The sequence below is a fragment of the Serratia quinivorans genome (assembly GCF_052113645.1).
In the GTDB taxonomy this organism is placed as follows: Bacteria; Pseudomonadota; Gammaproteobacteria; order Enterobacterales; family Enterobacteriaceae; genus Serratia; species Serratia quinivorans_B.
Genome location: NZ_JBIEIU010000008.1, coordinates 1 through 113,931, shown reverse-complemented (window position 1 = coordinate 113,931; position 113,931 = coordinate 1). Strand labels below are relative to the sequence as shown.

Sequence of the window (113,931 nt, the reverse complement as noted above, 5' to 3'; positions counted from 1 at the left end):
GGGCACGTGATAGAGAGCGGCGCTACCGCCAAAGTGATTGAACATCCCAGCCACCCGTATTCCATTGGGCTGTTACTGGCGGCACCGGAACGCGCCGAACCGCGCAGCCTGCTGCAGGCCATTCCCGGGACGGTGCCCAATCTCAGCGCGTTGCCGCCGGGCTGCGCTTTCAGCAACCGCTGTCGCCATGCCGATGCCCAGTGTCGGCAAACGCCGCGACTCTTGCCGTTAGCGGCCGATCCGGCCCAAAGGGTGGCCTGTTGGCACCCGCAGTCTGTCGATTTGGAGGTGCGAAATGAACCTTGAAGCGCTGCTGGAACTGCGCGACGTGCGGCTGCGTTTTCCCGCCCGTTATAACTGGCGCGGCAAGCCGCAAGAGTATGTCCATGCGCTCAACGGACTGGATCTCAACATTATGCGGGGCGAAACTCTGGGTATTGTCGGTGAGTCCGGCTGCGGCAAAAGTACCCTGGCCCAGTTGCTGATGGGATTGTTGAAACCCAGCAGCGGTGAACTGCTGCGAGCACGAAACGCCGGTTCCTGGTTTGGCAGCGGCATGCAGATGGTGTTTCAGGATCCGCAGTCATCGCTCGATCCGCGCCTGCCGGTGTGGCGCATCATCACCGAACCGGTCTACGTGCAACAGCATAACAGCGTAGCGGATCGGCGGGCGCAGGCGGCGGAATTGGCGCAACAGGTGGGACTGCGACCGGAGGCGATCGACCGGTTGCCGCACGAGTTTTCCGGTGGGCAGCGGCAGCGTATCTCCATCGCGCGCGCACTGTCTTCGCAGCCGGATATCATCGTACTGGACGAACCCACCTCGGCGCTGGATATCTCGGTGCAGGCGCAGATCCTCAATTTACTGGTGGAACTGCAACGCCAGCGCAACCTGACGTACGTGTTGATCTCGCATAACGTCTCGGTGATCCAGCACATGAGCGACCGGGTTGCGGTGATGTATCTGGGGCAGATTGTCGAGTTGGGGCCGACCGCGCAGGTACTGCGTCAGCCGCAACATCCTTATACCCGGTTACTGCTGGATTCGGTGCCGCGCGCCGGTCGTTCGTTGAACGACAGCGCCATTGAAGACCGCAAGGGCGAACTGCCGGGTAACCGTCAGTTGCCGCAGGGCTGTTTCTTTCGCGAACGTTGCCCCTACGCCGGTGAGGGCTGCCAACGACCGCAAACGCTAAGGGTCAATCTAGGCGGCACGGCGGTGCGTTGCCATAAGGTGGCATGACGGTGATACGCTCAGCGGATAATGCCGCGCGTTGAACGTGTGAAAAAGTTGAGGAACAGGCTCAGTAACGGGTATTCCACGCTGAGGTGGATCACTTCCTGGCGCACATCCTCCAGTGCCATCGACCGGTGATACAACATGTCGTACAGCGCGTGAATAACGCGCTGCTGTTGCGGGTCGGCGGCCAGAAAGGCCGGTGCCATCAGGTGCAGCCCTTCAGGTTTGGCGCGGTGACCTCCGGCCTGCACAAAGGGCGGCAGGTCCTGCACCAGCAGGGCGCCGTCGGTGACTCGCGCATGGGCGCCGATAATGCAAAACTGGTGTATTGCGCATCGGGCACCGACCCAGGCGGCATCGCCCAGCTCAACATGTCCGGCCAGGCCGCTGTGATCGCCAAGGTAAGTGCCGTCGCCGATCACGCAGTCGTGGGCGACATGCACGTTATCCTGCAGGTCGTTGTCACTGCCGATGACGGTGCGCCGGCAGCCTTGCACCGTGCCGCGGTGCAGGGTGGCGTACTTGCCGATTCGGTTGCGATCGCCGATGGTCAACGAGGTTGCCTCGTCGGCATATTTCAAGTCCTGGCCGGCTTCGCCGATCGAGGAAAACTGGCCGAAAACGTTGTCGCGGCCGATGCGGGTCAAGCCGTTAATCACCGTGTGCGAGGCGATAGTGGTGCCTTCACCTATCTCAACCCCGGCGGAAATGACGCAAAAAGGCCCGATGCGCACGTGCGCACCGATCATCGCGCCGGGCTCGATCAAGCTGCTGTCTGCAATACGGGCAGAGGGAGAAATCATGACGCTTCCTGATGGCGGCGCTGGGCTATCCATCAGCCAGGCCAGTCATCGGTTAATTATTAAGCCGGATTCTGGATTAATGAGGGGGGAACAGGAACCTGTGGGCTGGAAGTTTGCCTTCCCGTCGGTGTGACAAGGTTGTCTGGGGCCAGCATAAGCCGGTATTCGCCTCAGGCCGCTACCTTATATTTTATTTATTTTATGAACCTTTGGCTCATCACGGGATGTCGGCCACGGCGATTGCAGGCTTGGGTCAGGCAGGGCGCAATAAAACATCAGCTGACAACGGTCAATGCCGCTGCCAGCGAGTTCTCTGCCTCAGGGCATGGGCCAGTCGGTAGGGGTGTTGCTGACGACTTCGACGTACATATCCCAGGCGTGGGACCAGAACTGGGTAAAACCTTCCTGACTGAAACTGATGCCCATCAGGCCCATCACGAACCAGCAGGTAGTGAATAACCCGAGGCTGCTGAACATAAATGCCATGCCGTTGCGGCTGGTCTTACGGCAAACGACGTTTAGCTGGCTGGACATAAACATCATAACGGCGCTGAGTAACTCCCAGCGCATCATAATAAAACCTGTGGCAATGGCACTCATCGAACGGGATCCTTGGTCATCAAGCTGCTCCCGGCGATCGCTCGGGAGGTCAGTGAGGGGTTAATAGTGTGATCTGCGTCACATTGTAGCATTGGGATAAATTGCTGCTCAATCCCTGAGCGGGATAAAAATCGGCATTTGGTAACATTCAAACATGCTGAAACATTTATGCCATTTCATTAGCAACCTTTTCGTGGGGAGCCTTACCCAATAACGCTATGCTTGCCGGCTTTTCACTGCCCTGATTTATCTTGGGAAAATGTGACGTCTGACAGGTAACTCGCCACGTATGGCCCTATTAAAAGATAAAATTCGCGACCATTCCGCCGAGGAAATGTTGTTTATACGCCGCGCCGGTGTGGCGATGGTATTGGTGGTCGCCTGTTTCGGCGTATTGATCCTCAACCTGTATCGCCTGCAGGTAAAACAGCATGCGTTCTACCAGACGCGTTCTAATCAGAACGACATTAAAATGGTGCCGATTGCCCCCAGCCGCGGGCTGATCTTCGACCGTAACGGCATCCCGTTGGTGCGCAACATTACGCTGTACCAAATCCAGGTCATCCCCAGCAAAATCGACAATATGACCGCGCTGCTACAGGCGCTGACGCCGATTGTCGATCTGACGCCCGAAGATATCACCGCCTTTCGCGATGACATGCATCACAATGGCCGCTATAAGCCGGTTACCTTGAAAAGCGGGTTGACGGAAACCGAGGTGGCCCGCTTTGCGGTGAATCAATACCGTTTTGACGGCGTGACCATTGATACCTATCAGCAGCGGGAATATCCCTACGGCGCCGAGCTGGCCCACGTGGTGGGTTACGTGTCGAAAATCAACGATAGTGACCTGAAACGGCTGGATAAAGCCGGACTCAGCGAGAACTATGCCGCCGACCACAATATCGGCAAGCAGGGTATCGAAGCCTATTACGAGTCTGCGCTGCACGGCACCACCGGCTATCAGGAAGTGGAAGTGGATAACCACGGCCGCGTGATACGCCTGCTGAAGGAGCAACCGCCACAGGCGGGCAAAAATATCTACCTGACGCTCGACCTGCCGCTGCAGCAGTATATCGAATCGGTATTGAAGGGGCAGCGTGCGGCGGTGGTGGTGGAAGATCCGCGCGACGGCGGCATTCTGGCCATGGTCTCCAGCCCCAGTTACGATCCCAACCCTTTTGTGAAGGGCATCAGCTATCCCGCTTATAAAGCCCTGTTGGCCAACCCCGATCTGCCGCTGATTAACCGTGTCACGCAGGGGCTCTACCCGCCGGCCTCCACGGTGAAACCTTATATGGCGACCTCAGCGCTGTTTGCCGGGGTGATCACCCCCAATACCACCTTCTTTGGCGCGCCGACCTGGACCTTGCCGGGCACCCAGCGCCGTTATCGCGACTGGCTCAAAACCGGTCACGGCATGCTGAACGTGACCAAGGCCATTGAAGAATCCGCCGATACCTTCTTTTATCAGGTGGCGTTTGAAATGGGCATTGATCGTATTCACAGCTGGCTGAGCCAGTTTGGTTACGGCCAGGCAACCGGGATTGACCTTAACGAAGAGTATCGCGGCGTGCTGCCAAGCCGTGAATGGAAGCAGCGGGTGCATAAAAAGCCCTGGTATCAGGGGGACACCATCTCGGTCGGCATTGGTCAGGGGTATTGGGTCGCGACCCCGATCCAGATGGTGAAAGCCTTAACCACTCTGATCAACAACGGCAAGGTGAAAACGCCCCATTTACTGTACTCCATGCGGCAGGGCAATCTGGTGAGCCGTTACCAGCCACCGGGGCAAAGCGCGCAGATTGGCGATGCCAGGTCGCCGTACTGGGGCATCGTTCGTAACGGCATGTACGGCATGGCCAACCTGCCGAACGGCACCGGTTATAAGCTGTTCCACACGGCGCCGTATCAGATCGCCGCCAAGTCCGGGACTTCGCAGGTGTTCGGCCTGAAAGAAAATCAGACTTATAACGCCAAAATGATCCCGGTACGGCTGCGCGACCATATTTTCTATACGTTGTTCGCGCCTTACAAAAATCCGCGGGTCGCGATGGCATTGATTCTGGAAAACGGCGGGGGCGATGGCGTGGTGGCTGGGCCGACGGCCCGGGCTATCCTTGACCATATTTTTGACCCGGCCAACGCCCCGCAGCCGGACGACAATCGGAAAGTTAAACCGGAGTTAAACGACAGCGCGGATGTGCAACAGTAAACGCGTTTGTTTTTACTTTCTTACAAACTGCAATCTTCTAATTATTTTCGTCAGGGTAGACTGAAATAATGACATAACCTTAATAAAAACGCAGGGTTAACAGTGGCGCCATTAACAAAAAAGAGCGGTAAAAATTATTCGAGCCTTCGCTTTGGCTGGATTTGCGGTGGGATACTGGTTTGCTTTTTCCTGCTGGCATTTCGCGTCGGCTATTTGCAACTGCTGGAGCATCAGCAACTGGCGGACCAGGCGGATCAGCGTTCGATCCGCACCCAGGTGCTGCCGACCAACCGCGGGATGATCACCGACCGCAATGGCGAAGCATTGGCCGTGAGCGTGTCTTCGAAAGATATCGTGCTGGATCCCAAGCACATTCTCGACACCCATACCGACCTCGGCAACGAACGCTGGCAGAGCCTGGCCAACGTGCTGAAAATGCCGTTAACCGAGGTGCAAAAGCTGATCCAGACCAACGCCCATAAGCGTTTCGTCTATCTGGCGCGCAAGGTCGAGGATGATAATGCCAATTACATCAGCAAGCTGCATTTGACCGGCGTCAGTACCGAGCAGGACTTCAGCCGCTTTTATCCGATGAGCCAGGATGCCGCCGGGCTGATTGGCATTGTCGGGCAGGACAATCAGGGGCTTGAAGGCATCGAACTGGGCTTCAACCACCTGTTGCAGGGCAAGAACGGCCTGCGGGTGTACCAGAAGGATGGCAGCGGGGCGGTGATTGGCGTGATCAAGAACGTCGATCCGGTGCCGCCGCCGAACGTCACGCTGAGCATTGATAAGTTCATCCAGTACGTGCTGTATGCGCAAATCCGCGACGGCGTGGTGGCCAACCAGGCCGATTCCGGCTGTGCGGTGCTGGTCAAAGTGAATACCGGCGAAGTGCTGGGGATGGCCAGCTACCCGTCGTTCAACCCGAATAACTATGCCAATACGCCGGCCAAAGATATCCGTAACGTGTGCAGCAGCGACAGCTTCGAACCGGGTTCGACGGTGAAACCGGTGGTGGTGATGGTCGGTCTGGAACACCGTTTGATTAAGCCGGATACCGTGCTGGATACCACGCCTTACCGGGTTAACGGCCATTTGATCAAGGACGTCGGCCACTGGTCGAAATTGACCATTACCGGCGTGCTGCAAAAATCCAGTGACATCGCCGTCTCGCACATTGCGTTGGCGCTGCCGGCCACCGTACTGCCGGCGGTTTACAAGAGCTTTGGCCTGGGGATGCCGACCGATCTGGGCATCGGCAACGAAAGTAGCGGTTACTTGCCGCAGCACCGTGAACGTTGGGCGGACATCGAACGTGCGACCTTCTCCTTCGGTTATGGGCTGCGTGTGACGCCGTTACAGATGGCCCGCGAATACGCCGCAATCGGATCCTATGGCGTTTATCGGCCACTGTCGATTACCCGGGTGACGCCACCGGTGATGGGGCAGCGCATTCTGCCGGAGGACACGGTAAAAACCGTGGTGCATATGATGGAAAGCGATGCCTTGCCGGGGGGCAGTGGGGTCAGCGCCGCGGTACCGGGTTACCGTTTGGCGATTAAAACCGGTACCGCAGAGAAAATGGGGGCCAACGGCAAATACGACGGCGGCTACATCAACTACACCGCCGGTGTGGCACCGGCCAGCGATCCGCAAGTGGCGCTGGTGGTGATGGTCAACAACCCGAAAGCCGGCAAGCACTTCGGTGGCTCGGTGGCCGGCCCGGTGTTCGGCAAGATCATGGCACAGGTGTTGGAGCATATGAACATCTTGCCGGACGCCCAACCGCTGAACGTGGTTTCCCAGGTGAAGGGATAACCCGCGATTCCCCCTCTGCGGAGGGGGAATGATAGCGCCTCAGAAGTAATAGCCGATATTCACGTTGGTACGGAAATACCATTTATCGCTGCCGGAGGACTGGGTGCTGGTCCAGCCGGTGGCGTTTTCGGCACCGCCCCAGGGATTGGCATTCTGCGCCCAGGTCAGATCGACCCAAACCATGACCGGCAGGGCGAATATCTGCACCCCGAGCGTGTTCATTTTCGAGTCCGAACCGCCGTCCTTATCCTTCCACAGCACGCTGTAGTCATTATAAAAACGTAGTTTCTTTACCGCTCCCCAGGGAACCTCGACATCACGCGCCAGGTTGATCGACGCGGTGGTGGCTTGCGCAGGAATTAAATAGGCCGGCGTCAGGCCATTGCCGCCCATTAAAATCAGCGAATTGTTTGCTCCCTCAGGCCCCTTGGCGGAATAAGAATAGCGGATAACCTGCGTCGACAGATGCCAGGGATCGTGGTTTACCAACGCATGCAGGCCTGCCGCCCAATAAGAGCCATTATCGCCGGTGGCGTGGTTATAGAGCCGGGAGCCGGCCAGCGAGCCACCGAACTCGTTGTTCCAGTCGCCGTGATGGAATTCTCGCGCCAAACGCAGATTTACCTGATCGCGCTTCTCGTTAGCTTGCCAATGCTGTGAGTCGTAGTAGGTATTTTTCAAATCGTCGTAATTGCCGACCTCGGGCGCATAGCGCACACCCGCCGGCATCATGCGCGGGAAATAAGCCGCGTCGAAGGTCCAGGCATCGTCATGATATTGGTATTTGGCGCCCAGCCCGTTATTGACGCCAAAACCCAGGTAAAACGGAATACCGTAGGACCAGCCAAACTGGGGATAGGGCTGTAGACCAAAGGGTTTGAAGGGGGCGCCGAGTTGGATGTCCGTATTGCCGCTCAGCCTGTAGCCGACGTAGGCACGGTCGATGGCATATTTTCTGCGATCCTGAAACCAAAAACCGGAATCTAAAAAGGCATCATTATAATTGGCGCTGGTGTCGATACGAAAGGCGTCAAAGCGCAAGTGCGGCGGATGGCGATAATTACTGCTGCCCCAATCTTCATAGCGATAATTGGCTCGCAGCGCCCCGCCAATATCAATGTTTTTCTTATTATCCTCAGTTTGCCAATGCAAATGAGGAAATGACGGGCTGTTTTTTTTCACCCTCGGTTCGGTGAGCGGCTTGCCTTCGTCGGGTGCTGTGGTGTTGGCATAACTTATTGGTGATAAAAGTAAAACCAGAACAATCGCTTTGCGCATACCTTTCCCCTGATGACCGTTAACTTTTTAAAAGCGAGCGCGTTCCACCATAAAAATAATGGATTGGCTCGTGAGGTTTTATATATGAGACAAGTTTTGGTTAAGTATTTATTATTTTACTGCCGACAAAGTTTCAAATATGGAACTTTGTTTCTTATTTAATATAAAAACTATAATCCTGACGTTGGCTAAGTCAAGAAATAAAAAGGAGAGCTGGAGCGCAATAATAATAGAATGGTTTTTGAATGGACCCTGCGGGCAAAGTGGGTTTCTACAACAGAACGGCGGGCAGGGCATGTTCTGCCAAAAAGCTCAGGCAGCGACGTGGCTCAGCGTGAGTCAGTCAATCGAAAACGGCTGGCGGACGAGGCGATTTTAATGGGCTGAAAAAGCGGTAGCTTGAATCGGGTTTTGGCTCGGGGTGTTTTATCGACGAAGTTTTATCGCTAATGAAAATACAAATAATCTTAATGTGATTATTCGGTCGCCATGAGAAAAGAAAATAAAAAAGGACCGTCATTTTCAGGTCGGATTTTTAAACAGGGTCAATCCGACCTGAAATTTTATTTCTGCTACGGGAATTAACGACCGGTCTGGTGGCCGATGATGCCGCCCAGCGCTGCGCCGCCCAGCGTCCCCAGCGTACTGCCGTCGGTCAATACTGCGCCACCCAGAGCACCGACGCCGGCGCCGATAGCGGTGTTGCGATCGCGGTGAGACATATTCCCGCATGCAGTGACAGAAAGCGTTGCCATGATGACAATCATCGCACCTGCGGCACGTTTAAGGTTCATAAGAGTTTCCTGGTAAATTGCCTAATTAACAGACAAAGAAAGTACTGATTAATCGGCCGGTAGAAGTTGAGATGAATGTATTCCGCCGCAGGAAAATAGAATAGGTAAATATTCTTAATTTTGAGCCTGGCGATTTTATTTAATCGCTGGCTTATTTTTAACCGGCGATTAAACAACCGGGTTGTCAGCCCGTCGAAGGGGCTGGATAATCGCCAAAATCCGTTAAAAATCCGAAGGCTCATCGACAAGCACGACAGCGGCAAGCGTCAGGCAAGATGTTCGGCTATCCGTAAAGGGGCGCGTGACATCGCACTATCCACATCATGTTTCAAATACTCATTCCTGCCTACACCCCGGCGTTGAGCCGCAGGCGTGGCCCTGTCCGCCAGAGAGCATTTTTTTGCATTGCGGTAATGCAACTGTGTAAGTTACATTAGCAATATTAGGGTGTGATCTGCATCACAGATTGAAATCAAGCAAAAATAACCTTAAGAAATCCCAGGGAATTTTCCTTTCTGGGCAGGCTTTTTTCTGCTTAAAAACCAGGAGACAACGATGTTAGAAATGCTGGAGAGTTTGGCAACCGTGGTGATCATGGTACCGGTAATGATAGCCCTATTGCTCGGCTCGATTTATGGCCTGGGTGAACTGTTTAACCTGTTCTCTGCCGTTGGCGGGAAAAAGAGCGGAAGTTGACGTTATGATCGAGGGGCGCAATGCCCCCCGATGCAGGTTTACAGTACCGTCGCCAGGAAATCTCGCGTTCTCTGATGTACGGGCGCATCCAGCACCTGTTGTGCCGTCCCCGTTTCCACCACCTTTCCCTGATCCATAAAGATAATTTGGTCGGCCACTTCGCGGGCAAAGCCAATTTCATGCGTCACCACCACCATGGTCATGCCGGAATGCGTCAGGCCTTTCATCACCTGTAGCACTTCGCCCACCAATTCGGGATCGAGCGCAGAAGTCGGCTCATCGAACAGCAGCACCTCTGGGTTCATCGCCAGCGCGCGGGCAATAGCCACTCGCTGTTGCTGCCCACCGGACAGCTCGCGTGGCCAGGCATGAATGCGATGTTCCAGCCCGACGCGGTTCAGCAGCGCCTTGGCCCGTTCCACCACCACGGCTTTCTTTTCCTTCTTCACCAGCAGCGGCGCTTCCGTGACGTTTTCCAGCACCGTGCGGTGGGGGAACAAATTGAACTGCTGGAACACCATGCCGATGCTTTTACGCTGTTCGGCCACCTCGCGCTCCTTCAGCTCATACAACTGCTGACCTTTCTGGCGATAACCGATGAGTTGGTCGCCGACGCGAATGGTGCCGCCGTCAAGTTTCTCCAGGTGATTGATGCAGCGCAGCAAGGTCGATTTTCCCGAACCGGAAGGGCCGAGGATCACCGTCACGGACCCCGCCGGGATCTGCAGGCTGATATTTTTCAACACCTCGGTGCCGGAAAATGACTTGCGCACCCGGTTGATCTGAATGGCGGCGCTCATGATTCTGCTTCCTGTGACAGGGGGGTTGGGGCCTTGCGGCGGCGCAACAGCCAGTTGCCGCGTGCGGCCTGGCTACCACGGCCAAAATAACGCTCAACGTAGTGCTGGCCGATCGACAAAATCGAGGTCATCACCAGATACCACAACGTGGCGACCAACAGCAGCGGGATCACCTCGTAGGTGCGCTGGTAGATGATTTGTGCCGAATACAACACGTCCTGCAGGGCGATCACCGACACCACCGCGGTGGTTTTAAGCTGCCCGATCACCTCATTGCCGGCGGGCGGCAAAATGGTGCGCATCGCCTGTGGCAAAACCACGCGCCACAGGATCTGCCCACGGCGATAGCCCAGCGCCTTGGCCGCTTCCAGTTGGCCGCTGCCGACGCTTTGGATACCGGCGCGCACAATCTCCGCCGCGTAAGCCGACTGATGCATCACCAGGGCGATCACCGCCGCACTAAAGGTGCTGATGATGGTGTTGGTCGGCGCACTGGCGACTTCGCCCAGGAAAGGGATCCACAGGCTAATGCGCGGGTAGAGCGCCGCGATGTTGTACCACAGGAAAAGCTGTACCAGCATCGGCACTGCGCGGAAGAACCAGGTATAGAACCAGCTCACCGCCACCAGCACCGGGTTGGCCGACAGGCGCATCAACGCCAGCAGCACGCCGCCGGCGAAGCCGAAGATCACCGAAATCACGGTGAGTTTCAGCGTCATGATCACGCCGTTGATAATCGACGCTTCGGTGAAGTTTTCCGCCACCACCGCCCATTCGAAGCGCGGGTTGTGCACCATTGAATTGGCGATAATGCCAACGATCAGCAGCACCAACAAGGCGCTGAACCAGCGCCCGTAGTGCCGATGACCGACGATGCGCAGTTCGGCATCATCGGCCGTTTGTGGCCCATTCATTTTGCAATCTCTTCATTGATGCCCGCGGTTTTCACCGCGCCGAAACCGATATCCCAACCGTCGAGGATTTTCTGGTAGCTGCCATCGGCAATCAGCGAGTTAAGCGCCGCCTGCACCGGTTTCACCAGCTCAGATCCTTTCGGCAAGGCGATGGCGACCGTGGTGCCTTCAATATTGATGTCACCGGCCAGCGCCAGCGGTTTAACGTGGGTGGCCTGATAACGCAAGCCTTCATACGGGCCGAAGAACATCGGCACTCGGCCGCTGATCACCGCCTGAACCCCGGCCGGACGATCCGGGAAAATCGGAATGGTGATGGCCGGTTTGCCGCCGCTGACGCAGCTGTCGCTGGCCTGCTGCAATCGGGTGATCTGTGAAGTGCCCGCCCCGGCGCCGACGGTTTGCCCGCAAAGCTGCGCCAAATCGCTGTAAGGGCCTAATGCGGCATCTTTACGGGCGATCAGTGCCAGCTTGGAAGCGTTGTAATAGCCGACGAAATCGACCTGTTGGAAGCGCTTTTTATTGGCATCTATGTTGGCCAAAGCCACGTCGTAGCGGCCGGACTTCAGGCCGGGAATAATATTGTCAAAACCGCCGGTGTCCTTCCAGTGAATCGCCACGCCGAGACGATCGGCAATGGCGCTCATCACGTCTATTTCACGTCCGGCCAGCGTTTTGTTGTCCGCTTCATAGAAAGTGGTCGGCGGCGTATTGGGGTTGGTGCCCGCCACGATGTAACCGGATTTTTTTATCGCCTCCGGCAGGCTGTCGTGCAGCGCGGGATCGGCACTGGCTTTTACCGCGGCGCGGAAGGGCACGTCGCCTTCGGCCGCATAACCGACGGCCAATGGCGCTAAGGTGGCGCTGGCCAGCAGCAGGGACAGCGCGGTGCGTTTGAGGTTGGTTTTCATTATGTTCCCCTGCGAATTAAGCCGTTTTTACGTTGGCGAAGCTGATTGCCGGTTGCGGCAGGCCCAGGTTTTCACGCAGGGTTGAATACTGATATTCCTCGCGGAACAGGCCGCGACGGCGCAGTTCGGGGATCACCAGTTCGACGAACAGTTCCAGCTGATTTGGCAACACCGCCGGCATGATGTTAAAGCCATCGGCGCCTTGTTGTTCCAGCCACAGTTGGAAGTCATCGGCGATCTCCTCGGCGGTGCCGACCACCACGCGATGCCCGCGCGAGCCGGCAGCGACCGCCGCCAGTTCACGCAGCGTCAGGTTTTCGCGTGCCGCCAGATCGGTCAGCAGTTTCACCCGGCTTTGACCGCCTTCGGTGGCGCCGACGTCCGGTACCGGGCCATCGAGCGGGAAGCCGCTCAGGTCGAAACCGAAACGTGCGGAAAGCTGCTCGATACCGTTATCGATGTCCACCAATTGGTTGAGCTGATACCAGGTCTCTTGCGCCTCGGCCTTGGTGCGGCCAATGATCGGCATCACGCCCGGCAGGATCAGCAGGTGATCCGGGTTACGGCCGGCATCGGCGACAAATTTCTTCTGGCTGCGATAAAACGCCTGGCCTTCTTCCAGCGTCGCGGCGGCGGTAAACACCACCTCGGCGGTTTCCGCGGCCAGCTGTTGCCCGGCAGGCGAAGAACCGGCTTCGATGATCACCGGGCGGCCCTGCGGCGAGCGGGAAATATTCAGCGGGCCCTGTACCGAGTAGTGTTTGCCCTGATGGTTGGCGGCATGAATTTTCTCGTCGATGGCGTACACGCCGCTTTGTTTGTCACGCACGATGGCGCCTTCCTCCCAGCCATCCCACAGTTTGTAGCTGGCTTCGAGGAACTCACGTGCCACTTCATAGCGTTCAGCGTGCGTAGGCAGATCGTCGCGGCTGAAATTGCGCGCCGCGTCGCCAGAGAACGAGGTCACCACGTTCCAGGCCGCGCGGCCGTGGCTGATATGGTCGATAGAGGCCATGGCGCGTGCCAGGTGGAAGGGCTGATCGAAGGTGGTGGAAGCGGTGGCCGCCAACCCGATATGTTGGGTCTTGACCGCCAGCGCGGCCAGCAGCGTCAGCGGCTCCAGGCGCGACAGGGTGGAAGGCAAGCGGTGCACGCTGGTTGCCAGCGCGTCGCCGACGAAGAACATGTCAAAGGTGCCTTCCTCGGCCTTTTGGGCAATCCAGGTGAACCAGTCAATGTCCGTCGGTGAACCGCTGGCTCCCTCGGCGCGCCAGCCGCCGACGTGGTGGCCCAGCGCCTGAACAAACAGGCCGAGACGTAATTGACGCGATGGTGTTGAAGGTGAAGTACTCATAATTATTCCTATAGTTATTATTGGTTTAATAATTCGATTAAGCGGGTCAGCGCGGCGGGCTGCGTTAGCGCGCAGTCAGTCATCACGCTGTCACTGTCCAACTGCGGCAGCAGCAGCAGGATGCTGCGCAGCTTGGCGCCGACGTCGGTCTGTCGGGCGGCGGTTTGCTTTCTTGTGACGATGTCACTTAACTGGCGGCCGTCGTGCAGCGTTAGCGTGACGCGGTGGAAGCGTAACTCCGCATCCAGCTCGTCTGGCGGTGCCGTCAGGTCGGCATGGCGTTCAACCCGTGCCGCCAGGGCGGCAATCAGGGGATCTACGGGGTTTTCACCGTAGTGCATCAGCGGCACGGCGCCGCTGTACAACGCATCGGCGATGACGTATTCCAGGCTAAAACGTGCCTCGACCCCGTTTGACGGGCGGCGGATATAAGGGGCGGTGTCGGCACCGGGCGGAAAACTGACCTGAATATGGGCAATCGCCGCGGGAATATCGGCGGCGGCCAAACCTTGTTCGAGCAGGCGTTCGCGCAGGGCGAAGGCGGCTTCGGCGGCGCTGTGGGTGCCGCCGCAGGTCGGGTAGCGTTTAAACTCCAGACCCGGCTGCAGGATGCGCCAGGGCGCGCCCCAATCGGCGGTCAACAATTCCGGCCGCTGGCGTCCGTCGCCGTGCGAGCTCAACAGGCTGTCTATCACACCTTCCGGCTGCCCGGCAAAGCCGGCCTGGGCCAGCAGAACCGCATTCACCGCCGCGCGCGCGGCTAAGCCCGCATGCAGCGGTTTGGCGGCAGAACCGAACTGGCTGCGCAGTCCCGCGGCCTGGGTGGCGGCCAACCCGAGGGCGATCTGTGTTTGGTGCGCAGTGAGCCGCAAATAGCGTGCCGCAGCGGCACTGGCGGCAACGGCCCCCAGCGTCGCGGTGCTGTGAAAACCCAGTTGATAGTGTTGGGTACCGGCCGCCAGCCCCAGACGTCCGGCCGCCTCTACGCCAATGACATAGGCGGTCAATAGCGCGTCAACGTCGGGGTTATCGCCGGTCAGCGCCAACAGCGCAGAGAGCACCACCGTGGTGGGGTGGCCGCGCAGCGCAGGGTGATAATCATCGAAATCCAGCGAGTGGCTGATATAGCCAAAATACAGCGCACGGTTCTCTGCCCCGACCGGGGGAAATACCGATTTTACCGCCGCCAATCCGCTGTCGACGAGTGCACCCTGGGCGATCGGCAATGCGCAGGCGAAATAGTCCATCAGCCCTTGGCGGGCGGCCGACAGGGCGGATCCTTCGGGCCGGCTATCCAGCACCAGGCGGGTAAATTGAGCGGTTATGAGCGATGACAAGATATAAAACCTGATTTTTTATGCGGTTATGTGCCGGGCTGAGATTCAGATTTCATTGTGTGGCGATTTTATTGCGCCCGAAAGAACGAACGGAAATTTCATATTTCAAAATGGAATATAGCGTGCGACGGGGGGCGCAATACCGCCGATGAAAGGCGGTGTTGCGCCTGCCTTAGTCATTTTAGTGAAAAGCAAAGGCGCAATTGAGCTTAAGAACGGTAGGCCGTTACAGGGGGAACAGCTGTTCACTCAGCAGATCGATAAATACCCGCAGCCTGGGCGTCAGGTGTTTACTGGAGGGCCAAAGGATTTTAAAGCTGCCGGTATGCCGACAATGTTCGCCAAGCACCTGTTCCAGGCGTTGTCCGGCCAGCGCCTGCTTCACCGCGAAGTCGGGCAGGCAGGCAATACCCTGACCCTGTTCCGCCAGATAGATCAGCGTATCGACGTTATTGCACACCGCAGCGGCATGCAGGCCGTCAGCGAGGTTCTTTTCCCAGCCCACTACTGGCCAGGCTTCGACTTTGCCGGTGGTGGGGAATTTGTAAAGCAGGCAAGCATGATGGCGCAGATCGTCCGGCTGTTGCGGTGTGCCCGTCTGACGCAAATAGTCGGGCGAGGCCACCAGTTGCAGGTGAAAGTGGCCCAATTGACGGCTCATCAGCCTTGAATCTTCGGTTTCACCAACGCGGATCACCGCGTCGAACCCTTCCTCAATCACCTCAACCCGGCGGTCGGAAAAATCCAGATCCAGCTCTATTTCCGGGTATCGGCGGATAAACGTCGCCAGCACCGGGTTGAGCAGGCCACCCACCAGCGGCAAGCTGACGCGAAGTCTGCCGCGTGGCGCGCTGCGGCTCTCGCTCAGTTCCTGTTCCGCCGCCGCCATTTCACCAAGGATGCGCTGGCAACGCTGCAAGAACAGCCGGCCCTCCGCCGTCAACGTCATGCTGCGGGTGCTGCGGTGAAACAGTCGCACACCCAGACGCGCCTCCAGCCGGGCAATGCTTTTACCTATTGCCGAAGCGGAAACGCCCAACAGGCGACCGGCCTCGACAAAACTGAGCGTTTCTGCCGCCTGAACAAACGCAGAGACCCCGGCCAGATTATCCATCTTGTTATCCTATTGTGGACGTTAGTGTCCGTTATGAAGGGAAATCTAGCCTGTTTTTCTGTGGTGCGCCAGATCCTATCCTCAGGGACGACAGAATTCGCTGTCGAGCAGGGGATGACCGATGAACAGAGACAAACTCAATACCGCGGCTATTGATAAGGCGACCGATCTGGCGCTGGAGCAAAAGCGACTGGTGGGCGCCGTGGTGTTGGTGGCGCAGGGCGGTGAGCTGGTTTATCGCCGTGCGGCAGGCATGGCGGATCGTGAGGCGGGTAAGCCGATGAGCGTCGATGCGCTGTTCCGGTTGGCCTCGGTTTCCAAACCGATCCTGTCCACGGCGGCGCTGGTGTTAATGGCACAGGGGCGTTTAGGGCTCGAGGACCCGGTCACGCGCTGGTTGCCGTCGTTTCGGCCACGAACGGCGGACGGTAACCTGCCTTTATTGACCGTACGCCATCTGATGACCCATACGGCTGGCTTGAGCTACCGTTTTTTCCAACCGGAGCAGGGGTTTTATGCGCAAGCGGGCGTGTCCGACGGCATGGATGACGACCCGCTCAGCCTGGCAGAAAATGTGCGCCGTATCGCCTCGGTCCCGTTGCTGGCAACGCCGGGTACCGAGTGGCGTTATTCGATAGCCACCGACGTATTGGGCGCGGTGATTGAACAAGTCAGCGGTCTGCCGTTGCCGCAAGCGGTGGCACAGTTGGTGACCGGGCCGATGGCGATGCAGGATACCGGTTTCACCGCCACCGATCCGCAGCGGTTGACGGTCGCTTATGCTAACCACCATCCCGAACCCCGGCCTCTGCAACAACCGGACCGACTGGCGTTTATCGACGGCACCGCCGGTTTTAACCTTTCGCCGGCCCGGGCGCTGGATGCCAACGCCTATGCCTCGGGGGGCGCGGGGATGGTAGGGTCGGCGGAGGATTTTCTGCGCTTGCTGGAAGCTCTGCGCCAAGGGGGCGCACCATTGTTGCCCGAAGCCTGGGTAACGGCCATGACCAGCAACCAGATCGGCGATTTAGCGATGCCATTCTGGCCGGGGCGCGGTTTTGGACTGGGGATCACCGTGTTGAAAGACCCACAGGCGGCGCAGACGCCGGAATCTGTCGGCACCTGGCGGATGGGGGGAACTTACGGGCATTCCTGGTTTGTCGATCCGGCCCGGCAACTCAGCGTGGTGGCCTTCACCAATACGGCGCTGGAAGGCATGGCGGGGGCGTTTGTCGGTGAACTGTGCCAGGCGGTGTATGACGGATTACCGACTCTTGCCGGAGGCCAATGATGAAGATCCTGCCGCCGATTTTTTTCATCGCTCTGGGGCTGTTTGGCGTTTACTGCATCGAGTTTGGCGTGGTGGGGATTTTACCGCTGATCATGGCCCGTTACGCGATTTCTGCGGCTCAGGCCGGGCTGTTGGTCGGTGCATTTGCGGTGACGATCGCTTTGCTGGGGCCACTGTTGGTGTTGCTGGCCTCGCGGTTTAACCGCAAACGCATGCTGCTGATTTCGCTGGCCGTGTTTGCTTTGGTCAGCGTGCTGTCGGCCTATGCGGCCAGTTTCAGCACCCTGATGATCCTGCGCATTCTGCCGGCGCTGTTTCACCCGATTTACTTTTCGCTGGCGATGGTGGCAGCGGCTTCGTTGTATCCCAAACAGCAGATGACGCGGGCGACGGCCTATGCCTTTGTCGGCACCAGCATGGGCATGGTGCTGGGGATCCCGCTGACGCATTGGATCGCCGAACGCTTCAGTTATGAGGCCTCATTCCTGTTTTGCGCGCTGGTTAATCTGCTGGCCGGTGTTGGCTTATTATTCCGTCTGCCCGATGCCGCCAGCCACAAAATGAGCTACGGCAAACAGTTGGCGATACTGCGCAGTGGGGCGCTGTGGCTGAATATTCTCGCCTGCGTGCTGATCTTCGCCGCGATGTTTTCCGTTTATGCCTATGCCACCGAATACCTGAGTGGCGAAATCGGCATCAGCGGACCCAGGGTGGGCCTGTTGCTGGTGATTTTTGGCGTGGGTGGGGTGTCCGGCAACCTGCTGGCGGGGAAATGGCTGCACCGGCACCGGTTCGCGACCACGTTGTTGCACCCCGTGGTATTGGCGGTCGCGTATTTATTACTGTACCGCTATGGCAGTACCCAACTGGGCATGATGATCGCCATCTGCCTGTTTTGGGGGGCGGCGCACACCAGCGGCTTGATAGTGACGCAAATTTGGCTGACCTCCGAAGCGCCGCAGGCACCGGAATTCGCCACCGGGCTGTATATCGCCTTTATTAATTTGGGGGTGGCGGTGGGTTCCGTGGTCAGCGGCGGGTTTATTGATGCCTTGGGGCTACAGGGCAGCATTGTCTGCGGCTGGCTGTTCGCGGCGCTGGCGGCGGCGACAATTGCGCTTAAAATCAGGCTCTACCACCGGGAGAACGCCGCCGTGACCGAGGGGGCTATTTAATCATCGCCATCACGCGTTGGAACATGGCGCTGTGCGGATTGGCCAACTCGTTCACCAGTGTGAAATGGTTGTTGTGCCGGTCTTCCAGCAGCGCCACATTCAGCCCTTTTTCGCGGCAGGCGGCGTAATAGGCCAGCGTCTGGTTGCGGAAACCCTGGGTTTCTTTGGCGCCGACGTCGAGCAGGATCTGCGGGGCATGTGCTGTTTCCGGCAGCATCAACAGCGGGCTGAGCGTTGCCGCTTGCTCTGGCGTCAGACGCATCCAGTCATTCACGTAGATATCGCACAGCGGCCGGATGTCATACAGGCCACTCAGCGCCAATGCCCCTTTGATCACGTTGACCGGCACCTGATACCGGTGCTGCCAGTCATCGGCGATCAGCATGCCGCTCAGGTGGCCGCCGGCGGAGCTGCCGCTGACAAAGATACGTTCTGGGTCAATGCCATACTGGGCGGCATGACGGTAAAGCCAGGCTATCGCGCTGCGGACCTCGCGGACGATTTCCGCCAGCGTGGCTTCCGGTTGCAAGGTGTATTCCAGGGTGGCCACCGCTACGCCATGCCGGGTGAAGTTCGCCGCCATCGAGCAGGCCTCTTCCTTGCGTTGGGAGTGCCAATATCCCCCGTGGATAAACACCAACAGCGGTGAAGGCTGGCTGGCGGCAGGGAACAAATCCAGGCGTTCGGCGATGCCCATGCCGTAATGGATATCATAAATCCCCGGCGTCTGCGCTTTGGCCTGCGCGGCCAGTTGCGCATATTGCGTCATGCAGGCGTCAAAATCTTCAACCGAGGCTCGGGCGTTGTACTGCACGGCACGCATGGACAGGTCATCAAACAGCAGGTCGATTTTCATTATCTCTCCTTGAGTGGTTGCCCCTCATCATCTGCCGGAAGCCGTTTTGACGTTTGCTTGTTAATGCGGGTGCCGATCCGCACGGCTATGGCGTCTCATGCACTTATAAACTGCATCTGCTGCGCCTTCCGCCCTGTCATCGGGTGGCATAGGCTACTGACAGGTTCAATCAGGAGTCAGCAAAATGAAGTTTATCGCTCAACATGCCACCGGGCAGGTCAATCTGCGCAGCATCCTCGCCAGCCTTGCTTTGTCGATGCTGGTTTCTTCACTGGGTGCCAGTATCGCCAACGTGGGGTTGCCGACGCTGGCGCAGGCGTTCAATACCTCTTTTCAGGCGGTTCAATGGGTGGTGATCGTCTACCTGCTGGCGATCACCACGTCTATTATCGCGCTAGGGCGTTTGGGCGATCGCCTGGGGCGCCGCCGTTTGCTGCTGACAGGGATTTCCCTGTTCACCCTGGCTTCCGGGCTGTGCGCCATGGCGCCCGAGATTTGGCTGCTGTTGGCAGCGCGCGTCGCGCAAGGATTAGGGGCGGCGGTGATGATGGCGATGACCCTGGCGCTGGTCGGCGAGACGGTCGGGAAAGAACATACCGGCCGCGCCATGGGGCTGCTGGGCAGTATGTCGGCCGTCGGCACGGCACTCGGGCCGTCGCTGGGTGGTGCGTTGATCTTTGCTTTTGGCTGGCGGGCCATGTTTCTGGTTAACATCCCGGTGGGCATAGTGGCCTTTCTGCTGGTTTACCGCTATTTACCGCCGGCGGAACCGCAACCGCAACAGGATCGCGGCCGGTTTGATCTGCCCGGTACCTTACTGCTCGGCCTGACGCTGGCCTGTTATGCGCTGTCGATGACGTTAGGGCGCGGTGCCTTTGGTGTCGTCAATCTGACGTTGTTGCTGTGCGCCGCGTTGGGGTTAGGCGTATTTTTCTGGTTGGAAAAGCGTACCGCGGCTCCGCTGATACAACCGGCGCTGTTCCGGCAACCGGGACTGGGCGTCGGGTTGGCCATGAGCGCGCTGGTGATGACGATCATGATGACGACGCTGGTGGTGGGGCCGTTTTATCTGACGCGCGGGCTGGGTTTAACCGTCGGACAGGCCGGGTTGGCGATGTCGGCTGGGCCGATAGTGGCGGCTTTGCTCGGGGTACCGGCAGGCCGCTGGGTGGACAGGTTTGGGGCGCAAAAGATCACCACAGTGGGCCTGACGATCATGGCCGTTGGTGCGGGTACTCTGTCGATGATGTCGCTAACGCAGGGCGTGTTCGGCTACGTGGCGCCGCTTTGCCTGATGACGCTGGGCTACGCACTCTTTCAGGTCGCCAATAATACGACTCTCCTCAAGCACGCGCCCCCGGAGCAACGCGGGGTGATATCCGGCATGATCAACCTCTCGCGCAACCTGGGGTTGATCACCGGTGCCTCGGCGATGGGCGCATTGTTTGTGCTGGCGGCGAATACCGGCGATATCAAGCTGGTAACGGCCAATGCGGTGTCGAACGGTATGCGCGTAACTTTCCTGGTCGCCGGAGTGTTGGCGGCAATTGCCCTGGCGATGGCCATCAGAAACCATGCCGCCCTGAATTCTCAGCCCAGGTATTCGATGATCGACAAACCGCCGTTGTAATCCGTGCTGTAGATAATCCCCTTGGCATCGACAAAGACGTCGCACGACTGGATCACCTGCGGACGGTCGGGGCGTGTGTCCATCATTCTCTGCGGGGCGGCGGGCACCAAAGCGCCGGTTTCTTTCGGCTGGTAAGGGTTGCTGATGTCGTAGGCGCGGACGCCGGCGTTTTGGTAAGTGGCGAAAATCAGCGTTGAGCTGATAAAACTGCCGGGGCGATTCTCATGCAAATTATGCGGGCCGAAGTGCGCACCTTTGCTGACGTAATCGCGTTCATCCGGCTGTGGGAAGGTGGCGATGCTCACCGGGTTGGCCGGATGGCGAATATCAAACAGCCAGATCAGTTTTTCGCCGTCCTCCTGGTTGTCGAGCACCGCTTCATCCAGCACCACCAGCAGATCCCGATCCGGCAGCGGCAGGGCGGTGTGGGTGCCACCGCCGAACGGCGGGCTCCAGTTGCGGTGAGCAATTAACTGCGGCTGATGAGGATCCTTGATATCCAACAGCGTCAGGCCACCGTCGCGCCAACTCGCATAGGCGGTATCGCCGCTGATGATCGCGTGGTGCAGGGCGTAACGTTTGCCCTCAGGCCAGTCGGGTGTTTCACCTGCGGCGCTGTGCATGCCCGGCAGCCACCAGCGCCCGGCGATTTGCGGATCACGGGGATCGGCCAGATCGACGGTCAGAAAAATGTAGTCGCTGTAGCCGTCGATCAGCGCGGAAACGTAAGCCCAGCGGCCGCCCACGTACCAGATGCGGTGGACACCGATCCCTTCCAGCGCCAGAAAGCCAATCTCCTGTGGTCGGTCCGGGGTGGAAATATCGAAAATGCGTACCCCGGCGCTCCAGTTGCGCGCGTCTTCCGCCGAAAGGGTCTGGCCGATGGCGCGGGTGTAATAGACCTTCTCATCGGCAAAATGCACGTCGGCGAACAGGTCCCTGGCGTTAATCACCAGCAACAAATCGTCATGCGCCTGCAAATGCACATTCCAGGTGCCGGGCGGTGCGGGGATATAACCGGCGGGCCGGGGGTTCTTCGCATCGCGTACGTCGACGATGGAAAACCCCTGCGAAACCATATGGCCGATATAGGCATAGCCCCGATGCACCATAACCTGCACGCCATCGGGCCTGCCGCCCTGATCGCTGTGGCCGATCAGCCGCATATTGCGGCTGTACTCGGGCTGAGGAAGGGGTTGCGTTGCCATCACCGCTCCTTATTTTTTCGCCTGTTGCGCTTCAAGCGTGGCGAACCAGGGAGAGATGAAATCGTCCGATTTGCCCCAGTCCGGGATCACTTTCGCCAGCGAAGCGACGTTGGTGGCTTCCGGATGGCTCAGCAGCAGGGCTTGCGGAATGGCGGCGGCTTTAAATTCATAGGTCGCCGGAGTTTTCTCGCCGGCGATTTTATTGGCGACCAGACGCAGGTTGACGGCGCCAATCAGCTTGGGATCGACCGCCACGCTGAGCTTCCAGGCGCTGCCTTTGGCACGCATCAGCGCCAGATCCTGGTTGGAGATATCGATACTGTAGAGTTTGATTTCGGTGCGACCATTCTCCTGCAGGGCCTTGTAGGCTCCCTGGCTAAACGCGTCCCAGGTGCCCCAGATGGCGTCGATTTTGCCCTTCGGGTATTTGGCCAGGATCGCGCCAATTTTGTTGGCCGTATCGCCCTGAACGTCGGAAGACACCGCACCGATGGACTCAAGTTCTTTGATGCCGGGCTGATCTTTCAGCAGCTTTTGGTACTGCGCCTGACGTCGCTCCATCGGCGGGAAACCCGCCACCCACAGCTTGACGATATTCGCCTGGCCGTTGAAGTCTTTCACCAATTGCCCAAACGAAAGGTCGGTCAACGAAGCGTCGTCCTGCTGGCTGATGGTCACGCCCGGTATTTCACCCTGAACGGCGGTATCAAAAGCCGCCACCGCGATACCGCTGTCGGCGATGCGTTTGAGCAGCGCGGTGGAATAAGGATCGCGCCCTTGCGACAGAATAATGCCGTCGTACTTCTGGCTGATCGCCTGATTGACGAAGTCCTGGAATTTGGCGTCGTCACCGTTGGTCAGAAAGGTATTGACCTGAAAACCCAGCTTGCGGCCTTCCTGCACCGCACCGCTGACAAACTGAGTGGTGTTGTCGTCCGAACCCAAATTGCGGATCACCGCGATGCGGATCGGCCCCTGATGATTGGCGATGGCCGCCGGGATCGGGGCGGGAGTGGCGGCGGAGAACGCGGGAAACACGGCGAACAGACTGAGCGCCAGAAGTGAGGTGTTGAACAATTTCATTGAGTATTACCCTGCATGGTTAAGCATCATTAAAAAGCGGGAGGACAATTCATCGTCACCATTGGGATGGTTTTTTATTGAAAGAATGAATTGTGGCAGCCAGTTTCCATGGGGGAGCCGCAGATGACAATGAACGAAAAATCATAAGCTAATACAAAAGAGTATTAGTGATCGGCTTCCTCGCCTCTATGATGGCAATAGCTGACAAAATAAGGACTTGAAGATGAGTGATAACGCCATCCGCGTGGTCGCCGGCCCCGCCAATTACTTCGCTTTTCCCGGTGCGATTGACCAACTGACGCAGTTTTACTCGCCACAACAGCTGCGCAATGCGCTCTGGGTGTATGGCGAGCGCGCACTGGCGGCGGCCAAACCCTGGCTGCCGACGCTGTTTGACCACCCCGAAGCCCGTCGGGTGCGGTTCAACAGCCACTGCAGCGAAAGCACGGTGCAGGACATCGTGCGGCAGGCCGGCACGGATCGGCAGGTGGTGATCGGCGTTGGCGGCGGTGCGGTGCTGGACACCGCCAAAGTGGTGGCCCGTCGGCTGGGGCTGCCGCTGGTGGCGATCCCCACCATTGCCGCCACCTGCGCCGCCTGGACGCCGTTGTCGGTCTGGTACAACGATCAGGGCCAGGCATTGCGCTATGAAATTTTCAACGATGCCAACCATCTGGTATTGGTCGAACCGGAAATTATCCTGCGCGCCCCGAGCGAGTATCTGCTGGCCGGTATCGGCGATACTCTGGCGAAATGGTATGAAGCCGTGGTGCTCAGCCCGCAGCCGGAACGTTTACCGTTAACCGTGCAGTTGGGGCTCAATACCGCGCTGACGTTGCGCGACGTGTTGCTCAACCAAAGCGAGGCGGCGTTGCAGGCGCAGGCGGAAGGGCAATTGAGTCAGGCCTTCCTCAATGTGCTGGAGGCGATTATCGCCGGCGGGGGATTGGTGGGCGGATTGGGCGATCGCTATACCCGCATCGCCGCCGCGCATTCGGTGCACAACGGCCTGACCGCACTGCCGCAAACCGATGCTTTCCTGCACGGTACCAAGGTGGCGTATGGCATTCTGGTTCAAAGCGCCTTGCTGGGGCAGCCGGAAACCGTGGCGCAGTTGATTGCGCTCTACCGGCGGTTGGATTTGCCGGTAAGTCTGGCGGCCCTGCAGGTGGATATTCACGATGAGGGACAAATCAAACGGCTGATCGATCACACCTTGCAGCCGGGAGAGTCAATTCACCTGCTGCCGCTGACAGTCAGCGAAGCCACATTGCGATCCGCACTTCGCTCGGTGGAATTACACACTGCTTAACCGGGGGCGCGTTATAGGAAACCGGTGGATGAGGGCGGATTGCGCAGCCACGCCACCGTATCCTGAAGGGTCTGTTCCAGCGGTCGGAATGTCAGACCCAATTCGCGCTCGCTTTTAGCATGATTAAAATGAGAACGATTGGCCTCTTTTACCATCAGGCGTACCGTTGCCAGACTGAGCAACACCGGTTTGCCACTGAGGCGGGCATAGGCTTCCTGCAGCGTGGCCACCAGATAAAGTAACGGCAATGGCAGCGTGCGGGTTGGCGTTTTGACACCGGTAATCCTGCCCAGCAGCGGCACCAACTGGTGCATGGTCGTATGTCTTCCTGCGGCCAGATAGCGCTCACCGCGTTTGCCTCGTTCTGCGGCCAGTATCATGGCCTGCGCCACATCTCGCGCGTCAACCACGGAAAAACTGCCCGTCACCAATCCCGGCAATTTACCCTGCATCACGTCATTGGCCAGTTGGCCGGAAGAGGTAGGGCCAAGATCGCCCGGGCCCCACATCCATCCCGGCAAAACCAGACTGCCGTGCATGTCCGGATGCCGTTCCAGGAATTGCAAAACGACTTCATCCGCCAGTATTTTACTGCGGTAATAATCATCGGCATCCTCGGGAAGCCGCAAACAGGTCTCGTCGATTGGTTGGCCCGGTTCGCCGTTGAGCACCGCGATCGACGAGGTGTGCACAAAACGACGTATGCCTGAGCGGTAAGCCTGTTCAAGCAGATGTTCGGTGCCCCCGACGTTGACCGCTTTCAGCTTCGCCCAGTGGTTACCGCCCTTATAGTTATCACGGAAGTAGGCGGCGGTATGGAACAGAACATCACAGCCTTGCAGCTGCTCGGCAAAAGAGGCTACGTCGGCCATATCGCCTGCGATCAACTCAATGCCCTTGGTCGCCCCGAACTGCTGACGGCCTTTTTCCAGCGAGCGCACCAAGGCTTTGACCGCGTACCCTTGGGCGATAAGTTCACGCACCAGATTATTGCCAAGCAATCCGGTTGCGCCGGTAACAAACGCCATGTTCATTTTCATCATGATTAAAGCCTTAAGCGGGTTTCAAATTTCAAGTGATATCTAAATCTAGGGGTAGAGGTTTAAAATATCAAGTGATATCTTGAATGCTGTCAGATCGGCGACAAGCAGCCTAAAGTGGATACGGATGAAAACGATTAAAAAACGGTTAACACGCGAGGAAAGCCAGCATCAGACTCGTGAACGCTTGATTGAAACGGCTCGCCAGTTGTTTATTGTCGGCGGTTATGGTGGCACATCGATCCGTGATATCGCCAGTCAGGCCGGCTATTCGCAGGGGGCTTTCTATTCCAATTTTGCTTCCAAAGAGGATCTGCTGCTGGAACTTTTGCAGCGCCATATGGAAACGGAGGCAGCACAACTCACCCGACTGACCGAAAGTCACACCGCCAGTGCCGATCAAGCCTTGGCAGCGCTCGATGCCTGGTCGGCGAACCTCAATCTGGAGGCGGACTGGTGCATGCTGTCGATAGAGCTGCAATTGCATGCGCAACGCAGCCCGGCCTTTGCCGTTGAATATCAAACCGTCTGGGATGCCCATCAGGCAAAAATTGGCGTGGTGATAGGGGCGTTGTTTGAGCAGGTCGGTAAGACGCCGCCCGCAGCACCCAATGAGCTGGCGGCAGCCTTTATGGCAATGGCGCACGGCTTGGCGTTGCAACGGACTCGTCCCGGAGTTGACCCCTCGGGTCGGTTGTTGATGCTGTTTCTGCGTAGCCTGCTGTGCGTGCCATCAGCAGGCTGAGCCTCTTCCAGGAAACACCCATGCTCCGGTGATATCAGGAGGGCGGAAACTGAATATCGGCGCTGATGCGTGCGCCGTCGGCATCAAACACTAAACATTGCTCCGCCTGGAACCCGGGCTGCAATTTTTGGTAAGGGCGAAACTGCGCATCGCCGGGCAACAGCATTTTGAAGCCATCGTGACCATGACACTGACCGAACAGGTAGGTGTTATTCCCAAGTCGTTCGACGACTTCACAGTGGAAGTCGAGCCGCAGCGGCGAATCTGAGTGGGTAGACAGGTGCTCGGGGCGGATCCCAAGGGTGACGCCTTCGCCGGGAGCCACCTGCAGGGTAGCTATAGCGAGAGCCAAGGTTTTATCTGCTCCGATAGAAACGGTCAGTAGCTCCGGCGTCCAGTTCACCACCGTGGCCGGCAAGAAGTTCATCTTTGGTGAGCCGATAAACCCGGCAACGAACTTGTTGATCGGGTTGTAATACAGTGCCATTGGCGCGCCCATTTGCTCCACTTTGCCGTAATTCATCACCACAATCTTGTCGGCCAGCGTCATGGCCTCAACCTGATCGTGGGTGACATACACCATGGTGGTTTTCAGCTCCTGATGCAGCTTGGCGATATGCAGGCGCATATCGACCCGCAGCTCGGCGTCCAGGTTGGAAAGCGGCTCATCGAACATGAAAACCTTGGGGTTGCGCACTATGGCGCGGCCAATGGCGGTGCGCTGGCGTTGGCCACCGGAAAGCTGCTTGGGCTTTCTGTCCAGCAAATGGGAAAGTTGCAGGGTTTTGGCCACCATTTCAATCTGGTGGCGGATTTGCTCTTTCGGCACTCCATTCACCTTTAACCCATAGCCCATGTTTTCGGCCACGGTCATATGCGGGTAGAGCGCGTAGGACTGAAAGACCATAGCGACACCGCGATGGGCGGGTGCCACGTCATTGACGCGCTCATTGCCAATCAGTATGTCTCCATCGCTGATCTCCTCCAACCCGGCAATCATGCGCAGCAGGGTAGATTTACCGCATCCTGATGGCCCAACGAACACGGCGAACTCACCGCTTTCAATTTCAAGGTTGATATTGTGCAAGGTCACCGTTTTGCCAAATTGCTTGGTGACATTCCTCAGTCTTATGCTGGACATCTGTTAATCCTCGGAAAGTGATCGGTCGACAAACCCCGTCAGGGTGTCTTCCGGCTGTTGTTTTCAGGCTGAATGTAATACGTATAACAATTATTTTCTCGCCGTCATAACCGCCGGAAAGGCTTGAAAAGACTATAACTGCGCTGCATTTCAAGCCCTATCGCGGGTTTTCATTTCTGCAATAACGATCACACAATGATGATATTTGTATAGAGTTGATGCGCTTCTGCGGGTAGCGTATACCAAGGCTGCTCAATGAATTGGACAATGCATTATATCTTGTAATACGGGGTGTTATGCAGGATCTGAAGCTAGCGAAGCCAAAGTGATAAAACAAAAATGTAATACCTTCACATGAGGTGGGTAATGAAAACCAAAACAATCACTGCTTTGATGTTGACCGCATTGACGGTCAGTCACTATTCCGGCTTCGCTGTTGCGGCGGCGGGCCAACAGTTAACCGTCTGGGAAGATATCAAGAAGTCCGACGGCATCAAGGGTGCCATCGCCGATTTCGAAAAGCAGAACAACGTGAAAGTGAACGTGCTGGAGATGCCTTTTGCCCAGCAAATCGAAAAACTGCGCCTGGATGGCCCGGCGGGTATCGGGCCTGATGTGTTGGTGATCCCTAACGACCAACTGGGCGCGGCGGTGGTGCAGGGCTTGTTGTCGCCGATAAAGCTGGATCAGGCCGCGGTTGACGCCTATACCAAACCTTCTATTGGGGCATTTACGCTGGACAGTCAGCTGTACGGCGTGCCGAAAGCGGTGGAAACGCTGGTGCTGATTTACAACAAGGATCTGCTCCCCCAGCCGCTGGCCAATCTGGATGCCTATTACGATTTCTCCAAACAGCAGCGCGCCGCCGGTAAATACGGTTTGCTGGCCAAGTTTGACCAAATTTATTACAGCCGTGGCGCGATTGCCGGAATGGGCGGTTATATCTTCGGCGATAACGGCAAAGGGGGACTGAACCCGCTGGATATCGGCCTGAACACCCCTGGCAGCGTTGAAGCCGTGACCTACCTGAAAAAATTCTACGCTGACGGCCTGTTCCCGGCGGGCATTATCGGTGACGGTGGCTTGAACGCCATTGATTCTCTGTTCACCGAGAAAAAAGCGGCGGCGGTGATTAACGGCCCCTGGGCCTTCCAACCTTATGCCGACGCCGGTATCAACTATGGTGTCGCGCCTTTGCCAACCCTGCCAAACGGCAAACCGATGAACTCCTTCCTCGGCGTGAAAGGTTACGTGGTGTCCACCTGGAGCAAAGATAAGGCGTTGGCGCAGAAGTTTATCGAATTTATCAACCAACCGAATTACGTCAAAACCCGCTACCAGGTCACCCGGGAGATCCCTCCGCTGGTCGCGATGATTGAAGATCCGATCATCAAGAACGATGAAAGGGCCAGTGCGGTTGCCATTCAGGCCAGCCATGCGACGGCCATGCCGGGCATTCCTGAAATGCAGGAAGTTTGGGGGCCGGCCAACGCGGCGCTGGAGCTGAGCATGACCGGCAAACAGCCGCCAAAAACGGCGCTGGACGATGCGGTCAAGCAAATAAAAATGCAAATCGAAGCGATGCAGGCCAGCAACCAGTAACCGAGCAACGGGAGGCATCCTCCCGTTATCAAGAAGGAGCAATGTGTGATTGTCACTCCAAGTGAAAAGTTGTCCGTCGGCAGGGGGCGATACAGCCATGCGGTGGCGGCGCTGATCGTGGCGTTGATCCCCGGATTTGGTCAGTTCTATCACCGGCAATGGGCGAAGGGGCTGATCTTCCTGGTGCTGCTCAGCAGCTTTGTCGGCGTGAGCTGGCAGTTTCTCACCGAAGGGTTATGGGGGCTGTATACGCTCGGTAGCGAAGTCCCGCGCGATAACTCCATTTTCCTGCTGGCAGAGGGGATCCTGAGCGTTCTGGTGATTGGCTTCGGCCTGACCATTTATGGCCTGTCGCTGCGTGACGCCTGGGTCAACGGCAGAAAGCGCGATGCGGGCATGGCGCTAAACAGCGTGCGCAAGCAATACCAGATGCTGCTGAGCGAGGGTTTTCCTTACCTGATGATCACACCGGGGTTCATTCTGCTGGTGTTTGTGGTGATTTTCCCGATTCTGTTTGGCTTCTCGATCGCTTTCACCAACTACAACCTGTACCACACGCCGCCGGCCAAGCTGGTGGACTGGGTGGGCTTTAAAAACTTTATCAATATCTTCACCCTGTCGATCTGGCGTTCCACCTTTTTTGACGTGTTGCAATGGACGGTGGTCTGGACGCTGCTGGCTACCACGCTGCAATGCACCGTTGGCGTTCTGTTGGCGATTTTGGTCAATCAGAAAGATTTACGCTTTAAGCCGTTGATCCGTACCATTTTCATTCTGCCCTGGGCGGTGCCGGGTTTTGTCACCATTTTGGTGTTTGCCGGCATGTTCAATGACTCTTTCGGGGTGATTAATAATGCCATTCTGGCGTTTTTCGGGATCGCGCCGAAAGCCTGGATGACCGATCCGTTTTGGACCAAAACGGCGCTGATCATGATGCAGACCTGGCTGGGTTTCCCGTTTGTGTTCGCCATGACTACCGGCGTGCTGCAGGCGATCCCGGATGACCTGTATGAGGCCGCGACCATGGATGGAGCAAGTACCTGGACCAAGCTGCGGACCATTACGCTGCCGTTGGTACTCTATTCCATTGCGCCGATCATCATTACGCAATACACCTTCAACTTTAACAATTTCAATATCATCTATCTGTTCAACAACGGCGGCCCGGCGGTGGCCGGCTCCAATGCCGGGGGAACCGATATTCTGGTGTCGTGGATCTACAAGCTGACGATGTCGTCTTCGCAGTACGCCATTGCGGCGACCATCACCATCCTGCTGTCGATTTTTGTGGTGGGTATCGCGCTGTGGCAGTTCCGGGCTACGAATTCGTTCAAGAATGATGATGCGGCCTAAGGGGAGAGTCATGTCAAAAAGCATCAGGAAAGAGAAGTGGGTTCGTTTATCCCTGTCGTGGCTGGTGATTATTCTGGTGTCCGCCATCATCATTTACCCATTGGTGTGGACGCTGGGCGCTTCGCTCAATGCCGGCAACAGCCTGTTAAGCAGCTCCATCATCCCGGAGAATCTGTCGTTTCAGCACTATGCCGACCTGTTCAACGGCAAGGTCAATTATCTGACCTGGTACTGGAATTCGATGAAAATCAGCTTCCTGACCATGGTATTGACGTTGATCAGCGTCAGCTTTACCGCCTATGCGTTTTCACGTTTTCGCTTCAAGGGGCGTCAGAACGGCCTGATGCTGTTCTTGCTGTTACAGATGATCCCGCAGTTCTCCGCATTGATTGCGATTTTTGTGTTGTCGCAACTGCTCGGGCTGATTAACAGCCACATGGCGCTGGTGCTGATCTACGTGGCAGGGATGATCCCGATGAATACCTATCTGATGAAAGGCTATCTGGATGCGATCCCCAAAGATTTGGATGAGTCTGCCCGCATGGACGGTGCCGGCAATTTTCGGATTTTTATCGAGATCATCATGCCACTCTCCAAGCCGATTATTGCGGTGGTCGCGCTGTTCTCGTTTACCGGTCCGCTGGGGGACTTCATTCTCTCCAGCACCATTTTGCGTACGCCAGACCAATATACCCTGCCTATCGGCCTGTATAACCTGGTGTCGCAAAAGATGGGCGCCAGCTACACCACCTATGCGGCGGGCGCGGTGCTGATCGCGCTGCCGGTCGCCATCCTCTATCTGGCCTTGCAGAAGTATTTCGTTTCCGGCCTGACTTCCGGCAGCACCAAAGGATAATCCAATGAAAACATTCAAACCGGGTTTATTGAGCCTCTGTCTGGCCATCGGGCTGCTTTCCGCTTCGGCGGTTGCGGCGGACAGCATCACGATCAAGCCGCTGCATAATGCTCCGGCCGGCTTTATCAAGGGAGTTGATATTTCGACCCTGGCCGACGTGGAACAGCATGGCGGCAAATTTTATGACGCGAATAACCTTCAGCAGGATCCCCTGGTTATCCTCAAGCATAACGGCGTGAATTACGTTCGTTTGCGCCTGTGGGTTGATCCGCAGGACAGCGAGGGGCACCCGTACGGGGCCGGCAATAACGATCTCGCGACGACGCTGGCGCTGGCAAAGCGGGTGAAGGCGCAGGGCATGAAGCTATTGCTGGATTTCCACTACAGCGATTTCTGGACTGACCCGGGCAAGCAGTTCAAGCCGAAAGTCTGGGACAAGCTGAGCTATGACCAACTGAAAGTGGCAATCCATGACTATACCCGCGACACCATCGCCAGCTTTAAACAGCAGGGCGTGCTGCCGGATATGGTGCAGATCGGCAATGAAATCAACGGTGGCATTCTGTGGCCGGAAGGCAAAAGCTGGGGACAGGGCGGTGGTGAGTTTGATCGCCTGGCCGGGTTGTTGAACGCGGCGATCAGCGGGCTGCGGGAAAACCTGGATTCCCCCGCACAGGTGAAGATCATGCTGCATCTGGCGGAAGGCACCAAGAATGACACTTTCCGCTGGTGGTTCGATGAGATCACCAAGCGTAACGTGCCGTTCGATATCATTGGATTATCGATGTACACCTATTGGGACGGCCCTATAGCCAGGCTGCAAACCAATATGGACGATATCAGCCAACGCTATAACAAAGACGTGATCGTGGTGGAGGCCGCCTACGGTTACGGTTTGGAAAATTGCGACGACACCGACAACAGTTTCTCCGCCAAAGAAGCGCAGGATGGGGGTTACCCAGGCACCGTGCAGGGGCAGGCTGATTTTATTCGCGATCTGATGCAAAGCATTATTAATGTGCCGGGCGAGCGTGGCAAAGGCCTGTTTTATTGGGAGCCGACCTGGATTGCCGTGCCGGGTGCCGGTTGGGCGACCCCTGCCGGTATGAAATATATTGGCGAATCGGGCAAAGAGGGTAATGCGCGCGAAAATCAGGCGTTATTTGATTGCCGGGGGAAAGTGTTGCCGTCATTAAAGACTTTTAATTAGTCGCATCGTTAATGAATAAAATATCAGTAATTATTTCCTAAGGAATTATGATGAATAAGTTTCCTCCTTTGAGTGCAAAGGTGCCTGGCCTATTGCATGGGGCAGATTACAACCCGGAACAATGGGGTAATTATCCGGGCGTAATAGAAAAAGATATGCAGATGATGACAGAAGCTCACTGCAATATTATGTCGGTAGGCATATTCAGTTGGTCGAAGCTAGAGCCTGAAGAGGGAAAATATGAATTTGCCTGGCTGGATGAAGTGCTGAATAAGCTTTATCAGCAGGGTATTCATGTGTTTCTGGCCACGCCAAGTGGCGCTCGTCCGGCGTGGATGTCGCAGAAATACCCGGAAGTGCTGCGCGTGGGGCGTGATCGGGTACCGGCCTTGCACGGTGGTCGGCATAACCACTGCCTTTCATCCCCGGTGTATCGCCGCAAGGTCAATGAAATTAACCGGCAGTTGGCGCAGCGGTATGCGCACCACCCGGCGGTGATTGGCTGGCATATTTCCAACGAATACAGCGGCGAGTGCCATTGCAGCCGCTGTCAGAGCGAGTTTCGTGACTGGGTGCAACAACGCTATCAAACGCTGGAGCGGCTGAACGAAGCCTGGTGGAGCGATTTTTGGAGCCACACTTACAGTGACTGGTCGCAGATCGAATCACCGGCCCCGCAGGGTGAGGTTTCCATTCATGGCCTGAACCTGGACTGGCGACGTTTTTGCAGCAGCCAGGCCACCGATTTTTGCGCGCAGGAGATTGCGCCACTGAAAGCGGAAAACCCAGCGCTGCCGACCACCACCAACTTTATGGAATATTTCTACGATTACGATTACTGGCAGATGTCGAAAGTCATAGATTTCATCTCCTGGGACAGCTACCCGATGTGGCACAACCGCCAGGATGAAACCGGCCTGGCTTGCTATACCGCCATGTTCCACGATTTGATGCGCAGCCTGAAGCAAGGCAAACCCTTTGTGCTGATGGAGTCGACGCCGAGCGTCACCAACTGGCAGCCGATCAGCAAATTGAAGAAGCCCGGTATGCATATTCTGTCCTCTCTGCAGGCCGTCGCGCACGGTGCGGATTCGGTACAGTACTTCCAGTGGCGTAAAAGCCGCGGTTCGGTGGAAAAATTCCACGGGGCGGTCATCGATCATTCGGGGCGGCTGGATACTCGCGTAGGTAAAGAGGTGTGCGAGCTGGGCCGGCTACTGGCCGCCATGGCACCGGTGGCAGGCAGCCGGGTTGAAGCCAGGGTGGCGATTATTTTTGATTGGGAAAGCCGCTGGGCGATGGATGATGCGCAGGGGCCACGCAACATTGGGCTGCATTATGAACAGACGGTAGTGGAACACTATCGGCCGTTTTGGGAACAGGGCATCGCGGTGGATATCATTAACGCCGACTGTGACCTGTCCGGTTACCAACTGGTGATTGCGCCGATGCTGTATATGGTGCGAGAAGGCTTCGCCGAGCGGGCGGAAGCCTTTGTCCAGCAGGGCGGCCAGTTTGTTGCCAGCTACTGGAGCGGTATCGTCAATGAAAGCGATCTGTGCCATCTCGGCGGTTTCCCCGGCCCATTGCGATCGCTACTGGGCATCTGGGCGGAAGAGATCGACAGCCTGACGGATGAAGAGGTCAACAGCGTCCGGGGCGTGCCGGGTAACGAACTGGGTCTGCAGGGGAGCTATCAGGCGCGTCACCTGTGCGAACTGATCAATCTGGAAGGTGCCACTGCGCAGGCGGTCTACGGCGGCGATTTCTATGCCGGTCGTCCGGCGTTAACGGTTAACCGTTTTGGTAACGGCAAGGCCTGGTACGTCGCTTCGCGTAATGATGCCTCTTTCCAGCGTGATTTCTTTATGGCGATAGCGGAAGAACTGGCGCTGCCACGCGCGTTGGCCACCTCACTGCCGCCTGGTGTTACTGCGCAACGCCGTACGGACGGCGAGTCCGAGTTTGTGATAGTGCAAAACTACAGTGACAAAGCAAAAACCCTGGCGCTGCCGGCAGCTTATACCGATATGGCCGATGACACATCCCAACAAGGAGAAATGACGTTGATGCCATGGGGGTGTCGCGTATTGACCCGCCGCCTGGCGTAGTTTATTCCCTTGCGCCCGTTCTTACGAACGGGCGTTTTTTTACGTCTGTATTCTATGAGGAAAATAATATGGTCAGTTTGAAAAGCTTTACTCATTATTTCTCGCAGTCTAAAAAGACGCTTGAAACCCACTCCGTTGATGCTTTATTTCTGGAAAAATTGCTGCAGTGTTTCGGCGGCAGAAATAACATGATTAATGTCGATGCGTGTATTACGCGGCTACGCGTTACGGTAAAAGATCTGGGCCAGGTAGATGCGCAAGGGTTACAGCAATCGGGCGCGGTGGGGGTGATTATTATTGGTCAGGAAGTGCATGCCATATTTGGCAAGGAATCGGATAATTTGCGCCAGTTATTGTCGGAATTACTTTTGCATAATTCTGCGGGTTAAAAAAGAATTGATAACCCCCGAGGGGGTTATCAATGGACGACAGCAACCGGAGAGCATCGTCAAAAATGCCGGTAATCGTAATGAGAGAGTATTAATATAGTTATATCGATCTGCGAAAACGGTTATTTACCCCAATAACGGCCGGTTACCACCATGCCTCTACCTGAACGCCAAAGTTCCAGGTATTGCTGGCCGTGCCGTCCTGGAATGAATTGCCCTGTTCGGAATCATTGAGATAAGAGGCGAAGACTCGCAGTTCCGGGCGTGACATGAATTCAGGCCCGTCCGCCAACCCCAACGCCAGCGTGTACTTCTCACCGCCTTGCTTGTAATGGCTGCCGTCTTTATGGTCATCTTTCTGATAGAAGCCGCCGACCTCGCCAATGCCCCGTACGTACTGGGTGAATTGGTATTGTGCGCGGCCCACCAAGGAAATCAGATTACTTTTGTCGACGGAGTCGCTGATATCGCTGGCTGAACCCCAGGTCAACACATGGTTAAGCGAGAACTTGTCGGTAATCGGGATCAATCCGGTATTGATCACCCGGTAGCCGGTAGCATTCTGGGTATTGTTCCAGACGTCATACCAGCCGCCGCCCTGGGACACCATATTCTGCGCCAGACCCTTGGTGGCGTATTGCAGCACCGTTTTGTTGTAGCCGCCCAGCATGTCCTGGCTGATTTCACCGGTCAGCATCACGCCATTTTCAGCATCATACAGGCCGCCGTACTCTTTCTGTTTATTGGTGGGGTTCGGCATCGCATAATCGATACCGAACTCGGTCCAGGCTCCGGTCCAGGGTTTCCAACCGGCATAGCGCAGGTCGATATAGTTGATGTTGAGGTCGTTATCGTTGTCGACACGGTAATCCACGTCATTGCCATCGCCGCGGATCCAGGCCACGGAGATGGCCCCCGGGCCGAGACTGTAGTTTTCCACGCCGGCACCGGCACCGGAGATATTCCAATACTTGGTGTCAATGATGTGCAGGTCGTGGCGTTGGTAGTAGCGTTTACCGCCCCAAATCACCGCGTTGGGGTCGCCGGGGATCAGCCCCTTGATTTGCAAATTGAGCTGGCGCAGCCCGAATTGGGCATCATCCCCAAGGGTGGTTTCATTGTCGTTGGAACCGTCTGACACCATGCTGACCATGCTGTCGAGATAGAAACTGACGTCGTTTTTTTTGTAGACCTCGCTGCCCAGTTCGATTTCACCGTAGGTATCGGACTCATTACCCAAACGGCCCACTTTGTTCTTTTGCCACTCTTCCAATCCGCCGTCCTGGGATACCCCAACCCCAGAGCGCAGATAGCCATGAAAATCGATCCCCGGAACATCGGCGGCAAATACGGCCGGTGCGGTAAGCGCTATCGCCAGGGCGACGGGCAGTGTGCGTAATGTTGTTTTCATGTATGCCTCTTGATGTTTTTGTAATACGTTCACATTTACGCGACAATAAAATGGCTAATCATGACAACACACAATCGCATTGTTGATTTATTGTGATTTAGTGCAAATAAAACAGCGATATTTGTAACGGATGGTGAAGGAGATCACGAACGCTTGTGATGTGAACGAATAACTTTAAAGAAAAATCGGTGGGTGTGACCCGGGTAACTATGTTGGCAAGGGGACGCCTGTTACAATCCGTACAGAGCCATCACAGGGAATGGATTATGAAGTCGAAAAATACCACGTTAGAGGATGTTGCCCGTCACGCCGGCGTCTCTTATCAGACGGTTTCACGGGTGCTGAACAAGTCTGCCAATGTATCGGAAGCCACACGCCGCAAGGTTGAGCAGTCTATTGAACTGCTCAGGTACGTGCCCAACCGCCTGGCACAGCAACTGGTTGGCAAACAGAGCCGCACGCTGGGGTTGGTGACCATCTCGCTGGCGTTGCATGCGCCTTCGCAGGTGGCGGCGGCGGTGAAACGTTATGCTAACGCCGAAGGGTATCAGGTGCTGATTTCAATGATTGATGAGAACGTCAATCATGGCATACAAGACTCGATCAACGACCTCAAGTCGCAACGGGTGGACAAGGTGATCATCAACGTTCCGCTGGAAACGGCGGTGGCGGAAAAAATCGCCGCGGATAACGATGACATCACCTGTTTGTTCCTCGACGTAGATCCTTACAGTTCGGTATTTAACGTCTCCTTCAATCCGGCGGATGGCACCCGCGCCAGCGTTAAATATCTTTATGAACTGGGGCATCGCGACGTTGCCTTGTTGGCCGGGCCGCAGTACTCCATTTCCGCCAACTTGCGCTTGAAGAACTGGCAGGAGGCGTTGCAGGATTACGGCCTGACGCCGGTCACCGTACTGCACGGCAACTGGGATGCGCAAAGTGGTTATACCGGGGCATTGCAGATGCTGCGTGAAACCCCGCATTTTTCGGCGGTGTTGGTCGGTAACGATCAAATGGCGCTCGGGCTGCTCAGCGCCTTCCATCAAAATCAACTGCCGGTACCAGGGCAAAAGTCGGTGATTGGTTATGATGATGCGTATGAAAGTGCATTTTTCTACCCGGCCCTGACCACCGTTTCACTGGATCTTGATTTGCAGGGCAAGGAGGCGGTCCGGAAAGTGATCAATACCAGCGAGAGTGAAGTGTCGCGTTCCTCATCCATTCTGTCGGCCAAGTTGGTGATCCGCAATTCAACCGGGCCGCGTGAGCAAAATGACAAGGATTTAAAGCAGATCGCCGAACAGCTGCGCCTGCTGGCACAACGCCTGGCGCAGTAAGTCAAGCAGGGCGCAGAGTATCCCAAACCTTCATCAACGCGGTCACGGCGTCATCCAACTCCCGGTAGCTGACGCCGTCGCGCGCCAGCGTGGAGACGCCGAGCAGGAAACTGTCAAACAGGGTAGCGATAACCGCAGGCTGCGTTTGTTGCGCCAGTTCGCCGGTGGCTACGCCTCTTTCAATGCAGCGAATAAAGCCGTTCAGGGTGCGCTGGCGAGAGTCTGCCAGCGGTTTCAGCACCGCTGAATGTTCCTGCGATCCGCCGGCCATTACCCCCAGAGCCACCATGCAGCCTTTGGGGTGATGCTCTTCACACTGCATCTTAACCGAGCGGCGCAATGAGATTTCAATGGCCTCTCTCGGCGGCAGCGAATCCTCCCACAGGGCATCATTCACCCGGCCGTAGCTGTTGAGGTAGCAAGAGACCGTTTCTTTGAACAGTGCCTCTTTGGAACCGAAGGCGGCATAAAAACTGGGGGCGGTAATGCCACCGCCAATTTGCGCTTTAAGCTGTGCCAGCGAGGTGGATTCGTAACCGTGCTGCCAGAACAGATGCAGCGCCTGTTGAACGGCTTCGTCCCGGTCGAACCGGCGAGGGCGGCCCATTTGTGCCATAGCGTGCTCCAGGTTAACTAGTTATATACTGATCGATATAAATATCATTGACAGTCGGATGATAGCTGCTTAGCATTATTATACCACTCGATACATAAATCAATTCCAGTGAAGGGCTAACCGTCAATCAGGCCTGTTTACCGCCCGATCCTTGATCGGCGCGGGGGAACACCTGTGCGATTGACTGTCGCCCATATTTATACCGATCGATACATAAAGAGGTTGTTGATGAGTCAGACAAATATCAGTTGCAGTGAGGATAGGGCGATAGCTGAGCGGTTGCCGATGGCGGCGTTGTTGGCATTGGCCATGACCGGCTTTATCTGCATCGCCACCGAAACCTTGCCCGCCGGGTTGCTGCCGCAAATCGTGCCCGGTTTGCAGGTGTCGCCCTCGCTGGTCGGGCAGATGATTACCGCTTACGCATTGGGTTCCGTGCTGGCGGCCATTCCGCTGACGCTCGCGACCCAACGTTGGCGTCGACGCAGTGTTTTATTGCTGACCATCGGCGGCTTTTTTGTCTTCAATACGGTGACCGCGCTTTCATCCAGCTATGTTGTCACACTGATCGCGCGCTTTTGTGCCGGTGCGGCGGCCGGGTTGGCCTGGAGCCTGCTGGCCGGTTATGCGCGCAGAATGGTGGCTCCGCATCTGCAGGGAAAAGCGATGGCGGTCGCCATGGTTGGCGCACCGGTCGCCTTGTCGCTGGGCGTGCCTCTGGGCACCTGGTTGGGGACGCTGGTCGGTTGGCGCGCCGCTTTTGGCGTGATGTCACTGATGACGTTGGCGTTAATCGCGTGGGTTCTGACAAAGGTGCCGGATTATCCGGGACAGGCGGCCGGGCAGCGGATGCCGTTGTACAAGGTGTTGCGTACTCCAGGCGTCAGGCCGGTACTGGCCGTGGTCCTGCTGTGGATGTTTGCTCACAACATTCTCTACACCTATATTGCCCCCTTGGTGACGCCGGCCGGGCTGGCTGATCGGGTCGATGGCGTTTTGCTTATTTTTGGCCTGGCGGCGCTGGCGGGAATTTGGTTTACCGGCCGGGTGGTCGATCGCCATTTGCGAAAAGCGGTGCTGGCCAGCCTGGCGCTGTTTGCCGCCACGACGCTGTTGCTGGGCATGGGCATTCACTCAGCCGTCGTAATTTATGCGGCCATGCTGCTGTGGGGGTTAAGTTTCGGCGGGGCGGCGACGCTGTTGCAAACTGCACTGGCTGATACCGCCGGTGAAGGGGCCGACGCCGCGCTGGCGATGAACGTGGTGACCTGGAACAGCGCCATTGCCGGCGGCGGCATTGCAGGCGGCATCCTGCTGGCTCGCTACGGCGCCGGGTCATTCCCCTGGGCGGCGTTGATCCTGCTGCTGGCGGGATTGGCGATCGCGCTGGCGGCCAAACGGCATGGTTTTTCAGCCGGGGCGCGTAAGCGTTAGTCTTTTGAACGTACGGATGGCGCCGGGTGTGCGCCATCTGACGTCAGGCGTTATCCACCCGGGGATTGGAGTGAGTCGGCTGGCTTGGGTACTCCACCTGGTGTTTGTGCAAATAGTCGCGTATCAGCTGGCGGATCACCTGAGAGGGGGTCACGTCCTGCTGCAGGCAGAGTTCTTCCAACGCTTTTTTCTTGTCCGGATCAATAAGGACGGTCAGACGCGCCGTTTTCTTTTCCATGGTGATGACTCCAGAGAATAATAATCAAATGTTAATCGCAAGGCGGCAATACCGCCTCAGCTAAAGTGCAGCCGTTCAATCTTGCGCGACAGGTAGCCAAGGTCGCAGTTAAAACTCGGGCCGACCTCGGCAGAAAGGCGGCGCAGCAGGCTGAGTGGCGTCTCGGTATCGGCCAGCGCAGCATAGATAATCACGTTGCCGCTGGGGGCCACACAATACAGAACGGTGTTAAATATCCGGTGCAGACTGTGATACAGCAGTGAGCCTTCATCCGGCACCTCATGGTAGTTCAGCACCAACCAGCCCGGCGCTGAAAGCCGCGCGGCGCACTGCTCCAGAAACGTCTGGGTGCCCTGTTGCGGATCCATGGTAAAGGCGCTGTAGAGATCGGAAAAAATCAGGTCATAACGCCGCTGAGCGGGTGCGCGCAAGAAATCAGCGGCGTCGGTGATGTGCATAATGACCTTTTGGTCGGCAGGCAACGTGAAGTATCGGCGGGCGACAGACACCACCGCCTGGCGCAATTCCACCACTTCCAGCAGCATATCGGGATCATAGGCATGCAGCGCCCGTACCAGACCGCCGCCACCCAACCCGAGGATCAGCGCGGAGCCGGGGGGCTGCCAGGCCACCGCCATCAGCATGGTTTTGATGTAGTTGTGAACCGGCACCTGCGGCGCACTGATACACATTTTGCTCTGCTCGCAGATACCGTCAAAACGCAGGGTCCGATAGCCCTTGTGATCAGAGACGATGATTTCGCCGCAGTGGTCCAACTCCCGGGCGATCACCTGACCGCGAGGCGTGAAATCCAGGCTATTTAGCAACTTATCAACCAAAGACATAGTAATTTCTTCGAGCCTCCATCATAAAAAAGGCCGCTTTACTTACGGGCGCACATAAATTCGGCGGTACAAATTCTGCGGCCATTGACCGTGGCGCGCCCGGAGAAGCGGGCAATGCCGGAACGCTGTCGGACAAAGGCGACATCCATACGCAGTTGGTCGCCGGGGCGGGCGGTGCGATAGAAACGGGCGCGATGGATAGCCGCAAAATAGTAATGCTCGCCGGGCAACAACGGGCTGAGAAAATAATGGGCCAACAGGCCGGTGGTTTGCGCCAGCGCTTCCACCATCAATATGCCGGGAAACACCGTGCTCTGATGATGGCCGGTCCAAAACGTCGGTTCGTTGGCGGTGATGTTTTTGATGGCGCTCAGGCGGCCCTCGGCAATGGATGTGCCGGCAGGCAGGATGCGGTCAACCAACAGACAGGGAAAGCGGTGTGGCAGGATAGATTGAACATCCTGGTACTGCAGGGGATTACCATTCAGCGGCATGTTTGATTCAGATCCTGTCAGCGGGACAAGGCTCAGCATGCGCGGGCCTCTGTGCCTGTCGAAGTGTAATGACATTATAATGTTATTATCATCAGATGCACCAAATGAAAATCACCCAGGATGCAAAGAAAAGCAATAACGCCAGACGGTTTCAACGGATGAAGAGGGGTGTTTAGCGGGAGAGGCGGTGGTTAGCCGCCCGCAGGAGACGGGCGGCTAATGGGGATCAGTTTTTGTAGCGCGTCAGTTTGTCGAGGTAACCCATCACAAAAGCCGAAAGGACAAAGGTCAGGTGGATGATCACATACCACATCAGCTTATTGTCCGGCACGTTCTTGGCATCCATAAACACCCGCAGCAGGTGAATGGAGGAAATGGCGACAATCGACGCGGCGACCTTGTTCTTTAGTGAGGTGGCGTCCATCTTGCCCAGCCAGCTCAGTTTTTCCTTGTCTTCGCTGATATCCAACTGCGAGACAAAGTTCTCATAGCCCGAGAACATCACCATCACCAGCAGGCCACCCACCAGCGCCATGTCGACCAACGAGAGCAGCGTCAGAACCAGATCCGCTTCGGCTATGGAGAAAATGTTCGGCAGAACATGCAGTATCTCCTGGAAAAATTTTATCGACAGTGCCAACAAGGCCAGGGACAGGCCGAAATAAACCGGGGCAAGCAGCCAGCGAGAGGCGTACATGGCATTTTCTAGAAAGCGTTCCATAGTCATCTGAGTTCGTTACAAAAAGTGGGGCACAGTATAACGCAACAGGCCCGCCAAAAGGCAAGCGGCCCTGGCATGATGTGAAGGGGATTTTGCCCGGATGATGGGGTTTTAGCGACCGTGCGCGACTCATCGCGGCAATGCATTTGCGCCTTAAGTTTTCGCGCCTTTATTGTCTACGTGCCCTAATGAGCGCTCGGGGAAGCAATGATCGCGCAAGCGCTGTTTTAATACTGCCGCATCCGGAAAGCCGCCCTCGGCTTTACGATCCCACAGCACCACGTCATCGACGGTGATTGTATAAATGCCGCCGCTACCGGGAACCAGCGTGACGGAGGCCAAATCGGTGCTGAAAGTGTGAAGCAGTTCTTGCGCCATCCAGGCAGCACGCAGCAACCAGTTGCATTGCGAACAATAGTGAATGGTGACGGCGGGGGATGTTTTCATCGGCAGAACCTGAGCGGAAGTTGTGCCCAGCATCATCGAATGCCGCCGCGAACCTGTCAAGGTGGGGCATATGTCGCGCTGCATGGTGATGAATGCGCACAGATCTGCAATTAGGATCGCGCCGCATGGATATATAAGAGTTATGTCGACAATTGATTCATCAGCCATATATGGCTGTCGGCAAGGTAGTGCTCATCTTAACAATCAGAGGACGTTAAATATGAATATTGCTCTTATAGGGGCTTCAGGCAGTGCCGGCTCAAGAATTCTCACTGAGCTGTCAAACCGTCAACACAAGGTAACGGCAATCGCGCGACACCCTGAAAAAATTGCTGCACTTCCGTTGGTCACTGTCGCTAAAGGAGATGTTTTCGATAAAGAACACTTAAAGGGATTATTGAAAGGGCACGATATTGTCATCAGTGCGGTGCACTTTACCGACAGTGATCCCCAAATCTTAATCGATGCTGTTAAAGGCGCAGAGATTAAACGTTACCTTGTTGTCGGGGGCGCGGGGAGCCTTGAAATCGCGCCGGGCGTGGCTTTTGTCACCTCACCGGACTTTCCGGAAATGGCCCGTAAAGAGGCCTTGGCCGGCGCGGTATTTTTGAGTTTGCTGCGTAACGAGCCCGAGTTGGACTGGACCTTCCTTTCCCCTTCAGCACATTTCTACGCTGGGGGGCGCACAGGCAAGTTCCGTCTTGGCAAAGACCAGTTGCTAAGCAATGAACAGGGGAGCAGCATATCTTATGAGGATTACGCCGTCGCTTTGGTGGATGAAGTGGAAAACCCCGCCCACCGTCGTCAGCGATTCACCGTAGGCTATTAAAATACGGGCATTGCCAGCCCCGCCGCGGCGGGGTCACTGGCGAAATTGCGTCAAATCAATCTGCCATTTGTTGATTTTGTTGTACAGGGTAGTGCGCGAAAGCCCAAGCAGACGGGCCGCCTGGCGCAGATTGCCGTCACTGGTGCCAATGACCTGAATGATGTGGGCGCGTTCATTGTCCTCCAGACGGCTCGAGGGTTCGGTGCTTTGCCCCGGCGAGGTGCGGGCAATTTCATTGGGCAGGTCATCAACGTCGATCAACAGCCCTTCACACAGGTTCACCATCCGTTCCACCAGGTTCTCCAGCTCGCGCACGTTACCGGGCCAGTGCCAGGCGTTAAGGCACGCCATGGCCTGTGGTGAAACCTGCGGCGGGATCTTTTTCAGCCGCGTACTCAGTTTGTGAATAAAGCCGTTGACCAGCCCGGCGATGTCTTCCCGGCGCTCACGCAGCGCCGGAACGGGGATGGAGAGGACATTCAGGCGGTAATAAAGGTCACGGCGAAATGCACCGTTCTCCACCGCCTGCACCAAATCGCAATGGGTCGCCGCAATGATGCGCACATTCACTTTTACCGGCTGTGCCGCGCCGATCCGCAGTACTTCGCTTTCCTGCAACACGCGCAACAGGCTGGTTTGCGCATCCAGCGGCATTTCACCGATTTCGTCGAGCAACAACGTGCCGCCGTCCGCCAGTTCGAACTTGCCGGCGGAGCCGCCACGGCGCGATCCGGTAAAGGCACCATCCACGTAGCCAAACAGCTCACTTTGCACCAGATCGCGCGGTAAGGCACCGCAGTTCACCGCGACAAAGGGTTCGTTGCAGCGCTCACCGGCGTTGTGGATCGCCTGCGCGAACAGCTCCTTGCCGGTCCCGCTTTCCCCTGTCAGCAATACCGTACTGTCACTGCGGCTACAGGTGCGCGCCTGCATTATCGCTTCGCGCATGCGGCTGGAATGGCCGTAAATCATCTCGAAGGTGTAGCTGGCGCTCACGCCCATTACCCGACGGGTGATGGCGCGGATACGTTGATTTTCGCGCAGAGAGAGTACCCGACCGTTATCCGGTGCCGGCATCAATGAAATGACGCAGGAGAGCGCCGGTTTACCGACGGGCATAAACACCATTTCGCGATCGTTGCAAAACGGCATGGTCAGCAGCGAACCGGACTGCGGGCGCAGCAGCTCATCGATCGGCGTATTACCGGGCTCCAGACCACCAAAAATCTGGCGAGCATAGCGGTTAACGGTTTTAAGCCGACCCTGACGATCGCAGACCATCACGCCTTCATTCAGGGTTTCCAGAATCGACTGTTGCTCGGCCAACAGCCGGTGCAGCTTAAGCTGCTGGCCGATGGCCTCTGCCGCTGCCTGGACGGTACCCAGAGTATGGGCATTGAAATTATCCGGCGTGGCGGTCAGCGTCAGCACGCCAATCATGATGCCCTCGGCATTGCGCACCGGCGCGGCCGCGCATTGGCGATGCCGTCGGCGCAGGCCCATTTTCCAGTTTTCGCCGCTGAGCACATACACCAGGCGCTGTTCCAACAGGCAACGTGCGGTGCAGTTGGTGCCCTGGATCTCTTCACGCAGGATACTGCCGACCGGCGTCATGTCTGCGCCGCAGTAGTGAAGGGTGACCCCATTGGCATCGGTCAGATTAATGTGGCCATCGGGATTATAGGCCAGCAGGTTTTCCATGATGCTGCGTGCCACGGCAATCAGCTCGGCATTGTGCGCCAAAATGGCCTGCAGTTGATCGGCTGGTGGCGCGTGATAGACAAACTCATCGGGGTCGATACCGTATTCACGCGAACGTCGCCAGGACTGCAGGATCGACTTGCGTATCCAGCCGGGATGTCCGCCTTCGTTAAACGCCTGCCAGCCTTGCCAAAACAGGCTGTCCCATTCGCCGGCCTCCGCCCCTGCAGGCAGGCTGAAAATCGGGTCGCTCTCGTCTTTGATCGGCATCAGGCCGGCGGCAGTGTGCATGGTGCTCTCCGGTTTTTTAGAATGTAATGTTCACTTTATTGACATGTGAAATTGACATGTCAATTTAGTTGTCACTTTGTTATGGCTATCTGTGCAACGCCTCACAAATTCCCCGTGTTTTGAACTGGCATCCCCCTTGCAATACCCAGAGTGAACTCCGTTGCCCGTTAGGGCGTTACCTCACATAAGGAATCACTATGAGTCATTCATCCCAACCGCTGCGTGTGGGTCTGATCGGTGCCGGCAGAATGGGCACTTTCCATGCGGAGTCGCTGGCACGGCGCGTACCGGGTGCGGTGCTGGCGGCGGTAGCCGATCCCTTGCCGGGCGCGGCGCAGCGGCTGGCAGAGCGTCTTGGCGTTGCAGCCTATAGCGATTTGCAAGCGATGCTGGACGATCCGGCGATAGATGCGGTAGTCATCGCTTCCCCGGCGCGGACCCATGCGGAGTGGGTGATTGCGGCTGCTCAGGCCGGTAAACACGTGTTCTGCGAAAAGCCGATGGCCATTACATTGGATGAGGCGGACCGTGCCATCGCCACGGCCAAACAGGCGGGCGTGGTTCTGCAGGTTGGGTTTAACCGTCGTTTTGTCAGCGGATTTGCTGCCGCTATCGCCGCCGTCAAGTCAGGCGAGAATGGCACTACGCAACTGTCTCGCTCGGTGACGCGCGACCCGCAGTTGCGCGATCCGGCGCCGATCCCGGCGTGGACCATCTTCCTGGAAACCTTAATCCATGACTTCGATACGCTGCTGCATTTCAACCCGGGCGCCAGACCGGTAGAGGTCTATGCGTTGGCGGATGCCCTGGTGCGGCCGGACTTCAAAGACAAAGGGCTGCTGGACACCGCTGTGGTCACCCTCCGTTTTGATAACGGCGCTATCGCCACGGCGGAGGCCAACTTCCAGGCGGTGTACGGTTATGACGTGCGCGGCGAGGTATTCGGCAGCAAGGGCATGTTGCAGGCGGGCAACATCAACCTGAATAACTGCGTGCGTTATCACGCCGGGGGCATCGCCATTGAGACGTCACGGCAGGATACCGATCTGCTGCGCGACGCCTACGTGGCGGAATTGACTGAATTCGCCCAAAGCATCCAGCAAGGGCAAAGTCCGCGGGCTACCGGCCAGGATGCGCGTAATGCGCTGGAGATTGCACTGGCCTGTATCGAGTCGGTACAGCAGGGCAAACCGGTCAAACTGGGGAGGCAATAATGGCGAGTTATCAGCTGTCCGTGTGTGCCGAAATGGTGTTTCTCGATCTGCCGTTTGTCGAACGCGTGGCGCGTATCGATGCGCTCGGTTTTGGCGTTGAAATATGGAACTGGGCCAATAAAGACCTCGATGCCCTGGTTGCCACCGGGGCGCGCTTCACGTCAATGACCGGCTATCTCACCGGCAACCTGACCGACGACGAGGAGATTGCCCAGTTGTTGCACACCTCCGAGCAGTCACTGGCCGTCGCGCAGCGCCTGAATTGCCCGAGCCTGAACCTGCACGGCACCGGGCTGGATCCCCAGGGATTGCCGGTCAAACCGGTAGCGCAGGTAACCGGCGCGATGTGGCTGAAGGCGGCCGAGACGCTAAACCGCCTGGCGCAGATGGCAGAGCGGGCCGGGAAAGTCTTCACGCTGGAAAACCTTAATTTACCGCTGGATCACCCCGGTACGCCCTTCGCCAAAGCCGGCGATACCCTGACCCTGGTGGAGGCGGTTAACCGTCCGGGCCTGAAGATGAATCTCGATCTTTACCATGCGCAGATCGGCGAAGGAAACCTTATCGAGCTGATCCGTCGTTGCGGCCCGGCAATCGGGGAGATCCAGGTGGCGGACGTGCCGGGGCGGCAACAGCCGGGCACCGGTGAAATTAACTACCGTGCCATCGCCCGCACGTTGGAAGAAATCGGTTATCAGGGTGTGGTAGCGATGGAAGGCTGGGCCTCCGGTGACAGCACCGAGGCGCTGGAGCAGTTCCGCGATCATTTTACCCGATAGCCTGACCCATCCGGGTGGGAGCCTGCTGCCCGGAATACAGAGTGATGCGTTGATTTTAATAATAAATAAACCTCAACCTACAGGATGTCATCATGAAAACCAAAAGCTTGCTACTGATATTGCTGAGCATCGTCATGAGCTTCAGCGCCCAGGCGAAAACCTATAAGGTCGGGGTGGCGCTGGCCAACTTCGATCTTAACTTTGTCTCTATTCTTCGCTCGCAGATGGTGAGCGAACTGAAGCAGTTGAACATGGACGGTCAGTTTGTCGATGCCAAAGGGGACGTGGCGCTGCAGGTGCAGCAGGTGGACGATTTTATCAATCTCGGGGTGGACGCCATTATCCTCAACCCGGTGGATACCCAGGGCGTGAAACCGATGATGGACGCGGCCCAACGCGCCAATATCCCGCTGATATTCGTTAACCGCAAACCGGAGGTGAAACTGGGCAAGGACATGGCCTACGTAGGCTCGGACTCTGCGGTGGGCGGTGAAATGCAGATGGAAGCCCTGGCGAAAAAGATGAACTACCGTGGGAACGTGGCGATCCTGATGGGGGCGCTGTCCAATGAAGAAGCACGCGAGCGCACCCGTGCCGTGGAAGCAGTGATCGCCAAATACAAAGATATGAAGGTACTGGAGAAGCAGACCGCCAAATGGCAGCGTAACGAGGCGGTGGATGTGGTATCCGGTTGGTTGCTGAACGGCCGCCCGATTGATGCCATCGCCGCCAACAACGACGAAATGGCGATTGGCGCCATCATGGCGCTGAATCAGGCCAAAAACAAAACCATTCTGGTGGCGGGTATCGACGGTACGCCGGATGGTCAGCAATTCATTAAAAACGGCAGCATGACGTTGACCATTTTCCAGGACGCCAAAGGGCAGGCCATTGGCGCCGTGCAGGTGGCCAAGGCGCTGTTGGAAAAACAACAGGTCGAGCCCTATAACTGGGTGCCTTACAAAACCATCACCCAGCAGGATCTGGCCGAGTTCCAGGCCGCTAACCAGAAGTAGATATAGTGACCCTGATGGCCGTGAGGCGATGGCGTCGTAGCGGCAGTCATGTGCAACGGCTGGTCGAAGACCGTTGGGTCTTGTGCAGAAAACGATGCGGAAGCGATGAGGGATTAAAAGGCGATAGCCGCAGTGGTTGCAGCTATCGTTGACGCACTTTTCTCAGGCGGTAACGCGCGGGACGGTTTTGGCGAATAATCTCAGGGCCAGGCCGCCTGCGGCCGTCAGCGTAGCCAGTGCCACCACGCCAGGCCAACCGGCGCTTTCCAGGATCTTGCTGCCCATAGCGGCACCGCTTGCCATACCGATAAACACCAGGGTGAACATGATGGCATTAAGCCGACTGCGTGCGGCCGGGTTGATGGCGTAAATAATGGTCTGATGCGCGACCAGCGTGGCCTGGATACCGAGATCGAAACCGATAGCACTCAGGGCAATCAACGCCAACTGAGCGGGGAGCGGCAGCAATGGCAGCAGGAACATCAGGGCGAATGACACCACCACTGTGGCGGCACCCATTTTAGTGACGTAATCCGGTCCGTGACGATCGGCCAACATGCCTGCCAAGGGGGCAGCCAATGCACCCGCCGCGCCAGCCAGGCCAAAAGCACCGGCGACTGCGCTGCCTAGCTGATAACGTTCCGCCAGCATCACTGCAAGTGTGGACCAAAAAGCACTGAAGGCTATCGACAGCAAGCCTTGTGCCAACGCGGCACGCCGTAGCTCCGGATATTCTGCCCATAAATGGCCTAAAGAACGCAACAGCGCCGGATAGCTGAGCGTGGTGTTGGGCTTTAAACGTGGTAATACGGCCCCGATAGCGAAACTGATCGCCAGCACCGCCACGGCCGCCAACTGATAAACGCTGCGCCATCCGAAATATTCCGCGACCACCCCACTGAAAACACGCGAGAGCAAAATGCCCGCCAGCAGCCCGGTCATGACGGTACCTACTGTTTTGCCTCGGTTAGCGTCGGTAGCCAGCGTTGCGGCCGCAGGGATAATGTCCTGCGCCACCGTGGCGGCTAAACCGATCGCCAGACTGCTGAGCAACAGCAGCGGGAATGATGATGAAAAACCGCAAAGCAGCAGGGTGAGCGCCAGCAGTACACCTTTTATGCGGATGATTTGGCGGCGATCGTGGCGATCACCCAATGGGGCCAACAGCAAGATCCCTAACGCGTAGCCTGCCTGAGTCAGCGTAGGCACCCAACCGGTGTCACTCACTCCGGCATGGAACGCATCGCCCATAATGCCCAGCATTGGCTGGCTGTAGTAAATGGATGCCACGCTAAGACCGGCACCGCTCGCCAGCAAAAAGACAACTTTGGCGGAAAGGGCATTGGTCGGTGTGGCACCGGTGTTATTGGGTGATGAAATCAGACTCATGGTGGTTATCTCGAAGACATAAAGTGTGCTTATTTTTGGCTGGATCTGCCGCAAACTGTAGTCCCCATACAGGTAAAACTGTTATACATAATACGTATGAATAAAAACTTATTTCCCAACGGCGATCGCATAGCCATGCTGCAAACTTTGGTGCGTATCGTAGACAGCGGCAGCCTCTCAGCGGCCGCAGTGCAAATGCAGACTTCCCAACCCACTGTTAGTCGGCGGCTCCAGGTGTTGGAACAACTACTGGGTGTTAAATTAATCCAGCGCACCACTCACAGCATGAAGCTGACGGATGACGGCGAACGTTGTTATCAACATGCGCGCAAGCTGATAGAGCAGTGGCAAATCATAGAGGATGAGCTGCGTGGCGTGCGCGATGAGCCGGTCGGCGTATTACGGGTACGTGCGCCGCATGCTTTCGGCCAAGATCAGTTGATTGGGCCGTTGGGCGACTATTTGCAACGTTATCGCCAGACCAGCGTGGAGTGGACACTCAACGACCACTCGCCTGATTTCATTCCTGAAGGCGTGGATTGCGCGATCCACGTTGGAGCCGTGACCGATCCTTCTGTGGTGGCGGTATTACTGGCGGAAGTGCCGCGTATTGTGGTGGCGGCACCGAGCTTATTAGCAGGTCATGATCCTCTGAAGCAGATCGGTGATTTAGCGCAGTTACCCTGGTTGGCGTTGAATAGCTTTTATCGTAACGAAGTCACCTTGACCCATCGTGATAGCGGTGAAGCCTGTCGTTTTGATATCGCGCCCAGATTAAGCACCGACAGTCTTTATGCGGTGCGTAAAGCTGCGTTGAACGGCGTAGGGATAGCGATGTTGTCATCCTGGGTGGTCAAGCAGGATCTGGAACAGGGCACTCTTATCCCTCTAATGCCGGCATGGCGTGCAGCCCCTTTACCGATTTATCTGCTTTATCCGTATGCCAGCTATTACCCGGCACGGTTGCGTAAATTCCTTGAGATGATGAAAGAGGTGATGCCACGCATCACCGGCGCAACTGCACCAACGGCTTAAATAGGCCGTACAGCGCAATGGCATGAAATCACCTTGAATAAGAATTATTTTCTTTTGCATCTTACCAATGATGCATTTGGCTGCTTTAATGACGGACTAAATTCAAGTTTGTGATCGGCGGAGTAACATGATGTTCTCTCGTTTTTCAACGCTGGCCCGCATTCCCAAGGGTGTCTGGGTGCTTGGCGGTGTCAGTTTATTAATGGATGTCTCTTCGGAAATGATCCACAGCCTGCTGCCCTTGTTTATGGTGACTACCCTGGGTGTCAGCGTCGTGGTGATTGGTTTGATTGAAGGCCTGGCGGAAGCCACTGCGTTAATCATCAAGGTGTTTTCCGGCGTACTCAGCGATTACATTGGCAAGCGCAAAGGGTTGGCGCTGCTGGGGTATGGGTTGGGGGCCATCAGCAAACCTTTTTTTGCTATCGCCAGTTCATCCGGCGTCATTATGGGTGCCCGTTTGCTGGACCGTGTGGGTAAGGGGATCCGTGGCGCACCCCGTGATGCGTTGGTGGCGGATGTTACGCCGGCGGAGATCCGCGGTGCCGCGTTTGGATTACGCCAATCGCTGGATACCGTCGGCGCCTTTTTGGGGCCGCTGTTGGCCGTTGGGTTGATGCTGCTGTGGCACGATGATTTTCGGGCCATTTTTTGGGTCGCGGTGATCCCGGGCGTGCTGGCCATCGCGCTGCTGTTTTTCGGCCTGCAGGAGCCCAAGGCACCGATTGAGCATAAGCGCAGCAATCCGATAACCCGCGCGAACCTGCGGCGGCTGGGGAAAGCCTATTGGTGGGTGGTCGGCCTGGGGGCGGTATTTACGCTCGCCCGTTTCAGCGAGGCATTTCTGGTGCTGCGCGCACAACAAATGGATATCCCGCTGGCCTTGATCCCGCTGGTGATGGTGGCGATGAACTTACTCTATGCCTTATCCGCCTATCCGTTTGGCAAACTTTCGGATCGCATGAGCCACAGCACCATGCTGCAAGCCGGTTTAGTGGTGCTGATTGCGGCGGATATCGTCCTGGCCGTCAGCCAGCATTGGGCCGGCATCTTGTTCGGGGTGGCACTGTGGGGCGTGCATATGGGGATGACTCAGGGCCTGTTGGCCGCCATGATCGCCCATACCGCACCGGCTGATCTGCGCGGGACCGCCTACGGTATGTTTAATCTGATGAGCGGGGTGGCGCTGTTGCTGGCGAGCCTGGGGGCCGGTCTACTCTGGGAAACCTGGGGCGCGGCTTCCACTTTCTATGCCGGTGCAGCCATTTGTGTGATCACTTTGTTGGGGATGCGGCTGGCACCCGTGGCGTACAAAAATACCTGACAGCGGAATGGGTCGTTGGCGGGGCCATATACAGCGTAAATCTGAAGTGCAGGTGAGCTTATTCAACCTGATTGGCGGGGGTATCTGTTTGATAATCGAAACAACAGTGACCGTCCTTTTCAATCGAGAGAATCGCCATGCACTTTACTCAAGCCATTGCCAGACTCCCTGCCGACAGCTGCGGCAGGGGCCAGACCACGGCCCAACTGGGCGCACCGGATATCGCGGCCACCGGCCGTCAGTTTTTGGCCTATGTGGACACCTTGCTGCGCCTGGGCCTGAAAGTGATCGTGTTACCGGCGGCCCCGGTATTTCCTGACGCACACTTTGTTGAAGATACGGCGGTCGTGATGCCGGAACTGGCGGTGATCACCCATCCAGGCGCACCCAGCCGCCAGGGCGAGGTCGCCACCATTGCGCCGCTGTTTGAAGGCGAACGTCCGGTGGTGCGCATGAGCGAGCGCGGTCATCTTGACGGAGGTGACGTGCTGCTGGTCGATCGCCAGTTTTTCGTCGGTCTGACCGCCCGTACCGATGAGGTTGGCATTGGCGAGTTCGCCGCGGCGGTAGAACCCTATGGTTATCGGGTGACCGCCATAGAAGTCAGCGCCGGTCTGCACCTGAAATCTATCGTGAACTACGTTGGCCGCAACACCCTGTTGCTGACAGAAGACTACCAACACCATCCTGCCTTCAGCGGTTTTAGTTCGATCGTCATACCCGAGGCGGAGTCCTATGCCGGGAATACGCTGTGGATCAACGATACGCTGATTACCCCGCAGGGCTACCCGCATACGCTCGCGCAAATCGAAAAGTTGGGTATGCCGATCGTTCAGCTCGACACCAGCGAATTCAAAAAAATGGACGGCGGCCTGACCTGCCTGTCACTTCGTTTCTAGCAGCGACTTTTACCGGGGATCTCAGCCATGAAAAAAACATTAGTGGTATTACTGACCAGCCTGGCGTTGGGCGGCCCTGCGGCGGCTCAGGCCTTCGACACCATCAGCTTTGGCGTTGACGGCGGCTATCCACCGTTTGACGTGCTCGCGCCCAACGGTGATATCACCGGTTTCGATATCGACATTGCCAATGCGTTGTGTACTCAGCTGCATGCCAAATGCGTGTTCGTCAAACAACCCTTCGAAAGCATGATCGCCGCGCTCAACGCCCATAAATTCGATGCCATTATCGCTTCGCTGACCATCACCGATGAACGCAAAAAAGAGGTGGATTTTACCGATCGCTATTACCGCAGTTCTGCCCAATTGGTGGCGCGCAAGGGCAGCGCTTTACTGCCTGACGTCGCCAACCTGAAAGGCAAAACCGTCGGCGTGCAGACCGGCTCGATACATGAGGCCTACGCGAAGCAACACTGGGGCGGCAAAGGGGTGAAAATTGTCTCTTACGCCAACCAGGATAATGTCTATCTGGACCTGATGTCCGGGCGCATTAACGCGTCGTTGCAGGACAATACCCAAGCCGCCAGCAGCTTTATCGATACCCCGCGTGGGCAGAAATTCGCCTTTGCCGGGCCGGTGATCGAAGACAGCAGCATTTCCTCCGACGTCGGCATCGCGGTGGGCAAAGACAACCCGGCGCTGCGCGATGCGCTTAACGGCGCTATCAAGGCCATTCGCGCCGACGGCACCTATGCCGCCATCCAGAAAAAATACTTCAGCTTCGATATCTACGGGAACTGAACCGGCGAGCTAACGCCGGCAGGCCCGGCATTCACTCAAGTATGGGAGGCCGGGAATGGTCACAGAGTATTTGCCGTTGCTGGCGCATGGTGCGGCGCTGTCGTTGTGCGTGATGTTGCTCTCGCTGGCGGTGGCACTGGCGCTCGGGCTGATCAATGCGTTGATCAAACTGTTTGGGCCGCGCTGGTTACGCTGGATTTCGACCGGCTACACCACGCTGGTGCGGGGCATCCCTGAGCTGGTGATTATGCTGCTGCTGTTTTTTGGCGGCGAGATGCTGGTCAACGGGTTCCTTGGCCTGCTGGGGCTGGGCCCGCTGCGCTTTAACACCTTTATCTCCGGGGTGCTGGCGATTGGCTTCGTGTTCGGCGCTTACTATACCGAAACCTTCCGTGGCGCGTTTCTAACCGTGGAACGCGGCCAGTTGGAGGCCGCCATGGCCTATGGCATGCGTCCGGGCCAGGTGTTTCGCCGTGTTCTGCTGCCACAAATGCTGAGCTTCGCGATCCCCGGCATCAACAATAACTGGCTGGGGCTGATGAAGGCTTCGGCGCTGGTGTCGATCCTCGGGCTTGAGGACATGGTGTGGCTGGCCGAGCAGGCAGGGCGCGCAACGCAAAAACCTTTTTTGTTTTATTTCCTGGTGGCGCTGATTTATATGGCGATCACCGCGATATCCAGTTGGGGATTTAGCCGGCTGTCACGCCGTTATGCCCTGGCGTCCTCCAACGCGGGGGCGCGCTGATGAACCTGCAAAATATGCTCGAGGCCGCACCGAGCTTTTTGTGGAGCGACGGCTCGGAGCTTACCGGGTTGGCAATGACCGCCAAATTGTTCTTGCTGTCGGTGGTCCCCGGTTTAGCGCTGGCGATGCTGATGGCGATTGGTCAGGTTTATGGCCCGCGCCCGGTGTCTTGCCTGATCCGCAGTGTGACCTATTTTTTCCGCAGTACGCCGCTGTACCTGCAACTGATGCTGATTTACTACGGCCTGTCGCAGTTTGACGTGGTGCAATTGGGCTGGCAGAACGACCAACCTTTCTGGCTGCTGTTTCGTGACGCCACTTTCTGCGCCACGCTGGCGTTGGTGCTCAATACCAGCGCCTACGTCGCGCAACTGCTCGCCGGCATGATGGAAACCTTTCCGCGCCAGGAGTGGGTAGCCGGGGAAGCCTATGGCATGAGTCAGTGGCAGATCATCCGCAGGTTGGTGTTGCCGGCCACGCTGCGGCGCGGCATTCCTGCGCTCAATAACGAGATGGTGTTTTTGCTGCATGCCACCTCGCTGGCCAGCACCGTGACGCTGCTGGATATCACCGGGGTGGCCCGCGCGCTTTATGCCGCCACCTATTCGCCCTTTATTCCGTTTCTGATGGCGGCGGCGCTGTATCTGCTTTGTACCTTCCTGCTGATATTCCTGTTTTCACGGGCGGAGCGACGCTGGTTGGCATTTATCCGGCGCGATTGAGGCGGTTCAGGAACGTTTGATGGCTTGCAGCTCGGTCAGCGTGACGATTTTATCCACCCGAAACTTTTTGCTGGTCAGCCAGCTGTCGGCCAGCAACCGGTAGTTTTCCATGCTGCGGCAACCAATACGCACCAGAAAATCGAAGTTGCCGCTGACCAGCCAGCAATCCAGCACTTCCGGGGTATTACGCATCTCCTGTTCGAACGCCGGTTGAGAATGACCGTGATCGGCCAGCGCGATCTGCGCCTGGATCACGAACGCATGTTCCGGCTCCGGCAGTTCGATAATGGCGCTGTAGCCACGGATAATGCCGTCACGCTCCAGTCCCCGGACTCGCTCCTGACAAGGGCGGGCGGTCAGGTTGACTTGCTCGGACAGCTTCTGATAGGAAATGCGGCCATCCCGGCACAGTATTTCAAGGATTTTTTTGTCGATGCGATCAAGCCGGGCTTTCTTTTCCACAGATAGGGCGTCCAATGAAAAGTAAACATCATAAGTTACCTGAACATACCCTGTCGGCAAGCGCCTTTTGTCATCCTGGCGGCCGAAGGGATGAAGATTGCCGGTAAGACCGCCTACGCGGGCGGCGGTGAGTTGGCGTCCTCTTTAATTTGATTTCATGGATCCAAATCTGGCTAATTGTTAATAAAAATTAATCATTTTGAAACTTTAATGTCATTTAAATAGATTAAAAAAATTAACTATAAATACAGCGAAAACTTAGAGGCAGTGTGATGAATAACTATTTATTACAAGGGAATGTGATTAAGCTAATGCCGCTGAACTACCCTCGCCATGAGGATGTTGGGAGCGGTTCATGGAGTATTATAAATTGCAGTACGTTGATTTTGCAGAATGGCATACGCTCAGGGGTAAATTACGATACATTTATGAGGAATGTAGAGGGTGCTTTAAAAACGAACAGAACTTCAGTTTTGAAACACCGCTTGAGTGCCTATGTCGATAACATAATGTTTGCTAACGAAAACAAGAGCAGCAACAAGGATTTCTTGGCTTTTTCTTCTTTAGATAAGATACTCGTTGATATTTTAAGGGACGATGATAGTTTCATGAGTTTTATTGTTTCCATGGGGCTTAAATTCAGCACTGAAAATGGCGTAAGGACAGTGAGCGTCAGGACGGTCCCTGAATCAGATGGAAGTTATACGGAGTTTTTGGACGTTCAGCATTTGTCATCAGAACTAAGAAAGTTAAGGCTGTTTATTTTAAATAATTATACAGACAATAAACTTTTTTGTTCAATTATCGCATCGGTTTTCTTTATGCATATTCATCCCTTGCATGACGGGAACGGCCGTGTATCTAGAGTGTTATTCAATTTGATATTAGGTAGAGATATAAATAACTATATTCCGATGACAGAACTTTGTCACGTTGCCAGAAGTGGGTACGTTCTAAGTTTAAGGGAGGCGTTTTTGTTTTCAGAGTGGGACTCAGTTATTATGTTTTATTGTAAGTGCATAGATATTATCCATGAAAATATAGCTGAGTAACATGTCTAGCATGTGAATAAATGATCGCATGCTATACATCTTACTTTAATTTAAAAAAGGAGCTTACATGCTGAATGAAAGAGATCTTTTATTGATTAAAACAACAACCATGACGGATACTCAGGTTGATAAAATCGACCCGACACTGGGTTACAGCAGATTTATTAAGCGCTAAAACTAAAAGCATAGTGGGGGCCCCCGCTATGCTTTGTGGTATGTGAAAAAGGATGCCGAATGAAAAGTTTTTTGTTTATAATAAGATACTTTAAAAGTACATCCAGTTTGTCGGCCAAGGGAAAGTTTTTTGTCATTATAGCCATTTCGCTTCTGTCTACAGTTTTAATATCAGTACAGCCTGTTATCATGGCAAAGATAATCGGCGGAATTGAAAGTGAATCCGTTGATTTTAAGTTTATAATATATGTACTAGCGCTTGGTTACATTGTCGTAATGAGCTTAAGGAAACTCACATCCGCTCTGAATTTTATTCTCATCACCTCTTTAAGAAATAACTTGGTCATCAGTATGACAAATGATTACTTCAAAAGCTTGTTTTATAATACTGATGCTATAAAAATCCATGAAAACACCGGAGACATCACTCAGCGGCTGAATCAGGCTATAGATGAACTCACCGTATTGTTAAGAAATATCTCTCATAACTTTATCCCACCGCTGTTGCAGTTAATTATCAGCGTGGCTTTCATTGTCATGTCTGGTGACTACATTGTTGCGATGCTGTTTACGCTGTATTTTTTACTGTATTTCATCATCAAGGGGGCTTTTAACCCAAAGATTGTTGGGCTATATAACGATTTCTACAACACCTCAGTAAAGAAATACAGTCTAATCACCGATAGCGTCAAGAATATGGGAGCGGCTAAAGTATGTAACTCTTATGACTACCTGTTTGGCCGCTATGAGGCCTTGCTTAATAAAATCGAAACAAAACATGAAAACTTGCTAAAGGAAGATATGCGTTTCCTGCTGGTCGAATCCGCCTGCAACATCCTTTTCTTTGGTTTGTCCTTCCTCTACTCTTTGTATCAGGTTATGAGTGGGAGTATCAGTATCGGCCATTTCGTGATGATTTCATCTTATATATTGTTGCTGTCTTCACCTTTGGAAAGCATGGGGTCAATGTATACTGCACTGCAGAAATCTACAGTGTCTCTTTACGGTTTTATTAGTGCCATGCCGATGGCTGTGGCGAGAGAAGCTGATTTAGAACAGATCAAGCCTGTCGATACAATGAAAATGAAAGACCTGGGTTTCTCTTATCAAGGTGAGGGGGGAGCTATCATCCATGACCTTAATCTTGAGATCGACAAAGGGCATTTTATCACCTTAACCGGACGTAGCGGTTCGGGAAAAAGTACGGTGGCTAAACTGTTAGCGGGAGAGGTTAAGCCAGAGCAGGGTGAGATCCTCATTAACAATAGGAATATTAATGAATTATCTTCGGATCAGCGGGCTGAGTTGATTTTCCATGTTTCACAAAATGACTATATTTTTATGGATACGTTGAGATTCAACCTAAAGATAGCCTGCCCGGAAGCTACGGATGAACAATTAGCCATGGCACTTAGGTTATCCAGGCTCGATGATCTGGTTAACGATGGGTGTGCTGATTTGCTGGATATGAGAATCGGTGACAATGGGGTAACGCTTTCTGGCGGCCAGCGTCAGCGGTTGTCTCTGGCACGCCTTTTTTTACGGACGCCCAGTATCATCATTCTTGATGAGGTGACATCAGCATTGGATGTGATCAATGAGAGAGGGATCATGCGCAATATTAAAACTTGCTATCCCAATGCCTTGATATTGAACATTAGCCATCGGAGTTCCACCTTCGATTTCTCGGATGAAATCCTCGTTATGGACAGTGGCCGTATCGTCGCCAGCGGTGACTTTGTGACCTTAAAAAACAAAAATGCCTATATTCAATCGATTCTGCGGCAAGAGGCGTTAAAGGAGGCCGGCTGAGGCAGAGCACGAACAAGACCGAAGCCGCCTGTCTCAGGCTGTTAGCGCTCTGGCGGGAAAGATGGCTTGCGGACCGCGGTCCATGTTAAATTTGTCCCAGGTAACTCTGTATCCCTGATGACAAAGAGAATTTAACATGAAGATCGGCTATTTCTTTCCCATTGCTATTATTGCTTCGGCCGTGGTCTTGTTGCTTTGGTTTATTGTTGGCGGCTATGCCAATCCAGGTAGTTGAACATCATCGATAACCCCTCCAGGCAAAAAAAATCAGGGTCTATGAAAACAGCCAAACCGCGCCGCCCGCACGGGCGATGGGTTTATTACATCCTGCATGAAGATATTCTGTGGCCTTGCCCGGTCAAATGGGAATGGGAAAGCAGTTACCATGCCTGGTTGCCTTTTTACTACTCGCCGACCCTGGAATTCGTTGCCGGCAACCCCGCCAAGGCGACAAAAATCACTAAAACCAAGCGTTAATCATGATTCTTGCTTAAGAAAATCAACGACGCCTGACGATATTAAATATTTGTTTTTAAACAAAACGCCGCATGCCTTGCTCTCAGGGTTCCAAGTAACTACATTAACAACTGTACTTCAACTCACCTGAGGAGATATGTCCTATGAAAGCTGCCGTAGTCACTAAAAGTCATAGTGTAGATATTCAGGAAAAACAGCTTCGTCCGCTGAAACACGGCGAAGCGGCACTCAAAATGGAGTGTTGTGGAGTTTGCCATACCGATCTTCATGTCAAGAATGGGGATTTTGGCGAAGTACCCGGGATTACTCTGGGTCATGAAGGGATCGGGGTGGTTACCGCGGTCGGTGAAGGGGTGACCTCGTTAAAAGTCGGCGATCGTACCAGCGTCGCCTGGTTCTATCAGGGATGCGGCCATTGCGAATATTGCGTCAACGGCAACGAAACTCTGTGTCGCTCGGTTAAAAACGCCGGTTACAGCGTCGATGGCGGCATGGCGGAAGAGTGCATCGTGGTGGCAGACTATGCGGTCAAGGTACCGGATGGTCTGGACTCCTTTGCTGCCAGCAGCATTACCTGCGCCGGGGTCACCACCTATAAAGCGGTGAAAATTTCCGACATCAAACCGGGGCAGTGGATCGCGATTTACGGTCTGGGTGGCTTGGGCAATCTGGCATTGCAGTACGCCAAGAACGTGTTCAACGCCAAAGTGATCGCCATTGACGTTAATCAGGGCCAGTTGGATTTCGCCAAAGAAATTGGTGCCGATCTGGTGATCAACTCCAAAACCGAAAACGCCGAAGAAATCATTCAGCAAAAAGTCGGTGGCGCTCACGCCGCCGTGGTCACTGCGGTGGCGCGTTCGGCCTTTAACTCCGCGGTGAATGCCGTACGCGCCGGGGGCAAGGTCGTGGCCGTGGGGCTACCGCCGGAGAGTATGGACCTGAGCATTCCACGCTTGGTACTGGACGGTATTCAGGTGGTGGGGTCACTGGTGGGCACCCGTGAAGACCTTAAAGAGGCTTTCCAGTTTGCCGCCGAGGGCAAAGTCACGCCGAAAGTGACCAAGCGGCCACTGGGTGACATCAACGCCATCTTCGAAGAGATGAAGTCGGGCACGATCCGTGGTCGTATGGTGATCGATCTGACCACCTCTTAATCCTGCGCAAATAATTAAGGCCACCGAGGTGGCCTTAGTTTTCAGTAACGCGAAAAAATCAAAACAGCCCGAGCGGTTTACTGTCGTAACTGACCAACAGGTTTTTCACCTGCTGGTAATGCGACAGCGCGACCTTGTGGGTTTCGCGGCCGACGCCGGAGTTTTTGTAACCACCGAAGGCGGCATGCGCGGGATAGAGGTGATAACAGTTGGTCCAGACACGTCCGGCCTTGATGGCGCGGCCCATGCGATAAGCGCGGTTAACGTCGCGGGTCCACAGACCGGCTCCCAGCCCGAATTCGCTGTCGTTGGCCAGGGCCAGCGCTTCGGCTTCGTCTTTGAAGGTGGTCACGCCGATCACCGGTCCGAAGATCTCTTCGCGGAAGAAACGCATGCTGTTATTACCGGTGATCAAGGTAGGTTGCAGGTAAAAACCGCTTTGCAACCCCTGTTCATGGCTGGCACGCTCGCCGCCGGCGATAATTTTTCCGCCTTCGTTTTTGGCAATCTCGATATAAGACAGAATTTTGTCGAACTGTTGCTGAGACGCCTGTGCGCCGATCATGGTGTCGGTATCAAAGGGGTCGCCCTGGCGAATAGTGGTGATACGCGCCAACACTTTTTCCATAAATTGTGGGTAAATCGACTCCTGGATCAGGGCGCGTGAAGGGCAGGTACAGACTTCACCCTGGTTAAAGAAGCCAAGAATCAACCCCTCAACGGCCTTGTCGATAAACTCAGGCTCGGCCTGCATGATGTCTTCAAAGAAGATGTTAGGCGATTTGCCGCCGAGCTCCACGGTACTGGGAATGATATTTTCCGCTGCGCAGGCCAGAATATGGCGGCCCACCGGGGTTGAACCGGTAAAGGCAATTTTGTCGATGCGTTTGCTGGTCGCCAATGCCTCGCCGGCTTCCTTACCAAACCCTTGCACCACATTGAGCACGCCCGGCGGCAGTAAATCGCCGATCACTTCCAGTAGCACGCAGATGCTGAGCGGGGTTTGCTCCGCCGGTTTGAGCACCACGCAGTTGCCGGCAGCCAACGCCGGGGCCAGTTTCCAGGCGGCCATCAACAGCGGGAAGTTCCAGGGAATAATCTGTCCAACCACGCCCAGCGGTTCGTAAATATGGTAGGCCACGGTGTTCTGATCGATTTCTGCGGCGGTGCCTTCCTGTGCACGCAGGCAACCGGCAAAGTAGCGGAAGTGGTCAATCGCCAGCGGGATATCCGCGTTCAGCGTTTCGCGGATCGGTTTGCCGTTGTCCCAGCTTTCGGTCAGCGCCAGCAATTCCAGTTTTGACTCCATACGATCGGCGATCGCCAGCAACAGGTTGGAACGCTCCTGAACACTGGCTTTTCCCCAGCTCTCGGCCGCGGCGTGGGCTGCATCCAGTGCCAGCTCGATATCTTTCGCATCGGAGCGTGGGAACTCGGCGACGGTCTGGCCTGTCATCGGGGAGGTGTCGGTGAAGTAGTTGCCTGAAACGGGTTCGACAAATTTGCCGCCAATGTAATTGCCGTAGCGTGGTTTGAAAGAAACCAGCGAACCAGGCAAACCGGGATGAACGTATTTCATGTAAACACCTCTCATGGGAACGAACTCTGTAGGGTAGGTGCCTGACTGCCGGCACCCTCACAGGAACCCTAAGCATGGCCTATGCCACATTGCGTTGGTACGCGGCCGGATAATAATAAAATATCTATATATCAAATAATTAATTCACAATAATATCTGTGTCAGCTAATAAAACTCATAGCGTATTATTCATTTCTCTTATTTTTTGTGTCCCATGTCGCAACGCATGAGACACATTCATGATACAAAAATGCAACACTTTATTGGCGGGAGAGGGGCATGTTGCATAAAGACCACACCACCCATGATGGCGATACCCTGTCTCTCTCTGGCCCCTTGTCTGAATCCTGGCGGCGCAGTCGGCACTATGGTCTTAACCGGGCCGACGATCTTGTCCCTTTGGTCCGGCCAGCCTTGCTCAATGAAGTCCGTGGACAAAACGGTTGGGTAGCGCAATTGGCGCGGCCGCTAATCGAGCGTCTGGGCAGTGAAATCAACCGGCAACCTTCCATTGTGGTGGTTTCCGATGCCAGCGGCCTGGTGTTGGAAACCTGCGGCAACAGCCATTTTTTGCGTAAGGCATCGCGCGTTTCTCTGGCTCCGGGCAATTTATGGGGTGAGCAGGAGCGCGGCACTAACGCTATTGGGACGGCACTGGCGATGGGCGGTTTGTGCGAGGTCAATGGCGACGAGCATTTCCTCAATCAGAATACGGGGCTTTATTGCTCTGCGGCACCGATTTACCGCCCCGACGGCCTGATCGCCGGAGTGTTGGATATCTCGACGCCGGCGCAACGTCCGTACGACGATGCCGGTTCGCTAATTCTCCAGGCCGTCAGGCACATCGAGCATCAGTGGGTGACAAGCTGCGTCACCGATCGACACTGGACGCTGCGCCTGCACAGCGACGCGCGGGTGCTCGGCAGCGCGCATGAGCTGATATTGGTGTTTCGCGATGAGGTGCTGACCGCCGCCAACCGGTTGGCGATGCAAGAATTTAACCTCAGCGCTGCGGCTTTTGGCTCGATGGAGTTCGCCACGTTGTTTCCGGACCTGTCCTGTCAGACACTGAACGCGCCGCGCCAAACTCTGGCGGTCAATAATCGTCACTATTATTCGCTGTTACAGATGCCGGAACGGCAATCGCAGTTCGTCAGGCCGCCGGTCCAGCCTTTTGATCGCGACGGTGCCGATCGGCAGAAAGCCTTGCGTATTTTGAATGCCGGGTTGGCGTTGTGCATCAGCGGCGAAACCGGCTGCGGCAAGGAGTATTTCAGCCAACGGCTGTTCGAAGAAAGTCATCGGCAGCAGGGCAATTTTGTGGCGATCAACTGTGCGGCGTTGCCGGAAAGCCTGATCGAATCCGAGCTTTTCGGTTATGCACCCGGTGCGTTTACCGGTGCCAACCCCAAAGGCTATGTCGGAAAAATCAGGGAGGCTGACGGTGGCGTGTTGTTCCTCGATGAGATTGGCGATATGCCATTGAGTTTACAAACCCGGCTGCTGCGGGTGCTGCAGGAAAAAACGGTCACGCCGCTCGGCAGCCGCATCAGCTATACGGTCGATTTTTCGCTGATCTGCGCCACCCATCAGGATCTGGCACAGCAGGTGGCGGCGGGGGCCTTCCGCGAAGATTTGCTATACCGCATTCAGGAATTCAGCCTGCGCATACTGCCGCTTCGCCAGCGGGCGCACGTTGACCGCTTTATCCTCACTCTGTGGCGTGAATTGGGTGCCGACTCGCGCGGCATCAGACTGGCACCGGACGCCGTCGCGGCATTGGCCGGTTATTCCTGGCCCGGCAATGTTCGGCAACTGCTGAGTACCTTGAAGGTGCTGCTGGCTTTGGCGGATGACGGCAACCTGATCAGGCATGAGGATCTGCCGGAGGCGTTTCAGGGCGAACCTGCGAACCCGGCAGCGTCGCAGACTTTACCGATGGCAATGCAGGAGGCTATTCGAAACGCCAGGGGCAATATCAGTCTGGCGGCAAAACGGTTAGGGATCTCGCGTAGTACGCTTTATCGCAAAATGGAGAAGCAGCGCCGCGCTAGCTGATAAACCAAGGCCCCGTTTCCAGGGCCCTGGCCCGGGGATTATTTATCGCCCAATCCCTGTGGGTTGATATCAGAGTGTTCGATTTTCTCGTCGCTTTCCGCCCAACGATCCAACACCTTCAGGTAGCTGCCGTTGGCAATCGCGCTGTTGAGCGACGCCTGCACGGCATTCACCAGACCATTGCCTTTTTTCACCGTGACGGCAATGTTGGCGCTGCGCGGCCAACCGCCCGGCACGATGCCCACCAACCTGGTTTTACCGGTTAATTTCGCCTGATAAGCGCCGGCTACGTTCGGCCCAAAGGTCGCATCCGCGCGACCGGACTGAATGGCCAGCGTCGAGGCCGCCTTGTCAGTCACGTAGATGGGCTGGAGGGCAGGTAATCCCTTGGCCTGATTCTCTTTATCCCAGGCGAGCAGCACCGCTTCCTGATTGGTACCGGAATCCACGATGATCTTCTTGCCGGCAATATCCGGCGCCGACTTAATCGAGGTGATTTTGCTGTCGGTTTTCACGTAGAAGCCCAGCGTATCCTGGCGATAAGTGGCGAAGTCGAATTTGGTTTTACGCTCCTGAGTGACGGTAATGTTATAAATTGCGGCGTCATATTTGCCGGAGGTGACGCCAAGCGGCCAATCTTCCCACGAAGTCGGCACCAGTTTGAGTTTCAGCCCCAGCCCGTCGGCAACCAGGCGGGCAATATCCGACTCGCTGCCAATCACCGTTTTATTGTCGCGGGCGTACAGGCCGAACGGCGGGCCGCTGCCCAAAATCGACACGGCTACGGTCAGCGTGCCTGGCTCGACGAATTTAAACCCCGCGGGGATCTTGGCGGCGGCCTCCGGACTTTTCTGCGTGTTAATGGGGGTTTCGTTGGCGATCAGGTCCAGGCCCGGGGCGGCATTGGCCAGGGCGGAAAGGCTCAAGAGTGCCGCCGCTGCGGTGAGTTTTGCGCTATACATCATTATTATTACCTGCATTATTATGTGGTTGAGGCGGTCAGCACACTATCCTTTAAGCCGCTAAATCTGTGAACGAACAAAATTGGCTAACTAATTTTAGAAATTGTCAGGTTGTAGCAAAGGGAAACGATGGGCCAAGAGGAATATCGATAAGCTGAAGGTATTAACGGGCTGGAAGGGATGTTTCCCGCCGCATGTGAAAGGTGCATAAAATTAAATAACCGATCACCTGGTCAACGGCTTCGAATACTCTCGTATTGCCATCCTTTAATTAACAGGCGATTAAATAATGGTGGCATGGCACTGCCAGTGCCTATAAAAAAGCCCCCGCGATTGAGCGGGGGCCGGGGGTCATAACCTGTGGTTAGATTTATTTATCGAGCGCATAAGCGATAACGTAGTCGCCGCGGTCCGGTGATTGGCGAGCGCCACCGGCGGAAATCACGATATATTGCTTACCGGTGGTTGGTGAAACATAACTCATTGGTGTGCCACCGCTCCCCACAGGCAAGCGCGCTTTCCACACTTCTTTACCGGTAGAGGAGTCAAACGCCCGCAGGTAGTAATCCTGGGTACCGGCAATGAACACCAGGCCACCCTGGGTCGCCAGCGTACCACCGAGCGTCGGCATGCCAACCGGCATAGGTGCGCGCATTTTGATGCCGAACGGCCCGGTATCCTGCACCGTACCGGCCGGGACTTGCCACACCACTTTCTGGGTTTTCAGATCGATAGCGGACAGGGTACCGAACGGCGGTTTCTGGCACGGAATGCCCAGCGGCGACATAAAGCGGTTTTTGTTAACCCCATAAGGAGTGCCTTTCAGCGGCACGGCACCCATACCGGCATTGACGGACTCACCGCCATTGCTGGCCGGGGTGTTGGCATCGTTTTTCTGCGGGATCATCTGCACCCACAGGCCCAGACGCATGTCGTTGGCGAAGATGTAATGGTTGTTCGGATCGGTCGACAGACCGCCCCAGTTCATGCCGCCCAACGAGCCAGGGAAGCTGAGTGAGATATCGGTGTCCGGTGCGGTGAACAGGCCGTCGTAACGCATCGATTTAAAGCTGATGCGGCACATCAACTGGTCAAACGGCGTAGCGCCCCACATGTCAGACTCGGTCAGCTTCTCCGCGCCAATCTGCGGCATGCCGACAGAGAACGGTTGGGTAGCAGAGTACTGCTCGCCGGGGATGGTGCGCGTTTTCACCGGCAGCTCTTTCACTTCGGTCAAAGGTTTGCCGGTATGGCGATCCAACACGAAGATCTGACCGGTTTTCGCGCCAATGACCAGCGCCGGCTTGGTCGTGCCGTCTTTCATCGGGAAGTCGATCAGGCTGGGTTGCATCGGCAGGTCGAAGTCCCACAGGTCGTTATGAACGGTCTGATAAACCCATTTCTCTTTACCGGTGGTGGCGTCCAGCGCCAGGATGGAAGCGCCGTACTTGTGATCCAACGCGTTACGGTTAGCGCCCCACAGGTCAACCGAGGAGCTGCCCATCGGCAGGAACACGGTATTCATCGCCGGATCGTAGGACATAGGGGCCCAGGAGTTCGGCGTACTGCGCACAAAGGTCTGGCCAGGTTTCAATGCCGAGTTGGGATCCTTATTACCCGGATCGAACGCCCAACGCATGGCACCGGTGATCACGTCGAAACCGCGCAACACGCCGCCAGGCATGTCGGTTTGCACGTTATCCGCCACGCGGCCGCCGACGACAATGGTGGTGCCCGCCAAGGTTGGCGCAGAGGTCAGCTGGTATTTCGGATCGGCGGCGTCACCCATACCGGCCTTCAGATCGACCACGCCCTGGTGGCCGAAGTTCTGACAGAACTCACCGTTATCGGCGTTGATCGCCACCAAACGGGCATCGATGGTGTTCATCAGAATGCGACGTTGACAACTGTCACCCGCGGTTAACGTGACCGGTGTGGCAGGCGTGGAGCCAGGCACCGTCGGTTGCGTCAGCGGTTTGGTGGCATCGAAGTAGGCCAGGCCACGGCAACGGTTCCAGACCTGGGATTTCGCATTGACTTCACGCTTCCAGATCTCTTTACCGCTGTCGGCATCGACGGCAATCACGTTGTTGTGTGGCGTACACAGGAAAATGCGGTTACCGATTTGCAATGGCGTTTGCTGATCTTCCGCGCCGTTGCCGTCCGGGCTCAACGGGGTATCGCCGGTGTGGAAGGTCCAGGCGACTTTCAGTTCCTTCACGTTGTCGCGGGTGATTTGGTCCAGCGCCACAAAGCGGCTGCCGCCCGGCGTATTGCCGTAGTTATCCCAGTCTTTTTGTTGTTGGGCTTTATCCACCGGGATTAATGGCAGTTGTTGGCCGCTGAAAGCGACGGTCGGGTGTGGCTGGAACATCTGTACGAAGGTGGCGACCATGCCAACTGCCAGTACGGCACTGAGCAGGTAGGACAGCTTCGCCAGTGGCGCTTTGCCTTCCGGCTTACGCAGGGCCGGCCAGCTCAGGAAGGCCAGCAGCATCAAGCCGGCAGGCACCATCAGTCGGGAGACCAGGGGCCAGAAATCGAACCCGGCATCCAACACCGACCATATCAGCGTGCCGATAAACACCAGCAGGAACAACCACACCGCTGAAGATTTACGTCGGAAGAATTGCACGGCAGACAGCAGGGTGACGATACCGGCAATCAGGAAGTAACTGCTGCCCCCCAGCGAGACTAACTTACCGCCGCCAATGGCGAAGAATAAACCGACAACGGTAAGAATTATCCCCAATAAACAACACCATAGTTTAAGTTTTATACCCGGTTGGGCAGTTGATTCAGGCATGGCTGACAGACTCCAAGATAATGTTTTTCATCATGTTTACCCCGAATGATCGCGACCCTGCAGATCCCTGGTGGTGTGAGAGCAGAGCATAAATCAAGCGGTGGAATGCCGTGATTGTACCATTTGATTCATTATAAAGTTAAGAGGATGTTGCTTGCTAACCTAATTATTAGCCCTAATTGCAACAACTGGAAAAAATTTAATGAAAGCGGCTTGGCTTGAAAAGCGCTACCGCGTTTCTGAACCGTGGCGAGGGTTAACCCCTAACATTTATGGTTCGGCATCATGACCAAATACCCATTATTAGGTAGCACAAAATGAAGGCGGAAGATTTAAATCGATAACTCATTAGGGGCCATTATTTCCGGACCAGCCACGCTGCGGCAAATAAAATTATTGATGGTTTTATTAACCCTGTCATTGCAATGGGTAATGGGCTTTCCCATTGCTGCGCGCCGGTGACAGAAAGCTTTGGGCTTATATTGGGTGTCGCGGATTTTTTGATGCGTTATTTAACCCGTTTTCATTTTTTTAGTTACTTAAGGTTAAAAAATAGAATTCATTACGTTAATATTAGTATTCCACTATGCAGTGCTTCGATTGATTGGGCGTCATCGTTTTACTGTACTGCATAGTGGTCACTATTAATTCATTATTTATCTTAAAGCAGCCCCCCCCAATAAACACATCAATAACGAATAATCCCGCCTGGCAATTATCTGTGAATTAAATTAATCACCGCGCCGTCGAATACCCCCTCAATGAGATAATTTGCCGCAGGTAGTGATCCGTGCGAAGCGCTGTTCAACCACGCTTCGCACCAGTTGCCGTAGCCAACGATGTGCCGGATCGACCTCCAGGCGCGGATGCCACATTTGCGAAACGGTAATTTCCTGGGTTTTTACCGGCAGTTCAAAGGAATAAAGCGCGGTGCCTACCGGCTGATTGATCAAGAAAGAGGCGGGCACCAGTGCCACCAGATCGGACGCCTGAGCCACCGCCAGCGCGGCGGGAAAGCTCGGCACAACGGCGGCTATTTTTCTCTCCAACCCTAATTCAGTCAGCGCCTGATCTACCGGCCCCGTTAATAGCCCACGGCGCGAAGCCACCACATGGCCACAAGCGGCATATTGGCGCGCAGTAATTTCGGTTTCCTGCTCTAACGGATGGCCCTTTCTGACCACCGCGATAAACCGATCGCGAAACAGTGCCTGCAGACGAATTTCCGGCCCCATCTCCCCCAGTACGCCGATTTCCAGGTCCACCAGCCCTTCACGCAGGTGCCGTGAATGCTTCTCCGGCTTCGGTGCAAAACACAGCCGCACCGAAGGCGCTGCCGTTGCTGCCGCCGCAATCAGTGCTGCGCCAAACGCCTCGACAAAGCCTTCGTTGGCGCGCAGGGTAAAGGTTCGTTCCAGCGTCGATAAACTCAGTTCCGACACCGAAGGGCGTAATACCGCGCGCGCCTCAAAGACGGCGTTTTGCGTACGCTCGCGTATGGCTTCGGCATAGGGGGTCAGCACCATATTGCGCCCGGCGCGAACCAGCAAAGGATCCCCGGTGACCGTCCGCAGGCGGCTGAGCGTACGGCTCATTGCCGAGGCGCTGAGTTTTAGGCGACGTGCTGCACCGGCTACGCTGCCCAAAGAAAGCAGCGCATCGAGCGCAATCAACAAATTGAGATCGGGTTCTGTCATCAAGGGTATCCTGGTGGCTTTATGAACGGGGTAGCGTCGGCTGCAGGTTATAAATGCAAATGCTGCATCTGCTGCAGTTTATACAGCATAGTTATATTTTCCACCGGGGATGGCAACGGAAACTCGGCGATAAAGCGATCCTGGGTTGAGGGGCTAGCTGGTGATGGGCAACAAAAAAGCCGATAACAAGCGAATGTTATCGGCTTTTGGCTGCCGGTCAGGGCAGAACGGGCGGATTAGGCGGCAGGTAACTGCTGCGCGGTTTTTTCCACCAGCGCCAGCAGGACTTTGATATCGTCCAGGCTGACCGTTGGGTTCAACAACGTCATTTTCAGGCAGGTAACGCCGTTAAATTCGGTCACCCCGACGTTGGCACGCCCGGACTCCAGCAACGCATCGCCAATTCGTTGGTTCAGCAACGCCACGGCCGCATCGCCGCCGGCAAACGGCTGCGGACGGTAGCGGAACAGCACGCTGGCCAACTGAGGCTGCATCACCAACTCCAGCGCCGGTTGATCGCCGATATAGTGCGCCACCTGCTGTGCCAGCGTGACGCCGTGATCGATGATCTCTGCATATTGCTGTTGCCCCAAGGCTTCCAGGCCCATCCACAGTTTTAACGCATCAAAACGGCGGGTGGTCTGCAAGGACTTGGACACCAGGTTAGGCACGCCCTGAGCTTCGTCGAATTCGGAGTTCAGGTAGGCTGCCTGATAACGCATCAGCTCATAGTGACGGGCCTCTTTCAGCAAGAAAGCGCCGCAGCTGATGGTCTGGAAGAATTGTTTGTGGAAGTCCAGCGTCACGGAATCCACCAATTCAATGCCATCCAGATAGTCGCGGTATTTCTCGGACAGCAACAATGCGCCGCCCCAGGCCGCATCGACATGCACCCAGATTTGGTGTTCTGCCGCCAACTGAGCGATAGCGCGCAGTGGGTCGATAGCCCCGGCATCGGTGGTACCTGCGGTCGCGACAATCGCCAGGATCTGCTCGCCGTTGGCCTTGGCTTGCGCCAGTTTTTCGGCTAAATCGTTCAGATCCATGCGCGCGAATTGATCGGTCTTCACCAACGTGACGGATTGGTAGCCCAGGCCGAGTAAAGCCATGTTCTTTTGCACCGAGAAGTGGGCGTTTTCAGAACAGAACACTTTAATCTTTTTCAGGTTACCGACCAGCCCATCTTGCTGCACAGAGTGGCCCTGCCTGGCGAAGAAGGCATCGCGCGCCAGCATCAGGCCCATCAGATTGCTCTGGGTGCCGCCGCTGGTGAACACCCCGGCATCGCCTGGCTGATACCCGACCTGGGTACGCAACCATTCGATCAACTTCATCTCGATGAGGGTGGCTGACGGGCTTTGATCCCAGGAGTCCATGCTCTGGTTGGTGGCGTTGATCAACACCTCAGCCGCCTGGCTGATCACCAGGCTCGGGCAATGCAAATGCGCCACGCACTGCGGATGATGCACCGACAGACTGTCTTTTAAAAAGTATTCAATCGCGCGTTCAATGGCCACCTGGTTGCCCAGGCCTTGCGGATTAAAATCAAGCTTAATGCGCTCACGCAGTTCGGCAACGGTTTTTCCCTGATACATCTCGGGTTGTTGCAGCCACTGCACTACCGCCTGGCTACTTTGCTCGATCGCTTGCTGGTACGCCTCGGTGCTTTGCGCAGAGGCGGCCAGAATCGGATTTGACCGGGACATTAAATTCACTCCATGCCTACAGGCTTGACGCCGGCGGCTAACAGGGCCTGTTCAAATTTATCCAGGAAAATGCCCAGTTCGTCGTTGGTGATCAGCAGGGAAGGCAGCAGACGCAGTACGTTACCGTTACGGCCGCCACGCTCCAGGATCAAGCCGGCTTCGAAGCATTTTTTCTGCAGCAGGGCAGACAACTGAGGATCCGCCGGGTAGCAACCCATATGATCCTGCGCTTCGTCAGGTTTGACGATTTCCATGCCAATCATCAAGCCCAGACCGCGCACGTGACCGATCGCCGGATAACGTTTTTGCAGTTCGGCCAGCTTGGCTTTCAGCCATTCACCTTGTGCAGCGACCTTATCGGCCACGTTGTTATCTTTAAGGTGTTGCAGGGTGGTCAGGCCGGTGGCCATCGCCAGTTGGTTACCACGGAAGGTACCGGTATGGTGGCCAGGCTCCCAGGCGTCAAACTCTTTCTTGATGCCCAATACCGCCAGCGGCAAACCGCCGCCTACCGCTTTGGACATCACGATGATGTCCGGCTCAATACCGGCGTGTTCAAAGGCGAACAGTTTGCCGGTACGGGCAAAACCGGCCTGAACTTCGTCGATAATCAGCAGAATGCCGTGTTCCTGAGTGACTTTGCGAATGCGCTGCAACCACTCGACCGGGGCCGGGTTAACGCCGCCTTCACCCTGAACCGCTTCCAGGATGACCGCCGCAGGTTTGCGCACGCCGCTTTCGACGTCATTGATCAGGTTTTCGAAATAGTAGGTCAGTGCCTTAACGCCGGCTTCGCCACCGATGCCAAGCGGGCAGCGGTATTCGTGCGGGTAAGGCATAAACTGGACTTCCGGCATCATGCCGTTAATCGCTTCTTTCGGTGACAGGTTGCCTGTGACCGCCAGCGCGCCATGGGTCATGCCATGGTAGCCGCCGGAGAAGCTGATCACACCAGAACGCCCGGTGTGCTTTTTCGCCAGTTTCAGGGCGGCTTCAACCGCATCTGCGCCCGAGGGGCCGCAGAACTGCAGGCAATATTCCTGGCCCTGTCCTGGTAATAAAGAGAGCAAATACGCTGAGAACTGATCTTTCAACGGCGTTGTCAGATCGAGGGTATGTAACGGCAAGCCGCTGGTAATGACATTTTGGATGCTTTGAAGGACGTCAGGATGGTTATGACCCAGAGCCAGCGTACCCGCACCAGCCAGGCAATCAAGATATTGATTATTCTCAACATCGGTGATCCACACGCCTTGGGCTTTCGCAATCGCCAACGGCAATTTACGGGGGTAACTCCTGACATTCGATTCAAATTCGGCTTGTCTCGCCAAATATGTTTCGTTGTTTACATTTTCTAACTTCACATCGAAATTATCAATACGGACTTTATCCGTCATCATATCTCTCCTACAACTGGGGGTATCATTAACGCCCTAGTTGAATTATTAAATTGAATAAATAACTACCGTGAAAAAACGCGCCCAATATATGGCTTTTTACCCCCCGGCTCAATAGTTATTTAGCCGGGGGGTGTTTATTATTTTTTATATAAAAATCAATGAATTGGTGGTTTGTTGGCCAATAATGCCGCGCTTTAAGTATGAGGCGGTGCTTGACAAGGCACAAAAAACCTCCTCAAAAAAAGTAGGGGTACCGGCCCAATGCGTTTATTTTGAAGGCTATTTTAGAAGGAGGGACTCAGGGCGGCGCGGCGGGATTTTTGAAAAACCGACTTATTATAAATAAGGCATTGCTTAGAAATTAACCGAATTTAGCGAGGGCGGCAGAGGGGTTCTTTCCGCGATAACCGAATCATTACCAAGGAATTTCACCATGGCGGTCAAAGAAACCGCCGGTTGGGCCCCTCTTTAGCGATTAAGGTCTGCGAGCGGGATATCCTATTATGTCGCCCGGCCCGGCGAGTTCGACAGGATCATGTCCGCGGCCTTTTCCCCGATCATAATGCTGGGAGCATTAGTGTTGCCGGTCGGTATCACCGGCATCACCGAGGCGTCGATCACGCGCAGGCCAGACACCCCGTGCACCCGCAGTTGGGGATCGACAACCGCCATCTTATCGCTTCCCATGCGCGCGGTACCGACCTGATGGTGGTAGGAGCCAGTCATTCGGCTGACGTAATCGCGCATTTTCTGTCGGTTGTCCACGCCGTCCATGCCCATTTCTTTGCCGCGCCAAGGCGTGAGAGCGGCTTGTTGCATCACTTCTCGCAACAGCAGGGCTTTGTCGGTCATGATTTCCAGATCTTGCGTTTCAGAATAGACGCGCGGATCCATCAACGGCGGCTGCAACGGGTCGAGAGAGTTGAGCCAGAGGCGGCCACGGCTTTTCGGACGCACCAATCCTGGCGTGACACTGTAACCATGCTCAACCCCGGCCATAAACGGCATGGTGAACAGCAGCGACTGGGTATCCGGAGCCTGAAGCTGCGGTGCCGATTTATGGAAAATCTGCGCTTCGATACCGGAGGCCAGACCGACCGCTACCGGCTGCGGCGACGACCAAACCATAGGGCACACCAGGTGGTCGTGCAGGTTTTCACCCACGCCCGGCAGGTTAACCAAGGGGGTGATGCCCATTTTTTCCAGTTGTTCCGCCGGCCCGATGCCGGAGTGCAGCAGAATAGACGGGCTCATCAGTGAACCGGCGCACAGCAGCACTTCATGGCGAGCCTCGATACGATAATCGACACCGCGATGGACAAAGTGCACCCCGGTGATGCGATCTTTCTGATTCAGCAGTTTCAACACCCGCGCTTCGGTGATCACCGACAGATTATCCGCTTTACTGATGGCGTCGCCGTAACAGACCCAGGCGCTGGCACGTTTGCCGTCCGGCGTTATGGTGTACTGCGGGAAACTGACCCCGCTGGAGTCCTGGCCATCATTGTAATCCTGCACCCAGCGCAGCCCGGCCTGCTGCCCGGCCTCAACGAAGGCGTGGGCCAACGGGGTCATGGCGGGGCGGGAAACCTGCAACAGGCCACCGGTGGCATGCATACTGGACAACCCGCTGATATTGCAGTTTTCCGCTTTGCGGAAATAAGGCAGTACCTCCTGCCAGCTCCAGCCAGTCGCCCCCAGTGCCGCCCAGTTGTCGTAATCGGAGGGCAGACCGCGCACGTACATCATGCCGTTGATTGAGCTGGAGCCGCCCAAGGTTTTGCCGCGCGGCCAGTAAATATCCTGTTTGCCGGCGTAAATTTGCGGTTGGGTGGAGAAGCCCCAATCGACGGCGGTATGCCACAGCGCCATGGCCTGCGGTGGGTTGTGGATCGCCGGCATGTCGTCTCGCGGCCCGGCCTCCAGCAGTAACACCTTTAAACCGGCATCAACCAACCGGCGGGTGACTACTGAGCCGGCCGATCCGGCGCCGATAATAATGTAATCGTACTTATCGTTATCGCTTTTTGCGCCAGTGCTGCGAGGTGTCGATTGGCGAGCATGGCCGGAGAAGGGCAACACCGCCACCGCGCTCATCGCCAGACTGGCGGCAATGAACCGGCGGCGACCTGCGTCGGCCTGGGGTTTGTCTTGTTTCATGACGATTCCTTTTATGGGGGGTGAACACGCGGCGTTAGTGAGCGTCGATGTCTTTCAGGGCAATCCAGGTGGCCTTCATTTCGCCGTACTGCCGCATCGCGTGTAACGACAGGTCGCGGCCAATGCCGGACTGTTTGAAACCGCCGAACGGCGAGAGAATATCGCGGGTCAGGAAGTGGTTGACCCAGACGGTTCCCGCTTCCAGTTGGCGGGCAATGCGGTGAACTTTGGCGATATCCGGCGTCCAGAACCCGGCGGTCAAGCCGTATTCGCTGTCGTTCGCCAGGCGAATGGCTTCTTCTTCGTTTTCAAACGCGATAACCGAAGCGACCGGGCCGAAGATTTCGTTTTGCGAGGCGGTCATGGTCGGGGTGGCATTGTCGATGACCGTCGGCGGGAAGAAATGCCCGCCCGGCACGACGCTGTCATCCGCATAGCCACCGCAAACGACGTTGGCCCCTTCATCACGCGCAGAGTCCACGTAACGCAGGACATTGGCCTGATGTTTGGCGTCAATCAACGGCCCCATCATGGTCGCGGGATCCAGCGGATGGCCCGGTTTCCAGCGTTTCACTTCTTCAATCAGCAGCGCGACAAATTGCTCCTTGATCGAGGACTGCACCAGCAAGCGGGTCCCCGAGGCACAAACGGCCCCCTGGTTGGCGCAAAAGCCCAACGCCGCAAAGCGCGCCGCTCGGGCCAGATCCGGCGTATCGGCAAAAATGATATGCGCGTTCTTGCCGCCGCCCTCAAGGTAGGTGCGTTTCATATTGGACTGGCCGGCATAAATCAGCAGCTGTTTGGCCACCTGAGTCGAGCCGGTAAAGGCCATGACCCGCACGTCGGCGTGCAACGCCAGCGCCTGACCCACCTGGGCGCCACCGGTCACCACGTTGAATACGCCCTCGGGGATGCCGGCCTGTTGTGCCAGCGCCGCCAGGCGGATGCCGGTTAACGGCGCTTTTTCCGAGGGTTTGAACACCACCGAGTTCCCCATCGCCAGCGCCGGTGCAATCTTCCAGCAGGCGATCATCAGCGGGTTGTTCCAGGGCGTCATTACCGCCACCACGCCCAAGGCCTGGTAGGTGATCATGCCGTGGAAGCTGTCGCCGGTAGGGGCGATTTCACCGGCAATCTTGTCGATCGCCTCGGCGTAATAGCGCAGGGCGATTTGGACGTCCTGCATATCCATGTCCAGCGATTCATGGATGGTTTTGCCGGTATCCAGGCTTTCCAGCAGCGCCAGCTCTTCCTGATGCTGACCGACCAGATCGGCCAGACGCAGCAGGGCGGCTTTACGTTGCGCCGGGGATTGGTCGCGCCAAATACCGGACGAGTACGTCCTGGCAGCCGCCGCGACCGCGCGATCGACGGTGGCGGCATCGCAGTCGGCAATCGCCGCCAATAAGCGCCCGTCGATCGGGCTGATATCGGCAAAAGTGGCACCGTCGGCAGAGTCCTGATACTGACCGTCAATATAGGCACGCCCTTCGATCTGCAGGGCGTTTGCCTGCTGCTGCCATTGTTCGAACGTCTTAGCCTGGCTATTCATAGGGAGTCCTTATTTCAGTCTGCGGTGATCCTCTTCGAGGGATGAAGCTAAACTAGCTGTGGCCAGGTTGAACAACCAGAGGGCGTGCCGTATCACACTGGTGCCGTACAGGCACCAATAGATGGCGTATATTGTGCTAATGACCCGCGGATTGAAGGGACGTGAACGTGGATATGATGAATGCATTACGCATATTCAATGCGGTGGTAAAGGGCGGCAATTTTACGGCTGCCGCAGAGGCGCTGGACCTTTCGCGCCCGCGGGTGAGCAAGAGTATTGCCGAGCTGGAGCAGCATTTCGGCGTACGCTTGCTGCATCGCACCACCCGTTCGATGACGCTGACGGAAGCCGGCCGAGAATGCTTCGAATACAGCCAACGCATTACCGGCGAATGCCAGGCGCTGGAAGCCTATATGGGCAATCAGGGGCAGCCGGCGGGCACGTTGCGCATCAGTGCGCCACACCCGTATTGCCGGGCCGAACTGGCGACGATTGTGGCCGGCTATCAACGCCGTTATCCGCGGGTGTCGGTGGAGTTTTGTCTCAGCGACCAGTTGGTTAACCTGATCGATCAGGGGATTGATGTGGCGATCCGCGTGGCCAATTTGTCGGATTCGTCCCTGGTGGCGCGTAAGCTGTGTGACATTCCCCGAATACTCTGCGCGTCCCCAGACTATTTAAAGCGCCACGGCACGCCCGATAGCCCGCAGGCATTGCGGGAACACAACTGCTTGGTCTATTCACTGTTGCCTCGTGCGGAACAATGGGAATATTTGGATGAGGAGGGCCGGCTGGTCGAGGTGCCGGTATGCGGCTCGCTGCGCGCCAACAGCGGTGATGCATTGTTGGCCAGCGCCCTGGAGGGCCGAGGCATTATTCTTGAGCCGGAGTTCGTGGTGCGGGAGGCATTGGCTGGCGGTACGCTGGTCAGGCTGATGCGGGAGTTTACCTGGAGCCATCGCTCACTGTATGTGGTCTATGTTAACCGGCGCTATCTGCCGGTTAATATTCGCAGCTTTGTGGATTTTGTCGCTGATTACTACCGGCAACCCAGGGTAACGCCGGGCCAGAAGCTCACGGATATCCCTCCGGTTGCCTGAGGACGCGGCTACTCAGCGTTCACCTTAAAGCGCGTGGCTTCGGCAATCAGCTCCCGAGCCAGCGTTTCATCCGCCAGGGCGTCCAGCAGCAGCAGGTTCAGGCGGGTCAAAAAGAGCGCCAGGGGTTCGCCGGAAAACGGCTCGGCGGCCCGATAAAACTGACTGTAGATCTCATCGAGCTGCTGTTCGTTCAATTTAGCCTTCATTTTGTGCTCACAATGACCCGATTACCTCTGACCGAATACGATCCGCCATTCTCCATTACGCGCGCCAGCCATTTGGTGTTGACCTCGCGGGATCTGGCCGCCAGCGAGTTGTTTTACACCCAGGTGATCGGCATGGTGCTGACTCGGCGGGAAGACGACAGACTCTATTTGCGCGGGCTGGAAGAGGCTTGCCACCACAGCCTGGTTATCAAGCTCAGCACGGCGGAGCCTCATTGCGAGCGCATTGGCTTACGCGTGTTCCGGGAAAAGGATCTGGAAGTGGCCAAGCGGTTTTTTGACCAGCAGGGGTTGGAAAACCGCTGGGTGGAGGTGCCTTATCAGGGGCGCACCCTGCATTTTACCGATCCGACTGGCACGCTGATCGAACTGTGCGCCTCCATGCCGGTCATGCCGCGTTTGCACCATCAGGTGCATCTGTATCGCGGTGGCTGCGCCCAGCGGCTCGATCACTTTCAATTGCACACGCCCCATGTCCAGCGGGCGGCTGAATTCTATATGACGCAGTTGGGCTTTCGCGCTTCGGATATCTATTTTGACGAGCAAGGCCTGGGGGCCGCTTTTCTACAACGTAAAGGCAATACTCAGGATCTGGTGTATTTGCATGGCCCGGGGCCACGCCTGCATCACTTCGGTTATACCATTCCCGATTCGCAGGAAATCTTACGTGCCTGCGACACTGCCGGTAATCTGGGGTTTGGCGACGCCGTTGAGCGGGGGCCGGGCAGACACGGGATGGGGCACGTGCTGTTTGTTTATCTGCACGATCCCGACGGCCATCGCATCGAACTGCACAATACCCCATATCAGATGATGGATATCGAATTGGAAACCAATATTCTTGAGGCCGGTGAGCGCCAGCAACTGTTGCCGTGGGGTTTGCCGCCGCAGCGCAAATGGGTCACCGAAGCCACGGCCTTTACCGATACCCCGGTCGAAAAACCGGCCAGTGGCGGTTATCCGCTGGTACTGGAAGAGTATTTATCCCGTAAATAGGATCAAGGTGTCGCGATCACCCCTTGTGCAGCCTCAGTCAGGGATGGCCGGGCTGCCGTAAGCTTGAGGGGTTTGAGGGCCAGTGATATACGTATGTCGATCCACAGTGAAATGCGGTGGGTTATGAGGATGTTTTTACCAAGCTGGAAATGACACGTAAACATTATGCCGAAGCCGGGGTTCCAGAATAATATCTGACTAATATCATTAGCTGATATTATGCAGGCATTGCATATCTGTAATCCCTGCATTTTACTTCTATCGCTGTACCGGTTGCATTTTTAATAAACGCTATTTTCTGCAATATCCATCGCGAAATAAGAGAGAATAATATCTGCACCTGCTCGTTTGATAGCACCGAGCGTTTCGCGAACGACTTTCCGCTCGTCAATGGCTCCGGCTCTGGCTGCAAACTTAATCATCGCATACTCCCCACTGACCTGATAAGCCGCCAGCGGTAGTTTTGATGCAGCTCGAATATCACTGATCACGTCCAGATAGGTCCCGGCGGGTTTGACCATCAGGGCATCCGCACCTTCATGTTCGTCCAGAAGCGATTCCCGTATAGCCTCCCGCCGGTTCATTGGGTTCATCTGATACTGTTTACGATCTCCCTGTAACACGCTGCCTCCGGCCTCCCTGAAAGGCCCGTACAGTGAAGACGCTAATTTTGTGGAATAAGACATAATAGCGGTATTCGTAAATCCGGCCTCATCAAGCGCGTGTCGGATAGCCTGCACCTGACCATCCGCTGCGGCGGAAGGTGCAATAAAATCAGCGCCGGCTGCAGCTGCATTCACGGCCTGTCTTCCTAAATTAATGAGTGTCGCATCATTGTCCACACCGTGATCATGTAATACCCCACAGTGACCGTGCGTGGTGTATTCACAAAAACAAGTATCAGACATCACGATCATTTCCGGAACGGTATCTTTGCAGATACGCGTCATACGCGCTACAAGGCCGTTTTCATTCCAGGTATCGCTACCTGTCGCATCCATATGATGAGAGATCCCGAAGGTCATCACCGAGCGGATACCTGCCTGAGCGTAACGTTCGATTTCGTATGCCAGCTTTGATTCAGGAATACGCAGCACGCCGGGCATAGTGGCAATTTCTACAAATTCAGACGTCTCTTCTTCCACGAATATTGGCAACACCAGGTCATCAAGGGTGAACGCTGTTTCCTGGAAAAGCATCCTTAAGGAAGAAGACTTCCTCAGACGGCGTGGTCGTATTGCCGGGAAATTATTAAACATTATGACTCCTTCAGTTTCTTTTTACTTTGAGTGATTGCTTGATGTTTTTCACACTTAATTACCGGCCCTGGCATACAGGAGGCTGGCCGGTTAATCTTTACGTCTATGAATTTCAGTATTTTTTCAACCACCCCGTAATGCTGACTGGCATTTTCCCGATATATAGGCTGATAAAGCAATGCATGCACTAAAAAAGCTGCATAATAACAAATAGCCATTCAGGGCTGTTTGCTGGGAGAAATGATCCATCATCACACTCAATGAAAACGGCAGCCAGTTACCCACGTAACCCACAATGTAAAGCAAGTTTATCAGATGGTGTCGCTGACTCTGTCTGGCGACCACATTAACGATAGTGGCAGCACCGACAAGTATTGCCCCATAGGCGAACCCTTCAAGCATCACGGATATGAAGAGAAGTGAGGGAGCGGTCATGTGCACACTGCAGAGGGCCAGCAAAACCGCAGCAAGCTGGGCAACAACACCGATTTTCAGCGACGAGTAATGGTGCTTTTTCCTCATCACTATCTGGGTGATACCTGCAACCAGCAGGAATGCAGACAGGGAATAGCTTACCAGCTGCACGCTGGTAACATTGAAATAGGTGCGCGCAAGGGTGGGCCCCTGGGACATAAACGTGGACGCCATAGCCCATGAAAGAAATATGGCCATGCAACTGGCGATGACGTCCCGGAATGAGAGCCCCTTATGACATTGAGCAGCGACACTTTTCCGTTCAATGGTCACTGACGCACTGTGCCTGTTAATCACCAGGCGACTGCGCCAGATCCCAAATGTTGACATTACTACCAGCATAAAAAGAATGACGTATGGAGTCTTAAGTGCATAAAAACCACGATGCACGATTTCCCCCGTTATTAAAGGACCAATAGCCTGCCCAATGATCAACGAGGCAGAAGCCGTCAATGCCGCAGTATTACTTATTTCCGTATCAAATATTTTAATCAGTGAGCGGTTAATATAGGCCATTAAAATACCTGAACCCAGACCGGTAACAAAACGGCCGAGAATTAGTATCATAAAGTTATCTGCAAACATCATCAGAAGTGATGACAGCAAAACGCAGGCAAGACCTGCATAGAGAGGTCTTGTATACAGCTCAGTCCTGATATTAAGCTTCGCGGTAAATGCCAGCGCTAAAAGGACACCGGCGGCGTAAACGCCAAATACCGTCATTATCTGAGAGGCGCTGAAGCCATATAAACTGATGTATACGGGATAGAGAGGGGTGGGAAGGCTGCTGCTCAGCATGCCGGAAAAGAAAGCCAGGGCCAGCGCCATCCCTGCCCATGATGTTTGTCTGTCAGACATAGTAATATCTTTTGTCCTGGAAAATGGATATGTTCGGTGGAAATCCATAAAACAGTAACACGAACCATGATTGAGGGGATTCGAGCAGCAGGAATACCCACTATGACGCAGTTTCACAGCTCAGAATAAAATATGAACGGACAGACAAGCAGTCGGCAGTATTGACTGAAAACTCAAATGCTCCAGGGATGCAGAGCTATCTGTTTTTCCATGAATTCAATAAAACAGCGGATGCGCGGGCTGAGATGCTGCCTTTTCGCGTAAATTACATAGAGCGGCTCCCTGACAGGAGACTGGAATGCCTTCAAAAGCGGTATTAATCTTCCCTCTCTGATATCGCGGTGAACGTGGAAGTCAGCCAGGCGGACGATACCTTCTCCCTGGATGGCCAGATCGCGAAGCAAATCGCCCTGCGACAGGGAGGCAACCGGTTTAACCGGGAATATGATGCTCTGATTGTCTTCGGCGAATACCCACTGATTCCAGTGGCTATCGAAATTAAAGTGAAAGCAGCGATGTTCCATCAACTCACGGGGATGGGAGGGTATCCCGTACTTGGTGATGTAGGCCGGCGAAGCGCAGGTAATCCACTTACTCTCACCGATACGACGGGCGACACGGGAAGAACTCGCAAGTACACCACCATAAATGGCGAGATCCAGCCCTTTATCAAAGTCATCCCGGTAAACCGGCCCCGTTTCAATATCAACGTTGAGGTCAGGGTAGGCGTCAATAAACTCTGGCAACCATGGAAGGATATGATAACGAGCGAAGGTGGTCATGGTGCGGATTTTCAGCTGCCCCCTGATGCGCGATGGCATATCTTCAGCCAGTGAATCAGCCTCGGTCATTGCGTCAACGACTGCCCGGGCACTGTTAAGATAAACGTGTCCCTCTTCGGTCAGCATTAACTTTCTCGTTCCACGATGGAAGAGTCTTACCTGTAATCTCGCCTCCAGCCGGCTGATGAGTTTACTCATTGCTGAAGGTGTCAATCCGTTTGCCCGCGCAGCGGCAGAAAAATTGCCGTATTCAAACGCCCATATGAATGCAAGCAACTGATTATAATTATCCATCATGTCCCCGGTTATTTATGTGAAGATGTTTAGAGTTTCCGAGGCAGGAACCTGAAAACTATCATTTGTAGCGTCTTACCATCAGGAACGGCGCTGATGATTTTTTCAACCGAAAGTAAGTTGCCCGTGAAATACCGGTTTTCTCCATGACCACCTTAATAGGAGTATCAAGGTGAATAAGTTCCAGAGCCATTCCCGATCTTTGATGAGGTTTTCGCCCAAACTTAAATCAACCTGCGGCGGGGAAAACATAACCGTCTGGGGATTGCTATTCAACTGACCACGGCACGCTTCCTGGGAACATTTTTTTTCGATCTAAGAACTTTAAATTTTAATATAAACAATGAATTAAACTCTTAACATGTTTTTTTACATCATTGGACCTCGAACCCCCTTAACGAATCATAGTTTTTGCGGCGGTAATTGAGGGCGGACAAGATCCACAGTACCACAAACAGCGCGATAGCGGCGTAGCCGACGCTGCCCAGGTTCTCATTGAGTTTCTCAACGCCGCGCCACAGCCCGCCTTGCAGTTCCAGCTTGTCGGCCAGCAGGCCCAGACCCTCCAGCCCACCGATCACCAGGGCGATAGCCACGCTGGTTGCGGTGATGGTCATGTTGTAATACAGCTTGCGGATCGGTTTATTGAACGCCCAACCGTAAGCGCCGACCATCACAAAGTTGTCCAGCGAGTCGATCAGCGCCATGCCGCTGGCAAACAGCAGCGGGAACACCATAATCGACCAAACCGACATGCCGGATGTGACACCGGTGGCTGAGATCCCTAGCAGACCCACCTCGGTGGCGGTATCAAAGCCCAGGCCAAACAAGAAACCGACCAAATACATGTGCCAGCTTTTATTGACCAGATTAAAAGCAAAGCGATACAGGCGCGTCATGACGCCGCCGGTGCCGTTCACCAGCAAGGCGACATCTTGTTCCACGAGTTTTTCGCCGCGCTTCACCCGGCGGAAAATGCGATAAACGTCGCGAAAAATCAGCCAGTTCAACAACGCCATGGCCAGCAGGAACAGGGAGGAGATCAGCGTGCCCAGAGTGGTGCCGTATTGATGCAGCCAGCCAATGCGGTCGCCAAAGGCCAATGAGGTGGCGGCAATCGCGATGCAGGCCAGCACCACGATACTGGAATGCCCCAGCGAGAAGAATGCCCCGACCGAAACCGGACGCTGGCCTTGCTGCATCAACTTACGGGTGACGTTATCGATAGCGGCAATGTGGTCGGCATCTACCGCGTGGCGCAGCCCGTAACCGTAAGCCAACAGCGCGGCGGCGATCAGCGCGGGATAATGGCGAAACGCCACCAGGGCCGTCGCCCATGCCAGCAGGTTCAGCCCCACTAATGCCAACAACAGCCAAAAGGCGCGGGTATGGGTCTGGAAAAACTCGCGGTTTAACATGTTACTTCCTGTCGAATTTTAATGTTTAGAGGCGTTACCGGGGTATGTTGCGCGCAGGCGACCATCGCCTGACCGAACGCCAGGCCGCCATCGCCGGCCGGCAGCCGTTGTGGCAACAGCACCTGCAACGGTGCCAGATGATGCTGTAGCCGTTGACGCAATAGGCGGTTGTGCAGCACGCCGCCGCTTAACGCCACATGCTGCAGGTGATGCTCAGCGGCAAAATGTTTAGCCAGCCGCGAGAACCCCTGCGCCAAGGCGTCATGGAACGCCCAGGCCCGTTGAGCGGCAGGGGCCTGCCAGGCCAGCCATTGTTGCCAGAACCTGCCCAGATCGAGCTGTTCTGCGCACAGCGGCAGCGTGACCGGATGGCGGCAAGGGCTGCTCCGGTGGGCCAGCGTCTCAAAAATGCTGGCGGCTTCGCCTTCCCAACTTTGCCGGGCAGGGGCGCAACCCAGCGCGGCGGCGGCGGCATCAAACAAACGGCCGGCCGAGGAGGCCAACGGTGAATTGATACCGGCGTTGATGGCTTGCAGCAGGGGTTGCCAGGGATAGGTCAATAGCCGCTCGGCCTGCGGGTCGTTTTGCCAGTTCGGTACGAAGCGCGCAAAATGCGCCAACTGATTACGCCAGGGTTGCTGCGCGGCCAGATCGCCACCGGGCAGCGCCACGGCGGGCAATCCTCCCAGATGACGGCAGCGGCGGTAATCGACCAGCAGGCATTCACCGCCCCACAGGGCTCCGTCCTGCCCGTATCCCAAACCGTCCAGTGCCAGGCCAATGACCGCTCCGCCTTCCAGCGGCCAGGCGTGTTCGGCCAGGCAAGCGGCCAAATGCGCATGATGGTGCAACACCGGGGTCACCGGTAGCGACTGTCGGGCGGCCCATTGGTGGCTGACATAACCGGGGTGAGCGTCGCTGGCCAGTCGCTGCGGCTGGCAATGGTACAACGTCATAAAATGCGAGATGGCCTGTTGCCACTGCTGCTGAACATCCTCCTGCTGCAAATCGCCAAAATGCGAACTGAGCACGGCTTGATTTCCCTGTACCAGGCAAAAGGTATTTTTACGATCGCCGCCCACCGCCAGCAGCGGCGGCTGGGAAGGGAAGCCGGGGGGCAATGGCAGGGCATCGGGCACGGATCCCCGCGCGCGGCGCAGCATTTCAGGGCCTTCAGGCAGCAACCGTACCAACGAATCATCGGCACGTTGCACGATCTCGCGATCGTGCAGTAACCACAAATCGGCAATGTCGGCCAAATCCGCCAGGGCGGCGCCGTTGGTTAGCGCCGGGGCGCAACCGGCCGCATTGCCGGAGGTCATCACCAATGGGCGTTGTATCGCCTGCATCAATAAATGGTGCAGGGGATTGGCCGGCAACATCAGCCCCACCTCGTCCAACTGCGGCGCAACCGCCTCAGACAGCGGTGAATTGGGCGAGCGTGGCACCAGCACGATGGGGGCGGCAGCGGAAGCCAACAAGCGCCCGGTGCGCGCCAGATCAACGCCATCGGCACAACGATCCAACCAGTCCCTGTTCGGCAGCATCACCGCCAGCGGTTTGCCCGGCCGCCGTTTGCGCAGACGCAGGCGCTCTACGGCCTGGGTATCGGTGGCGTCGCATGCCAGATGAAAGCCCCCAAGGCCTTTGATGGCGACAATTTGTCCCTTGGCCAACGCGGTTACCGCCTGTTGCAAGGCTTCCTCGCCCCGATGCTGCGGTGTGCCCTGCGCTGTGCAACTGAACAACTGGGGGCCGCAGTCGCTACAGGCCACCGGCTGGGCATGAAAACGCCGGTTATGCACCGCACGGTATTCCTGGGCGCAGGGCGGGCAAAGAAGAAAGGGCGCCATGCTGGTGGCCGGACGATCGTAGGGCATGGCACGAATAATGGTGAAGCGTGGGCCACAATGCGTGCAATTGATGAACGGGTAGCGGTAACGACGATCCTGCGGATCGTTCATTTCCAGCAAACATTGCGGACAGGTTGCGGCGTCCGGGACGATCTGGGTTGCCAGAGCGCCGCGTTGACTGGCGCGGATACGAAAATCATCGGGTGCCTGCAGCCAGGTAAACGGCCGCTGCTGGATGCGTTCGATCTGGGCCAAAGGCGGCGCTTGCTGGTACAACACGTGAAGGAACACCTCGAGATCGACGGGTTCGAGCAGGCGAATCTCCACCCCGGCGCTGTCGTTCCAGACTTCACCACGCAGATTGAGCTGTTCGGCCAGTTGCCAGACAAAAGGCCGAAAGCCGACGCCCTGAACTTTACCGCTGATACGCAGCAGCAGCCCTGGATGGGACATGGTTTATTACCCTCTGTGGGTTTTGTAGGGGCGCTGCATGCTGCGCCCGTGTTAATCGGTGCGACTGCGCCCCCTACAAGCTTTACATTACGTCTTCCGCTGCGCGGCGCAGGCGAGCTTTCATCTCGCTGTAGCTTTGCTGGGCATAGTTTTCTGCCCAGTGCTGATCGGCAATCGCCTCCAGTTTTATCGCGCAGTATTTGGTTTCCGGCGTTTTGGATATCGGGTCCAGATTCTCCTGGGTCAGTTCGTTACAGGCACCGATCCACCACTGGTAGGTCATATACACCGCCCCCAGATTAATACGCTCGTTATAGTTGGCGCGGCTGATCACCTTGCCGCGGCGGGAAGATACCCACACCAGTTGTTGATCGGCAATGCCCAGCGCGGCGGCATCCTGAGGATTGATCTGCACGAAGCCGGGTTCGTCCGCCAAGGTTTGCAGGGCCGCACAGTTGCCGGTCATGGAACGGCAGGAGTAATGGCCAACTTCACGCACGGTACAGAGCACCAATGGGTAATCGGCATCCGGGATCTCGGCCGGTGCGCGCCAGGTGGTCGCGAACAATTGGCCTTTACCGGATGGCGTAGTGAATTGGTTTCCCTGATACAGGTACGGCGTGCCCTGGCTTTCCAGCGTGGTACACGGCCATTGCACGTGGCCAAGTTCGCCCATTTTTTCGTAGGTCGCCCCGTAAAACAGCGGGCAGAGCGAGCGCATTTCATCCCAGATCTGCTGGTTATCGTCGTAATGCATCGGATAGCCCATTTCGCTGGCCAGCAGGCTGATGATTTCCCAGTCGCGTTTGACGTTGTACTGCGGCTCAATGGCTTTCTCGAAACGCTGGAACCCGCGATCGGCGCAGGAGAACACACCGCCATGCTCGCCCCAGGAGGTGGCAGGCAAGATCACATCCGCCTGTTCAGCGGTTTTGGTCATAAAGATGTCTTGCACCACCACAAACTCCAGCGCTTCGAACGCGCCGCGCACCAGACTCAGATCGGCCTCGGTCTGTAACGGATCTTCCCCCATGATGTAATAGGCTTTGACTTTGCCTTCATGGACCAGGTGCGGGATTTCGGTGATGCGGTAGCCGACGTTCGGATCCATTTTTGTGGCGTCAATTCCCCAGGCTGCGGCGAATTTAGCGCGCACGGCCGCATCGGTGACCGCCTGATAACCCGGGAACTCATTGGGCAGCACACCCATGTCGCAGGCCCCCTGAACGTTGTTCTGCCCACGTACCGGCCCAACGCCGACGTTGGCGCGGCCCAGATTGCCGGTCAGCAACGCCAGACTGGCGAGACCTTTGACCACGTCCACCGCCTGACCGAACTGGGTCACGCCCATGCCCCACATGATGGTGGCAGAAGGCGCGCTGGCGTAGGTGCGCATCGCCTGACGGATCTGCTGGGCGGTGACGCCGGTCAGGTGTTCCACCGCTTCTGGCGCATAGTCCGCCAGTTGCTGACGGTAAGCCTCGAATCCCTCGGTGTACTTCGCCACGTAATCGCGGTCATACAGATTTTCTTCAATCAGCACATAGGCGAAGGCATTCACCAGCGCCATGTTACAGCCGTTCTTGATCTGCAAATGCTGGTCGGCAATGCGCGCCGTTTCAATCCGACGCGGGTCGCACACCACGATCTGCGCGCCTTTCTCTTTGGCCTTGAGCACCCGGCGCGCCACGATAGGGTGAGAGTCGGCGCAGTTGTAACCGATGATCAGCAGGCATTTGGAGTTTTCGATATCGCCAATCGAGTTACTCATGGCGCCGTTACCCAGCGTGGCCTGCAAACCTGCGACCGAAGGGCCGTGGCAGACGCGGGCGCAGCAGTCGACGTTATTGGTGCCGATCACCGCACGGGCAAACTTCTGCATCACGTAGTTGGTTTCATTACCGGTACCGCGTGAGGAACCGGTGTGCATGATGGCGCTGGCACCGTGCTTATCTTTAATTTGTTGCAGCCGTTGCGCGGTGTAGCGGATCGCCTCGTCCCAACTGACGGCTTCGAACTTGCCGCCTTTCTGCCGGCGGATCAGCGGCTGACTCAGGCGGGGAGTCAAGAGTTTGGTGTCGTTAAGGAAGTCCCAGCCGTAATAGCCTTTCAGGCACAGCTCGCCCTGATTGGTCACGCCGTCAGCCGCCTCGGCGCGAATGATCTTGCCGTTGTCGACCACCAGTTTCATTTTGCAGCCTGCACCGCAGTAAGGGCAGACGGTTGTGATTTTTTTCATTGGTTCAGTTCCTAAAACAGTGACGACATAGTGTCGAGCGCGGCGCGGCGACGCTTCTCGGCGTTCATTTCCTGCAGCATGTTGCGATCGACGCAGTGCAGCGCATTGGTTGGGCAGGTTTCCATGCAGGCCGGGCCGCTATCACGGCCGATGCACAGGTCGCATTTATGGGCTTCGGCTTTCTCGGTGGTGGCGCTCATCATGGCGCCGTTCTGGCGGACTACCGGGCGGGTGATTACTTCCATGGCGCCGTAGGGGCAGGCCACCACGCAGGTCTTACAGCCGATGCAGCGTTCCTGCATTACCAGCACCATGCCATTGGTACGGCTGATGGCGCCGTTGGGGCAGACGTTGGAGCAGGGTGCGTCCTCACATTGTCGACAGAGCACGGCGGTGCTGACGTTGACGCCTTTGATCACATGCAGGCGCGGGGCGAAGCTGGTGGCGTTCAACGCCGAAATATCCTGGCTTTCGCTGTGCGCCATCACGCAGGCAATTTCACAGGTACGGCAGCCGATGCATTTTTTGGGATCGGCGATGATAAACCGGTTCATCAATAACTCCTGGGTTACCCTTCATCCGGGTATGGCAAAAGTGAGGTGGTGGTTCGGGTTAGGCATAAAGCATGCCAATCCTGAAAATCCTTAAAAAGCAGATAATTAGAATTTCATGACGAGTTTACCGACAGCGGGTCGACATAAATGACGATGACGCGTCAGACATTCGTCATCTCCCATTGCGGGTAACCGCCATTGGTCGTCCAGCAATGCAGGCGTTGGTGAAGGGTCGCCACGGCCTGCCTCACCGCCGCGCCTATCGGGTAGTAAAACGCCACCACCTCGGGTTGGATGCCGATAAAGGTAATGTCCGCGATGTCTGCGCGCAGTTGGTCGATCAGGAAGTTGAGCGGCAGGTTATGCGTCGTCATGATGAACATGGCGGCAATGTCCTGTTCGTCGATCACCCGGGTTTCTCCGGGCGCGAGCCCCATATCGGTGGCATCGACGATCACCAGGCGGTCAGGTTGCAGCTCGCGGATATGCCCGATGTCATTTTCCGGCGCAGCGCCGCCGTCAATCACCCGCCAGCCTGCAGGGGGGTGGCTGGCGCACAGTTCGGCCAGCAGCGGCCCGGCACCGTCATCCCCCATCATGCAGTTGCCCACACACAATAAAACGTTACGCATCGTGCCTCCGGACCATCAGGTAAATGGCGGGTTCGTTTTCAATCGATTGCAGCAGGGCAATCAGCCTTTGGTTCCAGTCCTGCTGCTCAGCGGTCATTCGCGCGGCCGCGCGGCTCAATGCGCTCGCCAACAGGTGGGTGTGACTGCTGTCGATGCAGATTTCGCCAAAGCGATCGACCCCTTCCAGTTTGCGCCGCGCGGTGCTGCCGGAAGGCAATTGCGCCACCCACTCGCGAAAACCCGCCAGCGGGCAACTGAGTTTGGCTTCCAGGCAGTCGATCACCCCCAGATGGTGGCCGATCGCCAGGCTGTAATAGATCACCTCCTGGGCTTTCGGCGGGGCCTTTTTCTCCTGCACAAATTTGCGGCTGAGCGAATAGAACACCACCTGGCCTTGGGAAACTGTCATAGCCGCAGATCCCCACGCAGTACCCGCTGATATATGCCCAGCAGGTTGCCGATAATCTCATTGAGGCGCAGGTCATCTTGCTGCTGCAGATAGGCGGCAATGCGCTGTTCGGCCGACTCTGGGGTGTCTGCTGCCAGCAGTTGCATAAACTGGTCGGCGATTTGGCGGCCGTAGCGATAACCGGCCATGCGCCGGGCTTCACGATCCAACAGCACCCGCAGCGGCTGAGGCAGCTGCGGGTGCAACAGGCGCGTCGCTTCACCGTCGGTTTCGTCATGCTGGTGGCCTTTGATTTTCTGATCCAACAAGCCGAGCGCCATGGCGAAGCCGTAAATGGTCGCGGCCGGCGTTGGCGGGCAGCCGGGAATATAAACATCGACCGGCACGATGCGATCGGTGCCGCCCCACACGCAGTAGAGGTCGTGGAAGATGCCGCCGCTGTTGCCGCAGGCACCGTAAGAGATGCTGATTTTAGGATCGGGCGAAGCTTGCCAGGCGCGGATCGCCGGGATACGCATGGCGCGGGTCACCGCCCCGGTAAACAACAGAATATCGGCATGACGCGGGGACGGTACCACTTTGATGCCGAAGCGTTCAGCGTCGAACAATGGCGAAATGGCGGCGAAAATCTCAATTTCGCAACCATTGCAGCCGCCGCAATCCACCCGATAGACATAGGCTGAACGACGGATATCCTGCAGCAGGGTGGTTTTCAGCTTGGCGATGCTCTCGTCAAGGGTGATCGGCACCGGCAGGCCATTTTCATCGCGTGGGCCAATCAAGGGCGAATTCATGAGATGACCTCCCGGGTCAAATGACGGCCAATATCAATGCGATCGGCCTGGGTCAGGTTCTGCTGTTGCTTGCAGGCCGGGCAGGTTTCAAACTGCGCCCGGCGGGTTGCCGTTTCGGTGCTGCTCAGCCCGAGCAACGCCATCGCATAATCAATCTCTTTTTGCGTCGCGTAGGGCTTGCCGCACTCTCGGCAATGACAAATGGCGAAGTCGGCCTGTTCGTACAGATCCTCTTTTCGCCACACGGCCAGTTCGAACTGCTGTGAAAGCCGAATGGCTGCGGTGGGGCACACCTCCTCGCAGCGTGCGCAAAAGATGCAGCGGCCAAGAAACAACTGCCAGCGCAGGGTGCCGCTGCCGAGATCGGTTGTCATGGTCAACGCATTGGACGGGCAGGCGTTGGCGCAGGCCCCGCAGGCGATGCATTGCTGCGGGGTATATTCGGGCTTACCGCGAAAGTTCGGGTCAATGGCCAGCGGCCGGGCCGGGTAAGCGACGGTGGCCGGCCCGGTCTTCAGCACTTTTTTAATCAGTTTCAGCATGATGGGCTCCGGTTAGAACGGCTTGTTTTTCCGCTCGATGCCGTAACGTTCGATCTCTTTGTACGGCACGATGATGGACTGGCGCTTGCGTACGTCGACGATGGTCATGCGATCGGTGCAGGAGTAGCAAGGATCGAGACTGCCGATAATCAGCGGGGCGTCGGATACCGTATTGCCGCGCAGCATGTAACGCAGGGTGGGCCAATTGGCATAGGTGGCGGCACGGCAGCGCCAACGGAACAGTTTTTGGTTGTCGCCGGTCATGCTCCAGTGGATGTCATCGCCACGCGGCGCTTCGGCAAAACCCAGGGCAAAGCGGTGCGGGATATAGGTGAAGCCGTCTACCGCCAGCGGCCCGCCCGGCAAGTTCTGCAGACCGAACTCGATAATGCCCAGCGAGTTGAACACTTCGTGAATGCGCACCTTAAGTCGGGAATAAACGTCGCAACCGCTTTCCACACAAAGCTCTACCGGCAGTTTGGCGTAACCGGCGAAAGGGTGGTCAATGCGGGTATCACGGCGGTGGCCGCTGCCGCGGATCATCGGGCCGACGTTGCTGTAGTCGCGGGCCACCTGAGGATCGAGACGGCCCACCCCGACGCTGCGTTGTTCGGTGTTGGGCGTGCTGAGCAAGATATCGACCAGATCCACCAGTTCACTGCGCATTTGCGCGGCCAGCTTCAGGGTTTGCAGCATGTCGTCTTTCAAAATATCGCGGCGAATGCCGCCGATCAGGTTCAAACCATAGGTTTTGCGCGCGCCGGTCAGTATTTCCGCCATTTTCATCGACTGTTCGCGTACGCGGAAGAACTGCATAAATCCGGAGTCAAAACCGACGAAATGGCAGGCCAGTCCCAGATTCAGCAGGTGGCTGTGCAGCCGCTCCACTTCCAACAGGATCGAGCGGATCATCTGGGCGCGTTCCGGCACCTGAATGCCCATCGCGTTCTCCACCGAACTGGTGTACGCCACGCTGTGGGTAAAGCCGCAAATGCCGCACACCCGATCCGACAGAAAGGTCACTTCGTTGTAGCCCATGCGGGTTTCGGCCAGTTTCTCCATCCCGCGGTGCACGTAGAACAAGCGGTAATCGGCGTCGATGATGTCTTCCCCGTCGACGAACAGCCGAAAATGGCCGGGCTCATCCGAGGTGATATGCAACGGACCGATCGGCACCACGTTGGCTTTCGCACCGGCCAGGCTTTCGAACGGGTAGGTTTCCACATCGGTGGTGGGCGCCGGGCGTTGGCGATAGTCCATCGCATCTTTGCGCAGCGGGTGGAGATCGTCCGGCCAGTCGTCGGGCAGCACCAGCCGCCGTTCATCCGGCAAGCCCACCGGGCGCAGACCATACATGTCGCGCACTTCGCGCTCTCCCCAAACGGCGGCGGGCACCCGTGGCGTGACGGAAGGGAACTCCAGCGTTTGGGCGTCCACTTCGGCGCGCACCGTGATCCAGCATTTGGTGCCTTGCTCCATCGACAGGACGTAATACAGCACGTAATTGCCACACAGCGTGCGTTCGTCGTTGCCAAACAGCACCGATAACCAGCCGCCCTGTTGGTAATACAGCCATTCCACCACTTCCGGCAGCGCGTTGAGCTTAACGGTGACCGTCAATTGATCGGCGGTTTGCCATTCGTCGGCCAGTATGGCCGCCGGGAATTGTTGCTGCAGCGCCGCCAGGTAGTGCCGGCCTTGATGTTCGTTAGTCATTATTGATTGCCTTAGTCATTATTCAGCCGACGACCAGCCAGGAAACCAGCGCCAGAAAAGCCAGCCCAAAACCGGCCCAGGTGGTACGGGCGGTTTTCAGGAAACGCAAACGCGCCACGCTGTTTTCGATAACCGCGATCAGGGTCACCGCACACAGCAACTTGAGCAGCGCCAATACCAGCGCGCCCAACAATGGAAGGGCGGAGAGTTGTGCCGCCTGTCCCCAGGGCAGGAACACGCCGAGGAACAGTTGCAGCACCACCAGTTGTTTGAGGCTGATGCCCCATTTCAGTACGCCGAGCTCGGCCCCGGAATATTCCGTCAACGGGCCTTCCTGCAACTCTTGTTCGGCCTCGGCCATGTCAAACGGCAGCTTGCCCATCTCGATATAGGTGGCGAACGCGCAGGCCAAACCGGCCAACAGCAGCGGTAACCCCGCGTGATGCGGCAAGCCCAGCAGGCTTTGCACCATGGCGCTCAACTGAGTCGATCCGGCAACCAGGGCGGTCACCCATAGCCCCAGCAACAGGATCGGTTCAACCAGGATGCCCAGTACCGCCTCGCGGCTGGCGCCGATGGCGGTAAAGGGGCTGCCGGTATCCAAACCGGCGATGGCGAAAACAAAGCGCACCACGGCGAACAGGTAAATCAGCGTGATCACATCCCCGATGGCGGGCAGCGGCGAGGCGGTGGTCAGCATCGGCAGCGCACAAGCGATGGTCAGCAGGGTGCCAGTCAGCAGGTAGGGCATGGCGTGAAAGGCCAGGCCGGAAGCCGCCGGTGCCACACTTTGCCGCTTAAGCAATTTGGCGATATCACGGTATTCCTGTAATACGCCGGGGCCGCAACGGCTGTGGATACGCGCACGCAGCACCCGGCTGATACCGGCAAACAGCGGAGCTATGGCCAGCAACAGCAAGGCCTGCGCCAGACCGAGCAACAGATTGGGATAGGTCATTGTCATCTCCTCAGGCAAAAGCCACTACCAACAGCACCGCAAGTTCCACGGCGGCCAGGCCACGGCAGAAGGCAATGAAGGCGTTACGTTGTAACTGATTAACGAAAGCATCCGGCAGCCAGCGGCGCAGTTGATAAAGCGGGGCAAACATCACCCGCAGCGGTTGAGCAAAGCCGGTGGCGGTGATCACCATCGCCTCCTCATGCCCATAGCCGCAGGTCCAGGCGCTGCCTTGTACCCGGCGAGGTTGGCGACGTGCCTGATAACGCGCCGCGATCAACAACGGCAGCAGCGGCATCGCCAGCAAGAGAATGGCGATCAGCGGGGTGGACACCAGCGTGCTGGAGACGGATAGCGATTGCTCGGACGTCATGCCGATCAGGCGGGCAAACAGCGGGATGATCCAGGGCGCGCCCAGGCCACAGACCAGACACAGCAACGCGGGCAGCAGGTGGCTCAGCGTCAGGCCGAGGTTAGCCTGAACGGCATTGGCCGCGGCGGCGCAGCGTGGTGCTCCCAGACAGGCGACGCCAAACACTTTGCTGACGCACATCACCGCCAGCGCACCGGTCAGGGCCAAGGCCACCGCCAGCAGCGGGCCGAACAGATGGCCAATAAAGCCGGGTGCCGCACTGAAGCGGAATAATCCCTGGTAGATCAACCATTCACTGGCAAAACCGTTCAACGGCGGCAGCGCGGCCATCGCCACCAGGCCAATCAACAACGAAACGGCGGTCCAGGGCATCAGCCGTGCCAAACCGCCCATTTTCTCCATGTCCTTAAGCCCGGTTTGCTGCTCAATCGCCCCCGCTGCCAGCAGCAATGCGCTTTTAAACAGGCTGTGATTGAGCAGGTGGAACAGACCCCCGATCAGGGCGAATGCCGTCAGCAATGGCTGACGCAACGCCATACCGACCATGGCTCCCCCGATGCCCAGCAGGATGATGCCGATATTCTCCAGCGTGTGGTAAGCCAGCAAACGCCGCAAATCGTGTTCCATCAGCGCATACAAGCCGCCGAAAAACGCGGTGCCGGCGGCCAACAGCAGCACCAGTAATCCCCACCACAGCGGCGGCATCCCCAGCAGATCCAGCCCAATTTTCAGAATGCCCAACAGGCCGACCTTCATCAGCCCGCTGGAAAACAGCATGGCGGCAGAAGCGGGCGCACTGCTGTGGGACTGAGGCACCCAGGCATGCAACGGCATCACCCCGGCAAAAATGCCAAAGCCGGCCAACGCCAGCAGGAATACGCCGTTACGCACTGCGTCCGGTAATGGTGTAGCGCGGATCACGCTAAACTGCAGGCTGTGGCTGTGGGAATAGATCAGCGCGAAGGCGATAACCAACAGCAGGCTGCCCAGGCGCATCAGCAAAAACTGGTTATGCCCGGCCCGCAGGCTTTTTGCGCTTGGGGCATGGACCGTCAGGAAATAGCCGCACAGCGCCGCCAGCTCTAACAGCAACAACAATGCCAGGGCGTTATCGGCCATCACGGCGGCGCTTAACGCCGCCAGCATCAGATTGATCAATCCGCCCAACCGGCCACCTGCGTGCGCGTTGAGCCTGGCGACGCTGCCAATGTGGTACAAAGCGGCACCGATCCCGCACAGGGCCATCACCAGCAGCAACAGCGCGTTAATGCCGCTGATTTCCACCGCATAATTCAGCCACGGCAAACGGGCGCTATGCAGCGGCGCAAACAGCATAGACACCGCCGCCGACAGTGAGGCGATGGCGCACAGCAAGGTGCCGCCGCCCAGCAGGGCGTTGAGGCGCGGCCAGGGGGCCAGCAACCAGCTCAGCAACGCAAAAAGCACATACCCGACTAACGCCAGCGTCAGCAACGACAGTGGCTCGGGCACCATGGAGTACATCATTAATTGGGCTCCTTGAGGGATCCAGGGGCGGCAGCGAACGGCAGCTCGGCACTGAGCGCCTGCATGGCGTTGCGCCTTTTCTGTTCGCTGGCGTTGCGTACGTCGTGGTCGCTGACCAGCCGGATGGCCTGGGTCGGACAGGTGCGGATACAGGCGGGGCCTTCAGGACTGAAAGCGCAGAGATCGCACTTCACCGCCACCGCACGGACACCGGGCACACAATCGAGGAAGGCGCTGATCGGCCGCGGCGCTTTGGCCGCAGGCAGTGCCAGCGGGGTGTTACAGTCTGCGGGGATCGCCAATGGGGCGCTGCCGCCAAAGCCAATGGCACCGAAGGGGCAGGCAATGCCGCAGAGTTTGCAACTGACGCACAGGCTCTCGTTGAGGACAATGGCGTCATCCTGATGGCGAATGGCGTTAACCGGGCACACCTGCGCACAGGGCGCGTCTTCACATTGATGGCACATCACCGGTGCCGAATCGCGGGCGTTTCGTATCACCTGCAAACGGGGTAATGCCTGTAAACCCTGCAGCCGATGTTCCGCAGAACAACTGGCCATGCAGGTATTGCAGCCAATACACAATTTGGGGTCCGCAATAATAAAGCGGTTCATGCACACTCCTTGCTTCGTCATTTATGACGAAATCGTCAGTAAAAAATGACGTTTCGACAGTTTTCCGTCAGTGAATAACGCCGACAGTCAGACGGACAGGGTTATTTTTTTCAGTGCGTCATGAATGGCATTGCCGTCATGCAGCGAATCAAACAGGCATTGATAAATAACGGCGATCTTATCCAGATAATGTTCAAACACCGCCGGGATGTCGCGGTTGTTTATAACACCGTCAATATTGCCATTTTCATCTAACGTGGCATGGGCAAAGGGGGCGAAGTTTTCCGGTTGGTGCGCGCTAGCCAAATTAATGCGGTAGCAGATGTCGCGGCTGTAAAACCCTTCGCTTAACTGAATGCTCACCGTAAAGTGGTTGAACAGCACAAAGCGCAGGTCGTCGTCCTGTCCATAGGTAAACTGATGATTAATCTTCTTTTTAGTGGTGGTTACCGCTTTGATTAAGGTGCTGTGGTAGGTTTGCCACTGCGCCATCAGGCGGTTGCTTTTGTTGGCGATATAATCGGCCTGGCTGGTTACTTCACTGATTGTACTCATTGTCGTCACTCAAAATGGGGTTCATTGTCGAAATAGCTCGGGTCAGCGAGTTAAAGCATAAAGCGTGCCAAACCCAGATGAATTTCATTATTCCCTTTCAATTCAATCCTCAATTAAAAAATAACCTGGCCGCCAGCTAGGTGACGGCGAATTTAATTAGTGTCGACGTCATGGTACTCGACAAATATGCCAATTCCGCTTTGGCATCATATTTGCACTGTCAGGGATATGACGCGTTTTATCGCCCTTAACGGAGGCCGGATGCACGAAATAACCTTGTGCCAACATGCGATGGAAATAATGCAACAGCAGGCTCGCCAACATCGTGCGAAACGTATTACCGCGGTGTGGTTCGAGATTGGCGCATTTTCCTGTGTGGAGGCGGAGTCGCTGCGGTTCTGTTTTGACATGGTGTGTCGCGACACCCTGGCCGAAGGCTGTGAGCTGCATCTGACGGAACAACCTGCCTTGTCCTGGTGTTATGACTGCCAGGCCGATGTCGAGTTGCTGATCCCGCAGGTCCTGGTCTGCCCGCACTGCGCCGGGCGAAATCTGCGGGTGCAGGCCGATGATGGGCTGCAAATAAAACGTCTGGAAATTGAATAACGGAAAGGAGAATCAACATGTGCAGTACTTGCGGTTGTGCCCACGGGGAACTGACGATTGAAGGCGACGCCAAAGTGCCGTTTCGCCCACAACGGACGCTGAAGGGCGACCTGCATTATGGGTTAGGGGTGGCAGGAACCCATGCGCCGGGCATCAGCCAGCGACGTATGCTGGAAATAGAAACCCGGGTGTTGGATAAAAACGATCGCCTGGCGGAACGTAATCGTCAGTATTTTGCCGACCAGCAGATCCTGGCGTTGAATCTGGTGTCCAGCCCCGGCTCCGGTAAAACCACACTGCTGACGGAAACCTTGCTGCGGCTGCGTGGGGCGCGTGAGTGCGCGGTGGTGGAAGGCGACCAGCAAACCACCAACGATGCCGAACGTATCCGCGCCACCGGCGTCCCGGCGATCCAGGTCAATACCGGGAAAGGCTGCCATCTGGATGCGCAAATGGTTCATGAGGCCGCCCAACGCCTGGCACTCAAACCCCGCAGCCTGCTGTTTATCGAAAACGTCGGTAATCTGGTTTGCCCCGCCAGCTTCGATCTGGGGGAGCGGCATAAAGTGGCGGTACTTTCGGTCACCGAAGGGGAAGACAAGCCGCTCAAATACCCGCATATGTTTGCTGCCGCACGGCTGATGCTGCTGAACAAGGTCGATCTGCTGCCGTATTTGAACTTTGATCTGGCGGCCTGCATCGCCAATGCCCGGCAGGTTAACCCCAACATCGAGATAATCACCCTCTCGGCCACCCAGGGCGAAGGGATGGATCAGTGGTTGGCCTGGCTGGAGCGGCAGCTATGTGCATAGGTATCCCCGGGCAGATCGTGGCACTGGATCAACACCAGCCTCAGCATGCCTGGGCCGAAGTCTGCGGCGTGCAACGCGAGGTGAATATTGCCTTGGTTCGCCGCGAGGATGAGCCTGAAGAAGCGATAATCGGTTGCTGGGTGCTGATCCACGTGGGCTTCGCCATGAGCCGACTCGATCAGCAGGAAGCCGAAGAGATGCTGGCAGCGTTGCAGGCGATGGGGGAAGTGGAGCCGGACGTGGCGCTGTTTATGGCGGGGGAGGATAACCATGGATTACGTCGATGAATTTCGCGATCCGCAGCGGGTAAAAAACCTGTTGCAACATATCCGCCAGCGCGCCGCACAGTTGCCGTTTACCGCCGAGCGTCCGCTGCAAATCATGGAGGTCTGCGGTGGCCATACCCATGCCATTTTCCGCTTTGGTCTGGACAAGCTGCTGCCGCCGAACATTGAATTCATTCACGGCCCTGGCTGCCCGGTGTGCGTTTTGCCGATGGGGCGTATCGATGCCTGCCGTGAAATCGCCGAACACCCCGAAGTGATTTTTTGCACCTTCGGCGATGCGCTGCGGGTGCCGGGCAAGCAGGGGTCTTTACTGCAGGCCCGCGAGCGGGGAGCCGACGTGCGGGTGGTGTACTCGCCGTTGGATGCCCTGCAACTGGCGCGGCAAAACCCGCAGCGGCAGGTGGTGTTCTTTGCTCTGGGCTTTGAAACCACCATGCCGGTGACGGCAATCACCTTGCAACAGGCGAAGCTGGCAGGTCTGGACAACTTCAGCGTATTTTGCCAGCACATCAGCCTGATCCCGACCTTGCGCAGCCTGCTGCAACAGCCGGATGTACGCATCGACGGTTTTCTGGCACCCGGCCACGTCAGCATGGTGATCGGCACTGAGCCGTACCATTTCATCAGTCGGCAATATCACAAACCTCTGGTGGTGACCGGCTTTGAGCCGCTGGATATCTTGCAGGGGGTAATGATGCTGATTGAACAGTTCGTTCGTCGGCACAGCCAGACCGAGAACCAATATCGCCGGGTGGTGCCGGAACAGGGCAATCTGCTGGCACAGCAGGCGATGAGCGACGTTTTTGTGCTGGGCGGCGGCAGCGAATGGCGCGGCCTTGGCACCATTGCCGACTCCGGCATTGCCTTGACCCCCGGCTATAACGACTTTGATGCAGAACGGCGTTTTCGTCCGCAACGGCGGCAGGTGGCGGACGATCCGCGCTCGCGATGCGGCGACGTGCTCACCGGACGCTGCAAACCACGTGAGTGCCCGTTGTTCGGTCGCGGCTGCACGCCGCAAAACGCATTTGGCGCCCTGATGGTGTCTTCGGAAGGTGCCTGCGCTGCCTGGTACCAATATCGCCGTGAAACAGAGGAAACACCGGCATGAATAACGTGATTACCATGGCTCATGGCAGTGGAGGGGCGGCGATGCAGCAACTGCTGGATGAGCTTTTCTTGCCGGCCTTCGCCAACCCGCTGTTGGATCAGCGCGAAGATCAGGCCCGTCTCAGTTTGGCCGAGCTGACGCAGCAGGGCGATCGGTTGGCATTTACCACCGACAGCTACGTGATTGACCCGATTTTCTTTCCGGGCGGTGACATTGGCAAACTGGCCGTCTGCGGCACGGCGAACGATCTGGCGGTGAGCGGCGCATTACCCCGCTATCTTTCCTGCGGGTTTATCCTCGAAGAAGGCTGGCCGCTGGCAGAACTGCGGCAGGTGGTGGCCTCAATGGCGGCCACCGCGCAGCAGGCCGGTATTCGCATCGTGACCGGGGATACCAAGGTGGTGCAACGGGGGGCCGCCGACAAAGTGTTTATCAATACCGCCGGTATCGGCGTGATCCCGCCGGGCCTGGATTGGGCGGCGCAAAATATCCGTGCCGGCGATGCCGTGATTGTCAGCGGGACGCTGGGTGACCACGGGGCGACGGTGCTCAACCTGCGCGAAAAGCTGGGCATGTCTCTGGACGTGATCAGCGATTGCGCGGTGTTAACGCCCTTAATCGCGCCATTACGCGCCATCAGCGGCGTGCGGGCGATGCGCGATGCGACCCGCGGCGGAGTGAACGCCATTTTGCATGAGTTCTCCCGTGCGGCCGGCGTGGGCATCGAGGTGGAAGAAAACCTGTTGCCGATCGCCCCGGCGGTGCGGGGCATTTGCGAATTGCTGGGGCTGGACGCCATTAATTTTGCCAACGAGGGCAAACTGGTGGTCGTGGCCGCACCGCAAGCCGCACAGGACGTGCTCTGTGCTTTGCGCGCTCACCCGTTGGGCGCGGACGCGGCGCTGATTGGCAGGGTGACGACCGGGCGCCAGGTGAGACTGCAGGGCGCTTATGGCATCAGCCGCCTGTTGGATTTGCCGCATGCCGAGCCTTTGCCGCGGATTTGTTGATCCCGTCGGGGGAGAACGTCGCCGCCCAGCGTTACACTTTGCGACGTGACTCACAAAAATCATCATCGCGACTCAGGCAAGTGATAAACAATGTCGAATGCACAATTAGAAAAACAAGAACTACTGGAAATAACCCGCACGCTGCTGAGCCAGCGCAGCTTTACCGATCTGTTGCTGCAACTGCGGCAGGTGTTGCAACGCCTGCAATTGGCGGATCAGGTCACGCTGGTGCTGTTTGACCCCAGCAGCGAAAGGGTGAGCTTTTATGGGCTGGATGCACGCCGACAGCCGGTGAACTATCAGGATGAGACCCTGCTGGCGAATGGGCCGGTCAGTCGGCTGCGGCAAAGCCCGCTGCCGCAACGTTGGCAGAGTGATGATCTGCACGCGCGCTACCCGCAAATCAGCGCGTTGGCGCTGTATCTGCCCTTTAACCAATATTGCCTGATGCCGTTGCATGCCGGCGGTACTCTGATCGGCGGGTGTGAGCTGTTACGTTGTCACTCATCCCCGTTCAGCGATGCCAATCTGGTGCAGTTGCAGACATTGATGGAATTGGTGGCTTTGGCGGTAGAACAACTCAGTTTGCGCGAAGCAGCGGAGCTGCGCCAACGCCAGCTGTGCCATGAACGAGACGATTACCGTATTTTGGTCGACGTGACCAACGCGGTGCTGTCGAAGCTCGATTTGGATGACTTGATCGGTGAGATCTCAACGGAGATCCACCGCTTTTTCAAAATCGATGCGATCAGCATTGTGCTGTGCGTCGACAAAACCGAGCAGGTGACCATTTATTCCACCCATTATTTGCCAGATGAGGGGGTTGAGCGCCAGCAGTACAGCGTAGCGCTGGCGGGCACCTTGTCCGAACAGGTGATGCAAAGCGGTGAAATGCTGTTGCTGAACCTGAAACACTCCGATCGGCTGGCGGCCTATGAACGCCAACTGTTTGATCTCTGGCAGGATCAAATTCAAACGCTGTGCGTATTGCCGTTGGTTTTTGGCAACAAAACCCTGGGCGTATTGAAGCTGGCGCAATGCCAGCCGGACAATTTTAACGCCGCTAACCTGCGGGTGTTGCAGCAGATTGCCGAACGTATCGCCATTGCGGTGGATAACGCGCTGGCGTACCAGGAAATCAACCGGCTGAAAGAGAGCCTGGTGCATGAAAACCTGTACCTGACCGAGCAAATTAACGGCAATAACCCGGATTTCGGCGAGATTGTCGGGCGCAGCGTGGTGATGTCCGCGGTGCTCAAACAGGTAGAAATGGTGGCGAAAAGCGACTGTTCGGTGCTGATCCTCGGCGAAACCGGCACCGGTAAAGAGCTGATTGCCCGTGCCATCCACAATCTGAGCGAGCGACGCGATCAACGCATGGTAAAAATGAACTGTGCGGTGATGCCGGCCGGGTTGCTGGAAAGCGATCTGTTTGGTCATGAGAAGGGCTCGTTTACCGGAGCCACCAATCAACGAATGGGGCGCTTTGAACTGGCGGATCAGGGAACGCTGTTTCTGGATGAAGTGGGGGAAATTCCCGTCGAACTGCAACCCAAACTGCTGCGGGTTCTGCAGGAAAGGGAGTTTGAGCGGGTAGGTGGCAACAAGGTGATTTCGGTGGACGTGCGGCTGATTGCCGCCACCAACCGGGATCTGCAACAAATGGTGGCCGACCGCGAGTTTCGCAGCGACCTGTTTTACCGGCTGAACGTGTTCCCGATCGTCATCCCGCCATTGCGTGAGCGGCCGGAAGATATTCCGCAGTTGGTGAAGTTTCTGACCTACAAAATTGCACGCCGGATGAAGCGCACCATCGACAGCATCCCGGCGGAGACTTTACGTCTGTTGAGCCAAATGCCCTGGCCGGGCAATGTACGCGAGCTGGAGAATGTCATCGAACGTGCGGTATTGCTGACGCGCGGCACGGTGCTGAACCTGCAACTGCCCGAACTGCAATATCCGGTCCCTTCGATGGCGCTGCCTATCCCCCAGGTGGAGCCCAGCCAACCCGGAGAGGACGAGCGTCAGCGAATTATCAGGGTGTTGAAGGAAACCAATGGCGTGGTGGCCGGCCCGCGCGGTGCCGCTCAGCGTCTGGGGATCAAACGCACCACGCTGCTTTCGCGCATGAAGAAGTGGGATATTTTGGTCAAGTGATGCGGGCTTGATGGGATAGGCCAGAGCCCGTTGGAATATCGGGCTCTGGCCGGGTTGGCACCGTCAGGACGTGGTGTCGTCACTGTCTATCGGTCTTTGCTTGCGCAGCAGGTGCAGCAGCAAGGACACGCGCCGCTCTGTGCGTTCCGGGGTATCCGGCGGCAAGTTGTAGCGCAAGGTGTAACGCTCGTTTTTTTCATTGAAGAAGTCGATGACCAGCACGGGGACCGAAGCACCCACCACCTTTCGATAATTCAATGAAATCCCTGACAGGCGTCTTTTCATGGAAATATCCATTAGTCCACAACCACAGTGCGACGAGTGGACACCGCGATGCGGCCGATGCCAAAACTCAGTGCGGCACCCAACAGCAGGATCAGCAACGACCCCCAGGCCGCGCGGGACACTTGTTTGGCTGCGATATCCGCCGCTTCACGCGCTTTCTGCTCAGCCTGTTGCTTCAATTTTTCGACCTTCTGGACCGCCTGCTGATAAGCCTGGGCATAGTTGTCGACAATTTGGGTCGCTTCAGCGCGGCTTTTGCCGGTACGGGCCGCCACGATATTCACCAACGCGTCCTTATCGGCAGCATTCAGGGTCGGTTCGCCGGATTGCTTAACGCGATCAAACCATTGCTTGAGCTCTGCCGCCGCCTGCGTTGGGTCGGTGGCGGCATCGGTGGCCGATTGCTTGCCGTCCGCAGCAACGCCATCGGTTTTTTGCTGCAGTTTGGACGGATCTAATTCGGCCTTGCCGCTTTGCTTGAGGGTGGTGGTTAACTGGTTTTCCAAATTCCCCCAGTCCAGGCTGATGCCGTTTTTATCCAGCTGTTGTTTAACGTTGTCGCCAATGCCCGGCGCGGCCGCCGCGATACCGTTGCCGGCCAGAGATAGCCCCTTGCCAACGGCGGTACCGGCCAGACCGACAACGCCGCTCGCCACGGAAATCACCAACCAGGTGGTCAGCAATGTGGTGACCGCCCAGCTTAACAGGCCGTGCAGACCGCCGCGGTTTGGCGCCGTTCGACCGGCAACAAATGCACCTGCCGCCAGCGAGACCAGCGTAGTGACAAACAACCAGATCCCGGTGCCCATGCCAAAGCCACTCAGAGGGTTGCCCGCATGCAGCGGATCCACAGCCGATGCGCCAATGGCCGTACCCAGTACGCTAAGTATCAGATAGGTCACCAACGCCATGGCACTCCCGGCCAATATCGAGCCCCATGAAACGTGAAACGCAAAGCGATTGGATTCATAGACAGTGGTCATTGTTATTCCTTATATTGACTAAACAAGTGGTTGTACGCACAGCAAACGCCGCGCCGACAGAATCAGTCTGCCGCGCAGTACCACTGACCGTCCCGGTGCATTTGCGCCGATAACCCTGGTGCATTCACACCCCGCGAATGAACCGGTTACGCACTATGCTGTTCGGAGTCAGCACCACTTTCAGGCGTTCCGTTCGCTGCCAGGCGGCCGGGCCCCTTCGTCTTATGGAGAAAACATGAGCCAGTCCGTCCTTGCCAACGAAACTAACCGTAGCCAACTGCAACAGATCATCACAGGGTTGTCCGAAGGGGTGATCCTGACCGAGATCGACCAGACTATCCTGTGGGCTAACGAGGCTGCTCTGAGCATGCATGGATTGAGTAAACTGAGCGAATTGGGTGCCAATGCCCAGGAATATGGCGAGCGTTTCGCCTTGCGCTATCGCAACAATCACCCTTTGACGCCGGAGCAATATCCGATGAACCGGGTTGCCAATGGCGAGAGTTTCAGCGACGTGCTGGTCGAGGTTCGCCCCGTGGATGAGTCGGAATTCCTCTGGGTTCACCGTTTACGCAGCCTGGTGATCACCGACAATAAAGGGCAGCCCGAATTGCTGGCTTTGATCCTGAGCGATGCCACCGAGTGGGCCAGTGCCGAGCAACGTTTCGAAAAGACCTTTAACGCTAACCCGGCACCGGCGGTGATCTGCAGCCTGAGCGACCTGCGTTACATCAAGGTCAATCAGGGGTTCCTCGATATGACCGGCTATACCCGCGATCAGGTGATGGGCAACTCGGTCTACGCGCTGGATGTGCTGGAGCAGGCCGAGCGTAAGGAGCAGGCGATTCAACTGCTGAGCGAAGGGGCCACCATTCCGCAGATGCAGGCCGAATTGAAGCTGCCTGCCGGGGGAACCAAACTGGTGATCGTCGCCGGCCAGCCGCTGGACATCAATGAAGAAGATTGCATGCTGTTTACCTTTACCGACCTCGAACCCCGCCGCAAGGCAGAGTCGGCGTTACGCGAGAGTGAAGAGCGGTTCGCCAAATCCTTCCGGCTGAGCCCGGTGCCCACGCTGGTGTGCACCGCGGACCGGCAGCGGGTGCTGGACATCAATGAAGCCTTTATGAAAACCACCGGCTACGCCGCCGAGGAATTGATCGGCAAGTCGGTCGAAGAGATCAACGTTATCGACGGGCAAGGGGAATGTCGGCGCTTGTTTGCCGCCCTGGCAAAAACCGGTAACGTCGAGAATCAGGATGTTAAAATTCGCAAAAAGGGCAATGAAGTGATCGACTGCGTGGCGTCTGCCGATGCGGTAAGCATTCAGGATGCCCGCTGTTACCTGTTGGTGCTGATGGACATTACCGAACGCAAACGTTCGGAGCTTGATTTGGTGGCCGCTATCGAAGAAGTGATGCAAGACGCCTCCTGGTTCAGCCAGACTCTGCTCGAGAAGTTGGCCAATGTGAAAAGCATCAATAAGCCGCATCTGGCGGGGTTCTCTTTCACCGATCTGACTGCCCGCGAGCGCGACGTATTGGGGTTAATCTGCGAGGGTCTGCCGGACAAGAAAATCGCCGCGCGCCTCAATCTTGCCCCCAATACCGTTCGCAATCATGTGGCTACGGTCTACTCCAAACTCGACGTCCACAGCCGGAGCGAAGCCATTGTTTGGGCCAGAGAGCGGGGACTGTTTGCCGGTGAACGACCGGCCAAAAACGGCAAATAGGGTGCAAATGGACTAGCCAAATCCCTGCAAATTGACCTTATGGGCGGTTCATCGACAGCTTAATATCGAGAGACAAGGCAAGCATTTGCACGGTGCAAATGTCGAACGGACCCATCTCAGGAGAGCACTATGAACAGCGATAAAATCAATGGCGTTATGGACAAAGTCGTGGGAAGAGCACAGGAAGTGGCGGGGGATGTCACCGGGGATGAGCGGCTGCAGGCTGAGGGCTCCACCCGCTACGTGGCCGGTGCGATACAAGAAAAATATGGCGATGCTCTGAGCTGCGTCAGCGATCTGGTTCGCAACAAGCCTATCGCTACGCTGTCTATCCTGGCCGGCGTGAGTTTATTGGCGGGCCTGCTGTTGCGTCGCCGCTGAAAAGCCCAGGTTGACCAGCCACCGCAATAAAACCTAGTGCCTGTCTCGCCCGCATTCTGCGGGCGAATGCTTTCCCCGCCGCTGCTGCGCATTGTATTTTGTGACAAAAAAGCCACTTTTCCTCGCCTGCGTTTTTTGCGTCTGGGCCATAGGTTCTATATATTTATTAACAGGCTCTGAATAAAGATGCGAATATCAGCCCCGCATTGTGCATCAGTGGCCAGTATAATCAGTTTGCAAAGAAGTTGACGGAACATGTGCTTTCGGTAGCAGAGTAAAGGTCAGTGAGGAGCCTATTGCCTCTTGATGTTGCCACCGAGCAGACAACGACTCACAGGTTACGAGGAACTATCATGCATAAAAGAACACTGGCGTCATTGCACTACGATAAAATGCCTTACGATGGGGTGTATTACCATATTCTGAAACGCGAGGCACAAGGGCACACGGCGCTGTTGAAACTTGATGCTGGCAGTCACCAGTCAGCCCGCCTGCATCCAGGCTGGGTCAAACTGATGGTCCTGTCCGGTGAGCTTAAGATCGGCGACCAATCACTGCAGTCTCATGAAATGTTTATGATCCCTGCCAATACCGCCTATACGGTGGAAGCCCTCACTGAGGTTTACTGCCTCGCTATTTCCGAACTCGATGGCGTAGAGCTGGCCCGCTAAAGCCCTGCATTTCTGCCGGCCTGCCGTAACCCACTGCGCAGGCGACGACCCCGTTCTCTTTTTTATCCCTGTCTACCACGGGCCAACCTTGTTGGCCCGTCAGTCTGTGCCAAAGTTTTGCTTATGCAGAACATAACCGCAGGGCGCTACCGCGGCCAGCAAGAGTGGCTTACCCTCAGTAACAGATAAAACACCTCACACCAGCAGGCCGCATGAACCCCCTTGGCAGTGGAAAAATCACCTTGTCTGTCGGTCTGACCCAGTTAATCAACTGGGGAACGACTTTCTATCTGCTGGGCGCTTTCGGTATGGCGATCGACCATGAAATGGCTTGGGGCCAGCCGCTGATTTTTTCCGGCCTGACGTTGGCGTTGGGGGGAATGGGCCTGGTATCGCCGTTCTCCGCCCGGCTGTTAACGCGGATCGGCGGGCGTAAAATCATGCAAATAGGTGCCTTGCTGAATGGCATGGGGTGCCTGCTTCTGGCGACCAGCCAGACTCTGCCGATGTATTTCCTGGCCTGGCTGGTGATGGGCATCGGCATGCGGCTTTCGCTCTACGATGCTGCCTTTGCCGTACTGGTCAGCCTTTACGGCCCGGCAGCCAGAAAAGCCATTTCACAAGTGACCTTGCTCGGGGGGCTGGCATCCGTGGCTTTTTGGCCGATTGGCGAAGGTTTGCTGAGCCTGTTGGGCTGGCGATGGGGCATTGCCTGCTACAGTCTGTTTGCACTAATCAGCGCGCTGCTTTGCTGTTTTCTGCCGGATGTGAAGGGGGATCCTGCCGCAAAACTACGCTTGCCGAAGGCTGAGCGCAGACATTTCGTTGGGCGCGACCGTTTGAAAGGGCCGCTGTATGCGGCATTAATGGCGCTGCTTAGCTTCATTTCCACCGGTATTTCAACGCATTTGCCGCTTATTTTGGCCGGCGCAGGCGTACCGGTATTCATCGGCGCATTATGGGGTGTGGGCCAGGTCAGTGCCCGGCTTGGCGATGTGTTGATGGGCGGGCGAGGTTCGGCTTTGGGGTTGAACCTGACGGTAGGGATCCTGCTTCCTTGCTGCTTTGTCATCAGCCTGCTGGGGCAAACCTCTGTGCTGGGAACCGCGTTGTTCGTTTTGGCATACGGGGCCATCAACGGCCTGACTACTCTGGTTAGGGCAACATTGCCATTAACCCTTTTCGAACCGCAGCATTATGCCCGCCGCGTCGGCACGCTATTGATGCCCAGTTTTTTCCTTTCGGCCCTGGCCCCCTCGTTTTATGCCAGTTTCCGAGAGACATTCGGCGACACCGGTATGTTAACCATCTCTTTGGCGCTCGCCTGCGTGGCCAGCGCTATCGCTATTGCCATTTATCTGATCGGTTCGGCACAACAGGCACCTGAAACAGAGCGCTCTGAGGTATAACTGTAATATCAACCTTTTTTCCCTCAGAAGATACCGTTCGTAAAACCTCTGTTTATCTTAAAGTTAACTTTTAAACCTATACTCTATCAGGACGCCTGTTTTCCCGGCGCTATGCCAAGACCACTCCACCCTTTAACCACTTGCTGAATGGGAGAAATGACATGGGTTACGTAACCACTAGCGATGGCGTTGACATTTTCTACAAGGACTGGGGCCCTAAAGATGGGAAAGTCATCTTCTTCCACCATGGCTGGCCGCTGTCCAGCGATGATTGGGATACCCAGATGCTGTTCTTCGTACACAAAGGATTCCGTGTCGTCGCCCACGATCGGCGTGGCCATGGCCGTTCCAGTCAGGTATCGGAAGGGCATGATATGGATCACTATGCTGACGATGTCGCTGCGGTAGTGAAACATTTGGGCGTACAGGGCGCCATGCATGTGGGGCACTCGACGGGCGGTGGCGAAGTGGTGCGCTACATCACGCGCCACGGCGAGGATAAGGTGTCCAAGGCTGTGCTGATCAGTGCAGTCCCGCCGTTGATGGTGAAAACCGAAAGCAATCCGCAGGGAACACCCCAATCGGTATTTGATGATTTCCAGGTACACCTGGCCGCCAACCGTGCGCAATTCTATTACGATGTGCCCGCAGGACCTTTCTATGGATACAACCGGCCCGGCGCCAAGCCGTTGGAAGCGGTCATCTGGAACTGGTGGCGACAGGGCATGATGGGGGGCGCCAAGGCGCATTATGACGGTGTCGTCGCGTTCTCACAGACTGATTTCACCGAAGATCTCAAGAGCATTTCTATCCCGGTTCTGGTGATCCATGGCGACGACGATCAGGTGGTTCCTTATCAGGATTCAGGGGTACTGTCGGCCAAGCTGGTCAAAAACGGCAAGCTTGTTACCTATAAAGGGGCGCCTCACGGCATTCCGACCACCCATGCCGATCAGGTCAATGCTGATCTGCTGGCCTTTGTGAATAGCTGACGCGGGCACATGACCAATCTGCTCATGGAGCCTGCCAGGGCTCCATGAGTCAGTTACGGTGCTTCGCTCTAGCGAGAACTGCGAGAAGATATCATCTCGGGATTTTGAGGATCCTGGATTTTATCCCGGCGGATCACGGTTATCCAGGTTAGCAGGAAGGAGAGAACCAGCGCGATACTCACGCCCATCAAGACATAGACAAAATAGGGGCCAATGTAAGCGGGCAGGCTGAAAATGCTCGACAGAATGTACCCGTACAGCCTAACCCCGAAGAACGCAACAAATGCAGAGGCTACGGCGCTGCTGATGGTGGTGGCAATAAAGGCTTTTTTGTAACGCGTCAGAACGCCAAACAGTGCCGGTTCGGTAATGCCCAATAAGCCTGAGATTGCGGCCGACAACACCAGTGTTTTCTCTTCGCGAGTTTTGACATGAAAATAAATCGCAAAGGTGGAGCCGGCAATCGCCATGTTGGCCATGAACATCATCGGCATCAGCATATCCCAACCTTGATCGGTGAAGTTCTGCAAGGCAATCGGTGTCATGGCGTGGTGCATACCGGTCAGTATGGCAACCGGACGAATAGCACCAACCACAAAGCCGGCAAACACCGATGAAGCATCAAACATGCTTTGAATAAAGACCGCCAGCAGTTTACCAAGGTAGATACCGGCAGGGCCGATCACCGACAGTGACACCAGCGCTGCGATAAAGAGCGTCAGCGTAGGGGTAAATACCGTTTTCAGCACGTCCGGCATGATTTTATCCACCCAGCGGTGAATATAACTCAGCGCTAACACGGAAAAAATCACTGGGATGACGCTGGCCGAATAGTTGAATACGGATATTGGGATGACATCCATAAAGTAGATGGCGTTAACCGCCCCCGAGGTGTGATTGGCCAATGCTTTAGCGGCGTCAATCAGTGTCGGATACATCAGGCAGGCCGCTACGGCGGCAGCCAGATACTCATTGGTTTTGAATATTTTCGCTGCCGATACCGCGAGGAAAAACGGCAGGAAATAGAACACGCCGCTGGCAATCAAGTCGATGACCATCACCGTGTCGCTTTTGGCGGAGATGATTTTCAAGGCGATAAGTCCGGCCAGCAAACCTTTGATCATGCCGGCACCGGCGATGGCCGGGACCACGGGTCCGAATACGCCGGACACGGTATCCATAAACAGCGAAACCAGGTTTTTGCGCTGTCGGCTTTGTGACCCTTCCGCTGGCGTGGTGACGGGGGCCAACTGGTCGATAATCACCTGATACCATTCATTAACCTTGGGTCCGATAATGATTTGAACCTGACCACTTTGACTTTGCGCGCCCAGTACGCCAGGCAATTTTTTAATGTCGTCCCATTCGACTTTATTTTCATCGCTCAAATCAAAGCGTAAACGCGTCATGCAATGCCAGACTTTGTGAATATTCTCTGGCCCGCCGACAAGCTGAACAATTTTCTGCATAATTTCTGTCTTTGCCATAAAACGCCTCTGAGCCAACTGCAGATTATTAACAGGTGAATAGCCTGAAATACTAAAGGCGCTCCCAATAAAAAACAAACCAATAAAACATGATCAACATCACACAACCAGCTTGAGAAGGGTGTCTGGAAGGCGGCATCATCTTATTGGTCTGGTTTTATTGTGATTATCTGGGTGATAACGAACCACATAAAATTAATCTAATTTAAGGTTTACAAACGGGAGTGAAATAGGGTGAAATCATCGCATTGATTATTCGATGACGTATTTATCCTTCGGCAATGTGCTATTTTTTAGCTCAATCATGGCGAGAGACTTAAGGAATTCATTATGCAACCGACGCTGATTAAAAATATCGACTGCCAGATAACCCGGCCCGATCGCCATAATTTGGTGGTGGTCACCATTGAGACAGATAAGGGCGTTACGGGTTACGGTTGTGCCACCTTCCAGCAGCGGCCGTTGGCGGTAAAGGTCATGGTGGATGAGTATCTTAAGCCATTGCTGATTGGCCGCGATGCCAACAATATTGAAGATTTATGGCACATGATGTCGGTCAATGCTTACTGGCGCAACGGCCCGGTTATCAATAACGCGATAGCGGGCATTGATATGGCGCTGTGGGACATTAAAGGCAAACTGGCCGATATGCCGCTGTATCAACTGTTTGGCGGCAAATCCAAAGATGCGATCACCGCCTATAGCCATGCCGCCGGCGACACGTTGGAAGAACTGTATGGCGAAGTGGATCGTCTGCTGGACGAGGGTTATCGCCACATTCGTTGTCAATTGGGGTTCTACGGTGGCAACGCGAAACAGGTTCACAGCGCTAAAAATCCGACTGCCGGAGCCTATTACGATCAGGACCAGTACATGGACAACACCTTGGCTATGTTTAAAGCGCTGCGTGAAAAATACGGTAATCGCTTTCATATCTTACACGACGTCCATGAACGACTGTTCCCGCAGCAGGCATTGCAGTTTGCGAAACAGGTTGAAGTCTACCGGCCTTATTTTATCGAGGATATTCTGTCGCCAGACCAGAATGAATGGCTGGAACAAATCCGACATCAAAGCGCCGTTCCGCTGGCAACCGGTGAACTGTTCAATAACCCGGCAGAATGGAAGGAACTGGTGATCAACCGACGTATCGACTTCATTCGTTGCCATGTTTCGCAAATTGGCGGAATTACCCCGGCGCTGAAACTGGGCAGTTTCTGTCAAAGTTTTGGTGTGCGACTGGCCTGGCATTGTCCGCCAGACATGACGCCTATTGGCGCGGCGGTAAATACCCATCTGAATATTCATCTGCACAATGCGGCGATTCAGGAGTTTGTCGCCTGGCCGGAGAATACGTTGCGGGTATTTCCCGAGGCGGTGACACCAGAGCAGGGGTATCTATATCCTATTGAAAAACCAGGGATCGGTGTCGGTTTTCAGGCGACGGTCGCCAAAGAATATCCGGTAGTTTATCGTCCGCATGAATGGACCCAAAGCCGTTTACCTGATGGCGTCATTCACACGCCGTAATGGGGTCGCCATCAGGTCTGGCGAAAGGTGAGATTATCCTGATTGAACGGAATGACATAGGTACAGGAATAATCAATATCGATGATATCGCTGCAAGCATAAACCCGGCCATCCTGCAGAATTCCCCGGTTAAGAATGTGCATGGCAGCGATACCTTTCTTGCAGCCGAGCAGCTCGGACTGTGCCTTATTAACATTTACCGCGTCGTAATGGGTCAGCGAGTGGGAAATTCGATAGCCTTTACTCAGCACATATTGCTGGATCGATCCCTCAATGACTTTCTGATTTAAATCGGGAAAATCACGAAACGGCATGATGGCTTGTTCAATTTGTACCGGACGTTGATCGATGACGCGCAGGCGGCAAAAAGCCCAAATGAAATCGTCCGAGGTTAAGCCAAAAATCTGTTGTTCTTCTTTGTCTGGTCGGCGCTTATGCAGATTGAGCATTCGAAAACTGATCTGAGCAAATTTCTTCTCAGTGATCGAATTGTAAACCAGCGGGTTATTACCGATACCTGGATTGATGAATATCCCGGAGCCTTGAACAATTCGTACCACGCCAATATCGGCCAGCTTCTCCAGCGCCTTACGTACCGTGAAACGTGATGCCGCATACTCTTGAGCCAGTTGGCGTTCTGGCGGCAATTTCTTCAACTGCTGATCGGCCGGCATGGCGTTACGCTGATAAATCTTGCTCAAGAGATCCTGAGCAATAAATTCCTTCTTTTTCATCGCGTGACTCCTCAACAAAACAATAGGCATTGATCAGCAGGGCCAGGTCATGTCTGCCTGTCTCTGGCAAACCCCAAAATTCCCTAACTCAATGATAATATAAATATAATTTATTATGTAATTCAATTTATCACTCCAGGTACCATCGCCGAGATTTATGCTTGTTTCTCAAATATGGCAGGCGTCATGGCCGATTTAAGGGCAGTAAAACGGTGTGTTTTGGCGAAATCTGCAAGGCCAATGCTGCCAATGTTTTGCAGATTTCACGTAGCGCGATCAAAAAAGAAGGGCGTTTATATCACTTCAGCGCAATTTATACCGGTTAGCCAATGGCTGGACTTGCCGGCGCCGTGAAGCAGTACGGACATCGTCGCTCAATGACCAATGGCAGGCTTTGAAGAAATCTGTCGTTTAGGGCAGCGTTATGACAAGCAGCAAATTATCACAGCGTTGAAATGGAAAGTGGCCATCAGCAGATTTTGGTGTGGGCCAAAATATTGGCGAGCGTGGTTAACGATGCAGTATCCGTAAAAAGTTTCAACGTGATGCCGATGACAAGATTGTTCATCGGTGGGATTGCCGTGGTGACAAGAGAGCGGCGGTCATTGGCAGATCTGTTTTCATCAGAGTGCGGTGAGCGAGAACGAGGATGAAACCATAAACCGCAGATGTTTAAACCGGGACCATGGAAACGGCCAGGTAAGGATCTCGACAACAGAGCTTCATTGCTGAAGAAGAACTGGCAAGGATTGCAGGTGAGGTGAGAAAGATACTGGGAGGATACCGCTGGTGCGTAGCCAATAATGCAATTTAACATAATATACATTATGCGCACCTAGATTGTAGTAGCAAAGTTGTAATGTCCGCTTATGGCTAAGTTAAGATGTCCGGCGTGTATAATCAAGTAAGGATTACCA

Annotated in this window: 103 protein-coding genes and 1 pseudogene (1 of these 104 only partly in view); 49 read left to right on the top strand and 55 right to left on the bottom strand. The window is 56.0% G+C overall.

Features of this window, described 5'->3' with window-relative positions; genetic code table 11:
* Together ACGS9J_RS15910 and ACGS9J_RS15905 are read left to right on the top strand one after the other, a co-directional pair.
* Window positions 1–306: the final stretch of an ABC transporter ATP-binding protein gene (locus ACGS9J_RS15910; protein ID WP_442231831.1), read on the top strand. Its footprint begins 699 nt before the window's first position; only the last 306 of its 1,005 coding nucleotides appear in the window; its start codon lies beyond the left edge, outside the window; its stop codon occupies window positions 304–306.
* Window positions 296–1,243 (top strand): oligopeptide/dipeptide ABC transporter ATP-binding protein, encoded by a 948-nt coding sequence (locus ACGS9J_RS15905; protein ID WP_442231830.1) that lies wholly within the window; start codon window positions 296–298, stop codon window positions 1,241–1,243. The genes ACGS9J_RS15910 and ACGS9J_RS15905 overlap by 11 nt, the downstream gene beginning before the upstream one ends.
* An 11-nt stretch (window positions 1,244–1,254) precedes the next feature.
* On the opposite strand, the gene lpxA is transcribed toward ACGS9J_RS15905, so the two are convergent.
* On the bottom strand, window positions 1,255–2,043 hold the full coding sequence (gene lpxA / locus ACGS9J_RS15900; RefSeq protein ID WP_442231829.1) for an acyl-ACP--UDP-N-acetylglucosamine O-acyltransferase: 789 nt from the start codon (window positions 2,041–2,043) through the stop codon (window positions 1,255–1,257).
* Between the two features lie 318 nt (window positions 2,044–2,361).
* Window positions 2,362–2,643, bottom strand: a complete 282-nt coding sequence (locus ACGS9J_RS15895) for a YjcB family protein (protein WP_442231828.1) — start codon at window positions 2,641–2,643, stop codon at window positions 2,362–2,364.
* A 289-nt stretch (window positions 2,644–2,932) separates the two neighbouring features.
* Here ACGS9J_RS15895 and mrdA point away from each other — a divergent pair, with 289 nt between their 5' ends.
* Both mrdA and ACGS9J_RS15885 read left to right on the top strand, forming a co-directional pair.
* Window positions 2,933–4,858 (top strand): penicillin-binding protein 2, encoded by a 1,926-nt coding sequence (gene mrdA / locus ACGS9J_RS15890; RefSeq protein ID WP_442231827.1) that lies wholly within the window; start codon window positions 2,933–2,935, stop codon window positions 4,856–4,858.
* A 102-nt stretch (window positions 4,859–4,960) separates the two neighbouring features.
* Window positions 4,961–6,679: a penicillin-binding transpeptidase domain-containing protein gene (locus tag ACGS9J_RS15885; protein WP_442231826.1), complete on the top strand. Its 1,719-nt coding sequence runs from the start codon at window positions 4,961–4,963 to the stop codon at window positions 6,677–6,679.
* Window positions 6,680–6,718: 39 nt separating this feature from the next.
* Here the strand turns inward: ACGS9J_RS15885 and ACGS9J_RS15880 are convergent, their stop codons facing one another.
* Together ACGS9J_RS15880 and osmB are read right to left on the bottom strand one after the other, a co-directional pair.
* A complete protein-coding gene (locus tag ACGS9J_RS15880; protein ID WP_442231825.1) occupies window positions 6,719–7,957 on the bottom strand; it encodes a hypothetical protein in 1,239 nt (412 codons plus the stop codon).
* A gap of 581 nt (window positions 7,958–8,538) precedes the next feature.
* Window positions 8,539–8,751: an osmotically-inducible lipoprotein OsmB gene (gene osmB, locus ACGS9J_RS15875; protein ID WP_442231824.1), complete on the bottom strand. Its 213-nt coding sequence runs from the start codon at window positions 8,749–8,751 to the stop codon at window positions 8,539–8,541.
* Between the two features lie 555 nt (window positions 8,752–9,306).
* On the opposite strand from osmB, the gene ACGS9J_RS15870 reads away from it, so the two are divergent.
* The gene (locus ACGS9J_RS15870) at window positions 9,307–9,447 is read left to right on the top strand and encodes an AcrZ family multidrug efflux pump-associated protein (protein WP_442231823.1); all 141 of its coding nucleotides are present in this window, start codon (window positions 9,307–9,309) and stop codon (window positions 9,445–9,447) included.
* A 38-nt stretch (window positions 9,448–9,485) separates the two neighbouring features.
* Here the strand turns inward: ACGS9J_RS15870 and ACGS9J_RS15865 are convergent, their stop codons facing one another.
* From ACGS9J_RS15865 to ACGS9J_RS15840, 6 genes are all read right to left on the bottom strand, one after another.
* Complete coding sequence (locus tag ACGS9J_RS15865) at window positions 9,486–10,247, bottom strand: amino acid ABC transporter ATP-binding protein (protein WP_442231822.1); 762 nt, start codon at window positions 10,245–10,247, stop codon at window positions 9,486–9,488.
* Window positions 10,244–11,161, bottom strand: a complete 918-nt coding sequence (locus ACGS9J_RS15860) for an amino acid ABC transporter permease (protein ID WP_442231821.1) — start codon at window positions 11,159–11,161, stop codon at window positions 10,244–10,246. Before ACGS9J_RS15860 ends, ACGS9J_RS15865 begins: the two co-directional genes overlap by 4 nt.
* The gene (locus tag ACGS9J_RS15855) at window positions 11,158–12,072 is read right to left on the bottom strand and encodes an ABC transporter substrate-binding protein (protein WP_442231820.1); all 915 of its coding nucleotides are present in this window, start codon (window positions 12,070–12,072) and stop codon (window positions 11,158–11,160) included. The genes ACGS9J_RS15860 and ACGS9J_RS15855 overlap by 4 nt, the downstream gene beginning before the upstream one ends.
* Before the next feature lie 16 nt (window positions 12,073–12,088).
* Window positions 12,089–13,426: an LLM class flavin-dependent oxidoreductase gene (locus ACGS9J_RS15850; RefSeq protein ID WP_442231819.1), complete on the bottom strand. Its 1,338-nt coding sequence runs from the start codon at window positions 13,424–13,426 to the stop codon at window positions 12,089–12,091.
* A gap of 17 nt (window positions 13,427–13,443) precedes the next feature.
* Complete coding sequence (locus ACGS9J_RS15845; protein ID WP_442231818.1) at window positions 13,444–14,763, bottom strand: MmgE/PrpD family protein; 1,320 nt, start codon at window positions 14,761–14,763, stop codon at window positions 13,444–13,446.
* Between the two features lie 226 nt (window positions 14,764–14,989).
* Window positions 14,990–15,877, bottom strand: coding sequence for a LysR family transcriptional regulator (locus tag ACGS9J_RS15840; RefSeq protein ID WP_442231817.1), 888 nt, complete (start codon window positions 15,875–15,877; stop codon window positions 14,990–14,992).
* A 121-nt stretch (window positions 15,878–15,998) separates the two neighbouring features.
* Here ACGS9J_RS15840 and ACGS9J_RS15835 point away from each other — a divergent pair, with 121 nt between their 5' ends.
* Window positions 15,999–17,168, top strand: a complete 1,170-nt coding sequence (locus ACGS9J_RS15835) for a serine hydrolase domain-containing protein (RefSeq protein WP_442231816.1) — start codon at window positions 15,999–16,001, stop codon at window positions 17,166–17,168.
* Window positions 17,168–18,343, top strand: a complete 1,176-nt coding sequence (locus ACGS9J_RS15830) for an MFS transporter (protein ID WP_442231984.1) — start codon at window positions 17,168–17,170, stop codon at window positions 18,341–18,343. The genes ACGS9J_RS15835 and ACGS9J_RS15830 overlap by 1 nt, the downstream gene beginning before the upstream one ends.
* Here the strand turns inward: ACGS9J_RS15830 and ACGS9J_RS15825 are convergent.
* Complete coding sequence (locus tag ACGS9J_RS15825; protein WP_442231815.1) at window positions 18,336–19,199, bottom strand: alpha/beta hydrolase; 864 nt, start codon at window positions 19,197–19,199, stop codon at window positions 18,336–18,338. The genes ACGS9J_RS15830 and ACGS9J_RS15825 overlap by 8 nt on opposite strands.
* A 184-nt stretch (window positions 19,200–19,383) precedes the next feature.
* Between ACGS9J_RS15825 and ACGS9J_RS15820 the strand changes: the two genes are divergently transcribed.
* Complete coding sequence (locus ACGS9J_RS15820) at window positions 19,384–20,829, top strand: MFS transporter (RefSeq protein WP_442231814.1); 1,446 nt, start codon at window positions 19,384–19,386, stop codon at window positions 20,827–20,829.
* On the opposite strand, the gene ACGS9J_RS15815 is transcribed toward ACGS9J_RS15820, so the two are convergent.
* Both ACGS9J_RS15815 and ACGS9J_RS15810 read right to left on the bottom strand, forming a co-directional pair.
* Window positions 20,790–22,037: an LVIVD repeat-containing protein gene (locus tag ACGS9J_RS15815; RefSeq protein WP_442231813.1), complete on the bottom strand. Its 1,248-nt coding sequence runs from the start codon at window positions 22,035–22,037 to the stop codon at window positions 20,790–20,792. The genes ACGS9J_RS15820 and ACGS9J_RS15815 overlap by 40 nt on opposite strands.
* Window positions 22,038–22,046: 9 nt before the next feature.
* Entirely contained in the window at window positions 22,047–23,120 is a 1,074-nt protein-coding gene (locus ACGS9J_RS15810) for a sugar ABC transporter substrate-binding protein (protein ID WP_442231812.1), read from the bottom strand.
* A gap of 223 nt (window positions 23,121–23,343) precedes the next feature.
* On the opposite strand from ACGS9J_RS15810, the gene ACGS9J_RS15805 reads away from it, so the two are divergent.
* Complete coding sequence (locus ACGS9J_RS15805; protein WP_442231811.1) at window positions 23,344–24,432, top strand: oxidoreductase; 1,089 nt, start codon at window positions 23,344–23,346, stop codon at window positions 24,430–24,432.
* Between the two features lie 11 nt (window positions 24,433–24,443).
* Here the strand turns inward: ACGS9J_RS15805 and ACGS9J_RS15800 are convergent, their stop codons facing one another.
* Window positions 24,444–25,475, bottom strand: a complete 1,032-nt coding sequence (locus ACGS9J_RS15800) for an SDR family oxidoreductase (RefSeq protein ID WP_442231810.1) — start codon at window positions 25,473–25,475, stop codon at window positions 24,444–24,446.
* 124 nt (window positions 25,476–25,599) lie between these two features.
* Between ACGS9J_RS15800 and ACGS9J_RS15795 the strand changes: the two genes are divergently transcribed.
* The gene (locus ACGS9J_RS15795) at window positions 25,600–26,217 is read left to right on the top strand and encodes a TetR/AcrR family transcriptional regulator (RefSeq protein ID WP_442231809.1); all 618 of its coding nucleotides are present in this window, start codon (window positions 25,600–25,602) and stop codon (window positions 26,215–26,217) included.
* A 34-nt stretch (window positions 26,218–26,251) separates the two neighbouring features.
* Here the strand turns inward: ACGS9J_RS15795 and ACGS9J_RS15790 are convergent, their stop codons facing one another.
* Window positions 26,252–27,358 carry an ABC transporter ATP-binding protein gene (locus ACGS9J_RS15790; RefSeq protein ID WP_442231808.1) on the bottom strand — a complete coding sequence of 369 codons (1,107 nt, stop codon included), beginning with the start codon at window positions 27,356–27,358 and terminating at the stop codon, window positions 26,252–26,254.
* A gap of 366 nt (window positions 27,359–27,724) precedes the next feature.
* Here ACGS9J_RS15790 and ACGS9J_RS15785 point away from each other — a divergent pair, with 366 nt between their 5' ends.
* The 6 genes from ACGS9J_RS15785 to ACGS9J_RS15760 all read left to right on the top strand — a co-directional run bounded on the left by ACGS9J_RS15785 (window position 27,725) and on the right by ACGS9J_RS15760 (window position 34,879).
* Window positions 27,725–28,960 (top strand): extracellular solute-binding protein, encoded by a 1,236-nt coding sequence (locus ACGS9J_RS15785; protein ID WP_442231807.1) that lies wholly within the window; start codon window positions 27,725–27,727, stop codon window positions 28,958–28,960.
* Between the two features lie 45 nt (window positions 28,961–29,005).
* Entirely contained in the window at window positions 29,006–30,313 is a 1,308-nt protein-coding gene (locus ACGS9J_RS15780; protein ID WP_442231806.1) for a carbohydrate ABC transporter permease, read from the top strand.
* A 10-nt stretch (window positions 30,314–30,323) separates the two neighbouring features.
* Window positions 30,324–31,169 carry a sugar ABC transporter permease gene (locus tag ACGS9J_RS15775; RefSeq protein ID WP_442231805.1) on the top strand — a complete coding sequence of 282 codons (846 nt, stop codon included), beginning with the start codon at window positions 30,324–30,326 and terminating at the stop codon, window positions 31,167–31,169.
* Between the two features lie 4 nt (window positions 31,170–31,173).
* Window positions 31,174–32,379: a glycoside hydrolase family 53 protein gene (locus ACGS9J_RS15770; RefSeq protein WP_442231804.1), complete on the top strand. Its 1,206-nt coding sequence runs from the start codon at window positions 31,174–31,176 to the stop codon at window positions 32,377–32,379.
* Window positions 32,380–32,429: 50 nt separating this feature from the next.
* The gene (locus tag ACGS9J_RS15765) at window positions 32,430–34,490 is read left to right on the top strand and encodes a beta-galactosidase (RefSeq protein ID WP_442231803.1); all 2,061 of its coding nucleotides are present in this window, start codon (window positions 32,430–32,432) and stop codon (window positions 34,488–34,490) included.
* Between the two features lie 68 nt (window positions 34,491–34,558).
* Entirely contained in the window at window positions 34,559–34,879 is a 321-nt protein-coding gene (locus ACGS9J_RS15760) for a PTS transporter subunit EIIB (protein WP_442231802.1), read from the top strand.
* A 145-nt stretch (window positions 34,880–35,024) separates the two neighbouring features.
* Here ACGS9J_RS15760 and ACGS9J_RS15755 read toward each other — a convergent pair whose 3' ends face one another.
* Window positions 35,025–36,290, bottom strand: a complete 1,266-nt coding sequence (locus ACGS9J_RS15755; protein ID WP_442231801.1) for a maltoporin — start codon at window positions 36,288–36,290, stop codon at window positions 35,025–35,027.
* Between the two features lie 266 nt (window positions 36,291–36,556).
* Between ACGS9J_RS15755 and ACGS9J_RS15750 the strand changes: the two genes are divergently transcribed.
* Complete coding sequence (locus ACGS9J_RS15750; RefSeq protein ID WP_442231800.1) at window positions 36,557–37,630, top strand: LacI family DNA-binding transcriptional regulator; 1,074 nt, start codon at window positions 36,557–36,559, stop codon at window positions 37,628–37,630.
* A gap of 1 nt (window position 37,631) precedes the next feature.
* Here the strand turns inward: ACGS9J_RS15750 and ACGS9J_RS15745 are convergent, their stop codons facing one another.
* Entirely contained in the window at window positions 37,632–38,246 is a 615-nt protein-coding gene (locus ACGS9J_RS15745; RefSeq protein ID WP_442231799.1) for a TetR/AcrR family transcriptional regulator, read from the bottom strand.
* A 228-nt stretch (window positions 38,247–38,474) separates the two neighbouring features.
* Between ACGS9J_RS15745 and ACGS9J_RS15740 the strand changes: the two genes are divergently transcribed.
* A complete protein-coding gene (locus tag ACGS9J_RS15740) occupies window positions 38,475–39,680 on the top strand; it encodes an MFS transporter (RefSeq protein ID WP_442231798.1) in 1,206 nt (401 codons plus the stop codon).
* Window positions 39,681–39,723: 43 nt separating this feature from the next.
* Here the strand turns inward: ACGS9J_RS15740 and ACGS9J_RS15735 are convergent, their stop codons facing one another.
* The 5 genes from ACGS9J_RS15735 to ACGS9J_RS15715 form a co-directional block, all read right to left on the bottom strand.
* The gene (locus ACGS9J_RS15735; RefSeq protein WP_012145111.1) at window positions 39,724–39,918 is read right to left on the bottom strand and encodes a ribbon-helix-helix protein, CopG family; all 195 of its coding nucleotides are present in this window, start codon (window positions 39,916–39,918) and stop codon (window positions 39,724–39,726) included.
* Window positions 39,919–39,974: 56 nt separating this feature from the next.
* Window positions 39,975–40,763, bottom strand: coding sequence for a spermidine synthase (locus ACGS9J_RS15730; RefSeq protein WP_442231797.1), 789 nt, complete (start codon window positions 40,761–40,763; stop codon window positions 39,975–39,977).
* Between the two features lie 38 nt (window positions 40,764–40,801).
* Window positions 40,802–41,257, bottom strand: coding sequence for a 3-hydroxyacyl-ACP dehydratase FabZ (gene fabZ, locus ACGS9J_RS15725; protein ID WP_442231796.1), 456 nt, complete (start codon window positions 41,255–41,257; stop codon window positions 40,802–40,804).
* Between the two features lie 226 nt (window positions 41,258–41,483).
* Window positions 41,484–41,978 (bottom strand): TIGR00645 family protein, encoded by a 495-nt coding sequence (locus ACGS9J_RS15720; RefSeq protein WP_442231983.1) that lies wholly within the window; start codon window positions 41,976–41,978, stop codon window positions 41,484–41,486.
* A gap of 153 nt (window positions 41,979–42,131) precedes the next feature.
* Window positions 42,132–42,425: a SelT/SelW/SelH family protein gene (locus tag ACGS9J_RS15715; protein ID WP_442231795.1), complete on the bottom strand. Its 294-nt coding sequence runs from the start codon at window positions 42,423–42,425 to the stop codon at window positions 42,132–42,134.
* Between the two features lie 220 nt (window positions 42,426–42,645).
* On the opposite strand from ACGS9J_RS15715, the gene ACGS9J_RS15710 reads away from it, so the two are divergent.
* Window positions 42,646–43,254, top strand: coding sequence for an NAD(P)-dependent oxidoreductase (locus ACGS9J_RS15710; RefSeq protein WP_442231794.1), 609 nt, complete (start codon window positions 42,646–42,648; stop codon window positions 43,252–43,254).
* 33 nt (window positions 43,255–43,287) lie between these two features.
* Here ACGS9J_RS15710 and ACGS9J_RS15705 read toward each other — a convergent pair whose 3' ends face one another.
* The gene (locus tag ACGS9J_RS15705; RefSeq protein WP_442231793.1) at window positions 43,288–45,246 is read right to left on the bottom strand and encodes a sigma-54-dependent Fis family transcriptional regulator; all 1,959 of its coding nucleotides are present in this window, start codon (window positions 45,244–45,246) and stop codon (window positions 43,288–43,290) included.
* A gap of 197 nt (window positions 45,247–45,443) precedes the next feature.
* On the opposite strand from ACGS9J_RS15705, the gene ACGS9J_RS15700 reads away from it, so the two are divergent.
* From ACGS9J_RS15700 to ACGS9J_RS15690, 3 genes are all read left to right on the top strand, one after another.
* A complete protein-coding gene (locus ACGS9J_RS15700) occupies window positions 45,444–46,460 on the top strand; it encodes a Gfo/Idh/MocA family oxidoreductase (RefSeq protein WP_442231792.1) in 1,017 nt (338 codons plus the stop codon).
* Window positions 46,460–47,239 (top strand): TIM barrel protein, encoded by a 780-nt coding sequence (locus ACGS9J_RS15695; protein WP_442231791.1) that lies wholly within the window; start codon window positions 46,460–46,462, stop codon window positions 47,237–47,239. The genes ACGS9J_RS15700 and ACGS9J_RS15695 overlap by 1 nt, the downstream gene beginning before the upstream one ends.
* Window positions 47,240–47,331: 92 nt before the next feature.
* On the top strand, window positions 47,332–48,255 hold the full coding sequence (locus tag ACGS9J_RS15690; protein ID WP_442231790.1) for a substrate-binding domain-containing protein: 924 nt from the start codon (window positions 47,332–47,334) through the stop codon (window positions 48,253–48,255).
* Between the two features lie 162 nt (window positions 48,256–48,417).
* On the opposite strand, the gene ACGS9J_RS15685 is transcribed toward ACGS9J_RS15690, so the two are convergent.
* Entirely contained in the window at window positions 48,418–49,644 is a 1,227-nt protein-coding gene (locus ACGS9J_RS15685) for an MFS transporter (protein ID WP_442231789.1), read from the bottom strand.
* 96 nt (window positions 49,645–49,740) lie between these two features.
* Here ACGS9J_RS15685 and ACGS9J_RS15680 point away from each other — a divergent pair, with 96 nt between their 5' ends.
* The 6 genes from ACGS9J_RS15680 to ACGS9J_RS15655 all read left to right on the top strand — a co-directional run bounded on the left by ACGS9J_RS15680 (window position 49,741) and on the right by ACGS9J_RS15655 (window position 55,170).
* Complete coding sequence (locus ACGS9J_RS15680) at window positions 49,741–50,679, top strand: LysR family transcriptional regulator (protein WP_442231788.1); 939 nt, start codon at window positions 49,741–49,743, stop codon at window positions 50,677–50,679.
* A 130-nt stretch (window positions 50,680–50,809) separates the two neighbouring features.
* A complete protein-coding gene (locus tag ACGS9J_RS15675) occupies window positions 50,810–52,003 on the top strand; it encodes an MFS transporter (protein ID WP_442231982.1) in 1,194 nt (397 codons plus the stop codon).
* A 137-nt stretch (window positions 52,004–52,140) separates the two neighbouring features.
* Window positions 52,141–52,902, top strand: a complete 762-nt coding sequence (locus tag ACGS9J_RS15670; protein WP_442231787.1) for a dimethylarginine dimethylaminohydrolase family protein — start codon at window positions 52,141–52,143, stop codon at window positions 52,900–52,902.
* A 27-nt stretch (window positions 52,903–52,929) separates the two neighbouring features.
* Window positions 52,930–53,703 carry an ABC transporter substrate-binding protein gene (locus ACGS9J_RS15665; RefSeq protein ID WP_442231786.1) on the top strand — a complete coding sequence of 258 codons (774 nt, stop codon included), beginning with the start codon at window positions 52,930–52,932 and terminating at the stop codon, window positions 53,701–53,703.
* A gap of 55 nt (window positions 53,704–53,758) precedes the next feature.
* Window positions 53,759–54,448: an ABC transporter permease gene (locus tag ACGS9J_RS15660; RefSeq protein ID WP_442231785.1), complete on the top strand. Its 690-nt coding sequence runs from the start codon at window positions 53,759–53,761 to the stop codon at window positions 54,446–54,448.
* Complete coding sequence (locus tag ACGS9J_RS15655; protein WP_442231784.1) at window positions 54,448–55,170, top strand: ABC transporter permease; 723 nt, start codon at window positions 54,448–54,450, stop codon at window positions 55,168–55,170. Before ACGS9J_RS15660 ends, ACGS9J_RS15655 begins: the two co-directional genes overlap by 1 nt.
* 6 nt (window positions 55,171–55,176) lie before the next feature.
* Here ACGS9J_RS15655 and ACGS9J_RS15650 read toward each other — a convergent pair whose 3' ends face one another.
* Window positions 55,177–55,632, bottom strand: coding sequence for an Lrp/AsnC family transcriptional regulator (locus tag ACGS9J_RS15650; protein ID WP_442231783.1), 456 nt, complete (start codon window positions 55,630–55,632; stop codon window positions 55,177–55,179).
* Between the two features lie 272 nt (window positions 55,633–55,904).
* Between ACGS9J_RS15650 and ACGS9J_RS15645 the strand changes: the two genes are divergently transcribed.
* The 5 genes from ACGS9J_RS15645 (at window position 55,905) to adhP (ending at window position 60,304) form a co-directional block, all read left to right on the top strand.
* Window positions 55,905–56,684, top strand: coding sequence for a Fic family protein (locus ACGS9J_RS15645; protein WP_442231782.1), 780 nt, complete (start codon window positions 55,905–55,907; stop codon window positions 56,682–56,684).
* Between the two features lie 234 nt (window positions 56,685–56,918).
* On the top strand, window positions 56,919–58,670 hold the full coding sequence (locus tag ACGS9J_RS15640; RefSeq protein WP_442231781.1) for an ATP-binding cassette domain-containing protein: 1,752 nt from the start codon (window positions 56,919–56,921) through the stop codon (window positions 58,668–58,670).
* Between the two features lie 136 nt (window positions 58,671–58,806).
* Window positions 58,807–58,905 carry a YoaK family small membrane protein gene (locus tag ACGS9J_RS15635; RefSeq protein WP_442231780.1) on the top strand — a complete coding sequence of 33 codons (99 nt, stop codon included), beginning with the start codon at window positions 58,807–58,809 and terminating at the stop codon, window positions 58,903–58,905.
* 41 nt (window positions 58,906–58,946) lie between these two features.
* A complete protein-coding gene (locus tag ACGS9J_RS15630) occupies window positions 58,947–59,147 on the top strand; it encodes a hypothetical protein (protein WP_442231779.1) in 201 nt (66 codons plus the stop codon).
* 143 nt (window positions 59,148–59,290) lie between these two features.
* A complete protein-coding gene (gene adhP / locus ACGS9J_RS15625) occupies window positions 59,291–60,304 on the top strand; it encodes an alcohol dehydrogenase AdhP (protein ID WP_442231778.1) in 1,014 nt (337 codons plus the stop codon).
* A gap of 58 nt (window positions 60,305–60,362) precedes the next feature.
* On the opposite strand, the gene exaC is transcribed toward adhP, so the two are convergent.
* Window positions 60,363–61,883 (bottom strand): acetaldehyde dehydrogenase ExaC, encoded by a 1,521-nt coding sequence (gene exaC / locus ACGS9J_RS15620; protein WP_442231777.1) that lies wholly within the window; start codon window positions 61,881–61,883, stop codon window positions 60,363–60,365.
* A gap of 279 nt (window positions 61,884–62,162) precedes the next feature.
* On the opposite strand from exaC, the gene ACGS9J_RS15615 reads away from it, so the two are divergent.
* Window positions 62,163–63,941: a sigma-54-dependent Fis family transcriptional regulator gene (locus ACGS9J_RS15615; RefSeq protein WP_442231776.1), complete on the top strand. Its 1,779-nt coding sequence runs from the start codon at window positions 62,163–62,165 to the stop codon at window positions 63,939–63,941.
* Between the two features lie 38 nt (window positions 63,942–63,979).
* Here ACGS9J_RS15615 and ACGS9J_RS15610 read toward each other — a convergent pair whose 3' ends face one another.
* From ACGS9J_RS15610 to ACGS9J_RS15580, 7 genes are all read right to left on the bottom strand, one after another.
* Window positions 63,980–64,906, bottom strand: a complete 927-nt coding sequence (locus ACGS9J_RS15610; RefSeq protein WP_442231775.1) for an ABC transporter substrate-binding protein — start codon at window positions 64,904–64,906, stop codon at window positions 63,980–63,982.
* 367 nt (window positions 64,907–65,273) lie between these two features.
* Complete coding sequence (locus ACGS9J_RS15605) at window positions 65,274–67,709, bottom strand: glucose/quinate/shikimate family membrane-bound PQQ-dependent dehydrogenase (RefSeq protein WP_442231774.1); 2,436 nt, start codon at window positions 67,707–67,709, stop codon at window positions 65,274–65,276.
* Between the two features lie 758 nt (window positions 67,710–68,467).
* Window positions 68,468–69,406, bottom strand: a complete 939-nt coding sequence (locus tag ACGS9J_RS15600) for a LysR family transcriptional regulator (RefSeq protein ID WP_442231773.1) — start codon at window positions 69,404–69,406, stop codon at window positions 68,468–68,470.
* A 236-nt stretch (window positions 69,407–69,642) separates the two neighbouring features.
* Window positions 69,643–71,112: a pyridoxal phosphate-dependent decarboxylase family protein gene (locus ACGS9J_RS15595; protein WP_442231772.1), complete on the bottom strand. Its 1,470-nt coding sequence runs from the start codon at window positions 71,110–71,112 to the stop codon at window positions 69,643–69,645.
* 5 nt (window positions 71,113–71,117) lie between these two features.
* Window positions 71,118–72,509, bottom strand: coding sequence for a diaminobutyrate--2-oxoglutarate transaminase (locus ACGS9J_RS15590; protein WP_442231981.1), 1,392 nt, complete (start codon window positions 72,507–72,509; stop codon window positions 71,118–71,120).
* Window positions 72,510–73,013: 504 nt separating this feature from the next.
* Window positions 73,014–74,672, bottom strand: a complete 1,659-nt coding sequence (locus ACGS9J_RS15585; protein ID WP_442231771.1) for a GMC family oxidoreductase — start codon at window positions 74,670–74,672, stop codon at window positions 73,014–73,016.
* A gap of 34 nt (window positions 74,673–74,706) precedes the next feature.
* Window positions 74,707–76,224 (bottom strand): aldehyde dehydrogenase family protein, encoded by a 1,518-nt coding sequence (locus tag ACGS9J_RS15580; protein WP_442231770.1) that lies wholly within the window; start codon window positions 76,222–76,224, stop codon window positions 74,707–74,709.
* Between the two features lie 173 nt (window positions 76,225–76,397).
* On the opposite strand from ACGS9J_RS15580, the gene ACGS9J_RS15575 reads away from it, so the two are divergent.
* Window positions 76,398–77,324 carry a LysR family transcriptional regulator gene (locus ACGS9J_RS15575; protein WP_442231980.1) on the top strand — a complete coding sequence of 309 codons (927 nt, stop codon included), beginning with the start codon at window positions 76,398–76,400 and terminating at the stop codon, window positions 77,322–77,324.
* Between the two features lie 8 nt (window positions 77,325–77,332).
* Here the strand turns inward: ACGS9J_RS15575 and ACGS9J_RS15570 are convergent, their stop codons facing one another.
* Window positions 77,333–77,530, bottom strand: a complete 198-nt coding sequence (locus tag ACGS9J_RS15570; RefSeq protein ID WP_442231769.1) for a hypothetical protein — start codon at window positions 77,528–77,530, stop codon at window positions 77,333–77,335.
* A 12-nt stretch (window positions 77,531–77,542) separates the two neighbouring features.
* Between ACGS9J_RS15570 and ACGS9J_RS15565 the strand changes: the two genes are divergently transcribed.
* On the top strand, window positions 77,543–78,544 hold the full coding sequence (locus ACGS9J_RS15565; RefSeq protein ID WP_442231768.1) for a VOC family protein: 1,002 nt from the start codon (window positions 77,543–77,545) through the stop codon (window positions 78,542–78,544).
* 281 nt (window positions 78,545–78,825) lie between these two features.
* Here the strand turns inward: ACGS9J_RS15565 and hemB are convergent, their stop codons facing one another.
* From hemB to ACGS9J_RS15550, 3 genes are all read right to left on the bottom strand, one after another.
* Complete coding sequence (hemB, locus tag ACGS9J_RS15560) at window positions 78,826–79,803, bottom strand: porphobilinogen synthase (RefSeq protein ID WP_442231767.1); 978 nt, start codon at window positions 79,801–79,803, stop codon at window positions 78,826–78,828.
* A 123-nt stretch (window positions 79,804–79,926) separates the two neighbouring features.
* Window positions 79,927–81,135 carry an MFS transporter gene (locus ACGS9J_RS15555; RefSeq protein ID WP_442231766.1) on the bottom strand — a complete coding sequence of 403 codons (1,209 nt, stop codon included), beginning with the start codon at window positions 81,133–81,135 and terminating at the stop codon, window positions 79,927–79,929.
* Window positions 81,136–81,308: 173 nt separating this feature from the next.
* Window positions 81,309–82,214, bottom strand: coding sequence for a LysR family transcriptional regulator (locus ACGS9J_RS15550; RefSeq protein ID WP_442231765.1), 906 nt, complete (start codon window positions 82,212–82,214; stop codon window positions 81,309–81,311).
* A 225-nt stretch (window positions 82,215–82,439) separates the two neighbouring features.
* On the opposite strand from ACGS9J_RS15550, the pseudogene ACGS9J_RS15545 reads away from it, so the two are divergent.
* Window positions 82,440–82,529: pseudogene (locus tag ACGS9J_RS15545) on the top strand (DUF4158 domain-containing protein); the annotation flags it as partial.
* A 56-nt stretch (window positions 82,530–82,585) separates the two neighbouring features.
* On the opposite strand, the gene ACGS9J_RS15540 reads toward ACGS9J_RS15545, so the two are convergent.
* The 13 genes from ACGS9J_RS15540 to hycA form a co-directional block, all read right to left on the bottom strand.
* The gene (locus ACGS9J_RS15540; protein ID WP_442231764.1) at window positions 82,586–83,629 is read right to left on the bottom strand and encodes a HoxN/HupN/NixA family nickel/cobalt transporter; all 1,044 of its coding nucleotides are present in this window, start codon (window positions 83,627–83,629) and stop codon (window positions 82,586–82,588) included.
* Window positions 83,623–85,935, bottom strand: a complete 2,313-nt coding sequence (gene hypF / locus ACGS9J_RS15535) for a carbamoyltransferase HypF (protein ID WP_442231763.1) — start codon at window positions 85,933–85,935, stop codon at window positions 83,623–83,625. The genes ACGS9J_RS15540 and hypF overlap by 7 nt, the downstream gene beginning before the upstream one ends.
* 82 nt (window positions 85,936–86,017) lie before the next feature.
* Window positions 86,018–88,174 carry a formate dehydrogenase subunit alpha gene (fdhF, locus tag ACGS9J_RS15530; RefSeq protein ID WP_442231762.1) on the bottom strand — a complete coding sequence of 719 codons (2,157 nt, stop codon included), beginning with the start codon at window positions 88,172–88,174 and terminating at the stop codon, window positions 86,018–86,020.
* A gap of 11 nt (window positions 88,175–88,185) precedes the next feature.
* Window positions 88,186–88,728 (bottom strand): electron transport protein HydN, encoded by a 543-nt coding sequence (gene hydN, locus ACGS9J_RS15525; protein ID WP_046373547.1) that lies wholly within the window; start codon window positions 88,726–88,728, stop codon window positions 88,186–88,188.
* Window positions 88,729–88,889: 161 nt separating this feature from the next.
* Entirely contained in the window at window positions 88,890–89,360 is a 471-nt protein-coding gene (hycI, locus tag ACGS9J_RS15520) for a hydrogenase maturation peptidase HycI (protein WP_442231761.1), read from the bottom strand.
* On the bottom strand, window positions 89,353–89,769 hold the full coding sequence (locus tag ACGS9J_RS15515) for a formate hydrogenlyase maturation HycH family protein (RefSeq protein ID WP_442231760.1): 417 nt from the start codon (window positions 89,767–89,769) through the stop codon (window positions 89,353–89,355). Before ACGS9J_RS15515 ends, hycI begins: the two co-directional genes overlap by 8 nt.
* Complete coding sequence (locus ACGS9J_RS15510) at window positions 89,766–90,563, bottom strand: NADH-quinone oxidoreductase subunit B family protein (RefSeq protein WP_442231759.1); 798 nt, start codon at window positions 90,561–90,563, stop codon at window positions 89,766–89,768. Before ACGS9J_RS15510 ends, ACGS9J_RS15515 begins: the two co-directional genes overlap by 4 nt.
* Complete coding sequence (locus ACGS9J_RS15505) at window positions 90,560–91,105, bottom strand: formate hydrogenlyase complex iron-sulfur subunit (RefSeq protein WP_442231758.1); 546 nt, start codon at window positions 91,103–91,105, stop codon at window positions 90,560–90,562. Before ACGS9J_RS15505 ends, ACGS9J_RS15510 begins: the two co-directional genes overlap by 4 nt.
* Before the next feature lie 12 nt (window positions 91,106–91,117).
* Complete coding sequence (locus ACGS9J_RS15500; RefSeq protein WP_442231757.1) at window positions 91,118–92,821, bottom strand: hydrogenase large subunit; 1,704 nt, start codon at window positions 92,819–92,821, stop codon at window positions 91,118–91,120.
* A gap of 22 nt (window positions 92,822–92,843) precedes the next feature.
* Window positions 92,844–93,779, bottom strand: a complete 936-nt coding sequence (locus ACGS9J_RS15495; RefSeq protein ID WP_442231756.1) for a respiratory chain complex I subunit 1 family protein — start codon at window positions 93,777–93,779, stop codon at window positions 92,844–92,846.
* 10 nt (window positions 93,780–93,789) lie between these two features.
* Window positions 93,790–95,658: a proton-conducting transporter transmembrane domain-containing protein gene (locus ACGS9J_RS15490; protein ID WP_442231755.1), complete on the bottom strand. Its 1,869-nt coding sequence runs from the start codon at window positions 95,656–95,658 to the stop codon at window positions 93,790–93,792.
* On the bottom strand, window positions 95,658–96,272 hold the full coding sequence (locus ACGS9J_RS15485) for a 4Fe-4S dicluster domain-containing protein (RefSeq protein WP_442231754.1): 615 nt from the start codon (window positions 96,270–96,272) through the stop codon (window positions 95,658–95,660). The genes ACGS9J_RS15490 and ACGS9J_RS15485 overlap by 1 nt, the downstream gene beginning before the upstream one ends.
* A gap of 87 nt (window positions 96,273–96,359) precedes the next feature.
* Window positions 96,360–96,827 (bottom strand): formate hydrogenlyase regulator HycA, encoded by a 468-nt coding sequence (gene hycA / locus ACGS9J_RS15480; RefSeq protein ID WP_442231753.1) that lies wholly within the window; start codon window positions 96,825–96,827, stop codon window positions 96,360–96,362.
* Window positions 96,828–97,088: 261 nt separating this feature from the next.
* Here hycA and hypA point away from each other — a divergent pair, with 261 nt between their 5' ends.
* The 6 genes from hypA to flhA all read left to right on the top strand — a co-directional run bounded on the left by hypA (window position 97,089) and on the right by flhA (window position 102,810).
* Window positions 97,089–97,433: a hydrogenase maturation nickel metallochaperone HypA gene (hypA, locus tag ACGS9J_RS15475; protein ID WP_442231752.1), complete on the top strand. Its 345-nt coding sequence runs from the start codon at window positions 97,089–97,091 to the stop codon at window positions 97,431–97,433.
* A gap of 17 nt (window positions 97,434–97,450) precedes the next feature.
* Window positions 97,451–98,245 carry a hydrogenase nickel incorporation protein HypB gene (hypB, locus tag ACGS9J_RS15470; RefSeq protein ID WP_442231751.1) on the top strand — a complete coding sequence of 265 codons (795 nt, stop codon included), beginning with the start codon at window positions 97,451–97,453 and terminating at the stop codon, window positions 98,243–98,245.
* Complete coding sequence (hypC, locus tag ACGS9J_RS15465) at window positions 98,236–98,532, top strand: HypC/HybG/HupF family hydrogenase formation chaperone (RefSeq protein WP_442231750.1); 297 nt, start codon at window positions 98,236–98,238, stop codon at window positions 98,530–98,532. Before hypB ends, hypC begins: the two co-directional genes overlap by 10 nt.
* On the top strand, window positions 98,516–99,643 hold the full coding sequence (hypD, locus tag ACGS9J_RS15460; RefSeq protein WP_442231749.1) for a hydrogenase formation protein HypD: 1,128 nt from the start codon (window positions 98,516–98,518) through the stop codon (window positions 99,641–99,643). The genes hypC and hypD overlap by 17 nt, the downstream gene beginning before the upstream one ends.
* On the top strand, window positions 99,640–100,653 hold the full coding sequence (gene hypE, locus ACGS9J_RS15455) for a hydrogenase expression/formation protein HypE (protein WP_442231748.1): 1,014 nt from the start codon (window positions 99,640–99,642) through the stop codon (window positions 100,651–100,653). The genes hypD and hypE overlap by 4 nt, the downstream gene beginning before the upstream one ends.
* A gap of 90 nt (window positions 100,654–100,743) precedes the next feature.
* On the top strand, window positions 100,744–102,810 hold the full coding sequence (gene flhA / locus ACGS9J_RS15450; protein WP_442231747.1) for a formate hydrogenlyase transcriptional activator FlhA: 2,067 nt from the start codon (window positions 100,744–100,746) through the stop codon (window positions 102,808–102,810).
* Between the two features lie 63 nt (window positions 102,811–102,873).
* Here the strand turns inward: flhA and ACGS9J_RS15445 are convergent, their stop codons facing one another.
* Window positions 102,874–103,068 carry a hypothetical protein gene (locus ACGS9J_RS15445; RefSeq protein WP_442231746.1) on the bottom strand — a complete coding sequence of 65 codons (195 nt, stop codon included), beginning with the start codon at window positions 103,066–103,068 and terminating at the stop codon, window positions 102,874–102,876.
* 38 nt (window positions 103,069–103,106) lie between these two features.
* The gene (locus ACGS9J_RS15440; protein ID WP_442231745.1) at window positions 103,107–104,078 is read right to left on the bottom strand and encodes a hypothetical protein; all 972 of its coding nucleotides are present in this window, start codon (window positions 104,076–104,078) and stop codon (window positions 103,107–103,109) included.
* Between the two features lie 235 nt (window positions 104,079–104,313).
* On the opposite strand from ACGS9J_RS15440, the gene ACGS9J_RS15435 reads away from it, so the two are divergent.
* The 5 genes from ACGS9J_RS15435 to ACGS9J_RS15415 all read left to right on the top strand — a co-directional run bounded on the left by ACGS9J_RS15435 (window position 104,314) and on the right by ACGS9J_RS15415 (window position 109,263).
* Entirely contained in the window at window positions 104,314–105,810 is a 1,497-nt protein-coding gene (locus ACGS9J_RS15435) for a PAS domain S-box protein (RefSeq protein WP_442231744.1), read from the top strand.
* A gap of 129 nt (window positions 105,811–105,939) precedes the next feature.
* Window positions 105,940–106,191: a CsbD family protein gene (locus ACGS9J_RS15430; protein WP_442231743.1), complete on the top strand. Its 252-nt coding sequence runs from the start codon at window positions 105,940–105,942 to the stop codon at window positions 106,189–106,191.
* Window positions 106,192–106,544: 353 nt separating this feature from the next.
* Window positions 106,545–106,862 carry a cupin domain-containing protein gene (locus ACGS9J_RS15425; protein WP_442231742.1) on the top strand — a complete coding sequence of 106 codons (318 nt, stop codon included), beginning with the start codon at window positions 106,545–106,547 and terminating at the stop codon, window positions 106,860–106,862.
* 212 nt (window positions 106,863–107,074) lie between these two features.
* Window positions 107,075–108,271 (top strand): MFS transporter, encoded by a 1,197-nt coding sequence (locus ACGS9J_RS15420; RefSeq protein WP_442231741.1) that lies wholly within the window; start codon window positions 107,075–107,077, stop codon window positions 108,269–108,271.
* A gap of 161 nt (window positions 108,272–108,432) precedes the next feature.
* Window positions 108,433–109,263, top strand: a complete 831-nt coding sequence (locus ACGS9J_RS15415) for an alpha/beta fold hydrolase (RefSeq protein WP_442231740.1) — start codon at window positions 108,433–108,435, stop codon at window positions 109,261–109,263.
* Between the two features lie 68 nt (window positions 109,264–109,331).
* On the opposite strand, the gene ACGS9J_RS15410 is transcribed toward ACGS9J_RS15415, so the two are convergent.
* Window positions 109,332–110,750 carry a PTS transporter subunit EIIC gene (locus ACGS9J_RS15410; protein WP_442231739.1) on the bottom strand — a complete coding sequence of 473 codons (1,419 nt, stop codon included), beginning with the start codon at window positions 110,748–110,750 and terminating at the stop codon, window positions 109,332–109,334.
* A 330-nt stretch (window positions 110,751–111,080) separates the two neighbouring features.
* Here ACGS9J_RS15410 and ACGS9J_RS15405 point away from each other — a divergent pair, with 330 nt between their 5' ends.
* Entirely contained in the window at window positions 111,081–112,280 is a 1,200-nt protein-coding gene (locus ACGS9J_RS15405) for an enolase C-terminal domain-like protein (RefSeq protein WP_442231738.1), read from the top strand.
* Window positions 112,281–112,291: 11 nt separating this feature from the next.
* Here the strand turns inward: ACGS9J_RS15405 and ACGS9J_RS15400 are convergent, their stop codons facing one another.
* Entirely contained in the window at window positions 112,292–113,014 is a 723-nt protein-coding gene (locus ACGS9J_RS15400; protein WP_442231737.1) for a GntR family transcriptional regulator, read from the bottom strand.
* Window positions 113,015–113,483: 469 nt separating this feature from the next.
* The gene (locus tag ACGS9J_RS15395) at window positions 113,484–113,840 is read right to left on the bottom strand and encodes a hypothetical protein (protein ID WP_442231736.1); all 357 of its coding nucleotides are present in this window, start codon (window positions 113,838–113,840) and stop codon (window positions 113,484–113,486) included.
* Window positions 113,841–113,931 lie beyond the last annotated feature (91 nt).

What these genes read in the sequence shown, in the direction of transcription:
- ACGS9J_RS15905 (WP_442231830.1), top strand. Translation starts at nt 296, where the DNA reads ATGAACCTTGAAGCGCTGCTGGAACTGCGCGACGTGCGGCTGCGTTTT.
- ACGS9J_RS15540 (WP_442231764.1), bottom strand. Translation starts at nt 83,629, where the DNA reads ATGTTAAACCGCGAGTTTTTCCAGACCCATACCCGCGCCTTTTGGCTG.
- mrdA (WP_442231827.1), top strand. Translation starts at nt 2,933, where the DNA reads ATGGCCCTATTAAAAGATAAAATTCGCGACCATTCCGCCGAGGAAATG.
- hycI (WP_442231761.1), bottom strand. Translation starts at nt 89,360, where the DNA reads ATGCGTAACGTTTTATTGTGTGTGGGCAACTGCATGATGGGGGATGAC.
- ACGS9J_RS15870 (WP_442231823.1), top strand. Translation starts at nt 9,307, where the DNA reads ATGTTAGAAATGCTGGAGAGTTTGGCAACCGTGGTGATCATGGTACCG.
- hemB (WP_442231767.1), bottom strand. Translation starts at nt 79,803, where the DNA reads ATGTTTAATAATTTCCCGGCAATACGACCACGCCGTCTGAGGAAGTCT.
- ACGS9J_RS15590 (WP_442231981.1), bottom strand. Translation starts at nt 72,509, where the DNA reads ATGACGGATAAAGTCCGTATTGATAATTTCGATGTGAAGTTAGAAAAT.
- ACGS9J_RS15840 (WP_442231817.1), bottom strand. Translation starts at nt 15,877, where the DNA reads ATGGATAATCTGGCCGGGGTCTCTGCGTTTGTTCAGGCGGCAGAAACG.
- ACGS9J_RS15400 (WP_442231737.1), bottom strand. Translation starts at nt 113,014, where the DNA reads ATGAAAAAGAAGGAATTTATTGCTCAGGATCTCTTGAGCAAGATTTAT.
- ACGS9J_RS15420 (WP_442231741.1), top strand. Translation starts at nt 107,075, where the DNA reads ATGAACCCCCTTGGCAGTGGAAAAATCACCTTGTCTGTCGGTCTGACC.
- ACGS9J_RS15550 (WP_442231765.1), bottom strand. Translation starts at nt 82,214, where the DNA reads ATGATGGATAATTATAATCAGTTGCTTGCATTCATATGGGCGTTTGAA.
- osmB (WP_442231824.1), bottom strand. Translation starts at nt 8,751, where the DNA reads ATGAACCTTAAACGTGCCGCAGGTGCGATGATTGTCATCATGGCAACG.
- ACGS9J_RS15770 (WP_442231804.1), top strand. Translation starts at nt 31,174, where the DNA reads ATGAAAACATTCAAACCGGGTTTATTGAGCCTCTGTCTGGCCATCGGG.
- flhA (WP_442231747.1), top strand. Translation starts at nt 100,744, where the DNA reads ATGTCGAATGCACAATTAGAAAAACAAGAACTACTGGAAATAACCCGC.
- ACGS9J_RS15740 (WP_442231798.1), top strand. Translation starts at nt 38,475, where the DNA reads ATGAGTCAGACAAATATCAGTTGCAGTGAGGATAGGGCGATAGCTGAG.
- ACGS9J_RS15600 (WP_442231773.1), bottom strand. Translation starts at nt 69,406, where the DNA reads ATGACAGAACCCGATCTCAATTTGTTGATTGCGCTCGATGCGCTGCTT.
- ACGS9J_RS15750 (WP_442231800.1), top strand. Translation starts at nt 36,557, where the DNA reads ATGAAGTCGAAAAATACCACGTTAGAGGATGTTGCCCGTCACGCCGGC.
- ACGS9J_RS15855 (WP_442231820.1), bottom strand. Translation starts at nt 12,072, where the DNA reads ATGAAAACCAACCTCAAACGCACCGCGCTGTCCCTGCTGCTGGCCAGC.
- ACGS9J_RS15555 (WP_442231766.1), bottom strand. Translation starts at nt 81,135, where the DNA reads ATGTCTGACAGACAAACATCATGGGCAGGGATGGCGCTGGCCCTGGCT.
- ACGS9J_RS15805 (WP_442231811.1), top strand. Translation starts at nt 23,344, where the DNA reads ATGAGTGATAACGCCATCCGCGTGGTCGCCGGCCCCGCCAATTACTTC.
- ACGS9J_RS15565 (WP_442231768.1), top strand. Translation starts at nt 77,543, where the DNA reads ATGACCCGATTACCTCTGACCGAATACGATCCGCCATTCTCCATTACG.
- hydN (WP_046373547.1), bottom strand. Translation starts at nt 88,728, where the DNA reads ATGAACCGGTTTATCATCGCCGATCCCAAAAAATGCATCGGCTGCCGT.
- ACGS9J_RS15695 (WP_442231791.1), top strand. Translation starts at nt 46,460, where the DNA reads ATGGCGAGTTATCAGCTGTCCGTGTGTGCCGAAATGGTGTTTCTCGAT.
- ACGS9J_RS15630 (WP_442231779.1), top strand. Translation starts at nt 58,947, where the DNA reads ATGAAAACAGCCAAACCGCGCCGCCCGCACGGGCGATGGGTTTATTAC.
- ACGS9J_RS15865 (WP_442231822.1), bottom strand. Translation starts at nt 10,247, where the DNA reads ATGAGCGCCGCCATTCAGATCAACCGGGTGCGCAAGTCATTTTCCGGC.
- hypE (WP_442231748.1), top strand. Translation starts at nt 99,640, where the DNA reads ATGAATAACGTGATTACCATGGCTCATGGCAGTGGAGGGGCGGCGATG.
- fabZ (WP_442231796.1), bottom strand. Translation starts at nt 41,257, where the DNA reads ATGCCGCTGAATGGTAATCCCCTGCAGTACCAGGATGTTCAATCTATC.
- ACGS9J_RS15495 (WP_442231756.1), bottom strand. Translation starts at nt 93,779, where the DNA reads ATGACCTATCCCAATCTGTTGCTCGGTCTGGCGCAGGCCTTGCTGTTG.
- ACGS9J_RS15895 (WP_442231828.1), bottom strand. Translation starts at nt 2,643, where the DNA reads ATGAGTGCCATTGCCACAGGTTTTATTATGATGCGCTGGGAGTTACTC.
- ACGS9J_RS15820 (WP_442231814.1), top strand. Translation starts at nt 19,384, where the DNA reads ATGAAGTTTATCGCTCAACATGCCACCGGGCAGGTCAATCTGCGCAGC.
- ACGS9J_RS15825 (WP_442231815.1), bottom strand. Translation starts at nt 19,199, where the DNA reads ATGAAAATCGACCTGCTGTTTGATGACCTGTCCATGCGTGCCGTGCAG.
- ACGS9J_RS15880 (WP_442231825.1), bottom strand. Translation starts at nt 7,957, where the DNA reads ATGCGCAAAGCGATTGTTCTGGTTTTACTTTTATCACCAATAAGTTAT.
- ACGS9J_RS15645 (WP_442231782.1), top strand. Translation starts at nt 55,905, where the DNA reads ATGAATAACTATTTATTACAAGGGAATGTGATTAAGCTAATGCCGCTG.
- ACGS9J_RS15800 (WP_442231810.1), bottom strand. Translation starts at nt 25,475, where the DNA reads ATGATGAAAATGAACATGGCGTTTGTTACCGGCGCAACCGGATTGCTT.
- ACGS9J_RS15700 (WP_442231792.1), top strand. Translation starts at nt 45,444, where the DNA reads ATGAGTCATTCATCCCAACCGCTGCGTGTGGGTCTGATCGGTGCCGGC.
- lpxA (WP_442231829.1), bottom strand. Translation starts at nt 2,043, where the DNA reads ATGATTTCTCCCTCTGCCCGTATTGCAGACAGCAGCTTGATCGAGCCC.
- ACGS9J_RS15815 (WP_442231813.1), bottom strand. Translation starts at nt 22,037, where the DNA reads ATGGCAACGCAACCCCTTCCTCAGCCCGAGTACAGCCGCAATATGCGG.
- ACGS9J_RS15660 (WP_442231785.1), top strand. Translation starts at nt 53,759, where the DNA reads ATGGTCACAGAGTATTTGCCGTTGCTGGCGCATGGTGCGGCGCTGTCG.
- ACGS9J_RS15765 (WP_442231803.1), top strand. Translation starts at nt 32,430, where the DNA reads ATGAATAAGTTTCCTCCTTTGAGTGCAAAGGTGCCTGGCCTATTGCAT.
- ACGS9J_RS15395 (WP_442231736.1), bottom strand. Translation starts at nt 113,840, where the DNA reads ATGTATATTATGTTAAATTGCATTATTGGCTACGCACCAGCGGTATCC.
- ACGS9J_RS15615 (WP_442231776.1), top strand. Translation starts at nt 62,163, where the DNA reads ATGTTGCATAAAGACCACACCACCCATGATGGCGATACCCTGTCTCTC.
- ACGS9J_RS15440 (WP_442231745.1), bottom strand. Translation starts at nt 104,078, where the DNA reads ATGACCACTGTCTATGAATCCAATCGCTTTGCGTTTCACGTTTCATGG.
- ACGS9J_RS15705 (WP_442231793.1), bottom strand. Translation starts at nt 45,246, where the DNA reads ATGCACACTGCCGCCGGCCTGATGCCGATCAAAGACGAGAGCGACCCG.
- ACGS9J_RS15640 (WP_442231781.1), top strand. Translation starts at nt 56,919, where the DNA reads ATGAAAAGTTTTTTGTTTATAATAAGATACTTTAAAAGTACATCCAGT.
- ACGS9J_RS15710 (WP_442231794.1), top strand. Translation starts at nt 42,646, where the DNA reads ATGAATATTGCTCTTATAGGGGCTTCAGGCAGTGCCGGCTCAAGAATT.
- ACGS9J_RS15595 (WP_442231772.1), bottom strand. Translation starts at nt 71,112, where the DNA reads ATGTCCCGGTCAAATCCGATTCTGGCCGCCTCTGCGCAAAGCACCGAG.
- hypF (WP_442231763.1), bottom strand. Translation starts at nt 85,935, where the DNA reads ATGTCCCATCCAGGGCTGCTGCTGCGTATCAGCGGTAAAGTTCAGGGC.
- ACGS9J_RS15425 (WP_442231742.1), top strand. Translation starts at nt 106,545, where the DNA reads ATGCATAAAAGAACACTGGCGTCATTGCACTACGATAAAATGCCTTAC.
- ACGS9J_RS15675 (WP_442231982.1), top strand. Translation starts at nt 50,810, where the DNA reads ATGTTCTCTCGTTTTTCAACGCTGGCCCGCATTCCCAAGGGTGTCTGG.
- ACGS9J_RS15760 (WP_442231802.1), top strand. Translation starts at nt 34,559, where the DNA reads ATGGTCAGTTTGAAAAGCTTTACTCATTATTTCTCGCAGTCTAAAAAG.
- hypD (WP_442231749.1), top strand. Translation starts at nt 98,516, where the DNA reads ATGGATTACGTCGATGAATTTCGCGATCCGCAGCGGGTAAAAAACCTG.
- exaC (WP_442231777.1), bottom strand. Translation starts at nt 61,883, where the DNA reads ATGAAATACGTTCATCCCGGTTTGCCTGGTTCGCTGGTTTCTTTCAAA.
- ACGS9J_RS15810 (WP_442231812.1), bottom strand. Translation starts at nt 23,120, where the DNA reads ATGAAATTGTTCAACACCTCACTTCTGGCGCTCAGTCTGTTCGCCGTG.
- ACGS9J_RS15415 (WP_442231740.1), top strand. Translation starts at nt 108,433, where the DNA reads ATGGGTTACGTAACCACTAGCGATGGCGTTGACATTTTCTACAAGGAC.
- ACGS9J_RS15435 (WP_442231744.1), top strand. Translation starts at nt 104,314, where the DNA reads ATGAGCCAGTCCGTCCTTGCCAACGAAACTAACCGTAGCCAACTGCAA.
- ACGS9J_RS15485 (WP_442231754.1), bottom strand. Translation starts at nt 96,272, where the DNA reads ATGAACCGCTTTATTATTGCGGACCCCAAATTGTGTATTGGCTGCAAT.
- ACGS9J_RS15860 (WP_442231821.1), bottom strand. Translation starts at nt 11,161, where the DNA reads ATGAATGGGCCACAAACGGCCGATGATGCCGAACTGCGCATCGTCGGT.
- ACGS9J_RS15720 (WP_442231983.1), bottom strand. Translation starts at nt 41,978, where the DNA reads ATGGAACGCTTTCTAGAAAATGCCATGTACGCCTCTCGCTGGCTGCTT.
- ACGS9J_RS15605 (WP_442231774.1), bottom strand. Translation starts at nt 67,709, where the DNA reads ATGCCTGAATCAACTGCCCAACCGGGTATAAAACTTAAACTATGGTGT.
- ACGS9J_RS15575 (WP_442231980.1), top strand. Translation starts at nt 76,398, where the DNA reads ATGATGAATGCATTACGCATATTCAATGCGGTGGTAAAGGGCGGCAAT.
- ACGS9J_RS15505 (WP_442231758.1), bottom strand. Translation starts at nt 91,105, where the DNA reads ATGCTGAAACTGATTAAAAAAGTGCTGAAGACCGGGCCGGCCACCGTC.
- hypC (WP_442231750.1), top strand. Translation starts at nt 98,236, where the DNA reads ATGTGCATAGGTATCCCCGGGCAGATCGTGGCACTGGATCAACACCAG.
- ACGS9J_RS15790 (WP_442231808.1), bottom strand. Translation starts at nt 27,358, where the DNA reads ATGTCCAGCATAAGACTGAGGAATGTCACCAAGCAATTTGGCAAAACG.
- ACGS9J_RS15585 (WP_442231771.1), bottom strand. Translation starts at nt 74,672, where the DNA reads ATGAAACAAGACAAACCCCAGGCCGACGCAGGTCGCCGCCGGTTCATT.
- ACGS9J_RS15795 (WP_442231809.1), top strand. Translation starts at nt 25,600, where the DNA reads ATGAAAACGATTAAAAAACGGTTAACACGCGAGGAAAGCCAGCATCAG.
- ACGS9J_RS15490 (WP_442231755.1), bottom strand. Translation starts at nt 95,658, where the DNA reads ATGATGTACTCCATGGTGCCCGAGCCACTGTCGTTGCTGACGCTGGCG.
- ACGS9J_RS15755 (WP_442231801.1), bottom strand. Translation starts at nt 36,290, where the DNA reads ATGAAAACAACATTACGCACACTGCCCGTCGCCCTGGCGATAGCGCTT.
- ACGS9J_RS15610 (WP_442231775.1), bottom strand. Translation starts at nt 64,906, where the DNA reads ATGATGTATAGCGCAAAACTCACCGCAGCGGCGGCACTCTTGAGCCTT.
- ACGS9J_RS15785 (WP_442231807.1), top strand. Translation starts at nt 27,725, where the DNA reads ATGAAAACCAAAACAATCACTGCTTTGATGTTGACCGCATTGACGGTC.
- ACGS9J_RS15580 (WP_442231770.1), bottom strand. Translation starts at nt 76,224, where the DNA reads ATGAATAGCCAGGCTAAGACGTTCGAACAATGGCAGCAGCAGGCAAAC.
- ACGS9J_RS15775 (WP_442231805.1), top strand. Translation starts at nt 30,324, where the DNA reads ATGTCAAAAAGCATCAGGAAAGAGAAGTGGGTTCGTTTATCCCTGTCG.
- ACGS9J_RS15655 (WP_442231784.1), top strand. Translation starts at nt 54,448, where the DNA reads ATGAACCTGCAAAATATGCTCGAGGCCGCACCGAGCTTTTTGTGGAGC.
- fdhF (WP_442231762.1), bottom strand. Translation starts at nt 88,174, where the DNA reads ATGAAAAAAATCACAACCGTCTGCCCTTACTGCGGTGCAGGCTGCAAA.
- hycA (WP_442231753.1), bottom strand. Translation starts at nt 96,827, where the DNA reads ATGAGTACAATCAGTGAAGTAACCAGCCAGGCCGATTATATCGCCAAC.
- ACGS9J_RS15730 (WP_442231797.1), bottom strand. Translation starts at nt 40,763, where the DNA reads ATGTCTTTGGTTGATAAGTTGCTAAATAGCCTGGATTTCACGCCTCGC.
- ACGS9J_RS15570 (WP_442231769.1), bottom strand. Translation starts at nt 77,530, where the DNA reads ATGAAGGCTAAATTGAACGAACAGCAGCTCGATGAGATCTACAGTCAG.
- ACGS9J_RS15410 (WP_442231739.1), bottom strand. Translation starts at nt 110,750, where the DNA reads ATGGCAAAGACAGAAATTATGCAGAAAATTGTTCAGCTTGTCGGCGGG.
- adhP (WP_442231778.1), top strand. Translation starts at nt 59,291, where the DNA reads ATGAAAGCTGCCGTAGTCACTAAAAGTCATAGTGTAGATATTCAGGAA.
- ACGS9J_RS15850 (WP_442231819.1), bottom strand. Translation starts at nt 13,426, where the DNA reads ATGAGTACTTCACCTTCAACACCATCGCGTCAATTACGTCTCGGCCTG.
- ACGS9J_RS15735 (WP_012145111.1), bottom strand. Translation starts at nt 39,918, where the DNA reads ATGGAAAAGAAAACGGCGCGTCTGACCGTCCTTATTGATCCGGACAAG.
- hypB (WP_442231751.1), top strand. Translation starts at nt 97,451, where the DNA reads ATGTGCAGTACTTGCGGTTGTGCCCACGGGGAACTGACGATTGAAGGC.
- hypA (WP_442231752.1), top strand. Translation starts at nt 97,089, where the DNA reads ATGCACGAAATAACCTTGTGCCAACATGCGATGGAAATAATGCAACAG.
- ACGS9J_RS15690 (WP_442231790.1), top strand. Translation starts at nt 47,332, where the DNA reads ATGAAAACCAAAAGCTTGCTACTGATATTGCTGAGCATCGTCATGAGC.
- ACGS9J_RS15680 (WP_442231788.1), top strand. Translation starts at nt 49,741, where the DNA reads ATGAATAAAAACTTATTTCCCAACGGCGATCGCATAGCCATGCTGCAA.
- ACGS9J_RS15405 (WP_442231738.1), top strand. Translation starts at nt 111,081, where the DNA reads ATGCAACCGACGCTGATTAAAAATATCGACTGCCAGATAACCCGGCCC.
- ACGS9J_RS15670 (WP_442231787.1), top strand. Translation starts at nt 52,141, where the DNA reads ATGCACTTTACTCAAGCCATTGCCAGACTCCCTGCCGACAGCTGCGGC.
- ACGS9J_RS15665 (WP_442231786.1), top strand. Translation starts at nt 52,930, where the DNA reads ATGAAAAAAACATTAGTGGTATTACTGACCAGCCTGGCGTTGGGCGGC.
- ACGS9J_RS15515 (WP_442231760.1), bottom strand. Translation starts at nt 89,769, where the DNA reads ATGACAGTTTCCCAAGGCCAGGTGGTGTTCTATTCGCTCAGCCGCAAA.
- ACGS9J_RS15635 (WP_442231780.1), top strand. Translation starts at nt 58,807, where the DNA reads ATGAAGATCGGCTATTTCTTTCCCATTGCTATTATTGCTTCGGCCGTG.
- ACGS9J_RS15835 (WP_442231816.1), top strand. Translation starts at nt 15,999, where the DNA reads ATGAACAGAGACAAACTCAATACCGCGGCTATTGATAAGGCGACCGAT.
- ACGS9J_RS15830 (WP_442231984.1), top strand. Translation starts at nt 17,168, where the DNA reads ATGAAGATCCTGCCGCCGATTTTTTTCATCGCTCTGGGGCTGTTTGGC.
- ACGS9J_RS15685 (WP_442231789.1), bottom strand. Translation starts at nt 49,644, where the DNA reads ATGAGTCTGATTTCATCACCCAATAACACCGGTGCCACACCGACCAAT.
- ACGS9J_RS15430 (WP_442231743.1), top strand. Translation starts at nt 105,940, where the DNA reads ATGAACAGCGATAAAATCAATGGCGTTATGGACAAAGTCGTGGGAAGA.
- ACGS9J_RS15745 (WP_442231799.1), bottom strand. Translation starts at nt 38,246, where the DNA reads ATGGCACAAATGGGCCGCCCTCGCCGGTTCGACCGGGACGAAGCCGTT.
- ACGS9J_RS15510 (WP_442231759.1), bottom strand. Translation starts at nt 90,563, where the DNA reads ATGAATTCGCCCTTGATTGGCCCACGCGATGAAAATGGCCTGCCGGTG.
- ACGS9J_RS15715 (WP_442231795.1), bottom strand. Translation starts at nt 42,425, where the DNA reads ATGAAAACATCCCCCGCCGTCACCATTCACTATTGTTCGCAATGCAAC.
- ACGS9J_RS15500 (WP_442231757.1), bottom strand. Translation starts at nt 92,821, where the DNA reads ATGACTAACGAACATCAAGGCCGGCACTACCTGGCGGCGCTGCAGCAA.